At 49.6% G+C, this 115,343-nt stretch carries 106 protein-coding genes and 1 other RNA gene (1 of these 107 running past the window's edge); 57 read left to right on the top strand and 50 right to left on the bottom strand.

What is annotated here, in order from left to right:
• From psaA to AC1S52_RS09995, 5 genes are all read right to left on the bottom strand, one after another.
• Nucleotides 1-973, bottom strand: the 5' portion of a protein-coding gene (gene psaA / locus AC1S52_RS10015) for a photosystem I core protein PsaA (protein WP_482028851.1). The gene continues 1,379 nt to the left of window position 1, outside the view; the window shows 973 of its 2,352 coding nt (coding positions 1-973); its start codon is at nucleotides 971-973; its stop codon lies off the left edge, out of view.
• 169 nt (nucleotides 974-1,142) lie between these two features.
• Complete coding sequence (locus AC1S52_RS10010; RefSeq protein WP_482028850.1) at nucleotides 1,143-2,273, bottom strand: photosystem II q(b) protein; 1,131 nt, start codon at nucleotides 2,271-2,273, stop codon at nucleotides 1,143-1,145.
• 785 nt (nucleotides 2,274-3,058) lie between these two features.
• A complete protein-coding gene (locus AC1S52_RS10005; RefSeq protein WP_482028849.1) occupies nucleotides 3,059-3,427 on the bottom strand; it encodes a response regulator in 369 nt (122 codons plus the stop codon).
• Nucleotides 3,428-3,541: 114 nt separating this feature from the next.
• A complete protein-coding gene (locus AC1S52_RS10000) occupies nucleotides 3,542-6,376 on the bottom strand; it encodes a GAF domain-containing protein (protein WP_482028848.1) in 2,835 nt (944 codons plus the stop codon).
• The gene (locus AC1S52_RS09995; protein WP_482028847.1) at nucleotides 6,376-8,328 is read right to left on the bottom strand and encodes a response regulator; all 1,953 of its coding nucleotides are present in this window, start codon (nucleotides 8,326-8,328) and stop codon (nucleotides 6,376-6,378) included. Before AC1S52_RS09995 ends, AC1S52_RS10000 begins: the two co-directional genes overlap by 1 nt.
• A gap of 648 nt (nucleotides 8,329-8,976) precedes the next feature.
• Between AC1S52_RS09995 and AC1S52_RS09990 the strand changes: the two genes are divergently transcribed.
• From AC1S52_RS09990 to AC1S52_RS09900, 19 genes are all read left to right on the top strand, one after another.
• The gene (locus tag AC1S52_RS09990) at nucleotides 8,977-10,098 is read left to right on the top strand and encodes a response regulator (protein WP_482028846.1); all 1,122 of its coding nucleotides are present in this window, start codon (nucleotides 8,977-8,979) and stop codon (nucleotides 10,096-10,098) included.
• A gap of 626 nt (nucleotides 10,099-10,724) precedes the next feature.
• Complete coding sequence (psbA, locus tag AC1S52_RS09985) at nucleotides 10,725-11,804, top strand: photosystem II q(b) protein (protein ID WP_482028845.1); 1,080 nt, start codon at nucleotides 10,725-10,727, stop codon at nucleotides 11,802-11,804.
• Nucleotides 11,805-12,095: 291 nt separating this feature from the next.
• Nucleotides 12,096-12,572, top strand: coding sequence for an allophycocyanin subunit alpha-B (apcD, locus tag AC1S52_RS09980; RefSeq protein WP_482028844.1), 477 nt, complete (start codon nucleotides 12,096-12,098; stop codon nucleotides 12,570-12,572).
• A gap of 171 nt (nucleotides 12,573-12,743) precedes the next feature.
• On the top strand, nucleotides 12,744-13,229 hold the full coding sequence (locus AC1S52_RS09975; protein ID WP_482028843.1) for a globin family protein: 486 nt from the start codon (nucleotides 12,744-12,746) through the stop codon (nucleotides 13,227-13,229).
• A 12-nt stretch (nucleotides 13,230-13,241) separates the two neighbouring features.
• Nucleotides 13,242-13,412: a hypothetical protein gene (locus AC1S52_RS09970; protein WP_482028842.1), complete on the top strand. Its 171-nt coding sequence runs from the start codon at nucleotides 13,242-13,244 to the stop codon at nucleotides 13,410-13,412.
• A gap of 187 nt (nucleotides 13,413-13,599) precedes the next feature.
• Entirely contained in the window at nucleotides 13,600-14,079 is a 480-nt protein-coding gene (gene apcD / locus AC1S52_RS09965) for an allophycocyanin subunit alpha-B (protein WP_482028841.1), read from the top strand.
• Nucleotides 14,080-14,430: 351 nt separating this feature from the next.
• Entirely contained in the window at nucleotides 14,431-16,779 is a 2,349-nt protein-coding gene (locus tag AC1S52_RS09960; protein ID WP_482028840.1) for a phycobilisome rod-core linker polypeptide, read from the top strand.
• 32 nt (nucleotides 16,780-16,811) lie between these two features.
• The gene (locus tag AC1S52_RS09955) at nucleotides 16,812-17,024 is read left to right on the top strand and encodes a hypothetical protein (RefSeq protein ID WP_482028839.1); all 213 of its coding nucleotides are present in this window, start codon (nucleotides 16,812-16,814) and stop codon (nucleotides 17,022-17,024) included.
• A complete protein-coding gene (gene apcD, locus AC1S52_RS09950) occupies nucleotides 17,021-17,542 on the top strand; it encodes an allophycocyanin subunit alpha-B (RefSeq protein WP_482028838.1) in 522 nt (173 codons plus the stop codon). Before AC1S52_RS09955 ends, apcD (AC1S52_RS09950) begins: the two co-directional genes overlap by 4 nt.
• Before the next feature lie 242 nt (nucleotides 17,543-17,784).
• A complete protein-coding gene (gene psbD / locus AC1S52_RS09945; protein ID WP_482028837.1) occupies nucleotides 17,785-18,846 on the top strand; it encodes a photosystem II D2 protein (photosystem q(a) protein) in 1,062 nt (353 codons plus the stop codon).
• A 270-nt stretch (nucleotides 18,847-19,116) separates the two neighbouring features.
• On the top strand, nucleotides 19,117-20,535 hold the full coding sequence (gene psbC / locus AC1S52_RS09940) for a photosystem II reaction center protein CP43 (RefSeq protein ID WP_482028836.1): 1,419 nt from the start codon (nucleotides 19,117-19,119) through the stop codon (nucleotides 20,533-20,535).
• 166 nt (nucleotides 20,536-20,701) lie between these two features.
• Complete coding sequence (locus AC1S52_RS09935; protein WP_482028835.1) at nucleotides 20,702-21,061, top strand: hypothetical protein; 360 nt, start codon at nucleotides 20,702-20,704, stop codon at nucleotides 21,059-21,061.
• A gap of 169 nt (nucleotides 21,062-21,230) precedes the next feature.
• Nucleotides 21,231-22,895 carry a photosystem II chlorophyll-binding protein CP47 gene (gene psbB, locus AC1S52_RS09930; protein ID WP_482028834.1) on the top strand — a complete coding sequence of 555 codons (1,665 nt, stop codon included), beginning with the start codon at nucleotides 21,231-21,233 and terminating at the stop codon, nucleotides 22,893-22,895.
• 155 nt (nucleotides 22,896-23,050) lie between these two features.
• Nucleotides 23,051-23,422 carry a photosystem II reaction center phosphoprotein PsbH gene (psbH, locus tag AC1S52_RS09925; protein WP_482028833.1) on the top strand — a complete coding sequence of 124 codons (372 nt, stop codon included), beginning with the start codon at nucleotides 23,051-23,053 and terminating at the stop codon, nucleotides 23,420-23,422.
• 606 nt (nucleotides 23,423-24,028) lie between these two features.
• Nucleotides 24,029-25,480: a sensor histidine kinase gene (locus tag AC1S52_RS09920; RefSeq protein WP_482028832.1), complete on the top strand. Its 1,452-nt coding sequence runs from the start codon at nucleotides 24,029-24,031 to the stop codon at nucleotides 25,478-25,480.
• Nucleotides 25,477-27,153, top strand: coding sequence for a hybrid sensor histidine kinase/response regulator (locus tag AC1S52_RS09915; RefSeq protein ID WP_482028831.1), 1,677 nt, complete (start codon nucleotides 25,477-25,479; stop codon nucleotides 27,151-27,153). The genes AC1S52_RS09920 and AC1S52_RS09915 overlap by 4 nt, the downstream gene beginning before the upstream one ends.
• Nucleotides 27,154-27,323: 170 nt before the next feature.
• The gene (locus AC1S52_RS09910) at nucleotides 27,324-27,494 is read left to right on the top strand and encodes a hypothetical protein (protein ID WP_482028830.1); all 171 of its coding nucleotides are present in this window, start codon (nucleotides 27,324-27,326) and stop codon (nucleotides 27,492-27,494) included.
• Between the two features lie 244 nt (nucleotides 27,495-27,738).
• Nucleotides 27,739-28,110 (top strand): hypothetical protein, encoded by a 372-nt coding sequence (locus AC1S52_RS09905; RefSeq protein WP_482028829.1) that lies wholly within the window; start codon nucleotides 27,739-27,741, stop codon nucleotides 28,108-28,110.
• 193 nt (nucleotides 28,111-28,303) lie between these two features.
• Entirely contained in the window at nucleotides 28,304-29,539 is a 1,236-nt protein-coding gene (locus tag AC1S52_RS09900) for a hypothetical protein (RefSeq protein WP_482028828.1), read from the top strand.
• Here the strand turns inward: AC1S52_RS09900 and AC1S52_RS09895 are convergent.
• The 5 genes from AC1S52_RS09895 to AC1S52_RS09875 all read right to left on the bottom strand — a co-directional run bounded on the left by AC1S52_RS09895 (nucleotide 29,514) and on the right by AC1S52_RS09875 (nucleotide 35,288).
• Nucleotides 29,514-30,272 carry a metallophosphoesterase family protein gene (locus AC1S52_RS09895; RefSeq protein WP_482028827.1) on the bottom strand — a complete coding sequence of 253 codons (759 nt, stop codon included), beginning with the start codon at nucleotides 30,270-30,272 and terminating at the stop codon, nucleotides 29,514-29,516. The two genes, AC1S52_RS09900 and AC1S52_RS09895, sit on opposite strands and share 26 nt — an antisense overlap.
• Before the next feature lie 289 nt (nucleotides 30,273-30,561).
• Entirely contained in the window at nucleotides 30,562-31,290 is a 729-nt protein-coding gene (locus AC1S52_RS09890) for a DUF1995 family protein (protein ID WP_482028826.1), read from the bottom strand.
• Nucleotides 31,291-31,294: 4 nt separating this feature from the next.
• Nucleotides 31,295-32,590 (bottom strand): dihydrolipoamide acetyltransferase family protein, encoded by a 1,296-nt coding sequence (locus tag AC1S52_RS09885; protein ID WP_482028870.1) that lies wholly within the window; start codon nucleotides 32,588-32,590, stop codon nucleotides 31,295-31,297.
• 161 nt (nucleotides 32,591-32,751) lie between these two features.
• Nucleotides 32,752-33,201, bottom strand: coding sequence for a YlqD family protein (locus AC1S52_RS09880; protein ID WP_482028825.1), 450 nt, complete (start codon nucleotides 33,199-33,201; stop codon nucleotides 32,752-32,754).
• Nucleotides 33,202-33,338: 137 nt separating this feature from the next.
• Nucleotides 33,339-35,288, bottom strand: coding sequence for an AMP-dependent synthetase/ligase (locus tag AC1S52_RS09875; RefSeq protein ID WP_482028824.1), 1,950 nt, complete (start codon nucleotides 35,286-35,288; stop codon nucleotides 33,339-33,341).
• Between the two features lie 327 nt (nucleotides 35,289-35,615).
• On the opposite strand from AC1S52_RS09875, the gene AC1S52_RS09870 reads away from it, so the two are divergent.
• Nucleotides 35,616-35,900, top strand: a complete 285-nt coding sequence (locus tag AC1S52_RS09870; protein WP_482028823.1) for a DUF427 domain-containing protein — start codon at nucleotides 35,616-35,618, stop codon at nucleotides 35,898-35,900.
• Between the two features lie 79 nt (nucleotides 35,901-35,979).
• Here the strand turns inward: AC1S52_RS09870 and AC1S52_RS09865 are convergent, their stop codons facing one another.
• On the bottom strand, nucleotides 35,980-36,399 hold the full coding sequence (locus AC1S52_RS09865) for a hypothetical protein (RefSeq protein WP_482028822.1): 420 nt from the start codon (nucleotides 36,397-36,399) through the stop codon (nucleotides 35,980-35,982).
• Nucleotides 36,400-36,912: 513 nt separating this feature from the next.
• Between AC1S52_RS09865 and AC1S52_RS09860 the strand changes: the two genes are divergently transcribed.
• On the top strand, nucleotides 36,913-37,500 hold the full coding sequence (locus AC1S52_RS09860) for a hypothetical protein (protein WP_482028821.1): 588 nt from the start codon (nucleotides 36,913-36,915) through the stop codon (nucleotides 37,498-37,500).
• 362 nt (nucleotides 37,501-37,862) lie between these two features.
• On the opposite strand, the gene AC1S52_RS09855 is transcribed toward AC1S52_RS09860, so the two are convergent.
• A complete protein-coding gene (locus tag AC1S52_RS09855) occupies nucleotides 37,863-38,012 on the bottom strand; it encodes a hypothetical protein (protein WP_482028820.1) in 150 nt (49 codons plus the stop codon).
• A 161-nt stretch (nucleotides 38,013-38,173) separates the two neighbouring features.
• Entirely contained in the window at nucleotides 38,174-38,521 is a 348-nt protein-coding gene (locus AC1S52_RS09850; protein WP_482028819.1) for a hypothetical protein, read from the bottom strand.
• A gap of 296 nt (nucleotides 38,522-38,817) precedes the next feature.
• Between AC1S52_RS09850 and AC1S52_RS09845 the strand changes: the two genes are divergently transcribed.
• Nucleotides 38,818-39,132: a VOC family protein gene (locus tag AC1S52_RS09845; RefSeq protein WP_482028869.1), complete on the top strand. Its 315-nt coding sequence runs from the start codon at nucleotides 38,818-38,820 to the stop codon at nucleotides 39,130-39,132.
• 286 nt (nucleotides 39,133-39,418) lie between these two features.
• Here the strand turns inward: AC1S52_RS09845 and AC1S52_RS09840 are convergent, their stop codons facing one another.
• The 3 genes from AC1S52_RS09840 to AC1S52_RS09830 form a co-directional block, all read right to left on the bottom strand.
• Nucleotides 39,419-40,015, bottom strand: a complete 597-nt coding sequence (locus AC1S52_RS09840) for a gamma-glutamylcyclotransferase family protein (RefSeq protein WP_482028818.1) — start codon at nucleotides 40,013-40,015, stop codon at nucleotides 39,419-39,421.
• A 248-nt stretch (nucleotides 40,016-40,263) separates the two neighbouring features.
• Complete coding sequence (locus AC1S52_RS09835; protein ID WP_482028817.1) at nucleotides 40,264-40,644, bottom strand: hypothetical protein; 381 nt, start codon at nucleotides 40,642-40,644, stop codon at nucleotides 40,264-40,266.
• Between the two features lie 147 nt (nucleotides 40,645-40,791).
• A complete protein-coding gene (locus AC1S52_RS09830) occupies nucleotides 40,792-41,586 on the bottom strand; it encodes a PIN domain-containing protein (protein WP_482028816.1) in 795 nt (264 codons plus the stop codon).
• A gap of 214 nt (nucleotides 41,587-41,800) precedes the next feature.
• Here AC1S52_RS09830 and AC1S52_RS09825 point away from each other — a divergent pair, with 214 nt between their 5' ends.
• From AC1S52_RS09825 to AC1S52_RS09780, 10 genes are all read left to right on the top strand, one after another.
• Nucleotides 41,801-42,118: a hypothetical protein gene (locus tag AC1S52_RS09825; protein WP_482028815.1), complete on the top strand. Its 318-nt coding sequence runs from the start codon at nucleotides 41,801-41,803 to the stop codon at nucleotides 42,116-42,118.
• An 8-nt stretch (nucleotides 42,119-42,126) separates the two neighbouring features.
• On the top strand, nucleotides 42,127-43,854 hold the full coding sequence (locus tag AC1S52_RS09820) for a succinate dehydrogenase/fumarate reductase flavoprotein subunit (protein ID WP_482028814.1): 1,728 nt from the start codon (nucleotides 42,127-42,129) through the stop codon (nucleotides 43,852-43,854).
• A 322-nt stretch (nucleotides 43,855-44,176) separates the two neighbouring features.
• Complete coding sequence (infC, locus tag AC1S52_RS09815) at nucleotides 44,177-44,719, top strand: translation initiation factor IF-3 (RefSeq protein ID WP_482028813.1); 543 nt, start codon at nucleotides 44,177-44,179, stop codon at nucleotides 44,717-44,719.
• A gap of 120 nt (nucleotides 44,720-44,839) precedes the next feature.
• Complete coding sequence (locus AC1S52_RS09810) at nucleotides 44,840-47,863, top strand: HEAT repeat domain-containing protein (RefSeq protein WP_482028812.1); 3,024 nt, start codon at nucleotides 44,840-44,842, stop codon at nucleotides 47,861-47,863.
• Nucleotides 47,864-47,973: 110 nt separating this feature from the next.
• Nucleotides 47,974-48,474 (top strand): Crp/Fnr family transcriptional regulator, encoded by a 501-nt coding sequence (locus tag AC1S52_RS09805; protein ID WP_482028811.1) that lies wholly within the window; start codon nucleotides 47,974-47,976, stop codon nucleotides 48,472-48,474.
• 68 nt (nucleotides 48,475-48,542) lie between these two features.
• Complete coding sequence (locus tag AC1S52_RS09800) at nucleotides 48,543-48,995, top strand: hypothetical protein (protein WP_482028810.1); 453 nt, start codon at nucleotides 48,543-48,545, stop codon at nucleotides 48,993-48,995.
• 187 nt (nucleotides 48,996-49,182) lie between these two features.
• A complete protein-coding gene (gene ispG / locus AC1S52_RS09795) occupies nucleotides 49,183-50,418 on the top strand; it encodes a (E)-4-hydroxy-3-methylbut-2-enyl-diphosphate synthase (protein WP_482028809.1) in 1,236 nt (411 codons plus the stop codon).
• Between the two features lie 147 nt (nucleotides 50,419-50,565).
• Nucleotides 50,566-51,390 carry an SDR family NAD(P)-dependent oxidoreductase gene (locus AC1S52_RS09790; protein WP_482028808.1) on the top strand — a complete coding sequence of 275 codons (825 nt, stop codon included), beginning with the start codon at nucleotides 50,566-50,568 and terminating at the stop codon, nucleotides 51,388-51,390.
• Between the two features lie 122 nt (nucleotides 51,391-51,512).
• Nucleotides 51,513-52,280 carry a WecB/TagA/CpsF family glycosyltransferase gene (locus AC1S52_RS09785; RefSeq protein WP_482028807.1) on the top strand — a complete coding sequence of 256 codons (768 nt, stop codon included), beginning with the start codon at nucleotides 51,513-51,515 and terminating at the stop codon, nucleotides 52,278-52,280.
• A gap of 264 nt (nucleotides 52,281-52,544) precedes the next feature.
• Entirely contained in the window at nucleotides 52,545-53,972 is a 1,428-nt protein-coding gene (locus AC1S52_RS09780; protein WP_482028806.1) for a sugar transferase, read from the top strand.
• A gap of 100 nt (nucleotides 53,973-54,072) precedes the next feature.
• On the opposite strand, the gene AC1S52_RS09775 is transcribed toward AC1S52_RS09780, so the two are convergent.
• From AC1S52_RS09775 to AC1S52_RS09765, 3 genes are all read right to left on the bottom strand, one after another.
• Nucleotides 54,073-55,134: a SpoIID/LytB domain-containing protein gene (locus tag AC1S52_RS09775; RefSeq protein ID WP_482028805.1), complete on the bottom strand. Its 1,062-nt coding sequence runs from the start codon at nucleotides 55,132-55,134 to the stop codon at nucleotides 54,073-54,075.
• Nucleotides 55,135-55,152: 18 nt separating this feature from the next.
• Complete coding sequence (locus tag AC1S52_RS09770) at nucleotides 55,153-55,812, bottom strand: DUF2301 domain-containing membrane protein (RefSeq protein ID WP_482028804.1); 660 nt, start codon at nucleotides 55,810-55,812, stop codon at nucleotides 55,153-55,155.
• Nucleotides 55,813-55,903: 91 nt separating this feature from the next.
• Nucleotides 55,904-56,740, bottom strand: coding sequence for an SAM hydrolase/SAM-dependent halogenase family protein (locus AC1S52_RS09765; RefSeq protein WP_482028803.1), 837 nt, complete (start codon nucleotides 56,738-56,740; stop codon nucleotides 55,904-55,906).
• 259 nt (nucleotides 56,741-56,999) lie between these two features.
• On the opposite strand from AC1S52_RS09765, the gene pirA reads away from it, so the two are divergent.
• Nucleotides 57,000-57,155, top strand: a complete 156-nt coding sequence (gene pirA, locus AC1S52_RS09760) for an arginine synthesis PII-interacting regulator PirA (protein ID WP_482028802.1) — start codon at nucleotides 57,000-57,002, stop codon at nucleotides 57,153-57,155.
• Nucleotides 57,156-57,263: 108 nt separating this feature from the next.
• On the opposite strand, the gene dapF is transcribed toward pirA, so the two are convergent.
• Nucleotides 57,264-58,124, bottom strand: coding sequence for a diaminopimelate epimerase (dapF, locus tag AC1S52_RS09755; RefSeq protein WP_482028801.1), 861 nt, complete (start codon nucleotides 58,122-58,124; stop codon nucleotides 57,264-57,266).
• Between the two features lie 68 nt (nucleotides 58,125-58,192).
• Between dapF and AC1S52_RS09750 the strand changes: the two genes are divergently transcribed.
• Complete coding sequence (locus tag AC1S52_RS09750; RefSeq protein ID WP_482028800.1) at nucleotides 58,193-58,408, top strand: Hfq-related RNA-binding protein; 216 nt, start codon at nucleotides 58,193-58,195, stop codon at nucleotides 58,406-58,408.
• Nucleotides 58,409-58,445: 37 nt separating this feature from the next.
• On the opposite strand, the gene AC1S52_RS09745 is transcribed toward AC1S52_RS09750, so the two are convergent.
• The gene (locus tag AC1S52_RS09745; RefSeq protein ID WP_482028799.1) at nucleotides 58,446-60,800 is read right to left on the bottom strand and encodes a monovalent cation:proton antiporter family protein; all 2,355 of its coding nucleotides are present in this window, start codon (nucleotides 60,798-60,800) and stop codon (nucleotides 58,446-58,448) included.
• Between the two features lie 250 nt (nucleotides 60,801-61,050).
• On the opposite strand from AC1S52_RS09745, the gene AC1S52_RS09740 reads away from it, so the two are divergent.
• A complete protein-coding gene (locus tag AC1S52_RS09740; RefSeq protein ID WP_482028798.1) occupies nucleotides 61,051-62,022 on the top strand; it encodes a M23 family metallopeptidase in 972 nt (323 codons plus the stop codon).
• A 207-nt stretch (nucleotides 62,023-62,229) separates the two neighbouring features.
• Nucleotides 62,230-62,781, top strand: a complete 552-nt coding sequence (locus tag AC1S52_RS09735; RefSeq protein WP_482028797.1) for a late competence development ComFB family protein — start codon at nucleotides 62,230-62,232, stop codon at nucleotides 62,779-62,781.
• 96 nt (nucleotides 62,782-62,877) lie between these two features.
• On the opposite strand, the gene AC1S52_RS09730 is transcribed toward AC1S52_RS09735, so the two are convergent.
• The gene (locus AC1S52_RS09730; protein WP_482028796.1) at nucleotides 62,878-63,612 is read right to left on the bottom strand and encodes a L,D-transpeptidase; all 735 of its coding nucleotides are present in this window, start codon (nucleotides 63,610-63,612) and stop codon (nucleotides 62,878-62,880) included.
• A gap of 918 nt (nucleotides 63,613-64,530) precedes the next feature.
• Here AC1S52_RS09730 and AC1S52_RS09725 point away from each other — a divergent pair.
• Nucleotides 64,531-65,190 (top strand): sigma-70 family RNA polymerase sigma factor, encoded by a 660-nt coding sequence (locus AC1S52_RS09725; protein WP_482028795.1) that lies wholly within the window; start codon nucleotides 64,531-64,533, stop codon nucleotides 65,188-65,190.
• Between the two features lie 236 nt (nucleotides 65,191-65,426).
• Nucleotides 65,427-65,963, top strand: a complete 537-nt coding sequence (locus AC1S52_RS09720; protein WP_482028794.1) for an anti-sigma factor family protein — start codon at nucleotides 65,427-65,429, stop codon at nucleotides 65,961-65,963.
• On the opposite strand, the gene AC1S52_RS09715 is transcribed toward AC1S52_RS09720, so the two are convergent.
• Entirely contained in the window at nucleotides 65,941-66,402 is a 462-nt protein-coding gene (locus AC1S52_RS09715; protein ID WP_482028793.1) for a gamma-glutamylcyclotransferase family protein, read from the bottom strand. The genes AC1S52_RS09720 and AC1S52_RS09715 overlap by 23 nt on opposite strands.
• A 4-nt stretch (nucleotides 66,403-66,406) precedes the next feature.
• Between AC1S52_RS09715 and AC1S52_RS09710 the strand changes: the two genes are divergently transcribed.
• Nucleotides 66,407-67,285, top strand: coding sequence for a methyltransferase domain-containing protein (locus tag AC1S52_RS09710; RefSeq protein ID WP_482028792.1), 879 nt, complete (start codon nucleotides 66,407-66,409; stop codon nucleotides 67,283-67,285).
• Nucleotides 67,286-67,453: 168 nt separating this feature from the next.
• Nucleotides 67,454-68,425 (top strand): homogentisate phytyltransferase, encoded by a 972-nt coding sequence (locus AC1S52_RS09705; protein ID WP_482028791.1) that lies wholly within the window; start codon nucleotides 67,454-67,456, stop codon nucleotides 68,423-68,425.
• Nucleotides 68,426-68,670: 245 nt separating this feature from the next.
• On the opposite strand, the gene AC1S52_RS09700 is transcribed toward AC1S52_RS09705, so the two are convergent.
• The 6 genes from AC1S52_RS09700 to AC1S52_RS09675 form a co-directional block, all read right to left on the bottom strand.
• Nucleotides 68,671-68,790 carry a photosystem II reaction center protein J gene (locus AC1S52_RS09700; protein WP_223048487.1) on the bottom strand — a complete coding sequence of 40 codons (120 nt, stop codon included), beginning with the start codon at nucleotides 68,788-68,790 and terminating at the stop codon, nucleotides 68,671-68,673.
• Nucleotides 68,791-68,856: 66 nt separating this feature from the next.
• Complete coding sequence (gene psbL / locus AC1S52_RS09695; RefSeq protein WP_482028790.1) at nucleotides 68,857-68,979, bottom strand: photosystem II reaction center protein PsbL; 123 nt, start codon at nucleotides 68,977-68,979, stop codon at nucleotides 68,857-68,859.
• A gap of 9 nt (nucleotides 68,980-68,988) precedes the next feature.
• The gene (gene psbF / locus AC1S52_RS09690) at nucleotides 68,989-69,123 is read right to left on the bottom strand and encodes a cytochrome b559 subunit beta (RefSeq protein ID WP_482028789.1); all 135 of its coding nucleotides are present in this window, start codon (nucleotides 69,121-69,123) and stop codon (nucleotides 68,989-68,991) included.
• Between the two features lie 21 nt (nucleotides 69,124-69,144).
• The gene (psbE, locus tag AC1S52_RS09685; RefSeq protein ID WP_482028788.1) at nucleotides 69,145-69,393 is read right to left on the bottom strand and encodes a cytochrome b559 subunit alpha; all 249 of its coding nucleotides are present in this window, start codon (nucleotides 69,391-69,393) and stop codon (nucleotides 69,145-69,147) included.
• A 219-nt stretch (nucleotides 69,394-69,612) separates the two neighbouring features.
• Complete coding sequence (locus AC1S52_RS09680; protein ID WP_482028787.1) at nucleotides 69,613-70,611, bottom strand: photosynthesis system II assembly factor Ycf48; 999 nt, start codon at nucleotides 70,609-70,611, stop codon at nucleotides 69,613-69,615.
• A gap of 90 nt (nucleotides 70,612-70,701) precedes the next feature.
• Nucleotides 70,702-71,046, bottom strand: coding sequence for a rubredoxin (locus tag AC1S52_RS09675; RefSeq protein ID WP_482028786.1), 345 nt, complete (start codon nucleotides 71,044-71,046; stop codon nucleotides 70,702-70,704).
• Nucleotides 71,047-71,697: 651 nt separating this feature from the next.
• Between AC1S52_RS09675 and ndhC the strand changes: the two genes are divergently transcribed.
• Genes ndhC through AC1S52_RS09660 form a run of 3 tightly spaced genes read left to right on the top strand, consistent with a single transcriptional unit; the run spans nucleotide 71,698 to nucleotide 73,335 of the window.
• Nucleotides 71,698-72,060 carry a photosynthetic/respiratory NAD(P)H-quinone oxidoreductase subunit C gene (ndhC, locus tag AC1S52_RS09670; RefSeq protein WP_482028785.1) on the top strand — a complete coding sequence of 121 codons (363 nt, stop codon included), beginning with the start codon at nucleotides 71,698-71,700 and terminating at the stop codon, nucleotides 72,058-72,060.
• Nucleotides 72,051-72,794 carry a photosynthetic/respiratory NAD(P)H-quinone oxidoreductase subunit K gene (gene ndhK / locus AC1S52_RS09665; protein ID WP_482028784.1) on the top strand — a complete coding sequence of 248 codons (744 nt, stop codon included), beginning with the start codon at nucleotides 72,051-72,053 and terminating at the stop codon, nucleotides 72,792-72,794. Before ndhC ends, ndhK begins: the two co-directional genes overlap by 10 nt.
• A gap of 34 nt (nucleotides 72,795-72,828) precedes the next feature.
• Nucleotides 72,829-73,335, top strand: a complete 507-nt coding sequence (locus AC1S52_RS09660; RefSeq protein WP_482028868.1) for an NAD(P)H-quinone oxidoreductase subunit J — start codon at nucleotides 72,829-72,831, stop codon at nucleotides 73,333-73,335.
• Between the two features lie 178 nt (nucleotides 73,336-73,513).
• On the opposite strand, the gene AC1S52_RS09655 is transcribed toward AC1S52_RS09660, so the two are convergent.
• The gene (locus AC1S52_RS09655) at nucleotides 73,514-74,191 is read right to left on the bottom strand and encodes a hypothetical protein (protein WP_482028783.1); all 678 of its coding nucleotides are present in this window, start codon (nucleotides 74,189-74,191) and stop codon (nucleotides 73,514-73,516) included.
• 67 nt (nucleotides 74,192-74,258) lie between these two features.
• Nucleotides 74,259-75,398 carry a PP2C family protein-serine/threonine phosphatase gene (locus AC1S52_RS09650; protein ID WP_482028782.1) on the bottom strand — a complete coding sequence of 380 codons (1,140 nt, stop codon included), beginning with the start codon at nucleotides 75,396-75,398 and terminating at the stop codon, nucleotides 74,259-74,261.
• Between the two features lie 138 nt (nucleotides 75,399-75,536).
• Here AC1S52_RS09650 and AC1S52_RS09645 point away from each other — a divergent pair, with 138 nt between their 5' ends.
• Together AC1S52_RS09645 and treY are read left to right on the top strand one after the other, a co-directional pair.
• Nucleotides 75,537-75,968 (top strand): ATP-binding protein, encoded by a 432-nt coding sequence (locus AC1S52_RS09645; RefSeq protein ID WP_482028781.1) that lies wholly within the window; start codon nucleotides 75,537-75,539, stop codon nucleotides 75,966-75,968.
• A 403-nt stretch (nucleotides 75,969-76,371) separates the two neighbouring features.
• Nucleotides 76,372-79,161, top strand: coding sequence for a malto-oligosyltrehalose synthase (gene treY / locus AC1S52_RS09640; protein ID WP_482028780.1), 2,790 nt, complete (start codon nucleotides 76,372-76,374; stop codon nucleotides 79,159-79,161).
• Between the two features lie 62 nt (nucleotides 79,162-79,223).
• On the opposite strand, the gene AC1S52_RS09635 is transcribed toward treY, so the two are convergent.
• Entirely contained in the window at nucleotides 79,224-80,090 is an 867-nt protein-coding gene (locus AC1S52_RS09635; protein WP_482028779.1) for an SDR family oxidoreductase, read from the bottom strand.
• Nucleotides 80,091-80,285: 195 nt separating this feature from the next.
• A complete protein-coding gene (locus tag AC1S52_RS09630) occupies nucleotides 80,286-83,666 on the bottom strand; it encodes a GAF domain-containing protein (protein WP_482028778.1) in 3,381 nt (1,126 codons plus the stop codon).
• A gap of 720 nt (nucleotides 83,667-84,386) precedes the next feature.
• Here AC1S52_RS09630 and AC1S52_RS09625 point away from each other — a divergent pair.
• A complete protein-coding gene (locus tag AC1S52_RS09625; protein ID WP_482028777.1) occupies nucleotides 84,387-84,761 on the top strand; it encodes a response regulator in 375 nt (124 codons plus the stop codon).
• Between the two features lie 38 nt (nucleotides 84,762-84,799).
• On the opposite strand, the gene AC1S52_RS09620 is transcribed toward AC1S52_RS09625, so the two are convergent.
• Nucleotides 84,800-85,087 carry a hypothetical protein gene (locus tag AC1S52_RS09620; RefSeq protein WP_482028776.1) on the bottom strand — a complete coding sequence of 96 codons (288 nt, stop codon included), beginning with the start codon at nucleotides 85,085-85,087 and terminating at the stop codon, nucleotides 84,800-84,802.
• Between the two features lie 181 nt (nucleotides 85,088-85,268).
• Nucleotides 85,269-86,546, bottom strand: coding sequence for an aminotransferase class I/II-fold pyridoxal phosphate-dependent enzyme (locus tag AC1S52_RS09615; protein ID WP_482028775.1), 1,278 nt, complete (start codon nucleotides 86,544-86,546; stop codon nucleotides 85,269-85,271).
• Between the two features lie 508 nt (nucleotides 86,547-87,054).
• Here AC1S52_RS09615 and AC1S52_RS09610 point away from each other — a divergent pair.
• The 5 genes from AC1S52_RS09610 (at nucleotide 87,055) to AC1S52_RS09590 (ending at nucleotide 92,180) form a co-directional block, all read left to right on the top strand.
• A complete protein-coding gene (locus tag AC1S52_RS09610) occupies nucleotides 87,055-87,552 on the top strand; it encodes a sterol desaturase family protein (protein WP_482028774.1) in 498 nt (165 codons plus the stop codon).
• A gap of 132 nt (nucleotides 87,553-87,684) precedes the next feature.
• Nucleotides 87,685-88,017, top strand: a complete 333-nt coding sequence (locus tag AC1S52_RS09605) for an Mpo1-like protein (RefSeq protein WP_482028773.1) — start codon at nucleotides 87,685-87,687, stop codon at nucleotides 88,015-88,017.
• Nucleotides 88,018-88,133: 116 nt separating this feature from the next.
• Complete coding sequence (locus AC1S52_RS09600) at nucleotides 88,134-89,534, top strand: amidohydrolase family protein (RefSeq protein WP_482028772.1); 1,401 nt, start codon at nucleotides 88,134-88,136, stop codon at nucleotides 89,532-89,534.
• A gap of 208 nt (nucleotides 89,535-89,742) precedes the next feature.
• Complete coding sequence (locus tag AC1S52_RS09595; protein WP_482028771.1) at nucleotides 89,743-91,011, top strand: FtsX-like permease family protein; 1,269 nt, start codon at nucleotides 89,743-89,745, stop codon at nucleotides 91,009-91,011.
• A 410-nt stretch (nucleotides 91,012-91,421) separates the two neighbouring features.
• A complete protein-coding gene (locus AC1S52_RS09590; RefSeq protein ID WP_482028770.1) occupies nucleotides 91,422-92,180 on the top strand; it encodes an ABC transporter ATP-binding protein in 759 nt (252 codons plus the stop codon).
• A 248-nt stretch (nucleotides 92,181-92,428) separates the two neighbouring features.
• Here AC1S52_RS09590 and AC1S52_RS09585 read toward each other — a convergent pair whose 3' ends face one another.
• Genes AC1S52_RS09585 through AC1S52_RS09570 form a run of 4 tightly spaced genes read right to left on the bottom strand, consistent with a single transcriptional unit; the run spans nucleotide 92,429 to nucleotide 96,414 of the window.
• Nucleotides 92,429-93,802, bottom strand: coding sequence for a GH1 family beta-glucosidase (locus tag AC1S52_RS09585; protein WP_482028769.1), 1,374 nt, complete (start codon nucleotides 93,800-93,802; stop codon nucleotides 92,429-92,431).
• 27 nt (nucleotides 93,803-93,829) lie between these two features.
• Nucleotides 93,830-94,507: a TIGR04283 family arsenosugar biosynthesis glycosyltransferase gene (locus AC1S52_RS09580; RefSeq protein WP_482028768.1), complete on the bottom strand. Its 678-nt coding sequence runs from the start codon at nucleotides 94,505-94,507 to the stop codon at nucleotides 93,830-93,832.
• Nucleotides 94,504-95,148, bottom strand: a complete 645-nt coding sequence (locus tag AC1S52_RS09575) for a TIGR04282 family arsenosugar biosynthesis glycosyltransferase (RefSeq protein WP_482028767.1) — start codon at nucleotides 95,146-95,148, stop codon at nucleotides 94,504-94,506. Before AC1S52_RS09575 ends, AC1S52_RS09580 begins: the two co-directional genes overlap by 4 nt.
• 27 nt (nucleotides 95,149-95,175) lie before the next feature.
• Nucleotides 95,176-96,414 (bottom strand): methyltransferase domain-containing protein, encoded by a 1,239-nt coding sequence (locus AC1S52_RS09570; RefSeq protein ID WP_482028766.1) that lies wholly within the window; start codon nucleotides 96,412-96,414, stop codon nucleotides 95,176-95,178.
• Nucleotides 96,415-96,672: 258 nt separating this feature from the next.
• On the opposite strand from AC1S52_RS09570, the gene ssrA reads away from it, so the two are divergent.
• Nucleotides 96,673-97,063, top strand: a transfer-messenger RNA (tmRNA) gene (gene ssrA / locus AC1S52_RS09565).
• 42 nt (nucleotides 97,064-97,105) lie between these two features.
• Here ssrA and AC1S52_RS09560 read toward each other — a convergent pair.
• From AC1S52_RS09560 to AC1S52_RS09530, 7 genes are all read right to left on the bottom strand, one after another.
• Nucleotides 97,106-97,510 (bottom strand): hypothetical protein, encoded by a 405-nt coding sequence (locus AC1S52_RS09560; protein WP_482028765.1) that lies wholly within the window; start codon nucleotides 97,508-97,510, stop codon nucleotides 97,106-97,108.
• A 527-nt stretch (nucleotides 97,511-98,037) separates the two neighbouring features.
• Nucleotides 98,038-98,514 carry a hypothetical protein gene (locus AC1S52_RS09555; protein ID WP_482028764.1) on the bottom strand — a complete coding sequence of 159 codons (477 nt, stop codon included), beginning with the start codon at nucleotides 98,512-98,514 and terminating at the stop codon, nucleotides 98,038-98,040.
• Between the two features lie 239 nt (nucleotides 98,515-98,753).
• Nucleotides 98,754-100,385 (bottom strand): MFS transporter, encoded by a 1,632-nt coding sequence (locus AC1S52_RS09550; RefSeq protein ID WP_482028763.1) that lies wholly within the window; start codon nucleotides 100,383-100,385, stop codon nucleotides 98,754-98,756.
• A 133-nt stretch (nucleotides 100,386-100,518) separates the two neighbouring features.
• Nucleotides 100,519-101,190, bottom strand: coding sequence for an alpha/beta hydrolase (locus AC1S52_RS09545; RefSeq protein WP_482028762.1), 672 nt, complete (start codon nucleotides 101,188-101,190; stop codon nucleotides 100,519-100,521).
• Nucleotides 101,191-101,332: 142 nt separating this feature from the next.
• Nucleotides 101,333-102,043, bottom strand: coding sequence for an alpha/beta hydrolase (locus tag AC1S52_RS09540; protein WP_482028761.1), 711 nt, complete (start codon nucleotides 102,041-102,043; stop codon nucleotides 101,333-101,335).
• 197 nt (nucleotides 102,044-102,240) lie between these two features.
• Nucleotides 102,241-102,801, bottom strand: a complete 561-nt coding sequence (locus AC1S52_RS09535) for a hypothetical protein (protein WP_482028760.1) — start codon at nucleotides 102,799-102,801, stop codon at nucleotides 102,241-102,243.
• Between the two features lie 202 nt (nucleotides 102,802-103,003).
• Nucleotides 103,004-103,378 carry a phage holin family protein gene (locus tag AC1S52_RS09530; protein WP_482028759.1) on the bottom strand — a complete coding sequence of 125 codons (375 nt, stop codon included), beginning with the start codon at nucleotides 103,376-103,378 and terminating at the stop codon, nucleotides 103,004-103,006.
• A gap of 338 nt (nucleotides 103,379-103,716) precedes the next feature.
• Between AC1S52_RS09530 and AC1S52_RS09525 the strand changes: the two genes are divergently transcribed.
• The 5 genes from AC1S52_RS09525 to AC1S52_RS09505 all read left to right on the top strand — a co-directional run bounded on the left by AC1S52_RS09525 (nucleotide 103,717) and on the right by AC1S52_RS09505 (nucleotide 112,256).
• Nucleotides 103,717-107,532 carry a CAAX protease gene (locus tag AC1S52_RS09525; RefSeq protein WP_482028758.1) on the top strand — a complete coding sequence of 1,272 codons (3,816 nt, stop codon included), beginning with the start codon at nucleotides 103,717-103,719 and terminating at the stop codon, nucleotides 107,530-107,532.
• Nucleotides 107,533-108,186: 654 nt separating this feature from the next.
• Complete coding sequence (locus tag AC1S52_RS09520; protein ID WP_482028757.1) at nucleotides 108,187-109,629, top strand: dihydrolipoyl dehydrogenase family protein; 1,443 nt, start codon at nucleotides 108,187-108,189, stop codon at nucleotides 109,627-109,629.
• 147 nt (nucleotides 109,630-109,776) lie between these two features.
• Nucleotides 109,777-110,211, top strand: a complete 435-nt coding sequence (dut, locus tag AC1S52_RS09515; RefSeq protein WP_482028756.1) for a dUTP diphosphatase — start codon at nucleotides 109,777-109,779, stop codon at nucleotides 110,209-110,211.
• Nucleotides 110,208-111,401, top strand: a complete 1,194-nt coding sequence (locus AC1S52_RS09510) for a site-specific integrase (protein WP_482028755.1) — start codon at nucleotides 110,208-110,210, stop codon at nucleotides 111,399-111,401. Before dut ends, AC1S52_RS09510 begins: the two co-directional genes overlap by 4 nt.
• A gap of 219 nt (nucleotides 111,402-111,620) precedes the next feature.
• Complete coding sequence (locus AC1S52_RS09505) at nucleotides 111,621-112,256, top strand: class I SAM-dependent methyltransferase (protein ID WP_482028754.1); 636 nt, start codon at nucleotides 111,621-111,623, stop codon at nucleotides 112,254-112,256.
• A gap of 170 nt (nucleotides 112,257-112,426) precedes the next feature.
• Here AC1S52_RS09505 and AC1S52_RS09500 read toward each other — a convergent pair whose 3' ends face one another.
• The 4 genes from AC1S52_RS09500 to AC1S52_RS09485 form a co-directional block, all read right to left on the bottom strand.
• Nucleotides 112,427-113,131 (bottom strand): ROK family protein, encoded by a 705-nt coding sequence (locus AC1S52_RS09500; protein WP_482028753.1) that lies wholly within the window; start codon nucleotides 113,129-113,131, stop codon nucleotides 112,427-112,429.
• Between the two features lie 37 nt (nucleotides 113,132-113,168).
• Nucleotides 113,169-113,792: a hypothetical protein gene (locus tag AC1S52_RS09495; protein WP_482028752.1), complete on the bottom strand. Its 624-nt coding sequence runs from the start codon at nucleotides 113,790-113,792 to the stop codon at nucleotides 113,169-113,171.
• A 168-nt stretch (nucleotides 113,793-113,960) separates the two neighbouring features.
• On the bottom strand, nucleotides 113,961-114,608 hold the full coding sequence (locus tag AC1S52_RS09490) for a ParA family protein (RefSeq protein ID WP_482028751.1): 648 nt from the start codon (nucleotides 114,606-114,608) through the stop codon (nucleotides 113,961-113,963).
• Nucleotides 114,609-114,650: 42 nt separating this feature from the next.
• Nucleotides 114,651-114,986, bottom strand: a complete 336-nt coding sequence (locus AC1S52_RS09485) for a hypothetical protein (protein ID WP_482028750.1) — start codon at nucleotides 114,984-114,986, stop codon at nucleotides 114,651-114,653.
• Nucleotides 114,987-115,343 lie beyond the last annotated feature (357 nt).

Raw genomic sequence — 115,343 nt, 5'->3', positions numbered from 1 at the left:
TCAGTTCTTTGAAACTGTGACCAATACCCCAGTTGGTGCGATAGAAGTGCCCAGCAATGATGAACAGAACCGCGATCGCCAGATGGTGATGGGCGGTATCCGTCAGCCACAACCCGCCAGTCACTGGATTCAACCCACCCTTAAAGGTAAGGAAATCCGAATAGGCTGCCCAGTTAAGCGTAAAGAAGGGAGTCAATCCGCGGGCAAAACTGGGATAAATATCGGTCATCAGGGTCGAGTTGAGGATGAACTCATGAGGCAGGGGAATATCTTTAATCGGAACCCCCCGATCCAACAGTTCATTCGTAGGCAGAGCGACATGGATCTGGTGACCTGCCCAACCCAGGGAACCGCAACCCAGCAACCCTGCCAGGTGGTGGTTCATGTAAGATTCCATGTTCTGAAACCATTCCAGTTTGGGAGCACTGATGTGGTAATGGAACCAACCTGCAAATAACATCAGAGCTGCCATTACCAGTCCCCCGATGGCAGTGCAATAAAGCTGGAATTCGTTGGTAAATCCAGACGCCCGCCATAGCTGGAACAGTCCAGAGGTGATTTGAATTCCGTGGAAACCACCACCCACATCGGCATTCAAAATTTCTTGACCTACAATGGGCCAAACCACCTGGGCACTGGGCTTAACGTGGAGGGGATCTGCCATCCAGGCAGAGAAGTTAGAGAACTTAGCACCATGAAAATACATGCCACTAAGCCAGATGAAAATGACTGCAAGATGCCCAAAGTGAGCAGAAAAGATTTTGCGAGAAACGTCCTGCAAATCACTGGTATGGCTATCAAAGTCGTGAGCATTGGCATGGAGATTCCAAATCCAGGTAGTAGTTTTGGGACCTCGCTGGAGGGTGCGATCGAAGTGACCTGGTTGCGCCCATTTCTCGAAAGACGTGGGCACCGGGTTCCTATCTACCACAACCCTGACGCGTTGCTTTTGCTCAGGAGTGCGTGGAACCATTCAAGACTCTCCTTTTGCTAGATGGAAAATTAGAGAGTGAGGAGATTTGATTGATGAGTGAAGTGATGTCATGAGTGAAGCGATGTCAATGGTCATTCGCCATTGGTCACCTTTTGCTTATAGACAATGCTGACCACTGACTACTGACTACTGACTGCCGACTACTGACTCAACCTTCATCAATCAAAAGCTCATCAGGCAGAGCAATTTCAGGGGGGAAATTGTGAGTCGCGCGCTCACTCATCGCTGCAATTCCCAGGTTGCTCTGCTGAATTGAGTCAAGCCACGTTGGAATGCGATGCCCCTGGGAATAGATCGCCGGAGGTTCATTGAACGTGAGCTTGTCGAAATTAAATGCAGCGATATCAACACCTAGCGCTGCCGACCAGATTCCTGCAACCGGTAGCGCTGCCAGAAGAAAATGAACTGACTGGGAAGTTGGGAAACTGATTCCCCGCCAAAATAACCGTTGCTGATACCTTTGAGCAGCCTCAAAGCTGTAGGTAGTTTCCCGCTGTCCAAAAGTGTATCCGGCATTGATGGACTCATTCAGGTTGGTTTTCCGTACCAGGGTTGAGGTCACAAGAGACCCATGCACCGAGCTGAGAAAAGCACCCCCAAACACCCCAATCACTCCCATTTGGTGGAGAGGATTCATCAGAATGTTGTGGTCTGCCTGGAACAGAAACATGAAGTTGAATGTGCCGGAAATCCCCAACGGCATTCCCGAGGAAAAACTGCCCTGGGCAACGGGGTAGACCAGTAAAACTGATACTGTGGCGGCAACCGGGGCAGTAAATGCAAGGGAGATCCAGGGGCGCATTCCCAGGCGATAGCTCAACTCCCATTCCCGATCCTGATAGCAGATGATGCCAATCAGGAAATGGAACACGATGAGCTGATAGGGTCCCCCATTATAAAGCCACTCATTCATAGAAGCGGCTTCCCAGATCGGGTAAAAGTGCAGCCCAATGGTTGCAGACGTAGGAACCACCGCTGCGGTGATGATGTTATTTCCACTCCAGAGCGAGCCTGAAAGCATTTCACCGGTACCCTCGACATCAACCGGTGGGGCTGCAATGAAAGCAATGAGAAAAGTAATGGCAGCGGTTAATAGGGTGGGAATCATGATTACACCGAACCAACCGATATAGATTCGGTTTTCGGTGCTGGTAACCCATCGACAAAACTGTTCCCAAGAGAGGGTTCTTTGTTTGTGTTGGGTTGGATGAACGGGCGCAATGATTTGGTCAGGGCGATCGCTATCTGTTGCGATCGCCCGACCAAATTGTGTCATCATGAGGGTATAAGCTCCTTTCTTTGATAGTTGGGAGTTACCCGTCGCAGAAGGTTTCCTAGTCCAGTTGCGACGGGTTTATGGTTTGATTTGAAAGGTTGCAGCGACAGATCACTGAAAAAACGTTACTGATGGCTGCACGATTTGGTTTCAGATAAGGTGATGCTGAATAGCAGTATGAATTGGAACGACGTTTCAATTCATACAACTTTTAATTCATACCCAAAATCAGCAATGCCGGTTTCAGATAATGTCAGCAGCTTTGTTATAGCAGTTGCCAGGTGCCAGGTTTCGCCGTAAGCTTCAGCCCAACGATGTCAGGTTTCCAGGAATCACAAGGGCTTTGCATAACGGGTTGGGCGCTATCGCCGATCCTAACGATCCTGACGGTTACTATCAAACGCTTTTCAATACAGGAAACCCAATATTGAAATTAAGCAGTTTCGTTTCAGCATTCCTTGAGAGAAGGTCAGGAAAAACCAATGAGGTGTGGTTTCACCAGTTCTTCCTGCTTCTGAAGGGAAACCAAAACGCTAGTAGAGAGATTAGGAAAAAAAAAAGAAGAACTGATGAAGATGAGGAGTTTGTTCAAAAAAAGTTACGAAACCAATGAGAAATGGGGCGTTGTGGAACTAAAGTATGAATTGTCCACTCTGCGGGAAGCATGCAGCATCCCCAACTCTTCTCTCCAAGGAGAAGGGAGCCAGACATCCTGTTCCCTCGCCCCTTGGGAGAGGGCTAGGGTGAGGGCGAATAATTCCATCCGTAAAGCGTAAGTAAAACAGGAATTATTCCAAAAATTCGGAAATCTGGTCTGCCAGAGTAATTGGGTCATAGGGTTTTGTGATGACACCCGCCACCTCTAGTTGGGTGAAGTGGCGGCGATCGGCAGGTTGGGCTTTGGCAGTTAGCAAAATGACTGGAATATGGCAGGTGGTTGGGTTCGTTCGTAATCGTTCAAAGGTTGCCAATCCATCCATATCGGGCATCATTACATCCAGCAGAACCACATCTGGTTGCTCAGATGCAGCCTTTTTTAAGCCTTCGCTACTGGAGCTAGCGGTAGTCACGTGCCAGCCCCTGGCAATCTCCAGGCAAACCTGGGTTGCCTCACGGATATCCGGTTCATCGTCAATGATGAGAACGTGTTTCGACATTGGTAAACCCGCCCATACAGTTTATGAAATGATTGAACCCACAATTTGAATCACAAATTGAATTCACAATCTAAGCCAGCCTCTAGAACACCAAAACCGATTTCATCCCTATTTCTAGGAATCGTTTTCATTGTGTTCACCGAGCGGTAACGTGAAGTAGAAACTACTCCCTTCTCCCAATTGACTCTCCACCCAAATTTTTCCGTTGTGCTGCTGCACAATACCGCGACAGATGGTTAACCCTAAGCCGCTGCCGCTTCGACTGCGGGAGTTTGAGGTATCAATTTGCTGGAAACGATCAAAGATAGTCTCCAGTTTATCTTCTGGAATGCCAATGCCTTGATCTTTGACGCAGAAGAGAATGCAGGGTACTAGGTAGCAGGGTTCAGGAGGGAGTTTTGAGGTTTGAATTTTGAGTCTTGAGTCCTCCTGCGGTTTCTGGAGGATGTTTTGTGTTTTGTGGGATGGGTTTCCCAAAGGATGTTTTGAGTTGTCTGGTTGTGATCGCTGGCTATCTCCAGCCTGAGTCCTCTCCTGCTGGTTTCTGGCTTCTTTTAACGCTTCTAATTCCTGCTTTGTCTGTGGAGCTAAAAGCGTTGCCTCCTGGCACCGGATTTCTGCGGTCAGCCATACGGTAGAACCAGCGGGTGAAAACTTTATGGCATTACTGAGGAGGTTAGTAAAGGTTTGGATGATGCGATCCGGATCTGCCCAGAGGGCGGCAGCGCAGGGAGTGACGGAGAGCACAATTCCTGCTTTGTCTGCCATTGCTCTCATCGCATCGACAGACTGCACCATTAGGTCGGCGGCATTGCACGTTTTTTTCTCCATTGTGACTTTGCCAAACTTGATGCGCTCAACATCCAGAATGTCGCTGATCAGGCGTACCAGACGGTTGGTGTTGGAGAAAGCAATTTCAAGCATTCGCTGGCTTTTGTCGGGGTAGCTGCTGAGCCAACCGCTTGCCAGTAAGCCCAGGGTGCTGCGAATGGAGGTGAGGGGGGTGCGCAGTTCATGGCTGACGATGGAAATGAATTCATCTTTCATTTGCTCAACGATCTGGCGATCCGTGATGTCTTTGAAAATGACGACGGCTCCAACGATGTTGTTCTGCTCGTGAATCGGTGTGCTGACATATTCAACTGCAAAGCGAGAGCCGTCTCGTCGCTGAAACAGATCCTCCGCTCTGGATTGGAGGATTCCATCACGGAGCGTGGCATAGATCGGGCTTTCGGACAGTAAATAGGGGATGCCGTTGAAGCGAGCATGGTTCAGGAGCGCGTGCATCCATTGGCCGATGAGTTCAGGGACTTCATAGCCCAGCATTCTGGCGGCGGCTGGGTTAGCAAAGGTGATTTTGCCCTGGAGATCGAGTCCGTAAATTCCTTCTCCGGCAGAGTTCAGGATGAGTTCGTTTTGATGGCTGAGGCGTGCCAGGGACGCTTCTGCCTGCTGTCGTTCTAGCAAGGCACGTTCCCGTTCGGCAATTTCTCGCATTAGCTCGGCATTGATCCGTTGTAGTTCGGCTGTACGCTCCAGCACACGCTGCTCTAGCTGAGCATTGAGGGTGGAGATTTTGATTTCTGCTTGCCTGCGTTTCTGGATATCTCGTCTCAGGTCGCTGTTGAGTGCTTGGACTTGTTGATAAAGACCAATCTGATGAATGGCAACGGCAATGTGGTTGCTGAGTGCCTGCAACAGATCAATATCTGCGCTTGTCCAGGGTTGAGCCTGGTTGTGTTTTAATTCACGCCAGGTTTCAAAGGACTGGCGGGGGCGGAGGTGACGGGGGTCGTCACGATCGCAACGCCCTGCCCAAACACGCTCAATGTCGATTTCACTGCGGAAAACGGTGAGGTAACCTAGAATTTCCTGCCGATATTGGAGGCTCACAATTAGTAAGCCCCGTACCTCCGTAGATAGGAAGGCAACTGCCAGATCGGAAGGCATGACAGCCTGGTATAGATCGGAGATTGCCCAGATGCTAGATTCTGGGTTCACGGCGTCTTCCATTTCTAGCCAGGTCTGCCAGTAGGGATGTTGCTCAATCGGGAAGAGAAGCGGTGGACTCTGGATGGGTTTCCGACGGTTGCCATTGGCATCTCGCAGTTTCCAGGTTGCAGGCATGGTGGGCTGGCTGCCACAGGTGAAGATCTGTGGTGGCTGCTGGGTCGTGGGCGGTGCCAGGTAAATTCTGCCGCCACACCCTTTCAATGCCAAGATCGCCTGCTGTAATACCTCTGGCAAATGCATATCGGGCGTTGCGTGAAGCAGGGTGGTGATCTGGTTGATGGTGGCTTCCTGGGAGGCTCTCAGCCGTTCTTGACTGAGCAGGTTAGATTGGGCGATCGCAACTGAAACCTGGTCGGCAACCAATTGCACCACCTGAAGTTCCTGCTCCGTAATGCAGCGGGGTTTGCTGTGGTGGGCAACGAGCAGCCCCCAGAGGCGATCGCGGTCCAAAATCGGTACAACGAGGGAAGATCGCACGCCCATAGCCGTCAGGTATTCCACATGGCACGGGTCTACCGGACGAAATCGGATGTCGCCATTCAATTCTTTGGAATCTTCCCCTAAGGGACTGAGTCCAATCTGCCCCATTTCGACATTCACAATCGAGCGCTGGCGAGCTTTGAGAAATAGTTCCCGCGCTTCTGGTGGAATATCTTCTGCTGGGAAACTGTGTCCAATCAATGAGGGCAAATGCTGCTCCTGGATGGCTTCTGCAACAACTTCACCGCTTTCATCATCATAAAAGCGGTAAACTTTAACCCGATCTGTTCCCAAAAACGCCTGAACCTCTGCCACCGTTGCATTCAGAATTTCTGACAACTCCAGGGACTGGCGAATGCGGTTCGTCATTCGGTGTAATAATCCCTCACATCCATCAACCTGCCTGGAAGATGGGACAAAAGTAGATGAATTGAACGGTTGAAATTCAGACTGCATTACACTTCTAGCTCCGCCATACTTCGCAATAGCTGGATCCGCTTCAGTTGGTTGAGGATGCGGCTCACCACTTCCGAATCTTTAATCGGTTTACTAATCAGATCATTGGCTCCAGCCATGAGTGCTTGCTGAAGCGTTGCAGCATCAGTATGCACTGTGAGAAACAAAACCGGGATCTGGCTCCATTGGGGAGCATTGCGCACCACCCGGCAAAGCTCAATACCGTTAAAGTGGGGCATTTCAATATCCAGGATCAGCAAATCAGGAGCACAGGTTTCCAGGGCGCACCAGAACTGAGGAGGATGCTCTAGGGTGGTCAGTTGTAACCCCCAGGGTTCCAGGAGTGCCCGCATCACCATCAAAACCTGTGGATCGTCGTCAACGACCATGACTCGTGCCTGCTTTAGGTTGGGCGATATCGCTTGATTCATCAGCCTTCCGGCAGGGATCTGGAGGCGCTTAATCATCTCCAGCACTTGCCCAGCTAAAGCCTTAGAGACTACGGTATAAATCCCTGACCTAGCTAACCAGATGCGTTGATCCAGATTGCATTGATCAGTGAGAAGCAGGAAAGGAATTGGTGGAAGCTGGTGAGTTAAGCTTTCTAGCAACTCCAGATCTGTTTCCGTGACAGAAGCGAGGGGAAAGTTCATTACCAGGGTATCGAAGGCTGCCTTTGACTTGTCAGCGTTCATCACTGCTTGTACCGCTTGCAAGTCAAAGATTTGTTTGATTTGCATCTGCGTTGACACTGAGGACTGCACGATTTGCTCAACCAGGCGGAGGTCATCATCCACCAGTAGTAGGGGGCAACTCATCTGCCAGACAGGCTGAGGGGAATGATTGGGACCGCGGTGCAGTTCAGCTTTCAGATCTGCCAACTGCTGGATCAGGTGTTGGAATACCGGCGGTGTCGGACGCTCACCATTTTTGAAATAGGGTTCTAATGCAGCGGCAATTTGGGAGCCTTGGGTTAAGCCCCAAATACCCAATGCCCCGGCAAGCTTATGGGCTGCCAACCGTCCCTGTTCAAGCTGGTTTTGATCTAAGTTGCCCTGTTGCCAGAGGGAGATCGCCTGTTCCAATACCCGCAGGCGATCGTAGTTCCGTTGCTTAAACTTTTCCCAAATTTTGGCAAGGGCGGTTTTGGTTTGGTGCACCTGCCAGGATGGCTCAACATCTGGCTCGACATTCACTGCTCCCCCTTCTGAGGCTTTTTCCCGCAACGGTTTCTGGGCTGAGGTGAAGTGGGCTGGATCTGGGTCAGAACGATGGTTCCCATTTCGTTTCAGCCGATAGCCAATCCCGTACACGGTTTCAATCAAGTCGGAAGGTGCCCCAACTTTTTTCAGCTTTTGCCGTAGTCCTTTGATGTGAGCAGTTACCGTATCTTCACCAGGCGCTTCTTCTAGCGTCCACAAATGTTCCAGGATGCGGCTGCGGCTAAAGACATGGTGAGGATTGCGCAGAAACAACTCCAGCAATCGATATTCCTTGGGTGTCAAATACAGGAGGCGATCGCTATACCGAACTTCCCGTGAGTCAGGGTCAAGCTGCAATTGGTTCCATTCTAAGACTGACAGTACAGGTGAACTGCGGCGTCTTAGAAGAACTCGGATGCGTGCCAGTAATTCAGGCACTTCAAATGGCTTGGTGAGGTAATCGTCCGCTCCAGCATCTAAACCAGCGACCCGATCTGTAATGGTCGCCTGAGTTGTGACCAGCAAAACCGGAGTCTTGTAGTTGTGCGATCGCAACCGTTGACAGAGTGTTAGCCCATCTAACTTGGGCAACAGCACATCCAGCAAAATCAGGTCGTAGGCGGAGGTTTCAATCAATCGCCAAGCAACCTCACCATCAAAGGCTATATCAACCGCGTAATTTTCTTTTGTGAGGATTGTTTCAAGGGTTCTTGCAACACACTCGTCATCCTCAATCAGCAGAATTCTCATGCACGGCAATCCTTAATCTGCTTACTAAACCTCACCGACTTAGAAATCCCTAGTTTTTCCTGGGAAAAATCTCCAGTTCTTCATTTGGATGAGGTTTAAACCCGAATCTTAATTAAATTTAGAAAAGGTAGATTGAGAAAATTTAAGAGCCGCCAACTTTTACAGGTATTATCAACAATCAGATTTGGGAATCTGTGATTCTTCAGCTTTTGTTAAAGTTGTCTATTTTTCTTTACGTTTTCCCAGGATAGTACACGCGGGTTGGCAAGTTGCGGTCAGTTTTAGGGATGCGGGAGTGCATCGTTCCTTGTGACTACTGGAACTCATTTGAAAATCTGGCAGACAGGGCAAAACAGGCTAAGAAAAACATCTATCGTCAGCAAATGTAAATTTATTTAAAGTAAAACCCGTTCTCAGCTAAAGAAATATAAATTGTATCGGTAACAGGTTTCAGAAATTTCTCAGGTTTATTTGCCTGAAATGCCGTTTGAGGAAGGAAACAAAAGCGTCCTGATGGCGAGCAGTCACTTCTTCATCCTGAAGAAAAAATAATAACTTCTCTCATTTTCCTAAAAGATCACAATCTTTCTACATCATCATAGATATTTCTGTTGCCCAATCAGCTAAGAGTGAATGGTCTGACACGCCATGAGAATTCTGCTAGTTGAAGATGATCCAATTACCTCAAAAGCCTTGGAAAAAAATCTGTGCGAGCAGCACTATGTGGTGGAGGTTGCTGCCGATGGGCTAATTGGGTGGGAGCTTGTTAAAACATTTACCTACGACCTGATTCTGCTGGATGTCAATTTGCCGGGTCTGGATGGCATCCAATTCTGCCAGCAACTGCGCGCTAATCACAATGAGACTCCTGTGTTATTGCTCACTGCCCGCAGCTCTAGTACTGACAAGGTTTTGGGCTTAGATGCGGGAGCTGATGATTATGTGGTCAAACCGTTTGAACTGTCGGAACTGTTAGCTCGAATTCGCGTGCTATTGCGACGAGGAAGAGCCTGTCAACCGGTTACATTGAAATGGCTGAATTTGAAGCTAGATCCTGGCATTTGTGAAGTCACCTATGGCGATCGCGTCTTGCATCTGACACCTAAGGAATATCGGTTGCTAGAGCTGTTTCTGCGCAACCAGCATCGGGTGTTTAGCCGCAGCGCCATTTTAGACCACCTCTGGTCGAGTGAAGAAGCCCCCAGCGAAGAAGCGGTCACTGTTCACATTAAAGATTTACGCCAAAAGCTGAAGAAAGCAGGGGCACCTTCTAATTTAATTGAGACGGTCTATGGTCAGGGTTATCGGCTGAAACAGTCTCCTGCTAATGCATCGAAAACTTCTACCAAGACAAGTCAACCCCAACCAACCATCCACCAGCAAACGAAAGAACAACTGACTACCGTTTGGGAAACCTATCAAGGGCTAAGCCGAGATCGCCTATTGACTTTGGAGCAGGCTGCCGCCGAGTGGCTAGAAAATAGACTCAAAAAAGATCAATGCCAGAAGGCTCAGGAGGCAGCGCACAAATTGACAGGAGCGTTAGGGATTTTTGGTTTTGTGGAAGCCTCGCAGGTTGCGAAAGAAGTAGAAGAAATTTTCCGGGCTGGAGGAGCTTTAAACCAGAAGAAAGCGCTTCACTTAGCAGGGTTACTGGCAACGTTGAGAGATGTCATGGGCAAGCCAAAAGCTCAAACGGGCAATGGGCAAGAGGTGATCAGCAATGGGCACCAGGCAGTTGTGGGTATGCGATGGATTTCAGAACGGTGAGCGGTATTGCGGAAAGCAGGATGAATTGAAAAGGGGTGAATGTGTCAGTGCAACCCCGAATGTGAAGTTTCGTAAATATAAGGGTTGCCTTTAGAGGTTCTTTAGGTTTTTTCACTATTCTTTTGACACATCACCAAACCTCACTCACACAGCACTTTCGAATCACTAATCATTCAGAGCACAGTTGTGAGGTGTGTTGGCAATCGGTAATGCGCAGATTTGGGCTACCGAAAATGTGCGTTGCGGCTTTGTCTTAGCTTGCGCTGTGCAGGTTCACGGATTCAAAATGGCTGTCCCTGCCTGAATCCGGTTTGAATTATCAGTTTCATCGCAAGAAATCAAGCTCTAAAAGAACTCTAATCATTGCTCTATAGCGTTTCCTTTCTGGGTGAGGTACATCTCATCTGTTTGACTCAAGGGCTTTACGGCTATCCATGTACCTCACTGGATTCAAAAACGCTATATCTGACATCAGTAATAGGGCATTGATAGTTAGCCAAAGGCAATTGCCGATGCTTAACTTTGGTGCGATCGCGTTCATTTTTCGTTTCTAGTTACTTCAAAAATCAATTCTGTAATCCATTTCTGAATTGATCTGCAATCATCCTCAATTCCGGTCAAGACCTATGACTACAACTATCCAACAACGCAGAGTTCCCGATCTGTGGGATCGATTTTGCGACTGGATTACTAGCACTGAGAATCGGCTGTACATTGGCTGGTTCGGTGTTTTAATGATTCCCCTGTTAGGCGTTTCTGCCTGCGTTTTTACAATTGCATTCATTGCCGCTCCTCCGGTTGATATTGATGGTATCCGGGAGCCAGTCGCCGGTTCTCTGCTCTATGGCAACAACATCATTACGGCAGCGGTTGTGCCGTCTTCCAATGCGATCGGTTTGCACTTTTACCCCATTTGGGAAGCTGCCAGTATCGATGAATGGCTCTATAACGGCGGACCCTACCAGATGATTGGTGCCCACTACATTCCAGCCCTGTGTTGCTATATGGGGCGGGAGTGGGAATTAAGCTATCGTCTGGGAATGCGCCCCTGGATTGCTGTCGCCTATTCTGCACCCCTGGCAGCTACCACGTCCGTATTCTGGATTTACCCGATTGGGCAGGGAAGCTTCTCCGATGGTTTGCCGATGGGTATTAGCGGTACGTTCAATTTCATGTTTGTCTTCCAGGCAGAACACAATATTCTGATGCATCCTTTCCACATGCTGGGAGTTGCTGGGGTCTTTGGAGGCTCTCTGTTCTGTGCCATGCACGGTAGTTTAGTCACCTCTAGCCTGGTGCGGGAAACGACTGAAAGTGAATCTCAGAATCTAGGCTACAAGTTTGGGCAAGAAGACGAAACCTATAACATTGTGGCTGCCCACGGTTACTTTGGGCGTTTGATCTTCCAATACGCCAGCTTTAACAACAGCCGTTCTTTGCATTTCTTCCTGGGGGTGTTTCCAGTCGTCTGCATCTGGGCAACGGCTCTGGGTATCTGCACGATGGCTTTCAACCTGAATGGATTTAACTTCAACCAGTCGGTGCTTGACTCTCAAGGACGGGTGATTAACACCTGGGCGGATGTCATCAATCGGGCAAATTTGGGGTTTGAAGTGATGCATGAACGGAATGCTCATAACTTTCCGCTTGACCTGGCGGGTGGTGAAGCGATTCCAATTGCCATGAAAGCTCCAGCGATCGGTTGAGTCTGGTTGTTTCCCCATTGCATCTGAATTAGCAAACGTTGTGATGGGGAATTCCTAATCCTTGTGGTTACTGCGATCGCTTCAACTGCTTTGCCCCCCTGGTGCGTTGTCAAATTAAATTTGACGGTTAGCGAACTCCTGGGAAGTTAATGAGGGTTAAATTTTGAGGATCTGCGACCCATCAAAATTTTCCTGACGGAACACTAGGCGGCAAACACCAATGGAGTGAGAGCTAACAACTTTCCATCTTAAGTTTTCAATGTTCAACCTTCCCCATTCAAGGAGAAATCAATGAGTCTTGTTACAGAACTAGTCCTCAGTGCTGACAGTGAATCCCGCTACCCCGCTCCTAAGGAACTGCGCATTTTCCAGGACTTTGTGAAAACAGGTGACCAGCGGATTCGCATTGCCGGAATACTGGCAGAAAACGAACAACGAATTATCCAAAATGGCTTTGCTAAGTTTTGGGAACGGGTTCCTGTAACACCTAGCAACAGCGGCAATCCTCGCAAAACGGCTTCCTGTCAGCGAGATGTGGGCTGGTACATTCGCCTGATTGCTTATTCGATTTTGGCAGGCAGTGAACAACCCCTGGTTGAGATTGGCACCGTTGGCATCAAGGAAATGTACAACTCTTTGGAAATTCCGCTTAAAAATATTGTGGAATGTATGCGTTGTGTCAAAGAAGAGACGCTCTCTTTGATGAGTCCTGAAGATGCCACTGAAGTTGCCCCCTACTTTGATCTGATTATTCGATCGCTGTCTTAAACGAGGTATTGCTGAAAGACAGGTTGATTTGCAACCCACTTGCAAGTATTCAACCCACTACTTTTCACTCCAGAAATGAGCAATATCCAAGGTTTTGCACTCTACAGTTTTCGTCTCTACTCTCTTTCTTTTCCTACTGTTCTATTAACTTGATTCATGGGAGATATCAACATGCAAGATGCGATTACATCACTGATTAATTCCTCAGATGTTCAGGGTCGTTATCTCGACAATGCAGGTGTTGAGAAATTGCGGGCTTACTTTCAAAGTGGGGAATTGCGATCGCGGGCAGCCACCACTATCAGCGCCAACTCCTCCTCCATTGTCACCCAGGCAGTTGCCAAATCTTTGATGTATACCGACATCACCGCTCCTGGTGGCAATATGTATACCTGCCGTCGTTATGCTGCCTGCATTCGAGACCTGGACTACTTTTTGCGTTATGCAACCTACGCCATGCTGGCAGGCGATTCTTCTATTTTGGATGAGCGCATCTTGAATGGCTTGAGAGAAACCTATAACTCATTGGGTGTTCCCATCGGTGGAACTATTCGAGCTGTTCAAGCCATGAAAGATGTGACTGCCGATCTGGTCGGTGCTGATGCTGGGAAGGAAATGGGTGTCTACTTTGACTATATCTGCTCTGGATTAAGCTAGGACTCTTGCTAGATGGAGTGGATTGGCAGCGGAGCCATCGCGGATGGACTGAAGGAAGGAAGGGTGTCTGTCCTCCACCCATTCATCATCTCAGTTAGTGTTGCTGATTCCAGTGATGGATTTAGGGGTAAACGAATTGAAACTTTGTTCCAGGTCATCCTGCTATTTAGCAACACGCCTTAGTTCGCGATGAAATCCGCTGCTGATTTCCTCACCAACTGCTGAAATTTGAAATCGTTGAATCTGTAGGTTACTGGCGTTCCAGGTCATCCTGCTATTTAGCAACACGCCTTAGTTCGCGATGAAATCCGCTGCTGATTTCCTCACCAACTGCTGAAATTTGAAATCGTTGAATCTGTAGGTTACTGGCATGAGTATTGTTACACGATCAATTGCGATCGCAGATCGGGAAGTTCGCTATTTGAACCCAGGAGAACTTCACGCGATCAGCGAATATTTTGAACAGGGGCGCGATCGCTTGCGGATTGCCACAATTCTGGTCGCCAACGAACGCTACATCGTTGAACATGGGAGCCAGCGCTTTTGGCAACGCTGCCCGGTAACACCTAGCAACAGCGGCAATTCCACCTACCGGGCATCCTGTCAGCGGGATCAGTCCTGGTATGTGCGCCTCGTTTCCTATGCGGTGATTGTGGGTGATGTTGCCCCCATCGAAAAAATTGGGGTAAAAGGCGGCAAAGAAATGTATAACTCACTCGGCGTGCCCATCAGAAATGTTGTTGAATGCATGTCTTGTGTTAAGGAAGTGGCACTGGAACTGTTGAGTCTGGAAGATGCCGCAGTCGTTGCCCCTTACTTTGACTGCATCATTCAGGGACTCACCCCTTAGGCAATTTCTCAAAAACAGTATACCCATCACCGTAGGATGAGCAAAGGGTTTCGCCCGTGCCCATCGCAAGAAGCGGGCATTGCTGATTTTGGGTATGAATTAGAAGTTGTATGAATTGAAACTTCGTTCCAATTCGTACTGCTATTCAGCACCACCCAAGAAGCGTCGCAGATGGTCACGCTTGGCTTTGCCCATCCTGCGTTGGTATTTTATTTCGCCGAAATCGTCTTAGTAGAGTCTGGCGTAAGTCAAACCCCATCTCAATCACAGTCAGTGAATGGGTAGATGAGTGGATGCGTACAGAAGAATCTGTTATTCAAACCTGTTTTTTTAGGGAGCAATTGAAGTCTCATGAGTCCTCATGCAAGCGGCGGCAGTCCTGCCATATTCCCCCAGCAATACCGCACCTTACCAATCGCAGTCATTTCACAAGCCGAACAACAAGATCGTTGTTTTAAGCAAAGTGAATTGCAGGAATTGACCACCTTTTTCCGCTCTGGTGCAAAGCGGCTAGAGGTGGCAGCCATTCTCACAGAATATGCCAATGACATCGTCGCGGCAGCCGCCAATCGGATCTTTTATGGTGGTTCACCGATGGCATATCTGGAAGCACCGCCAAACCGTGAAAATCTGCCGGGATACAACCTGCCCCTGCGAGAAAGAAATGCACCGCCGAAAGAAAGACTGAAAATTGAGACCCCCAGTTATGGGAATCCGCTGCGGGGCATTTCGGAATTCATGCAGACCCAGTTCGGCGGCGATCGCGATCCCCTCCCAGGTGGCTTCCGACTGATCCATGTGAAACGCTATGGACCTCGCCGCATGAAGAACTCGATGCGAGACCTTGCCTGGTTTTTGCGATATGTCACCTATGCCATTGTGGCGGGGGATGCCAGCATATTGACAGTAAACGTGCGGGGGCTACGCGGGGTCATTCCTGAAGATGTGACCGAGGCAACCGTTGTTGCCATGCGAGAAATGCGCTGGCGATCGCTGGGCTATTTCAAGCAGGATGCTGAAGCGACTGATCTGATCCGAGAATACTTCGATGTCATGATCACCGATTATCTTGCTGAAAAACCTTCAAATAGATTGCGACAAGGGATTTCCACCGATCAACAGGGTTTAGAACTCCCTGCAAATTATGCCCTGTCAGGGATTCCACGCCATCGGTTTGTGATGAAGCCCCACCTGACAGAAACAGCGAAACAGGAAGTCATTAAAGCAGCCTATAGGCAGGTATTTGAGCGGGATATCACCCGTGAATATGGCGTTAGCCTGACGGATCTGGAATCAAAGTTCCGGAGCCTGGAAATTTCAACCAAAGAGTTCATTCGCCGGATGGGTAAGTCCCGTCTCTACCGGAAAGAATTTTATGAACCCTTTGTCATCAGTCGGTTTATTGAACTAGCGGTGCGTCACTTCCTCGGTCGTGGTGTGAGTTCTCCAGAGGAATTTCAACAGTATTTTGAGATTGTTTCGCAGCGGGGATGGGCTACGCTGGTTGACACGCTCGTAGATTCCCAGGAATATGCCGATTACTTTGGAGAAGAAACCGTCCCCTATTTACGAGGCTACGGCGTAGAGGCACAGGAATGCCGTAACTGGGGTCCGCAACTGAATCTTTTCCGGTTTTCTGCCCCTGCCCACAAAACACCTCAGTTTATTACCCAATTTGGGGATTACCAGAAACCACTGCCCAATCAGCACTCCTATGGAGTTGGCAATGATCCCCTGGAAATCCGATTTGGCGCGATCTTCCCACAGCCAGCCTGGAAAGGGAATAACCATCCCGCTTCGTTCAACAAAGATCATCGCCGCATTTTGATTAGTTGCGAAACGGGCAATGGTCATGGAAACCACACCGTCAACTGGGGACTGGTTCCAGGCAACCCGAATCGTCAACCCCTGAAGCTAAATCAGGTGACTCATTTGAATGGTAATTCTGGTAAACCCTCCCAGCAGGGACCCAGTATCAATCTGGCAAAAAACTCACCCGATGCCATTATCAACGGGGCATATCAGCAATTATTTGGACGGGAAGTTTACCCGGAGCAGCGGCTAACTCCAGCCGAACTGAAGCTAAAAAGCAATGAAATTACGGTGAGAGAATTTATCCGCCAGGTGGCAAAGTCGCGTCCATTCCGTCGGGTGTCCTGGGATTCGCTCTATGTCACAAAGGCGATCGAATACATCCATCGTCGCTTGCTGGGTCGCCCAACCTATGGACGACAGGAAATAGGACGTTACTACGATATCTGTGCCCGCAAAGGCTTCTATGCCCTGATTGATGAACTGGTGGATAGTCCCGAATACACTGCTGCCTTTGGAGAGGATACAGTTCCCTACGAGCGGTTTGTCACCCCCAGGGGATATGAGTTGCGATCTCGCAGTAGCACGGGAAACTTGCGTCTGCATCATGAACGCCTGGGCAGCACCATGCCAGGACCACGGGTAGCCGAAAACTTTAGTGGTTGGATTAAGGCGGCGTTGGAAGGTGGTGATGCTGCTCATCAACGCGCCCAACGGAGAACTACCCCGGCAGAGCAAAAACCACTCAGTCTGGAAGTACTGGATGCCGTTCAGCAACTTCAGTTTGATTCAGATACAGAGCCTGAAGCAACAGAAACACCCAATTCTCAAAAAGCAGAAGTGGCATCTGTGCAACAGCCACAAACGTCTCCCAGCGGGCAAAGCTAACCAATGTGTTAATTTCAGGAGTTTGCAACCCTATGGCAAAACTTGATCGAGCTGATTCAGTGTTTATCAAACACTTTTATCGAAAGTCCCTGGCAAATCCGCTGGAACACTCTTTTATTCAAGGAGTTACCGCCATGCTAAATCCTCGCATTTGGAGACGGTGGATTCGCCGGATCACCCATTTCCCAGAACTCCACATTGGTTGGTTTGGAGGTGTCCGCATTGTCTCAGGAGGAAAGCGATGAGTCTTGTTGAACAAGTCATTTTGAATGCGGATGAGGAGTTGCGTTATCCGACGCCGGGTGAAATCCAAATGCTCCAGAGCTTTTGTAAAACGGGCGATCGCCGTATTCGGATCGCTCAAAACCTGGCAGACCATGAAAAGGAACTGGTGGAAAAGGGCTGTGTCAAGTTCTGGAAACGCTGCCCCGTGACTCCCAGCCGGAGTGGAAATCCTCGTAAGACCGCCTCCTGCCAGCGAGATCAGGGCTGGTATATCCGTCTCATTGCTTACTGTGTTTTAGCCGGTAATGAGAAACCCCTGCTAGACATCGGCACGCTTGGCATGAAGGAAATGTATACCTCCCTCGGAATTCCCCTGGCAAATTGGGTTGAAGCCGTGCGCTGCCTGAAAGACGAAGCGATCGCACTCCTGGGCGAAGAAGATGCGGTTGAGGTCATTCCCTATTTCGACCACATTATTCAAACCCTTGCTACACCCGGTGCTCCTTACTTCGTCCACAACGGCAAGTTGGAGTACTGAGGGAGGGGAGGAGAAAGGCTGAAAGTTGAAGGATGAAAGCTGAAGGATGAAGGATGAAAGCTAACTACGGGAAGCTAAGATCCCCGGTGTCTCGCTGACTCTAATCGAATTAATTGACTAGCCTGCCCAGACACCGGGGATCTGGGGTTGTCGCACTTCACATTAGCAACAACCAACAACCAACAACTAACAAACAACCAACTAACAAACAACTATCCACTCAATCACAGGAGGAAATTTCAATGACCATTGCCATTCAACGCCCCCCAACCTGGGTGGATTGGTTGAATACTCTGGACGACTGGCTGAAGCGCGATCGCTTCGTGTTCATTGGTTGGTCCGGTTTACTGCTCTTTCCCTGCGCTTATCTGGCGTTTGGAAGTTGGTTTACAGGCACCACCTTTGTCACTTCCTGGTACACCCATGGACTCGCCAGCTCCTATCTGGAAGGCTGTAACTTCCTCACTGCCGCCGTTTCCACTCCGGCAGATAGCCTGGGGCATTCCCTCTTAACCCTATGGGGACCGGAAGCCCAGGGTGACTTTACCCGCTGGTGTCAGATCGGTGGACTGTGGACCTTCACCGCATTACATGGTGCTCTTGGATTAATGGGGTTTGCCCTGCGCCAAATCGAAATTGCTCGCCTGGTAGGTCTACGCCCCTATAATGCGCTTGCTTTTTCGGCACCGATCGCAACCTTTGTTGCTACCTTTCTCATCTATCCCTTAGGGCAATCTAGCTGGTTTTTTGGACCCAGTTTTGGAGTGGCTGGCATCTTTCGATTTATTTTGTTTGTTCAGGGCTTTCACAACTTCACCCTCAACCCATTTCACATGATGGGGGTGGCAGGGGTGTTGGGAGGCGCGTTACTCTGTGCCATTCATGGCGCGACTGTACAAAACACCCTCTACGAAGATAGCCGCAGCTATAACACCTTTGGCGGATTTAGCCCGACCCAGGGAGAAGAAACCTACTCCTTTGTGACGGCAAACCGTTTCTGGTCACAGATTTTTGGGATTGCCTTTTCTAACAAGCGCTGGCTGCACTTTTTCATGTTGTTTGTCCCGGTCACTGGCTTATGGATGAGTGCGATCGGCATGATTGGGCTGGCATTTAACCTGCGGGCTTATGACTTTATATCGCAAGAAATTCGGGCAGCCGAAGACCCAGAGTTTGAAACCTTTTACACCAAAAACGTTTTACTGAATGAAGGTCTGCGGATCTGGATGGCAGAAGAAGACCAGCCCCATGAGCGTTTTGTCTTTCCTGACGAGGTTCTACCGCGAGGTAATGCGGCGGGATAAAGCGTTACTGGAAAGCAGGATGAATTGAAACCAAGTCTCAACCATCCTGCCACCTTTTCATCGCTAAAATCAGCCGTACCTTGCGGAATAACGTGCGGGATAAAGTTGCTCTAACAGTGATGGGTTATGGGTTGCGAGTTTTCGATTGCGATTCAATTCCAACTCACAGCTCAAAGTCCATAACCTGTCCTTCCTAAAATTCTAGCGGACATTTCAACCTTCTAGAGATCCCTCTCAACCCCTCTTAACAAAGGAAACCTTTGACAAGCTATGACAACACTTTTTGACCGGGCAGTCGTCAAAACTGAAAAGACTGCTAAGGGGCTTAAAATTACCACTGCCAGAGAAGGACGGGATGAAGCATCCACAGGCTATGCGTGGTGGGCAGGCAATGCCCGTTTCATCAATCTATCTGGTCGTTTCCTGGGTGCCCATGTTGCCCACGCTGGGCTGATTGCCTTCTGGGCAGGCGCTATGCTGTTGTATGAAGTGGCGCACTATGTGCCTGAAAAACCCATCTATGAACAGGGCGCAATTTTGATGCCCCACGTTGCCACCTTAGGGTTTGGGGTCGGGCATGGGGGCGAAGTTATTGATATTACGCCCTTTTTTGCGATCGCAGTGCTCCATTTAATTGGCTCTGCTGTTTTAGGCTTTGGGGGTATTTATCACGCGATTCGTGGACCCGAAAAGCTGTCTGGCTTCTTCGACTTTGACTGGGATGATAGGGATAAAATCACAACCATTTTGGGAACTAACCTGATTTTCCTGGGCATTGGAGCCTGGTTGCTGGTTGCTAAAGCCATGTTTTGGGGAGGCTTATATGACACCTGGGCACCGGGTGGTGGAGATGTACGCCTCATTGCCCATCCCACACTGAATCCACTCCGGATCTTTGGCTACCTGTTTCGTTCGCCCTACGGCGAGGCTGGATGGATTATTGGTGTTAATAACCTGGAAGACATCATTGGCGGACACATCTGGATGGGCACCATCCTGATTGCAGGCGGTATCTGGCACATTCTAACCAAACCCTGGAAATGGACCCACGGTGTGTTTACCTGGTCAGGAGAGGCGTACCTTGCCCAAAGTCTGGGTAATATTTGTGGTCAGGCATTCATTGCAACCTTCTTCATCTGGTTTAATAACACCGCTTACCCCAGTGAATTTTATGGACCCACGATCTCGGAAGCCTCGCAATCTCAAGCACTGGTGTTTCTAGTGCGCGACCAAAACCTGGGGGCGAATGTGGCATCGGCACAGGGACCGACTGGGTTGGGGAAATATTTGCAGCGATCGCCCACTGGCGAAATTATCTTTGGTGGTGAAACGATGCGCTTTTGGGATTGCCGCGCCCCCTGGTTGGAGCCTTTGCGGGGTTCCAACGGGCTTGACCTCGACAAACTGAGAAATGACGTGCAGCCCTGGCAATTGCGTACAGCCGCGCAGTACATGACCCATGCCCCCGTTGGCTCGATAAATTCAGTGGGCGGTTTGGCGACCGAAATTAACTCCTTCAACTTTGTCGGTCCCCGTGCCTGGCTTGCTGCCTTTCACTTTATTGTGGCATTTCTCTTCCTGGTTGGTCACCTCTGGCATGCAGGGCGTGCTCGGGCGGCAGAAGCTGGCTTCGTTCGAGGTATTAACCGCGAAGATGAACCGGTTCTGTCTATGCCTGATTTAGATTAACCCTCGACAGCGGTTTGCCGATGAATGATGAATGGGGGATCAACATTCATCATTCATCTTTCCCTCTCCCACCAATCATTGCCTTACCCCTGAGTGATGCTGAATTAAGGTTGGTGGGCAGTGCCCACTTCTCGCTATCCTATTCTCCATTTCTACTCCCTGCGATATGTCTTACCTGATGGTTTTGCAAACCAATTCCAATCAGTCATTGGTTGTTACTTTTTGCTTCTTCTTTGCCTGGGTTCTGATTCTGCTGATCTTCTGGAGTACGTGGACAGTGATCAAAGACACGGTAGATCAAGCTGCACAGTTACATCAAATTCCCTGTGCTAAATGCCAGTTCTTTACACGCAACTATTCCCTCAAATGTACGGTTCATCCGTCCAAGGCAATGTCTGAAGCCGCGATCGGTTGTCCCGATTTTGAAGCGGTAACGAATCCATACACCGCATCCTCATTGGATACTACTCAAACGCCGCATTGGAGACAGAAGAGTAGCAGAAGTAAAACGATGCGAAGGGTGTAAGAGGGGAGGCTATGAGCAGAATTCAGAAGCTAGAAGCCAAGAGTGGTCTGACTCCTGAATTCTGACTCCTGAATTCTGACTTGGAGATAGTTTTCAGCTTTAAGTTGATCGCCCTCTGAATCAAGTTTTCTTTTATTAATCACTTGTTTAGAAAAAGGAGCATTAGTCAATGGGACTCCCTTGGTATCGAGTTCACACCTCAGTTCTGAACGATCCAGGACGGTTAATTGCGGTGCATTTAATGCACAACGCGCTTTGTGCTGGTTTTGCCGGTTCTATGCTTTTGTTTGAACTGGCTTTGTTTGATCCAAGTGACCCTGTGTTAAACCCCATGTGGCGACAGGGCTGTTTTTTAATGCCCTTTGTGGCTCGTTTAGGAGTAACCAATTCCTGGCAGGGATGGAGCATTACGGGCGAAACTGTCTCAGATCCAGGATTTTGGACATTTGAAACGGTTGCGATCGCCCACATTCTTTTTTCCGGGTTGCAATTTCTAGCATCCGTTTGGCACTGGAAATACTGGGATCTGGCAACCTTTTTTGACTCCAAATCAGGTGAACCCGTTTTAGACCTGCCCAAGATTTTTGGGATTCACCTGTTATTGGCAGGGTTGGTCTGTTTTGGTTTTGGTGCCTTTCATCTCACCGGTATTTTTGGTCCGGGTATGTGGGTTTCTGACCCCTATGGCTTGACCGGACACATGCAGCCCGTTGCCCCAGAATGGGGTCCCGCCGGGTTTAATCCCTACAATCCGGGCGGGGTTGTGGCACACCACATAGCGGCGGGTATTGTCGGCATCATTGGGGGTTTATTCCATATCAACGTGCGCCCATCAGAAAAGGTGTACCGTGGTTTACGCATGGGGAATATTGAAACGGTTCTTGCCAGTGCCCTGGCGACCTTCTTCTTTGCTGGTTTTATTGCCAGCGGCACAATGTGGTATGGCACCGCTACCACCCCGATCGAACTGTGGGGACCCACCCGCTACCAGTGGGACTCCAACTACTTTGGCAAGGAAATTGAACGGCGCGTGCAAACCAGTCTGGCGGAGGGTAAAAGTTTACCGGCAGCCTGGTCAGCGATCCCAGAGAAATTAGCTTTCTACAACTATGTCGGTAACAGTCCGGCAAAGGGTGGCTTGTTCCGGTACGGTCGCATGGTTGATGGAGATGGTGTTGCCCAGGCATGGTTGGGGCATCCAATTTTCAAGGATCGGGAAGGACGGGATCTGACCGTGCGCCGGATGCCTAATTTCTTTGAAAACTTTCCAGTGGTTTTAACTGATAAAGAGGGGGTTGTCCGCGCTGATATTCCCTTTTTCAAATCAGAGGCAAAATATAGCGTTGAGCAAACGGGAGTCACCGTTAGTTTCTTTGGGGGGCAACTGGGTGGTCAAACCTTCAGCGATCCGACCAAGGTGAAGAAGTATGCCCGTCAGGCTCAACTGGGAGAACCTTTTGATTTCGATAGCACCATCCATAATTCGGATGGGGTCTTCCGTACTAGTAACCGGGGGTGGTTTGCCTTCTTCCATTGTTGCTTTGCTCTGGTCTGGTTCTTCGGGCATCTCTGGCATGGCTCTCGTGCTCTATTCCGCGATGTCTTTGCGGGCATTGACCCTGAACTCGATATTGAGCAGGTGGAGTGGGGTATCTTCCAGAAGGTGGGAGATAGAACCACCCGGTTGAGACCAGCCCTGCAATCTGCCGCGCCCGCTCCAGAACCAACCCTTCCTTTGCTGCCACCTGATCGGGGGGGGGTAAAGCCACTCCCGGAGGTGGTTCAGGCTATCGCTAAAGAACAGTCAGCATCGCAAGAAAGTGTGGAAGCTTGAGATTGACCCGATCTGAAACCTGTTAGCCAGGGTTCCCGGTGTCTTTTGAGATTAATTCAACCAACGGAACAATTCTCCTGGACACCGGGGATCTGGAGGTTCTCATCCATCGTGTGGTTTGCCTTTTCTTGTTAGCAAATGATTCGGAGCCATTTATGCAGATTCAAAATTTTCAGCCTAAGAAAATTGCACCGATCCAATACATTCTCAAAAAGTTAAACTCTGATGCTGGTATGGTGGTTCCCGGTTGGGGTACTACGCCATTGATGGCAGTCTTAATCGTGCTGTTTTTCCTGTTCCTACTAATCATTTTGCAACTCTTCAATGCCTCAATTTTGCTTGAAGGAATTGATGTTGATTGGTCCGGCTTAAACAGCGCGATCGCCTCTGCCGATACTCCACCCTCTATCAGTAACCAGTTCACCCCCACCGCCATTGGAGTGTTTCTAGGATTACTCGTACTTGCATTCGGTTGTATTACTTTCATTGTTTACGGAGCGGTAACTTACCCCACAGACCAACCGTAGTACAACTGTAAAGCTGCTTTAATCATTTTCAGTCTTGATGAGTGCTCCTATATGCCCCCTTCCAGTTTTGGAAGGGGGTTTGCTTTCATATTAAGATTACGTCAGAGCACTAGTGTTCCGTCAGGAAAATTTTGACGGGTCGATGACCCGCAAAATTTAACCCCAATCAATAACCTGGATTTTGGTTACCCATCAATCATTGATTGACTGACCACTAGTAGACTGCGGCGTAAGTTCGACACTCCTTGTTCGGTGGTGCTGAATAGCAGGATGAATGGGAACGAAGTTTCAATTCGTACAACTCCCAATTCATACCCAGAATCAGCTACCCCCCTTGTTCAGATAGTACAGACTACTGAATGCGGAGTGTGGAGTAGGGAAGGGTACCCAGGTTTCTGCGTGTGAGTACTGGCAGAATGATAAAGCTTTTCCCTAAAGTAAAATCCTCGTTGGGTAAACAGGGCTTGTAGGATATCATAAGGTTATTCTTTTGGTGTTATTAGTTTCTATTTGTACCTTAAAAGCAGGGGCAGCTTTTTGCCTATTGACTCAATTGTTCTGCTTTGCTGAATCCTGATTCTCTAACACCTACTCCTACTTCCCTCTATGCTAGAGGCTTTAAACCAATTACTTAATTCTGGCGGCTTTATTCCCCACGGGCACTGCTACCTCTGGAAGCCAGAACTGGTATGGCTGCATGCCATATCGGATGCGCTGATTGCGATCGCCTACTACTCCATTCCGCTCACCTTGCTTTACTTCGTCCGTGAACGGAAAGACCTGCCCTTTGACTGGATTTTCTTGCTGTTTAGCGCCTTCATCATCGCCTGTGGCACTAACCACCTGATGGATGTTTTGACCCTCTGGCATCCGGTTTACTGGCTATCGGGTGGGCTGAAAGTGGTGACGGCTTCTGTTTCACTTTACACCGCTGCCGCACTGGTGCCCCTGGTACCCAAAGCTTTGTCCCTCCCTTCTCCAGTCCAACTAGAAACTGCCAACCAGGAGCTAGAGCGTGAGATTAGTGAACGCAAACAAATTGAAAAGACGTTACGAGAAAGTGAAACCCGCTACCGGGCAGTGGTGGAAGACCAGACCGAAATGATTTGTCGGTTTCTGCCCAATGGTACGCTGACCTTTGTAAATCAGGCTTACTGCCGTTACTTTGGACGCACCCAGGAAGAACTAATCGGACACAGCTATGCTCCTGTTATCCTTCCAGAGGATTTGAAACAGGTTAACAATCAACTGAACACGCTCAGTGCCGAAAATCCAGTCATGACAATTGCAAATCGTATCATTCATCCGGGTGGCGAAATCCGCACCAATGAATGGATTAATCGAGCGATTTTTGATCCAGAAGGACATTTGATTGAAGTTCAAGCAGTGGGGCGCGATATTACTGAGCTTCAGCAAACGCAACAACTGCAAGCAGCGGTAAAAGAAAAGGAGGTGCTGCTGAAAGAAATTCACCATCGGGTGAAAAATAACCTGCAAATTATTTACAGCTTGTTTCGGTTACAGGGTAAGAATATTAATGATCCCCAGGCAGCAGAAATCATGCTGGACTGCCAGAATCGAGTCAAGTCGATCGCCCTCATCCATGAAAAGCTGTACCGTTCTGAAGACCTATCAGAAATTGATTTGAAGCATTATATTCCCAATCTAGTCGCCAGCCTGTTTAGTTCCTACAGAACCAATACAAATACCATCAAGCTTCTGACCCAAATAGATGACGTTTGCCTTGATATGGATAGGGCGGTTCCCTGTGGATTAATTATCAATGAACTCATTTCTAATTCCCTGAAATATGCTTTTCCTGAAGATAAAGAAGGGGAAATTCGACTGGAACTTTGCTCAGGGGAAGATAACCAAATTACACTGATGATTAGCGACAACGGAATTGGTATGCCTGACGTTCCTAATTCCACAAAAAAAGAAAAGTTGGGACTAAGTTTGGTTCGAGATTTAGTCAATCAACTTAAAGGAACGCTTGAAATAAATGGTCAGGAGGGAACCTTATTTAAAGTTATGTTTCCCCGGAGCAAACCTCGATGACTGAAACAATGGTGCAGCTATCCCAGCCCCGAAATACTCAAATCTTGGTTGTTGAAGATGAAGTGGTGATTGCCAGAGACATTGAGGATTGTCTGGAAAATCTGGGATATGATGTTGCAGCCATTGTGCCCTCCGGGGAAGAGGCGATCGCAAAAGCATCCGAATTACATCCTAATTTGGTGTTGATGGATATTCGGTTACAAGGTGAAATGGATGGGGTGCAGGCGGCTGAACAAATCTGGACAACGCTTCAAATTCCAATTATTTATGTCACCGGATTTTCAGATAAAAACACGTTAGAACGGGCAAAAATTACCCGTCCCTTTGGCTACATTCTCAAACCTGTTGAAGAACGGGAACTCTATGTTGCGATCGAAACGGCTTTACACCAGTACCAGGCAAGTCAGGAAGTTAAGAACCGCGAGCAATGGCTATCTACTATCCTGCGGGCAATTGGGGATGGTGTCATTGTGGTCAATCAGCAGGGACAGATTAAGTTTCTCAATCTGGTGGCGGCAGAATTAACTGGCTGGACGCAGGCAGAAGCTCTGGATAAAAATCTTTCTGAAGTCTTTCACCTGATCCATGAACAGACGCGCACTCCCATCGAGAATCCGGCGATCGCTGCCATCCAGAGCGGCAAAATGCTTTACCTGGCAGAACACATTTTGTTGCTTTCTAAAGACGGCACGGCTGTTCCCATCATTGACAGTACCGCGCCGATTCGAGATAACCATGGAGAAATTACCGGAGCTGTATTAGTCTTTCGTGATATTACCCAACGGCGATTGGCAGAAGAGCGTGATCTTGCCTTGCAGCGAGCCAGACAGCTAGAACAGCAAATGCTAGAACTCCAACGGTTAGACCAGCTCAGAGAAGACTTTTTAAGCACCGTTTCCCATGAGCTACGCACCCCTCTGGCAAACATGAAAATGTCCATCCAGATGCTAGAAATTTTTCTGGATCAACAGGGTGTTTTGTCCGCTGAAGAGAAACCAGAAACCAGTCGCATCACCCGATACCTTGAAATTCTTCGCAACCAGTGCGGTCAAGAGTTAAACCTGGTTAATAACTTGCTTAACCTGCAACATCTCAATACCAATACCTATGCTTTGGTGCCCGTTAATATTCCGCTGCACAATTGGATTCCAGTCTTAGCCGAAGGCTTTTTAGAGCGTGTTCAAAGTCATCAACAAGAGTTAGTTGTTGATGTACCTCCCGATCTACCAACTTTACTTTCTGATGAGCCTAGCCTATTTCGGATTGTCTCTGAGTTGCTAAACAATGCCTGCAAATACACTCCTGAGAATGAACAAATTCTAGTGTCTGCAAGATTTGTTGAGGCAAATAGGGAAGAAGATAGGACACGTAACCCCGTCGATACAGCCCCTCCCGAATCTACAGCCCAACCTCCTGCCTCAAAAATTGTCATTACCATTACGAACACAGGTGCCGAAATTCCGTCACCAGAACTTCCCCGCATCTTTGAAGAGTTCTATCGCGTTCCAAATGCGGATGTGCGGAAACAGGGCGGGACTGGACTTGGGTTAGCACTCGTAAAAAAGCTAGTTCGCTATCTCGGTGGAACCATTCAAGTTGAAAGCAACTCAGGTGAGGTGCGCTTCATCCTTGAATTGCCACTTACTTTACCGGAGCAGGTAGTTAATGGGTGATGGCAGAAGGCAGAAGGCAGACGAGCGGAGGCGCAGAGGGGCGCAGTTTACCAATGACCAATGGCCACCTTCTAACAATTAACAACTAACAACTAAATTACCCTCGTGGGGAATGGTGATCCCTTTTTTGCCTTGGCAAGATGAAGGTGTCGTCTTTCCAGTAACATCCCATGTCTGAAACTCAAACCTACAACAAAGAAGAATACAGCTATGAAGCTTATGACAAGTACTACAAACGTGCTTGCGAAGTGTGTGTTCCCATCGTTCTGAAAGTGCCTGTCTACGTTGCTCCTATCGTGATTGAGAAAGAGCCTAAGTGCGTAGAGAAAAACGGGTATTAAAACCTATCTAATAAAGCCTTAACCGTTAAAGACTGGAACTATAGCGATTCTCAGATGAGTACGGTACAAAATAATGCCAAAAACCCTTACTGAATCAGCAGTTTGACCGTACACACAAAGGGGAATTGCTATAAACCCAGAAATTTTCGGACAGGCTTTAAGCAGATCGTTTAGAAATAACTTGAACAGACAAGGGGCTTTTAGCCCCTTGCTGTTTGCCGCTTTCCAGAAAATTGAAACTGACATGACTACCCCCATTATTCGCGATCGCCCCTCTCCCCATTGCGAAATCGTGATTTCAATTGTGCTAAAAATCCCGATCTATATCGAACCCGTTGTCCTGGAAGCGCCATCCGATCCTTGTTTGCCATCCCAGGCAACAATACCCAATCCATCCGAGGATGCCTTCCAGTCAATAACCCTGGCACTTGCACCCATGGAGGCAACAAAAGAACCTGCTAAAACCTTGCCCCTAAAAACGCTATGGTTCCTTGTGCTGGCATCTATATCTGCTGTCATTGTTCATCTGTTGGCAAGTGTATCCCTGGCAAAACTTTGTCCAGATCTCTCCTGTCTGAGAGCATCTGCTCCGAATGAGGAGGTGGTAGGTAGGTGAAGAGAGGTGTTAGGTGTTAGGTGTCAGGCTTCGACGTGAGCGCTCAGCCAAACGGTGTCAGGTGTTAGCGGACTAACACTCAAAACTCAAAACCCTCAATTCCTCTCCCCCAACCCCTTTCCTGTCCTAAATGCTGATATAGTTCTCCTAGAAACTGCCGCAGTGATGCGCGTTATGGAGTAAGCACCTGCCTGTGAATCCTTCCACTCATCTTCAGCTTGAACGGTCAACTGAGTTTCAAATTATTCCTGTAACAACGGCTGCTGAACAGGAGATGTTTTTGGATGTTCCAGCAGTGGTTTATGCCAATGACTCGAATTGGGTTGCGCCTCTCCGCAGCGACGTTGCTAAACAATTAGCGCCTACCAATCCTTTTTTGAAATATGGCAAGTTGCAGCCGTTTATTGCAGTGGCAGGCAACGGGCAGCAGGCAGCAGATGGTAAGAGAGGTGCTCAATCGAGTATTGCCATTGGTCGGATTGTGGCTGCGGTGAATCACCGTTTAATTGAAAAAGAGGGTCAAAAGGTTGGGCTATTTGGTTTCTTTGAATGTATTGACGATTTTGCGGTTGCCCAGGCATTGATCCATGCGGCTTCTGAATGGTTGCTAAAGGAAGGAATGGCGATCGCACGAGGACCAATTGACCTTTCGACTCATAACAACTGCTTGCTTCTGGTGGATGGTTTTGACTCACCGCCGATTGTGATGATGCCCTACAACCCGCCTTACTATCCCCAATTTCTAGAACAGGATGGTTGGCAAAAGGCAAAAGATGCCTACGCCTACGACTTTCGCCTCGATCAACCCCTGCCCGGTGAATTTGAAAAGGCATACCGAATCGCCTGTAAATCAGGGGTAACCTTCCGCCCCCTCCAAACCAAGGGCGAAGGCTTCCAGCAGGACTGCATTAGCCTTTATCACCTGTTTACTAAAGCGTTTGCCAATAACTGGAGTTCCACACCCCGCACCCAGGAAGAATTTTTGGAAGAAGCGAAATCACTACAATCTCTGGTAGATCCAGATGTGTTTCCGATCGCGGAATATAACGGTGAGATGATCGGCTTTTTTATGGGATTACCGGATTACAACATTCCCTTGAAGCATGTCAATGGCAAGCTCGATATGTGGGGAATTTTGAAGTTTCTCTGGTTTCGCCGTCAGATCGACCAGGGGCGAGTCATTGCCATCTGCTCACTGCCCGAATATCGCCGCAAAATGGTGCCACTAGCATTAATCTATCTGGGCATGATGGGTGGCATCCAGAAAGGTAAACCCTATAAGCGGGCAGAGCTTTCCTGGGTTTACGAAGACAACTTGCCTTCCCGTAAGCTGATCGAAGCCTCCGGTGGAAAGATTCATAAGACTTATCGGATTTATGAGAAGGTGCTTGATCCATCCCCCACTACAGCCGCAATGCCTGGCGATTGACCATGACCTGTTTCGGTTCAATTTGGGTCACAGCTTCATCAAGGGGCAAAATTCGCACACAGCGCTTAAAGACGTTGGCTTGGTAAACCCGGCGATTGGTCATATCTAAGCCGGTTAACCAGCCGCTCTTGGGATGGTATGCACCTGTGTCAATGTCTAACCAGCCAGAGCCTTGAGCCAGTTCACCGGGGGCAACCTTGGGTAAGGTGAAGGTTATGGTGTGTCCTGTAATAATCAGTTTGTCGGGAAAGTAGGGCTTGGCTATGCTGTGAAACTCATCCCGAATCCAGCAAAACTCCTGTGGGGTTTGTGCTTCAAGCGGGAGGCGGGGATGCACACCGGCATGGACAAGCCACAGATCGCCCAAATCGAGATAGGTGGGTAGGGTCTTAAACCATTCCACATGCTCCAAGAGCAATCCGGCATCTGCATAGCTGGAGATCGTCGATTTTCCGCCGCTATAAAGCCATGCCTGGAGGGCAGGCGTAAACGCACGACCACCGGGAAAGGCATCCAGCATTAACTGTTCGTGGTTACCCAATAAGCATTCGTAGCGGCTCTGCTGCACAAAACTAACGACCTGAGAGCTATCAGGACCCCGATCAATCAGATCCCCCAGAAAATAAACCTGATCGTTTGTTCCAGGTGCGATCGCCTCCAGTAAGGTCATCAACCCTTCGTAGTGACCATGAACATCACCAATGATGATGCGACGATGGAGAGCTTCAGTCATGCGATCGCCTTCTTAAATAAATTTTGGAGAAATATACGAACCAGTCTAAACGCGATGGAATCATCAAATCTGCCTGAGGACAGTGGACTGAACCACTAGTTTAGGGCGTAAGGTTGCATACCCCTTGCTTGAGACTCTTGCCTGAGACTGGCAATGGTGTTCAAACTTACGTCTCAGCCTACTACATTCATTATGCCCTGATTCTTTCCGGTGCTCCCACCGCGTGTATTAAACATCACACTTCCACTCTGGAAGTTCACTAAGTCTTTACTGTGTGGGAGTTTGAGGATTATTGCCCCAAAGCTCTCAACATCCGCTGGAGATCTGAGAGTAAGCCACCCCGTTTGACTGGCGCTTGAGGACTGCTTGCCTGGGACAGAATTTGATCCAGTTTCTCTGAATCGGGTTTTAAATGTTCCTCAGCAATTAACGTATAGCTTCCGTCTGCCTCAAGCCAGACTTGCCAGGGCGAGGGGTAGCAGCGGAGCAGAACCGCCTGCTCCATTGGACGCAGGTAATAGCAGGGTTCAAAGGTATTCAAAAACCGCTCCCGAATCTTACGGGCAGTAAACCCAATTCCCACGACGCCGACATCTTCTAGACGCGGGTTAAACAAAATGGCAGGGTGCTCTCCGGCAGCATTGCACACCTGCTCCACGGGAGTAATCTCTACCGAAGTGGGAGCGACAAACAGAAACCCCTTATCGTCTGGCTCGACCAACTCTTCCACGGTCGATGTCTGGCGAGAACCTGCCACATCTAGACTGCCAATCCGACATGGGACATCTTTCCAGTCTCGCTTTGCCAGGGCTGCGGCTCCTGCATCCGAAAAGAATATTTTTAAGTCGGCACCCAGGTCAGAAAACACTGGCAGGTATTGCAGTGCCGTTGGCATGGGCTTCAATTCAGGCAGCAACAGTTCGACCTGTAGACGGTTATACCCAGCGGCGATCGCCGCCTGAGTTGCCCCTCGCGCCTGGGCGATCGCTTCATCGAGTGAGTCAGGAAGTTGTGCCATTGGTCTACAAAGTCAACGACTGCGGATCATTCTCAATCAGCTTTGCCAGATCCTTTAAGAACGCGGCAGCATGGGCACCATAAATGACCCGGTGGTCGCAGGTAATGTTGACCTGCATTTGTCGCCGAACACCGAGCATTCCATCCGCTGTGGCAACCACCGTGGGGATCGAGGCACCGATCGCCAGAATAGAACCTGTTCCAGGGGGTAGGATGGCATCGAAGCGGTCAACCCCAAACATACCCAGGTTTGACACCGTAAAGGTGCCGGAATTGTACTCCTCTGGTTGAAGCTGTTTTGCCCTTGCCCGCTCTACCAGATCCTTCCATGTGCGAGAGAGAGAGTATATATCAACTTTGTCGGCGTTTTGCAGGACGGGAGTGATCAGTCCACCGTCTTCCATTGCCACTGCCAGCGCAATATTGATTGAGCCTGGGTAGGAAATGCTCTGGTCAGCGTAGCTGGCGTTGAGCAGTGGGTGCTTTTGCAAGGCGACGGCAACTGCCTTTGCCAGCAGCACGGTCATAGTCACACCCTTAGATTTAATCTGCTTGTAGAGCTTATCCAGGTTATCCGTCGTGATGGTGTAGCCAACGTGGTAGGTAGGCACGTCCAGACTGGCGACCATGTTTCGCACGATGGCGTTCTGTAAGGTAGTTAGGGGCACCTTTTGACCCGGAACAGCAGGGGCGGGTGAGGCGGCAGGGGTACTTCGGGGAGTGGTTGGAGCAGTCGCTGGGGCTTGCCCCGTGGGGGCTACGGGGGCTTTGGCGCTGGGGGCTTTAGCGGCGGGTTTGCCCACGGCAGCTTCTACATCCTCTGCCACAATCCGCCCGTGGGGACCGCTTCCCTTCAGGGTGTTGAGGTCTACTTTGAGTTCTTTGGCAAGCTTACGGGCACGGGGCGAAACCACAACCCGTCCACTGCCATTGCCCGCATGACTACCATTCTGGCCGGGTTCCGCTGACGACGAAGCTACGGTACTGACGGCGGCGGCTTCTGCTGTCGTGGCGGCAGTGGGAGCAGCAGTAGCAGAGCCTTTAGACTGTGCCTGCTGCTGGGCAGTTTCAATTTCGGCTTCGGTTTCGGCAATCAGGGCGATCGCTTCTCCCACGGGAGCGTTTTCTCCCGCTGGAACGACAATTGCTCCCACGTAACCTTCATAGAAAGACTCCACATCCATATCGGCTTTGTCAGACTCAACCACGACGATGGTTTCGCCCTTTTCCACCTTGTCACCGGGCGACTTTACCCAGGAAACGATCTTCCCCTCAGTCATGGTGGAACTCAGCGCTGGCATGAAAACTTCGTGGATCATGGAGTCAATCTCAGGTCAAAACTACTGTATTGAAATACAAACTCAATAATTCTATCGGAATTGCAGCAAAAAAACTCTGCGTCTGCGATCAACAGGTGCAGAGTTGCTTAAATTTAGCTGCGATCGCTGTAGTATTCGGCTATCTACAGCGAACCACGAATTGCCTCAACGACACCGTCGCGCAGAAGCACTTCAACCTGCATCTTTTCAATGAGATTATCACCGATTTCAACTCGGAAAATGCTATCAATTTGACCCTGGTTGACTTCCTGGTCAATTTCCAACATTTGCACTTGCTGAAGCTGCTGCAAAATTTGATTTTTTTGCTCTAGCAGTTCGCTCTTCTTCTGATTGACCTGCACCTGAATGTTTTCAATCTGCTGTTTGACTTCAGGTGGCATTGGTTTAAGGGTTTGTTTCTCGATTTCAGCGATCATCCGCTGCCCCTGCATTTCCAACTGTTGTAGTTGGTTATCGAGTTGATTAATTTGGGCTTGCAATTGCTGCTGTGCCTCCTCCTTCCAGCGGGGAGTCACAATAGCTTTTACGTTAACGGCTCGCCGTAAAAGCAGATGGGACTGAGATACATCCATAAACGTTTCGTCAGGAAAAGGGTGTGAGGGAACGGTAGATACACGCTCGTCGGGAAACTCGCCCACAGACGATCGCAAGTACCGTCAGTAGGGAAGCACACGACCGACGAAACCGTGCAGCTTAATCAGCATCCGTACTAAACAAACATCTCGTCAATCATACCCTGGTAGCGATCCATAACGACATTTCGACGGATTTTTAGGGTTTGGGTCAGCAACCCATTTTCGATTGTGAAGGGTTCCTGGATCAGGCGGAAGGGACCGATGCGATCGTCAATTCGGTATCCCGGTCGGTTCTGCACTTCCCGATTTAATTCCTGACGAAATAGATCTTGAACGGGTTTACTGCTTAAAACTTCCGGCGGTAAGGACAACATGTCAGAGGCATTTAGTAAATTCTGGGAAATCGCCCATTCCTTAAGGGCATCCCCATTGGGGACAATCAGCGCACCCAGTGCTTTTTGGTCCTGCCCGACCAGCATCATCTGGTCAATGTAAGGACTCCGCAGACAGGCATCTTCAATCGGTTGCGGTTCAATATTTTCGCCGTTGGTCAATACGATTGTGTCTTTGGCACGCCCGGTCAGGACCAGGTCATTTTGGCGGGTGATCCAACCCAAATCACCACTATCAAACCAGCCATCTGTATCGATCGCCTTTCTGGTTGCCTCCGGGTTCTGGTAGTAGCCCTGCATCACCTGGGGTCCACGAATCAATACCAGCCCTTTTTGACCCTGGGCAAGGGATTTACGGCTATCGGGGTCAACAATGCGAATCTCTGTTGCAGGCATCGGTGGACCCGATGACCCCCGTAAGTTGCGCCAGGGGCGACGCACATTGGTCACTGGCGACGTCTCCGTTAACCCATAACCAACCAGCACATCGACTCCGACAGTCTCAAAGAAGTCATCCAGGTGCTTGGCAAGGGAACCCCCGCCGCTAATGGCATGCTTAAAATTCCCACCGGTGACAGCGTCACGGACTTTTTTATAAACGATTCGCTCTCCCAACGCATGAAGCGGGTAAAGAGCAATGATTTGAATTCCAGCCACCAGACGTTGAAGGGGAGATGGCTCAAGGTGGAGCAGGTCCAAATTTTGCCACAGGCGGCAGGCTTCAAGGTAACGCTGGCTGATGCCCAGAAAGAAATGGATTAGCTTTTGCTTGTTGGCGGGTTGTTCCTTAAATTGCTTTTGAATCCCTTCATAGACAGATTCCCAAATACGAGGAACACTGACCATGTAGTGGGGCTTGAACTGTTTCAAATCCTTCTTAATCGTGCGAATGCTGGTGTAGATCTGGGCACATCCCTGGGATAGCAAGTAGTATTCTACGCTGCGCTCGTAGGAGTGCCAGGTGGGCAAAATGCTGAGGGCACGGCTACCGGGGTGTGGCTGCACAATCGCCCCAAAGGTGTTGACCTGGTGCAGGAGGTTGCTGTGGCTCAACATAACGCCTTTGGGTCTACCCGTTGTACCGGAGGTATAAATCAGGGTTGCTAAGGTATCCCGGCTCTGACTCACGGGTTGAAGCGTCTGGCTGTTGCCTAGCTGCATCAATTGGGAAAAGTTCAAAATTTTCAGTCCGGCGATTTCGCCAGGGGTTTCGTCAGAGAGTAGGATAATGAACTTTAAGGAAAAATTTGGCAGGCGGTCTTCCAGTTTTTTGAGGGTTTCCTGATCTTCGACGACCAGTCCTGTCGATCCACTGTTTTCCAGGATATAAAATAGTTCCTCCCGGTCTGCTTTAGAGCTACGCACCGCATTGGCGGCTCCGGCGGTCATCATACCCTGGTCAGCAATGAACCAGCGGGGACTGTTATCTGAGAACAGGGAAATTCGTTCACCCGCTAGGATGCCTAAGGCTTGCAATCCCGCTGCAAACTGGCGGATCTGCTCCTCAAGTTGGGTGTAGGTCAGTTTGGCTTCTGGCTTGGAGTGGGGGTCATGGAGGGCTGTATGGTCGCCAAACCGTTGGGCTGCGATCTCCCAAATTTCTGGCAGAGACTGTACATGGCTGTAGTCCACCAGGTGTTCCATGTTCTGACGCTCTCGCTCTGACATGGGATATGAGAGGGGGCTATTCATATCAGTAAACTCCAAATTCCTACAACAAACTCCTACAAAGGCTCACCTTACAATCCAACCCCACCTTCTGCAAAGGATCCTTAAAATTTTTCCAAGGGCAGAAGAAATAGTGTCCTGATGTCTCTAAAACTTGATGCCTCCAGAAACAGTCTGTCCACGCTTTGGATGCTGGTTTGAATCATCCCACGCACTGTACGGGTGAGTTCAACGGTTCAATCATCCACGGGGGGATGATAGCGGTAAACGCGCCCTTGCCCATTTTCGTTGCCAATTGACCCTCGACTTCGTTAGGCTTTTCTTGGAGTATTGATTGAGTAGAGACAGAATATGCCAAAAGCAGTTTGGAATGATGCCGTTCTTGCCGAGAGTGAGCAGTACGAAGTTGTTGAAGGGAACTATTATTTCCCTCCTAATGCCATTAAGCGCGAGTATTTCAAGGATAGCAATACCCATACCACCTGTGGCTGGAAAGGCGTTGCGAGTTATTACAGCATTGAAGTGGATGGTCAGGTCAATCAGGATGCTGCCTGGTACTACCCGGAACCCAAGGATGCTGCAAAGAAGATCGCGGGGTATGTTGCTTTTTGGAAAGGGGTGAAGGTCGAGAAGTAGGAAAACGATAGGGAGGGGAGAGGGAAAGGCAACTGTGCGGGTGACGGTTTCTTCCAGGACAGTGGGTGCCAGCAGAGGTTTAATTGTGGGAAATGGACAGAGTGTAGGGGTACTGCCCGTTGGCGCGATCGCCCACAAAAACTGAATAATTTCCCTGAGTCCAACGACCAGGAATATCGATTTTACCGCCAGAGTAACTATCGGCTGGGACACAAAACTCTTGCCCAGATGGGTTGCGAATCATTAAAGAGGGTTGACCGCCTGCCTGTAGAGAAATCCGTAGATTGGCATCTTCAGCAACCTGGACGACGTGATTAGGGGTCGATGAAATATAGCCTGCACATCCACCCACCTTCTGATTACCACCAGTGGTGCCTCTCAACTCAACCGTCTGGGAAGTGGCGGTGATCGCAACAACACTCTGGCTAAAAGCCACCCTGGTGGCTCCAACCGCGATCGCGAGAGTAATAGGAACTGTCAGCCAACGCATCACTTTCATTGATCTCACCTCACTCGTCACCTGAAGCTTTTACCTATATCCAGTATCTCTGGCTACAAACCAGTGTTTGAGAGGCTTGTTCCTGTTTCTCAAGTGTCCCTTAGCCTGATGGCTAGCTGTATCCCCCAGTTGGGTGAGCTGGCAAAATCATCCAAAAAGGGGGACAAAATTCTGTGATACATGTATTAAATATAACCAAAACCACTTTCCCCCAACCTACTGGAACGGATCAGTCCGCAGGCTCCGCAATTTTTTTTAACAAGCTGAGCTATTTCAGTCATAATGAGGAGCCATTGATCAAAGTTAATAACTTAAGCCATCGTCGCTTTAAGAGAAATCAAACTGGGGAAATTAAGGGAATCGTTCTCAATATTCCAGTGGCACTACCAATAAAATAAGTATTCACCATTCAGATGGTCTGTTTTGAATAAAAAAGTAGATCAATCTTTAAGAATTGGGCTAAATTAAATCTTAAATGGAGCTTTTGCTGCGTGGGTGGTAAGGAGAAAAAGAATGAGCTATCTCAAAAGTTTGGTTTTTAATCAGCAAATAAAATATCTCTGGCAAGGCGGGTTGGTTGCATTAGGGAGTGTGGCGATCGCAACCGGATTCACCCTCTCCACTCCATCGTCAGCAACTGCCCAGGCAGCCTATGGGAGTTACCTGGGTACAGGTGTATCCTTCGGTTTAACGGATGGTGCGTCCATCCTTTTGCCAAATGGTGAAGTGGACAACATAGAGCCTAACAAAACCGCTGGTTTAGTCGCTTTTCGTTATAAGTTTCTGAGGGTGCCTGTTTCTTTAAGGGCGCAAGCGATGTTAGGGAATGGTGCCGCTATTGTACCTACGGTTTCCTATGACCTCCCCGTCAACTGGCGAACGGACGTTTATCTTGGGGTTGGGGCTTCCGTTCCCTTAACAGGCGATACAACTACCCCTGTTGGTAACCAGACAGCCTTTGTTGTCCAGCCAGGGGTTGATTACGTATTGCCCAATAGTAATTTCGTGCTGTTCGGCAATGCGGTGATTGCGTTTAACGCCTATCGTGTTGGTGGCGGCACTGCCGCTTCCCTTCAAGGCGGGGTGGGCGTTAGATTCTAAGGATATTCAAAAGATAACCAAAAATCATTCGAAAAAGTAAAAGGGGCTTGGCATCAAGTCCCTTTTACTTTTTCCCTTAATTGTAGGGTTTGTGCCAACCGACGATGAAAATTGACCATAAAGTCAACCCGGTTAGAATTGTTAGCGGAATCATAGAAGCACTCCCAACACTGAACAGCTTTAATGTTCCCCGTAATTATGAAGAACTTACAAAGTTAGAAGAACTTATCAAGCAGGTTTCTGTAACACTTATGGATCAGGGTCAGTATGAACCGGTGGTTGACAGAAGGAGTTCATGAAATCCTCAGTGCAAGGTTCTGTAGGTAGCCATTAGCAGGCAACGCCAACCGCGACTCAGCCATTTACCGTTGTTGACTTGGCGGTGCATTTAAGTTCCATTGCCCCAGGAACCAAACAATCCCAACCCCCATAACCCCACCAATGGCAAACCCAACAAGCAGGACAATCACAAAGATTTTCTGAATTTGAGCACTCATCTTGGACTTAGGCATGGAATCACTTGAGGCAAGGGTCACGTTCATCATAGGTGGAACCTACTAGATTGTCTTCAACCAGTGGCAAGGCTAGTACAGCAAAACGAAAGTTTTGCTGTACTAGGCACGTAAGCTTACCTCTACAAGCAACTATCCCCCCGATCAGCGTACTCTCACTCCTAATTGCTGAAGACAATAGGATCATCTACTTTCTGGCAAAAGTTAATTTGTGCCGCTTCGCTCTCTTGCCCGTCACTAAATTCTGCTTTAATCCACTGAGTACAACTTTCGTCATTCGTTGACTCGTTCCACAACATTTTTTCCTTGCCTCCTGGGGCAATGCCTGAGCCAATATCAAAGTAGCCCCACTTCTTTCCATCTTCTGATACCAATAGGCTCTTGATAGCGGTATTAGAATCATTTTCTACCCAAAAGTACCACTGCTCTGCGGATGCAGAAGCAGGACTGTGTGCCAAACCCAAAGTTGTAGCCCATAGCACAAGCAAGGCTTTATGAGTCAATTTCATCGGTGTTCTCTTCTGAAACTACTGAAAATCGAAAAACGGATCATGGTGTAATCCGATACTAATTAATATGCCCACTTCTTGCTGGGCTTCACCATCGTTCAATACTTCACACCCACACCAAGTGCCTAACTTACGCCGCAATCTACTAATGCTGATTTTGTATAATCGAGGATGGTTCGTTCTGTAAACATTGCTTATTCTGCAAGGAGAAATGCGATGACTGCTTCAGCGAAACCAATAACCCCAACTAAAGCCACGATCGCTCCCCATCTGACGGTAAATGATGCAAATCGGCAATTGATTTCTATCAGCGGGCGTTTAATGCAGAAGAAATCTATCGGATGCCAACCCCTGGAGCCAACTCCATCATGCACGCGGAGTTGAAGATAGGGGAGTCGATTATCTATCTGAATGACGAATTTCCTGATTACGGAAGTCTGTCACCTCTGGCACTTCAAGGTTCCCCTGTAACCCTTCACCCGAATGTCGATGATGCCGATGCCTGGTTTGAACGGGCAGTAAACGCGGGTGCTACCGTGGAAATGCACCTGGACAAAATGTTCTGGGGCGATCGCTACGGTAAACTGGTCGATCCCTTTGGTTATCATTAGTCCATTTCTTGCCCGGTTGAAGAGCTATCTCCCGAAGAAATCACCAAACAAGCAGCCGTAGCATTTAGATAAATTTCTGAAAGGTTCACCCTAATAGTGGTGCTGAATAGCAGTATGAATGGAACGAAGTTTCAATTCATACAACTCTCAATTCACACCCAAAATCAGCAACGCCCCCCAGTACAGGCAGGGCGATATTTTGCTAGATCCCCGGTTTTTAGCACCCTGGTTGACTGAACTACACCAGGTTCTACGCGAAACCGGGGATCTGAGTCATCAAGTGATTTTAAGCAGAACGAAGCATGCCCTGCCCCCACTCCCGTTGCTGAAGCTGATGCATGTGATGAAACAGGTTCCAGCAATAGTGTTCTGAAAGTCCACAGGTCACGGCACCCCGCAGCACCACATTAAAATACCAGTCGTTGGGAGCCAGTTCTTCTGACAATTTGTCTACAACGACATAGGTTCGCACATTGGAGTAATGCAAATTCTGACAATGAACCTCAACGGTTTCATGGCGATAACCCCCATTCGGAACTTCTTCTCGCTCGTCGAGGCGATCGCTCAACCGCCACGGTAGTTGATACAGAACCCCTTCTACCGTCGAGTGAGGGTCCCTTACCACATCCAGCACACCACAGTTACGCCGTTGCGATCGGCGGTAGAACCCCAGACGATAGCCCTTAAGAGTGGCAGGTCCTATAACATAGGCATTTGTAATTTCACCCAGCGTCCGTTTCAGATCAACTGGGCACATGCAAGAGCCGTAGGCGAAGTAGTAAAAATACTCAGTCGGATTGGACGGGTGCATGGATGGACACAGATTGAAAGCATTACTAGGTTCTACCTTTAGCGGCTGGTGATCTCCGGAGCAAGCAGTCATGGCAGCAATCAGAAATGACAACGGCACTGAATCTTTTTATAAAGTACCATACCCCGATAGAATAACCGTAGAATAAATATAAGTTTTGAATTGTATGAGCTATTCAACCCTGGGGACTACTGCAAAACACTGTCTCAAGGGATTAATTGGGATTTCTGCTACTGATTTTAACTAAAAGTTTCACGACTTAAAAATTGGAGACGATGCGTTGGCGGTGAAGTTGAGTGAGTTGGGTGCGGCTAAAGCGATCAATCCGTTTCCAATCGCATGGATAGTCCTCGCGTATCCGTCCGATAAACCCATCGACGGTTTCCATCCGACAGGACCACACGCCATCCTTCAACCATTGCAAACGAGCAGTTCTCACCTGGTTGAGCAAGCCCTAGACAGCCATCACCCCAGGTTCTGCGAGTTGCTTCAACCACCCGGAATTTGCCTGGGGGAATGCCCGTTTGTTGGCTGAGATCTTGCCGCAGTTTACTGGCGAGGGAAGGAGGAAGCTGGGTTGCACCATTTCCGGAGTCGCTTGCTAGCTCGATTGCGTTCTTACCTACGGTTAGGGGTTCTAAAGTTGCAGCGATCGCAGGAGACGATAGAACCGACCCTAAACTGAGCGCCAGAACACTCACTAGAAAAAGTGCAGAACACCTTTGAGGTAATCGTTTGAGTCCAGGCACTACAGTCCTGAATTGCTGCTTAGAGAAATGGGGGAAACACAATACTTGTTTCGTCATAGAACCTCTTGAGATGGTGTTTTACTGCGCCCTTGCGATGGGCTATTTCCTGGTCGGTGCCGGTTTCTGCGGAGATGTGAGATTTTGCAGCGGCAATAGTTGCCAGAATTGGGCAAAGCTGGGGGGATGAACGACCCGCCAAATCGCCAAAACTGCTACTGCTACAATTCCCAGGGTTAACAAGTTAAAAAAGATTTTGGTCAGCGGAATCCGAAATGGTTTTTTAGGAGAATGGTGAATCGTTGATGCTTTGGGTGCGGTAGGAGTGGTTTGAGCTGAAGATGGCGCTCTCACAGATTTGTTAGATGGTGCCGAAGCAGTAGCTCCTACGGGCGATCGCATGGCTTGCAGTTGGTGGGTGACCACGGGGGGTTTGCGTTCAGTCCGGCTCCATTGCACCAGCGCCATTAATGGAATGGCACACAGGTTGTGAACATCGAGCGATCGCAGTCGCTGCATTAATCCCAGATCATTGGCGACTAAAATCGTCAAACCGTCCGCCCGATGGCGAGCCAACCCATACGCCGTTTGAGCGACCGTCAGAGCAAGACGTGCCTTTTTACTCAAAGCATGACCTTCTGCCGGTTGTAGCAAAGGGTGGGTTTCGACCAGGGCAGTCGTTCGCCACCCACTGTCGGGAAAAAACCGGAAAAACTCTCTAGCCGTCTGTTCATGGGCTGCATCAGAGGCGCGATCGCACAGAAACCGCATCTCGTCCAACACTGCTTCAGGAACAAAACAATTGCCAATCCGCGAGAACTCCTGCCATTCTCGTCTGCTCCCCGACATCAGCGCACTGACATCCAGGACTAATAAAAAAGGAGGTAAAGCTGCCATAGGAACTGTGAATATGAAAGGGACTTCGCTTCAGCACTTCGATCAAGCACAATTGGATCAAACACGACTAGATCAAACACAATGCACCCTCTGTCCAGATTAAAAAGTCGATTGTAAAGCAGAGTAACAAAGGTTTCAAAAAGATTTAGAAATCGCTAACCTGACACTTAAAGCCTTACATTACAAATTTACAGCGAACCATTAGAGGCAGATTATGAGCAACATATCGAGATATCGGTTAGTCTGCACCCTCACCTTCGGGGATATCTACGGTCAAATTATTGTTTGGCTAATTGTTATTTTCTTAAGCTTGGCTTCCTCAATGGCATTAATGGGTGCCAGCCGTCCCATCTACGCCCTGGCAACCGTTGGGTTAATTCTAGTCCTAACCTTGCCCTTTCTGCTGTTTGCCTTTGTGACTACGTTGCTCAATCACATTGAACTGACAGCCGTAGACTCTGCATCGAGCAAATCTAACGCTTCCTCCTCAACTGGCGTATCTTCCCAGCGACCCGCTCAGGCCGCAAGCTAGTAAAACCTGTGAATAATCACGACGTAATCATTATTGGCGGTGGACTGGCAGGATCCCGCGCCGCCCTGGAAATCGCTCGCACGGATCCCAGTCTTAGTATCGCTTTGGTTGCTAAAACGCATCCCATTCGTTCCCACTCGGTTGCTGCCCAAGGTGGCATTGCTGCCACTCTCAAAAACATCGATCCGGAAGACTCCTGGAAAGCCCATGCTTTCGATACGGTAAAAGGGTCTGACTATTTGGCGGATCAGGATGCCGTTGAGATCCTGACTCGCGAGGCACCCGATGTGGTCATTGACCTGGAACATATGGGTGTTTTATTCTCTCGTTTACCCGATGGACGGATTGCTCAACGCGCTTTTGGTGGGCATTCCCACAACCGCACCTGTTATGCCGCAGACAAAACGGGACATGCCATTTTGCATGAACTGATTAGTAACCTGATGCGCTATGGGGTCACTGTTTATGACGAATGGTATGCGTTGAAACTAATCCTGGAAGAAGGGCAGGCAAAAGGAGTGGTGCTGTACCGCATCCTGGATGGTCAACTGGCGGTGATGTGCGCCAAAGTTGTCATGTTTGCAACCGGTGGTTATGGGCGGGTGTACAACACGACATCGAATGACTATGCTTCGACAGGAGATGGGCTTTCCATGACCGCACTGGCAGGGCTACCCCTGGAAGACATGGAATTTGTCCAGTTTCATCCAACCGGGCTTTATCCTGCTGGGGTGCTAATTTCCGAAGCCGTCAGGGGTGAGGGAGCCTACCTGATCAACAGCGAGGGCAGGCGGTTTATGGAGGACTATGCACCTAGCCGCATGGAACTGGCTCCCCGTGATATTACTTCCCGTGCGATTACCCGCGAAATTCGGGCAGGTCGTGGCATTCATACCAATGGCACTGCCGGTGGTCCTTTTGTCCATCTGGATCTGCGCCATATGGGCAAGGAAAAGATTATGAGTCGGGTGCCTTTCTGTTGGGAAGAGGCTCATCGCCTGGTGGGAATCGACGCAGTGCATGAACCGATCCCGGTGCGTCCCACGGTGCATTACTCAATGGGCGGCATCCCGGTCAATACGGATGGACAGGTACGGAATAGTGCCGATGATTTAGTGGAGGGATTTTTTGCTGCTGGAGAGGCTGCCTGTGTTTCTGTGCATGGGGCAAATCGCCTCGGTAGCAACTCTCTGCTGGAATGTGTGGTTTATGGACGGCGGACGGGGGCGGCGATCGCTCGCTACGTTCAGAACCGCAAGCTACCTGAAGTGAACGAAGCCCAGCATCTCACAGAAGTCCGAAACCAGATTCAATCCCTGCTCGACCAATCTGGAACCTATCGTATTGCCCAATTGCGTCAGGCATATCAGGATTGCATGACAGAATATTGCGGTGTTTTCCGTACTGAAACGGTGATGCAGGAAGGGATCACTAAACTGAAGGAGCTTCAGCAGCAGTACAGCCAAATTCGCTTAGACGATAAAGGGTCTTGCTGGAATACTGAAATTATTGAAGCACTTGAACTCCGCAGCTTAATGATTGTGGGTGAACTGATCCTGACCTCCGCCCTTAATCGGCAGGAAAGTCGAGGTTCCCATGCTCGTGAAGACTATCCTAGCCGGGACGACACCAACTTTCTGAAACATACCCTGGCGTACTACTCCGCCGCTGGGATTGACATTAGCTATAAGCCGGTTGCGATCGCAATGTTCCAACCCCAGGAGCGAAAGTATTAGCGGGTAGGTGATGAGAAACTTCAAAACTCTCAACTTTTAACTGCTGTTCTGTCCTCTATCTTTCCTTTCCAGGGACAAAACCGTAATTTAGGTAAACATCCGGTAGAAAACTCAGCAGACTGAGTAGAATGTCTAAATACAACGGTCTTTCGTATTTAATTAGTCCCACCTACTTAGATGTCTGTTTCTATCGTTTTCTATCGTTAGTTTGAAGTTTGACGACACCCAAATCCAACCTTGCTGGCAATAGTTTAATTCCTGTGCTAGCCCTGATACACAATCATCTGAGTTGTCAATCTATTAATATCCTTCAACTTTGCCAATGCCTCCAATTGACAGAACTGAACGAAGACCTAATCGGGATTTACCCACAATCAACGAACGCATTCGGTTTCCCAAAATTCGAGTTATTGATGCCGATGGCGGACAACTAGGGATCATGACTCCCAGGGAAGCAATGCAAATTGCAGACGAACGAGAACTGGATCTGGTTCTGGTTAGTGACAAGGCGGATCCACCTGTTTGCCGGGTAATGGACTACGGCAAGTTCAAGTTTGAACAGGAAAAGAAGGCGCGGGAAGCCAAGAAAAAGCAGCATACGGTTGATGTCAAAGAAGTTAAGATGCGCTATAAGATTGAGGAGCATGACTATAATGTGCGGATCAATCAGGCTAAGCGTTTTTTAAGGGATGGTGATAAGGTTAAGGCGACCATCATGTTTCGAGGGCGGGAGATTCAGCACAGTGATATTGCCGAAGACCTGCTGAAGAAGATGGCAGAGGATTTGCAAGAAGTGGCTGAAGTGCAGCAAGCTCCCAAAAGAGAAGGGCGCAATATGATGATGCTACTGGCTCCCAAGAAGTGAGACTGAAAAGAAGAGACAGACAGCCATTGAGTTGATTTCTTGACCCATATCTACAATGGAAGCCGTTTGGGGCATCCTAGATGTTATTCTATTGGCTTCACAAGATTGTGATGGGTCTGAATGGAACTCAAAGACCAGCGGTTTCTTACCAGCAAAATAGGGCAAAAGCTTCTGCGGGGAGTCAATCTTCGCCCTGAAGAAAGTGAACGCACTTTCATGATGTTTGCCTTCTATGCAACCACGTCCATCGGGCTGGTTTGGCTTGAGGCAGTTGCGATCGCCCTGTTTCTGGAAGCCTATGGTGCAGAAGAGGGCTTGCCCTGGATTTATATTGCTAGTGCAGGGATTGGCTCAGGGCTGGGGTTCCTCTACTCACAGCTTCAGCGGATACTGCCTCTGCGCCGGGTAATTGTGGTCACAGCACTGTTGATGGCAACCCCGCTGTTGCTGTTTTGGGTTGGTTTAGGCAGTGACAATCCTATCTGGCTGGGGGATTGGCGAGTTACTGTGATTGGAGTGACCACTTTCCTGATGCGGTTGTGGCTGGAAGCTATCTACGTCCTCAATGATCTGAACACATCAATTACCGCCAACCAGCTATTCAATATCCGAGAAATTAAGCGCACCTATCCTCTGATTAGCAGCGGTATTTTAGTGGCGGATGTGATTAGTGGATTCTCGCTGAGACCGCTAATTGCTTTGTTTGGGCTAAGAAACATTGTGCTCCTGGCATTTTTGATGATGACCGTTGGGGCGGTCATTTTGTTTTACCTGAGTCGGGCATACCAACAGGCTTTTCCCGATCTTTTACGCCGCCGCACAGAAGAGCGCCAGCCAGATTATCTGAACCGCCGCTTACAGGGACCGCTAGGGCGCTATGTGGTGTTGCTATTCACATTTTTCATCCTGGCACAGGTGTTGTTCCTGTTGATCGATTTTCGGTTTTTGAGTGACTTGCAGCAGGGGCGCTCTGAGGAAGCGATCGCCGGGTTTCTGGGCTTATTCAACGGCATTCTGGGTATTTTTGAACTGGCAATGCAATGGCTGGCATCTAGTCGGGTGATTGAACGGGCAGGGGTATTTTCGGCGGCGATCGTCTTACCTGGAATGATCAGCATCATGGGGGCACTATTAATTGCCATGACTGGTTTCGCCCAGCCATCCTTGCTGTTTGCCAGCCTGGTACTGCTCAAATTTTTGGATGAATTGCTGCACTACACCCTGTTTGCCAGCGTCGGTCCAGTTCTGTTTCAACCGATCCCAGATGCGCTGCGGAGTGGGATTCAATCAACAGTACGGGGCGTAGCAGAACCTCTGTCTACCGGGGCAACTGGACTGGTTCTATTAAGCCTGGTAGGACTCGGCAAATTGGATCTTATCCTGCCGATGATCTTTTTCCTGGCGGTTGTCTGGGGGATTACCATCCTGTTCCTGCGGGCCAAGTATGTTGGGCTGCTGGTCATGAGCGCCGAACGGGGGCAACTGAGTGCTGACGTAGACCTGCGGGAACTAAAGCGGGCAGTGGTGGAAGCCTTAGAGCAACCTGGAACTGATGCCCATAAAGGTGCCTGTGTTGAGCTGTTGAGTCAACTGGATCCCAAAAATGTGGGTGAAGTGCTGGCACCGATGCTGGGGAAACTATCGCCAATACTTCAGCGCAAAAGCCTGGAAGAAATGTTGGCGTTTCCTAATCTGGCTTGTCTGGGCAATGTTCGGGCTTTGATTGACCAGGCACCGCCACCCGATGTGCTGGCAGTTGCCTTACGATACATCTGGTTGACCGATTCCCATCCTGATATTCGCCAACTGCGTCCATACCTGCGGTCAGAGGTCGATCCGATTGTGCGGGGAACGGCAGCATCCCTGATGTTACGTCGGGGTAGCCCAACCCAAAAGGCTGAGGCAACCAATACCCTGCGTTTGATGCTGACCCATAAGCAAGAGCGGGAGCGTGTCATGGGCTGTCGTGCTCTGGGAGAAGCCCTCTACTTACAGGCACTCCGGCTCTATATCCCAAATCTGTTGCAAGATGAGTCCCTGCGGGTGCGGTGTGCTTTGCTGGAGGCGATCGCCGCCACCCATCTGGAAGAATTTTATCCCTCTTTGTTGCGTGGTTTGTACTACAAATCCACCCGTGGTTCTGCGATGAAAGCGTTGGTCAGGTTAGAGAATGAAGCGATTCCGATGCTAGTGGAGTTGGCAGAGGATGCCCATAAACCTGATTTAGTCAGGATGCAGGCATGGAAAGCGGTTGGGCAGATTGGCACCATAGAAGCGCTGGATGCCTTGATTTCTCATTTAATGACTGCCTGGGGCACCAATCGCCGTAACATTCTGCGAATTTTATTAGAAATGCCCAATGACATTGGCATTGAAAGTGTCCTCGATCGCCTGGGCAGAAGTGGAATTGAGCGCATGATTGATCAGGAAATCATGTTCATCGGTCAGGTGTATGCTGCCTTACTCGACCTGTTACCCCAGCGAGTATTGGGACTGGAAGCCGATTTGCTGCGGCGATCTCTGCGCGATATGCAGGTTGATGCCGAAGAGCGCCTATTTCTGCTGATGAAGTTTCTTTACCCCATTGGTGCCATTAAAGCCGCTGCGTTTAACCTCCAGTCCCATTCCCTTAGCAACATGGCGCGGGGCTTAGAAATCCTCGACAATACACTGGATATTCCCAGCAAGCGTGCCCTGCTGAGTCTACTGGATCGTCGCTCCGATCAAGATAAGCTGGAAAGCCTGTCTGAGTTGGTCAGTTACGAGCCAATGGCACCCAGCGATCGCCTGCGTCGCTTGCTGGATCTGCGCCACTTTATCTCTGACTGGGGGTTAGCCTGTTGTTTCCATCTGGCACGTCAGGCACGCTGGGGCTTAACGGCTGACCACACGCTTGCCTGTATGCGGCATCCACGAGGGTTTGTGCGAGAAGCTGTTGTTTCCTACTTGAGGATGGCTTCTCCCCGTGCAATGGTAAAACTGTTGCCCATGTTAAAGGACGACCCGGATCGGTTAGTCGCCGATCAAGTGAAACAGATTATAAAAGATTTTGCGACAAATTCCTCAATCAATGCAAATCATCCCACGAACCCAGGCAATAATAGGGTTAACTTTTCAAATACTCCTGGACTAGAAACGATTTAGGCTGGCATATTGTGGGAATTCTAAAAAGGAATTCTGGAAATTCTGGGTTCAGTCAGTGGTGCATTGTTTAACTAACCTGGGTAGTTGCTCAGGATGTCCGAAATCAGTTTATGTTAACTAGCGTTGATCGATTGATATTTGTGCGGGGAGTCCCCATCTTCAAAGAGTTGCGGGATGACTTTCTGGTGCGATTGGCTTCCATTATGGATGAGCTTTCATTCCCGGCAAGCCACACCATTTTTACGGAGGGGCAGGAGGGGCGATCGCTCTACATTGTGGTGTCCGGTCGGGTGCGGGTCCATAGTAACAATCAGGAACTCGTCCAACTCGAACGGGGTACCTGCTTTGGCGAAATGTCCCTGTTTGATGCCGAACCTCGCTCGGCTTCCGTGACTACACTCGAACCCTGTGAGTGCCTAATGCTGACGCAGCAGCAGTTATATGAAGCAATAGATGAAACCCCTGGCATTGCCGTCAACATCATCCGGTTGCTCTCGCGTCGTATTCGTGAACTGAACCAGAAAATGAATGCTATTCGGACAGATAACCCGACAGCCCCGCTTCAGTCCCCCGCTCAACAAGGCATCTATCGTCCCGCCCACTTACGTTAGCAAAGTGCCCCTTCCCATCACCCAGTTTTCCAGACAAGCAAATTTTTGAGCAGCAAAGGGAATTAAATATGAGAGTCTTTGAACCCGTTGGTTTGTTAACGGTAGCCACTGCATTGACCGTCGCTGGGTTTGTCATGCCCGCGATCGCCCAACAACGAATCTGCGTCGAGTCTGAGCGGGATGGCAGAATCGTTTGCGGTCGCAGAGTCAATAGCGATCGCAATGATCAATTCGATCGCGACAACCGCAATGACCGCAGCAGTCGCTGCGATAACTTTGACGAGAAGTTTTACCTGGCTGCTTACCCGGACGTTGCCGATGCCGTCAGACGAGGGAAGATTAAGAGTGCCTGTGATCACTATCAAAGATTTGGACGTTACGAAGGACGATTTCCCAGATTCAACGAAGCCAGCTATCTGGCGAAAAACCCAGATGTTGCCGATGCAATTAGACGGAAAAAGATTCGCAGCGCTTATGAACATTGGCAGAAGTTTGGTCGCTACGAGAATCGTCAGCTTTAGTCAGACAAATTTAGGGCTGGTTTAGAATTTTTCCCTCCTCTTAACCACAAAAAGGGAATCATCTGTGGCAATCTGTAAAGACAGAGACCTGTGAAATCTTTTGCAAGGATTTTGATTATGGACCCTCATAAATTATCCTTGCAAAAGATTAAGTCTCCATACTGCTGTCGGATTCCACCAGAAACGTATGCAAACCCTGCCCAATCCCGTCGCTTCTACTAAGTCTCCTGACCTTTCCCGGTACTTTTCTACCGACTCTACAATTCACCGTCGTAAGACCCGTCCGGTCAGGGTTGGCAATATCACAATTGGCGGTGGTCATCCCGTCGTCGTCCAGTCCATGATTAACGAAGACACCCTGGACGTTGAGGGATCGGTCGCTGCCATTCGCCGCCTGCATGAGATTGGTTGTGAAATTGTGCGCGTTACGGTTCCCAGTATGGCTCATGCCCATGCCCTGGCAGACATTCAGCAAAAGCTCCATGCCATCTATCAACCAGTGCCCCTGGTTGCTGACGTACACCACAACGGGATGAAAATTGCCCTCGAAGTTGCCAAACATGTCGATAAGGTGCGGATCAACCCAGGGCTATATGTGTTTGAGAAACCCAAGGCAGACCGAACCGAATACACCCAGGCGGAATTTGATGAGATTGGCGACAAAATTCGCAACACCCTGGCACCCCTGGTTATCTCCCTGCGTGATCAAGGTAAGGCAATGCGGATTGGGGTGAATCACGGTTCGCTGGCAGAGCGGATGCTGTTCACCTACGGTGATACCCCTGAAGGCATGGTCGAATCTGCCCTGGAGTGCATTCGCATCTGTGAATCCCTGGATTTTCATAACCTGGTTATTTCTCTCAAAGCGTCCCGTGCCCCTGTGATGCTGGCAGCTTATCGCTTAATGGTATTGCGCATGGATGAACTGGGAATGGACTACCCGCTGCACCTGGGTGTGACTGAAGCGGGCGATGGCGAGTATGGGCGAATCAAGTCCACCGCTGGAATTGCTTCCCTGCTAGCCGAAGGAATTGGTGACACCATCCGTGTCTCTCTAACGGAAGCACCGGAGAAGGAGATCCCGGTTTGCTACAGCATCCTGCAAGCCCTCGGTTTGCGGAAGACGATGGTGGAATATGTTGCCTGCCCTTCCTGTGGTCGTACCCTGTTTAATCTGGAAGAGGTCCTGCACAAGGTTCGGGAAGCCACAAACCACCTGACCGGGCTGGATATTGCCGTTATGGGCTGCATTGTCAACGGTCCCGGAGAAATGGCAGACGCAGATTATGGCTACGTCGGAAAGCAAGCGGGATATATTTCTCTGTACCGGGGACGGGAAGAAATCAAAAAAGTCCCGGAAGATCGGGGAGTAGAAGAATTGATTAACCTGATCAAGGCAGATGGGCGCTGGGTTGATCCCTAATCAGTTTGCGATCCATTTACAACTCTTCCCTTTAAATTCTCCCTATTACCTGACACCTGACACCCTTATTAAATCTCCTACGCTGGTTAGAAGGCATCCGGCTCCAGGTTTCACACACTGAGAGTCAGTTGTTTCTAAAATCAAACTATGGCTCCCACCGTTCTGATTACAGGGGCTTCCCAGGGAATTGGCAGAGAAACCGCCCTTCTGTTTGCCCGCAATGGTTATAACCTGGCGCTTGCTGCCCGTAACTCAGAGCGTCTGGAGACATTTGCTAAAGAGTTGCGGGCAGCTAACCATTCAGCCCGGGCAATTTCTACAGATGTCAAAGACCCGGAACAGGTCAAGACGCTGGTGGAAAAGACAATTGTTTACTTTGGCTCCATTGATGTTCTGGTAAACAACGCCGGTATCTATATCTCTGGACCCGTCGAAGAATTTACCCTAGAAGACTGGCACCAGGCAATTGATACTAACCTCTGGGGCTACATTCACACGATTCATGCCATTCTGCCCCACCTTTTAGAGCAGGGAAAAGGGACGATCGTCAACGTCAGTTCGATTGGCGGTAAAGTTCCTCTCCCCTATCTGCTTCCTTATACCACCAGCAAATTTGCCGTTACTGGATTAACCGAAGCACTCCGTACTGAACTATCTCCCAAGGGAATTCATGTTTGTGGCATCTATCCCAACCTGATCAAGACCCACCTTTTGGAACGGGCAATTTTCCGAGGAAAAGATATCGAAGACCTGCGGGCACGCAAACATCAAGTTCAACAGATTTTAGAGGTCCCACTGGTCGAAAAACCAGAACAGGTTGCTGAAGCCATCTGGGATGCGGTGCAATACCAACGTCCTGAGGTCATTGTTGGCTCCGCAAACCTCTCAGCCGCTTCTAACCAGTTTTTGCCCGATTTAACCCAATGGATTCTCCGCAAGACCTTTAAGAATCAGGATGAGTTCAATCAGTAGGGTGTTGAGGGATTGAGTGTTAAGGAGTGGGTTAATAGGGAATAGGAAATAGGGAATAGGAAATAGAGAATGGAGAATGGGGAATAATACAGTACTCATTCCCATTGCGCAGCCTGACTTCTATGAAGGCTAAACTACACCCCTACATTTTGAAGACCCGTGTGGATGCGACCAGTTACCAGGATGCCTGCGATCGCATTCAGACCTGGGCGGCAGCCCGAACTTCTTGCTATGTCGTGGCAGCTAATGTCCATGTTGTGATGTCTGCCTACTGGAACCGCTCGTTTCAGAAGATTGTGAACGCAGCCGCTCTGGTCACCCCTGACGGGATGCCTCTGGTACTGGGATTGCGTTTATTGGGAAATAAAGAACAATCACGGGTATATGGTCCCGATTTGATGCTGGCGTGGTGCGATCGCGCAGCCCAGCTACAGATTCCAATCTATCTCTATGGTGGGACTGAACAGACCCTCGAAAAGCTACGGTATAACCTGGAGCAACGGTTCCCAGGGTTAGCGATCGCCGGTAGTCATGCTCCCCCGTTTCGTCCCCTCAGTCCTGATGAAGAAGCTGCCGACATTGCCCGCATTCAAGCTTCCGATGCCCCCGTTGTATTTGTAGGTTTGGGCTGCCCCAAGCAGGAAAAATGGATGGCTCGGCAACAGGGCAAGCTCTCAGCCGTTATGGTCGGAGTTGGTGCCGCCTTCAGCTTTCACAGTGACGAGGTTTCCCAGGCACCGCGATGGATGATGGCATGGGGATTAGAGTGGCTTTATCGACTGGCAATGGAACCCGGAAGATTGTGGAAACGCTATTTGCTCCACAACCCAGCATTTGTTGTCTTGTTCGGGTGGCAATTGCTGAGGCGGAGGGGAGGAGTTGAGAGTTGAAAGTTGAGAGTTGAGAGTTAAAAGTTGAGAGTTAAGAGTTCGGAGTTCGGAGTTAAAGTTTTGCAGTTGATAGGTAATGGCAGAAGACTAATGACCACTGACCACTGACCACTGACCACTGACCACCAACCCACTCCTCACTCCTATTTCCCAACCCAACGATATATTTCCCCTACATTTGCGGAATACTAAACCCATTGCCCCGCAGGTATAGTTAGCAGCGCCAAAACTGTTGGCTAGATGCATCTCCCCGGAACTTCTGCAATGGATAGCGTTCCTTACAAGAAAGCAACCGATATTCGTGCCCCCCATCGGCTTGAGTTTCAGCAAATTTTGAGCTGGCGATGGCAAAGGAGTTTGGTGTTGTTGCTGTGCGATACGGCGGCATTGGCGATCGCATGGCAAATAGCGGTCCGGTTGAACCGCTTTTACTCGCCTTTGCCACCTCAGCTATCCTGGGGAGTTTGGCTAGGTTTACCGATCCTGTTCTGGCTGTTTGCAGTCGTCACTCTAGTGCTGTTTGCCCGTAGTGGACTGTATAGCTCCTCGACCCAGTGGAAGAATTACATTCGCTCTGGTCAAATGGTGAGTGTGGTTTATCTCTCTTCTCTGGTCATCAGCTACTTTTATGACCCCAAGCTGGACTTACCGCGATCGCTCTTTTTCACCGCCTGGTTTGGTAGTGTTGCCCTGGTGATTGGGTTTCGATTATTCACCAGTCTGGTCCTGAGGCGGTTTGAGCAAACCCAGACACCCGTTTTTATCCTGGCTCCGGCGGAACGGTTATCTCAACTATCACGGGTACTGAAACGGCGCTCTCGCTGCAAATTGGTTGGAGCCGCACTCGCTGCCACAGCCAGCAGCACAACCACGATTCAGGCGATTCTGTCCTCTGGTGCGCGTGAAGTGCTGGCAGAAGGTTTACCCCAAAGCGAACTGGCTTCCGGACTTTACTGGCAGCTACGGAGGGCAGGGATTACGTTGCGGCTGATTCCTTCTAGCCTGGAAATGCTGCACCGACGGGGAGTGCCGGAAGTGTTTGCCGGAGTGCCTACCCTAAGGATGGAAGCCGATTTACTCAGCGGATGGGACTATCGACTCAAGCGTGTGATTGATCTGGCTGGGGCATTGGTTGGGTTAGTAGTGCTGTCGCCCCTGTTTCTGGGGGTGGCGATCGCTATTAAACTCGCTTCCCCTGGTCCAATTTTCTTCTGCCAGGAACGGACAGGGCTTCACGGTAAGGTATTCCAAATGTGGAAGTTTCGCACGATGGTTTTGGATGCTGTTGCCATGCAAACCGCTCTGGAACAGCAGAATGAAACGGGCGATGGGGTAATGTTCAAAATCAAAAATGACCCCCGCATCACCCGCATCGGGTACTTTCTCCGTCGCACCAGTATTGACGAGCTTCCTCAACTAATTAACGTCCTGCTTGGTCAAATGAGCCTGGTTGGTCCCCGCCCTCTGCCTCTGAGGGATGTAGAGCGCTTCGATCCCTGGCATCATACTCGGCATCAGGTCCTTCCCGGTATTACTGGACTATGGCAAATCTCCGGACGCTCCGAAATCGATGCCTTTAACGAAGCCGCCCGCCTTGATCTTTACTACATTGATAACTGGTCACTCAACCTGGATTTGGAAATTCTTCTGGAAACCGTCAAAATTGTTCTGTTTGGCAAAGGAGCGTACTAGTAGAGTAATCTAAAAGTTCTGCAACGTAGGTTGGTTAGAGCGCCAGCGAAACCCCAACATTTTCAACAGTCATAGGTTGCAAAATTAATTACTCACTGTACTAGTAGTAATCTTCCTCGACTCGACCAACGCCCGTGCCAGGGTAGTAATTACTCAAGATTTGCTTATAGCTGAACCCCTTCTCTGCCAGGTCAAGGGCACCCAGTTGGCTCATGCCGCGCCCACGAAACGCCTCAGCCACAATGTCGTCCGAAGCAGCATATAGAGACTCCACAATGCCGCCCCGGTAGCTGACGAACTCTCCAGCCGTGTTATCCACTGCTTTACGGGTGGTATCTGCCTCTCGTTCAATGCCACTATAGACCTGGTAATACTCCGTTGCCCCCAAGTTATACAGGGAGTGAGCAGGTTTGAAATAGTAGGTCAGGGCGTAGGAGCGGGCAGCCACTGCCTGTGCTTTCAACGCCTCTGTGTGCCAGTTTGGAGACACTTCGCTTGCCACAACGCTGTGCAAATACTGCCTCAGGTTGATATAGTTGATGCCCAAGAGATTGCCCCGTTCTGCAACTAGCAGTAACCGCCCCCGGTAGACGCGATCGCCCAACTGAAACGACTGTCCCACCCCTGGATCAACCAGCACAATTGGCGGCAGTTGCCAGGAGCCAAAGCTAATGGAATCTCCGCTAGGCTGAACCGTGTAAGTGTTACTGGACGAAAGTTTTTGTAAATGTCGTCCATCTTTATCCATTAGCACCGCATCACTGGAGGCACCGATCTTAGTCGAGGGAATGCCTTCTGCGATCGCGACTCGAATCTCAATCAAAGAATCAACCGTGGCGGCTGAAGCCAGAAACCTTGCCTTGGCTTCTTTGTTAATGGCTTTTTCTTGCTCAGTGTAATTAGACGGGTTAATCGCTTGTGGAGAGGCTTTTGCCAGTGGCGACTTTGGCGGACTTGGGGATGGTTTTGCAGAGGGAGAGGGGATAGGGGTGGCAACAGTCTCCCTGGGTGCAGGTGGCACAACCTCAACTTCCTTTTGGGAGGAGGATGCCTGTTTTTCCGGCTGGTTCAGGAGAACCGCTCCCAAAGTCAACCCTCCTAACAGTGGCAGTACAACCCAAAGATAGCGCTTGATTAGATCAGGAATTTTCGGTTCTGTCATGTTAAACGGTGATTGCTACTAACGGGAAACGTCAGTCCTGGTCAGTCGTTGCTGGTTTAGATAATCAAAAACACTCTTATCGCCAATGTCTGGCGGAATTGGTTGAATCACCTTCCGTAAAGCAAAGACTAGAAAAAGAATAGCCCAAAGCAGTAGTAGCACCCGTTCCAACGGTAATGGTAATAAGCCTACCAGATGTCCCAACAACAATACCGGAACCAGAGGGGTTAATAGCTTGGTTTCTACCCGATCAAAGCAAAATGCTTCCTTAAAGAAGATACCCGTTAGCGCCACAAAGGTAAAGCCAATACCCAGCAGCGAAAGTGGGTAACGGTATACCGTCAGAGCAAATGGCTCCGGACTGAAGTGAGCGATCGCCAGGGATGCTAAACAGCCAACCAGCCAAAACGCCTGTAATGCTCGATGTAAGGGTTCCATGTAGATGTGAATCGTTAGCAAACTCACCCCTAACGCTGCACAAAACCCTGTGTAGAGGAACGTCAACCAGAACAAAATTGCCGGGTTATCCCCCTGCCATAGCACCAACCCCGCACCGATCGCAAAACAGAGCGCTGCCACCATCAATCCACCCCGATAGATCACCACTCCCCGGCGATCCTCATCGTTGATTGTAAACTCACCAAACTGTCCCTGGTAAACCATTGGCTCAGCCTGCATACTCCCTCCTTCATTCTTCATCCGATTTTGGATTTTAGATTTTGGATTGCCTTTCTCCTACCCTTGGGAAACAAGCCCTTTATCCTTATCCTTATCCTTCATCCTTCACCCTTCCTATCACCCTTACCCCATTTCCCTCCTCCAGTCTAAGCCTTTCCTGGGCATTTCCTCGATTGACTGCAATCTCAACCCAGCCGTGGCTTCCCACTAGTGCCAGCAAGTCTCCCGGTGAAGAGTCGCTGTAGGTCTGTTGTCCAGGAATCTCAAAATTATTGACTGTTACACCCCATTCTTTTGCAAGCACCTGCGCCGCAGGAATATTGGTAATCAAGTTGCCAAAGTGATCCGTTGCCTGAATAGTGCCAGTGATTCTGGTTGCGCCATCATCTAACTCCTCCACGCGAATGGGAGGTGGATTAAGGCTAACCAGGGTTTCTGGAGCGATCGCCTGCCCCACGTCAGTCAGCCCCCTGCCACTGGCAAGGTGTGCCCCCACGGGTGCAAAAATATCTCGCCCATGAAACGTTTGGCTGGGTTCAGGGGTGCGCCAGTATAGGGGAGTTGTCAGCTCCACGGCGGCTATAACCGGGTTCTGGCTCAAAACCCCACTGAACAACCCATTATCCGGTCCAACCAAAAAGCCGGAAGGTTGGCTAGGGTTAGTGCCCACTGATATTGCGATCGCGCGCCGATGGCTACCCACGCCTGGATCAACGACAGCGACATAAACCGTCCCCGGCGGCAAGTATGGGTACGCAGTCATTAGCGCAAACCGGGCAAACGCCACATTCTGTGGTGGGATCTGATGCGTCAGATCAATGACCGTCAGATGAAGATTGATCTGGGCGATTACCCCTTTCAGCATTCCCACGTAAGGATCGCTCAAACCAAAATCACTCAGAAGTGCCAGACAGCCACTTTGCATCATTTGCTTTTTCTGCCACAGCTTTCATTAACCTTCCCCTACCCTACACCCGGCTTGTATCCGGTCAAGACCTCGGAGGTTTCAGCCGCTATGCTCACTGTGTATACCGCTTTGGTCAAAACCTCCGAGGTCTGCATTAGCCAAATCTTAAAGTTTCTGACCACATGACCGTAAAATTTAGTATCTAAAACTACACCTTGCACCCGGATTGCTATGATGGGAATAATCAGATACCACGAGTAAAACGAGATTATTGTCCACCATGAACAAAAATCGTCAAGAAACCCGCACAAGAATTGCAGAAACTCATCGGGCAAACCTTCAAAAAAATCTGCAACGCCGCCTAGAAGCCGCCAGAGCAAAAGGTGACGAGCATCTCATTCGGTTGCTGGAAGCAGAAGCCAATTATCTCAGTTAGTTTCCTCAGCCTTCAAATATGCCCGGTTAGTATGCTCCAATGTTCACGACAAAATAGGAGAGTGCGTTCAGACAACACACCCTCCTATTTTTTGCACAGATTTCAATATCACGCTTTGCCTGAAAAAACCTTCTCGGCTGGACCTGTCATGTAGAGGTGGTTGTTTGTTTCAGACCATTCAATCTGCAAACGACCACCGGGAAGTTCCACTGTAGCGTGGCGATTAACCAGAGGATAGTTTTTCTCCACCTGCTGACTGACCAGGACGGCTGCAACCAGGGATGCACAGGCTCCCGTTCCACATGCCAGGGTTACTCCTGCCCCTCGCTCCCAAACTCGCATCTTTAGATAATCAGGACGAATAACCTGAATAAATTCAGTATTGGTTTTCTTGGGAAACACCGGATGGCACTCAAACTGGGGTCCAAGAACTTCTAAGGGAATGGCTGCAACATCCTCTACAAAAGTGATGCAGTGGGGGTTGCCCATGCTGACACAGGTTACCTGCCAGGTTTTTCCTGCCACTTCCAGGGGAAAATCTACCACTGTTTGATCGGGGCTGCCCAGGGTCGTCGGAATTTCGGCTGCCAGTAATCGGGGTTCACCCATATCAACTGTCACGAACCCATTTGCCTCCAGTTTGGGGGTCATGACCCCAGCCAGCGTGTGAACTTGGTAAGAACGGATTTCGTGAGTTCCTTCCAGATCGGTAACAAACCGGGCGAAGCAGCGAATCCCATTACCGCACATTTCCGGTTCTGAGCCATCCGAGTTAAAAATCCGCATGGTGTAATCGCAGCCATCCTGTCCTGGCAGGGCAAAGATGACTCCATCGGCACCAATCCCAAAATGGCGATCGCACCACTGTATTGCCTGTTCTGGTGTTAAGAGCGGCTCTGATGATGAGCGGTTGTCAATCAAGATAAAGTCATTTCCCAATCCGTGATACTTGGTGAACTCAATTGCCATAGATGTGTTGCAATAGGGGATGTGAAGTGAATAATGTCGAGCTTAGTAGTTTTTTGGGGACGCAAGCAATGACTGTAGAACTTGAAACCGGATTACCCAGTGTTCGCCAGATTCAAACCCTGATTCGCGAAGAAAAAGAGGTTGAGCTGAAACTCACGACAGGAGACCTATTAGCTGGCAAGATTAGCTGGCAAGACCAGCATTGTATTTCCCTCACAGATCAGTACGATCAACCCACTATTGTTTGGCGGCAAGCAATCGTTTACTTGAAACCCAGGATGTAGAGAGGTTTGGCAGGTGTCAATCCACTCACCCACCCATTCACTCTCCCAAAAGCTCTACCTGCTCATCCTCTGGCATGTACTCTCGTAAAGCCTCACTAACTGCCACCGAGGCGACGGAGAGCGGGAGGATTTCTGGGATCTCTGGGTTGGGCATGATCCAGCGGCTTGCCTGACTGAGTGAGTAGAACCCGCCACAGAGCAACAAGCGATCGCCTGCCTGAAGTTCACTATCGCCATCCGGGTAGCTGATGAACTTGCCTTCTCGCCGAATTGCCTGTACCAGCACACCAAACTGTCGCCGGATGTGGAGTTCAGCCAGAGTTTTACCCACGACTGGGCTATCCTCTGGTACCAGAAGCCACTGACAGGAGGCATTTTCTGTAGGGACGGCAGCTTCTCCCTTTGCCAGTTCATCAAAGGCGATTAGTTCATCCGATGCACCAATCAACAGCAGGCGATCGCCAACCTCCAATACGGTTTTGCCATCCGGGTAATCGACCTCTTCCCCATTTGCTCGCTTAATTGCCATCAGGCTAACCCCAGTTAGACGGCGGAGATTTGTCTCTTCCAGAGTCATCCCCACAATGGGTGAGATGTCTGGCAAGGGATACCACTGACTGTTCATCTCCTGGGTCGCTTCCTTCAATTCCCGCGACACCTGATAAGAAGGTCGTTCGGCCCGTAGTTCGGCGTAGTGGGAGTTGCGGATCTGCTGCACCTCTCGCTGAATGACTGGCAGGGGTAGCCCAATCCCCGTCAATAGATGGGAGGAAAGCTCCAGGCTGGCTTCAAATTCGGGTTGTACAACCTCCCGCGCCCCCAACTGGTAAAGCAATTCAATGTCTTTGTCCTGGGTTGCCCGCACGACCACATCCAGATCGGGTGTTAGTTCCAGCGATCGCTTCAGAGAGAGGCGGCTACTCATCGGGTCAGGTAGGGCGATCGCCATACCCTGGGCTGTTTTCACCCCTGCCTTCTCCAACACATGCAGACTTGCCGCATTTCCATAAATGTAGGGAATGCCTTTCTCCCGCAACTCCTGAATGCGTCGTTCTGACAGGTCAATCACAATCACCGGGTAACTGTGGTCTTGCAGCAGGCGTACAATATTTTGCCCAACCCGCCCGTAACCGCATACGACTACATGGTTTTGAGAAGGTAAATCTTCCGCAATTTCTAAAGGCTGCTCACTTCTATCGAGGTAATACTTCAACCACGGCAGTTCCTCTGCCCAAGCAAACAATTGCGGTATCAGTCGCAACACAAAAGGAGTCAATACCAATGTTACGGCTGTGGTGCCCAGAATCAACAAATAAACCCGTCGAGAAACCAGCCCCAAGGATTGCCCCTCACTGGCAAGGACGAAAGAAAATTCCCCAATTTGTGCCAGCCCCAGCCCTGTAATCAATGCCGTCTTCAACGGATAGCGGAATAACATGACCAAAGGCGTGACAATCAAAAACTTGCCCACAAAGACCAGTGCCACCAGACCAAGAATCAACTCCAGATTGTTCCAGAGAAAGATCGGGTCAATCAGCATTCCGATCGCCGCAAAAAACAATGAGGCAAAAATGTCCCGCAAAGGCTCAACGTAGGTCAAGGTCTGGTCAGAGTACTCAACCTCTGAGATCATCAAACCCGCGACAAACGCCCCCATCTCAATCGACAGCCCCATGTACTCCGTCAGCAGGGCAATGCCCAGACACAATGCCACCACTCCCAGCAGGAACAGTTCCCGGCTCTCCGTTCGTGCCAACAAGCGCAACAGCGGTGGAATAACCCAGATTCCAGCGACTACCGCTCCCAGGGCAAATAGCCCTGTTTGCAACAGTGCCCAACCCACTGCCAGCCCAACTTCTTCCGCTGGCTTGTCCAGGGCTGGCAGCACTGCCAACATCACTCCCAGTGCCAGGTCTTGCACAACGAGAATCCCCAGCATCACCTGCCCCTGGGGCGTACTCATCTCGTTGCGCTCCATCAGACACTTGAGCACCACTGCCGTAGATGACAGGGACAGAATCGCTCCCAGAAACACGCCTTGAGAAGGAGACGTGACCCAACCCATACCCAGGGATACCAGGGCTGTTATCAGGATCGTCAGGGCAATTTGTAACACGCCCCCACCCAGACTAATCCCCTTCACTTTCTTCAGTTCAGAAAATGAGAACTCAACGCCCAGAGCAAACAGCAGAAACGCCACCCCAAACTGTGCCAGTGTCTCGACCTGAATTAATTCCTTAATTAGCCCCAACCCCGCTGGACCCACAATCATCCCCGCCAGCAGGTATCCCAATAGGATCGGTTGCCGCAACAAAGCTGCCAGAAGTCCTCCGGCGGCGGCGGCGGCAAGTACAGATACTAAATCAACAATGAGGCGGAAATCTTCTTGCACAGAATTTAATTTTTAAAAAAGGATTGCTCTCTATAAACTTCAGAATACAAACTTTTCAGAGCTTCCGGGGCACTTTCGGCTAGATTTTTCAGCCGCCTTCTAACGACCTTCTAGGAAATCGATCGCCAAAAAAATGAAAACTGCATCAATCTGGTACTATCCTTGCCAGAGTTAGGTTAAGTTCTCAATGGTTAAAGTGCCAGTTGATATGTTTACCCCGACTTAACCCAGCCAAAATCTGCAAAAACTGATGAATCGGGCGCTAATCAACAAGATGATGACAAATAACGCTGGCAAGCAGCAAACTCCACAAACCTTACCAGCCGGACCTGAACCTTCTCCTAACCGCTGGATGAGTGTCGCGGCAATCCGCAGCATAACCGGACTGGTGCAGTCGATCACCTGGGTGCTGGCTCTGGCTGCTTCTGGGGAGGCATTACAGGTCAAAATTATCCCCCCCTCTCCCCGTCTGGGAGATACTCTTTCCATCGTTGCCCAGTACGACAACCCGGAGATTAGTGCAACTCCAGTCGTCAGGGTGGGCGATCGCACCTATCAAACCTTCCTCATTGGTCCCAATCAATTTCGGGCGTTAATCCCCACTACCCCCCTGGACAAGGCAGGAGTCTGGCTTGTTCGGACCGAAGGAGGCGGTCAAGTCAGCAACATGAAAGTGCAGATCAAAGGGCGCAGCTTTCCAACCCAGTCCATCTGGCTGCCGCCCGGTAAAGATGGAGATATCTCCGATGAAGAATACAATCGGGTGAATGCCTTTAAGCAATTGGTCACGCCTGAAAAATTCTGGAATGGACCCTTTCTGCAACCCAACCAGGGACCCATTACCGGCACGTATGGAATTCGCCGTTATTATAATGGGGTCTTTGCCAAGGATTATTACCACCGTGGTGTGGACTATGCGGGTGCCCAGGGTTCACCCGTCATTGCCCCAGCGGCAGGGCGGGTGGTTCTGGTTGGCTGGGAAAAGGATGGCTTTCGAGTCAACGGAAATATTGTGGGATTGGATCACGGTCAGGGAGTGACCAGCGCTTACCTTCATTTGAGCCGTATCACGGTTAAACAGGGAGATTTTGTGAAGGCGGGCCAGGTAATTGGGGCGGTTGGGTCAACCGGGGCATCCACAGGTCCTCACCTGCATTGGGGGTTATATGTGCATGGGCTTTCGGTAGACCCTGCTTCCTGGCGCACAAAAGGATTTGACTAACCAGATATGCTTGAACAGAGGTTAAGTTAGAGAGCAAGTTAGGGTATAGGGTGCCCTTACTTCGATTCCTGGAAATCATTTCTATTCATGACTACCTAATGTTTTGTGTAAGCTTTTGATTAAGGTGTTCTAGGGAGTTGAATCTAGGGCAACATTATTCAAGGCGACCCATCCAATCAATATGGCGATGTGGAGTATGGAGGAACTATGAGTATTGAAAAAATCGTGGAGCAGGCTTTGCAGGATGGTTACCTGACTCCCGCGATGGAAGCCGAGGTGGGGCGAATTTGTGATACAGCTTCAGAGCTTTCGATAGAAGAGTACATGGCTCTAGATCGCTTGATGGGAGCATTGTTAACGGGCGAGGTGGTAGCAGTTCCCCGGAAGCAATTTATTAATGTGATGGAAGAGTTGGTGTTGACTGAGGCGATCGCCCGCGTCGCTGAAATTGAAGCCACCAGCGATCGCACCCTGGATCTGGGTGACATTGCAGCCTACGCTCTCAACCGTCTTCCCCCCCTTTATGCCACTACAGAGGAAGGGGCAACCTATCAGCGCCAGCGTGCCAAGGAAGAGTTGCAGGGATTGATTGCCCAGCAGGTGGGCGAAGCGATCGCCCGCAATCTGGATCGCCCAGAATTTTTCCCCGAACGGCAGGCAATTGGCAAAAACTCTGGAGACGAAATCCTGACCCAGGTCAGCACGCTGTTACAGGCATATGCACCCAGCTTTGAGGCTCAAGCAGAACCCACGAAATAGCACAACGTGCAACTTCCTTAGGATCCCCGGTTTCTAATGAGGGCAGACAAACCACCAGCGTCCATCAAGGAAAAACCGGGGATAGTGATAATGTCCCTATTTGCGCACAATGACGGGGGTTCCCTCCGATACCTTGTCGTATAGAGCGATTACATCCCGGTTTCGCATTCGCAGGCAACCGTGGGAAACTGCCTGACCAATCAAGTCTTCCTGGTTGGTACCGTGAAAGCCAATATGAGTTTTTTCATCTGCCCAAAAGCCAATCCACCGTTCTCCTAAAGGATTGCTAGGACCAGGAGGCACCACTTCTCGGGTAATGGGGTGGAGCCATTTCGGATTCTTTTGCATCTCTATCACATCAAAGGATCCGGTCGGGGTTTCCCAGCCTTCCTGTCCTACGGCTAACGGGTAGCTGACTTCAAGTTGGTTGCCTGCGTAGACATAGACCCGGCGATCGCTTAAATTCACTACCAGATGGAACCCTTCTAAAATAGCTTGCGACTGGTCTGATGAAACCTGGACTGAAGCAACCTGGTCTGATGTCGCCAGTTTCGTTATAGCCTGGGCTACATTGCCTTCTACTTGAGGGCTAGCCAGTTTTGCCTGGGCATTGACTGATTTTGCCTGGGTGCGGGTTGCCTTTAATGATTTTGTCTGCTGGGGAGATGGCTTGACTGCCGCGACTTCTTGATGAGTAGTCTCATCAGCAGGCTGGTTGCCGGAATTGACTGCCCAGGCACGCCACTGGACCGCTACCAATACGGCAGAGGCTCCCAAGAATAGGAACATCATGCTACGAGCAATGGTTTCGTCTTTAACAGTCGCCGCCATCGGTGCTGGACAATGAACTCTACAAAAAATAATCTACTTCACTAATACTAATTTACTCAAGGGGCGATTGGGTAGCTCATGTTTTATATTCTGCTCCAGACAGCAGGCATTGTGAGCGATCGCCTTTTCTAGCAAAGCTTTTGATGCTAAGAGTGTAGAGGGAAAAACAGTTATACCAGTCTCTTTATGAGACTGCACTGAACAAGGGGCTTAAGCTCCTTGCCTTACCAGGGCTAATTCTGCTCATCCTCAAATGAAATTGGTATTAGCAATCCCTGCTTTTAGATCAAATGATACTTGTACTAGCAAAAGTCCTCAGGCTTTCTTTGGCTAACATTGCGCTCTCCCACTCAATTACATATTTGGCAGAGTCCCAATATCAGATAGCAGATCAAATGAAATCGGGAGGAAGATCCTTTGCAGATGTTGGGGTTGTAACCTACGAAAATGCTGATAAGGCTTATGCGTTTTGGTTAGTAAGTTTTCTTGTACTATCTTGCCTTCTCATGTTTATAGTGAGAAGACTTCTCAGTAGAGATAGCAGCCTAGTATTCTGGTTTGGAGGAATTGTGATTGTTTTGTCTATGCATAGATACCTGCTTTCCCTGTCATGGTAGCAACCTCAGAAGCGATAAGGTTGCCTCTGGAACCGTCGCCATAGGGGTAAGACAAGCAGCCAGGGCAAAACTGACACACCACTCTCTACCCCTTGACACCGGACATATTCTCTCTTTCCTCTCTCTCTCGGCTAGGCAAGCAACCTATCCACGCTACGATGGAGTTCGCTGTTTCATCCTTCATGTTGCTTGACCGCCAACTTTTTGACCTGATTTCCCGATTTGTCCTCATCAGGGTGGGAACTTTTATTTAATAAGGGCTGTCCTGGGAAGAAGAGTGTTTTAGAGCATAATTCCATCCATGACCCAGTCCTTTCCTGTATCCTGGTCAACGGTTGAGGCAACTGTCGCCCAAGTGCCCGTGCAAGCCGAAAAGCTCTCTAACTACGACCTTGTGTTGCGATGTCAGGCTGTTCATCGCCCAGAAAAAGCTGCTTTTGCAGAACTGGTGCGGCGCTATCAGTCTCACGTCGAAAAGGTTCTTTACCACCTGGCTCCCGACTGGTCTGATCGTGCAGACCTGGTGCAGGAAGTCTGGATTCGTGTCTATCGAAACATTCGGCGTCTAAATGAGCCAGAAAAGTTTCGGGGGTGGTTGAGCCGAATTGCAACCAACCTGTTTTACGACGAACTCCGTAAACGTAAGCGCAACGCGCCGCCTCTGTCGTTGGATGCGCCTCTATCGGTTGAAGACGGTGAAATGGATTGGGAGATTGCCTCAACCACTCCAGGACCTGCTGAAGATATGGCTACCCGAGAGTTTTATGATCAGTTACGCGAGGCGATCGCAGATCTCCCAGAGGTCTTTCGGACAACGATTGTGATGCGTGAGATTCAGGGCATGCCCTATGAAGAAATTGCTGAACTGACGGGGGTTTCCCTGGGTACGGTAAAATCTAGAATTGCCAGAGCACGCTTTCGATTGCAGTCCCAACTACAGACCTATCTAGAGGATGCCTGATAGACTATGCCATTTGGGTTACGTCATTTGAACTGATTCAAAAGATGGATTGACAGTTCGAGCTTTTTTGTTGCTTCATGGTTTGTAGCCTTACGATAAGAATGGTTTTGCTTTCGTCATGAATCTGGTTTGCTGGGTATTGATAGAAATGATTGGGTGCATTCCTTTTACGTGGAAGTAGTACTGAAATGACTCATAATTTTAACTCACACAACGAAAATCTTCAGGCTTCTGCAATGAATCAGCCAAGTTCCTCTGGATCACTCAATACGGTTCAGCGCGATCGGTTTGAAATGCTGAGCGCCTACCTGGACGGGGAGGTCACAGCCGCCGAGCGTAAGCAGGTCGAAGAGTGGCTGGCGCATGACACCAATGTTCAACGTCTCCATGCCCGACTGTTGAACCTGCGGCAGGCTTTCCAAGCAATGCCCGTGCCAACTTCGGAATGTTCCGTTCAGGAAACAGTCGATCAGGTACTTAACCGGGTTGAGCGTCGTCCCAAGTTGTCCCTGATTTGGGGTGGAGCCGCTATCGCTGCCCTGTTTGTGGGTGCAATGGCAACAATGTTCTCTACTGAAAACCCGTTCCTACCCCAGATTGCCAAATCTCCAGAACAAGTAGAATCTCCCCGACCGGAAACTATTGCCAGTGAACCGTTGCTGATTGCCCTGGACCGTCCTCTGGTCACTATTCCAAAGGCTCCGGTTGCCCAACCGATTAGCAATGAAACAAGCGCAACCGACGCGAACCCTAGTGCCGAAAACGTGCGCTAAAGTCAAACGCTTGCTTTTCAGTACCCCACAGTCCATCTGGTAAAGGAATTCCCCTGAGCCGCCTGACTTGTTCGGCTGTCATCAGATATGCCCAGGCAGTCATCAGGCGGTTTCTATTTGGTTCAAAGGTTTCCATGGGTTGGCGCTGGTACTGATGCTGGTGCAACGCTAGATCCGGTGCATAATGACGGAACTCCTCTGGGTCATGCTGTTCAAACTCATCCAATCGAGTCAGGCTCTCTGGATTGGTAAAGGAAAGGAGAAAACCATGCACCCATTCAGACCCAGCACAACCAGGAACCATTGCCGGGTAGCCAAAGGGAAGCGCATAAAGTTGACCGGGGGCGATCGCTGGGCAGACGCTTACCCTCTCCTTAGCCCAGACCCAATCATTAATCTCCCCTGGCTTTAAGGTGCCGTAGACAAAGACATTAAGCATTCCTATGACCTCTACCCTCAATCAACAAATTCAGCAGTTCTATGATGCCTCTTCTGGTCTGTGGGAGCAGATCTGGGGGGAGCACATGCACCACGGATTTTATGGCACCCGTGGAACTGAGCAGAAAGACCGGCGACAGGCGCAAATTGATTTGATTGAGGAACTACTGCGCTGGATAGATCTTCAGCAGGCAACTCGAATCTTAGATGTCGGTTGTGGCATTGGGGGCAGTACCCTGTACCTGGCAAACAAGTTTAGAGCGAACGCGACTGGAATTACTCTCAGCCCCGTTCAGGCAAAGCGAGCATCGGAACGAGCACAGGCAGCAGGCATGGCGGCAGGCAGCAATGATTCCCTCTCTACATCCAATCCACCCAGCGCTCAGTTTCAGGTTGCCGATGCCCTAAATATGCCCTTTCCCGATCAATCCTTTGACTTTGTTTGGTCCTTGGAAAGCGGGGAACATATGCCAGATAAGGTCAAGTTCCTCCAGGAATGCTATCGGGTTCTGCAACCGGGGGGCACCTTTTTGTTGGTAACCTGGTGCCACCGTTCCACCGATGAGCAACCCCTGACAGCAGATGAGCGCAGGCACCTGGAGGATATTTACCGGGTGTATTGTCTACCCCATGTGATCGCTTTGCCAGAGTATGAGGCGATCGCCCAATCCTGCGGCTTTCAAAACATTCGCACGGCTGACTGGTCTACCGCTGTAGCTCCCTTTTGGGATAGGGTCATCGATTCTGCCCTCACCCCTGCTGCTCTCGTGGGGCTACTCCGTTCGGGCTGGACGACGATTCAAGCGGCACTGTCTCTGGGGTTAATGCGCCGGGGCTATCAGCGCAGGTTAATCCGATTTGGCTTACTCTGTGCCACCCGTTAACAATCTGGTCTCGCTGAATCTGGGCATGAAAAAGGGGCTGGATGCTTGAAACTTCATTTCAATTCATCCCGCTTTTCAGCAACGCAAACAATCTTTCCTCTCTGGGAAGATATGCCAATGTCCGCTGATGGTGTAAAGTCCAGAGCTAGAGTCTGAAAAATTTTGCCCATGAGTCGGATTGCTTCTAAACCCGCTACTTTTCCAGCCAAATCAGCGGAAATCTCCCGGTTCCAACGTCATTTCCCCTGGTTTTACGCCTTCTGGAAATTCTCTCGTGCCCACACCATTATTGGGACAACCCTCAGTGTGTTGGGACTTTACGTTATCGTCCTGGCTGAGAGCCAACCCTTAATCCTAAACTCCAGTAACCTCTCTTTTATCGCTCTGATCGCCACACTGCTGACCTGCCTCTGTGGAAACATCTACATTGTGGGTCTGAATCAACTGGAAGATGTGGCAATTGATCGGATTAACAAGCCTCACCTACCGCTGGCATCCGGGGAGTTTTCCCAGCGTCAGGGGCAGTTCATTGTTGGGATCATGGGTATTCTCGCGATCGCCCTTGCCGTTGTTCAGGCACCCTACCTTCTAACAATGGTCAGCATCAGCCTTCTGATTGGAACTGCCTACTCCCTACCCCCGGTGCGTCTAAAACGGTTTCCTTTCTGGGCTTCCCTCTGCATTTTCACAGTCCGGGGAGTCATTGTGAATCTGGGGCTATTCCTTCACTTTAGCCAGGGGGCTATTATTCCACCCAGCGTTTGGGCACTGACGCTGTTTATTCTGGGATTCACGTTTGCGATCGCCATTTTCAAAGATATGCCCGATGCAGAGGGCGATCGCCAATACAACATCTCGACCTTCACCCTGCAACTGGGACAGCGAAGTGTGTTCAACCTATCCCGCTGGGTGTTGACGGCTGTCTATGGCGGGATGATTCTGGCGGGAATCGCAGGGTTGCCGGGGGTAAATATCCTGTTTTTGATTGTGACCCATGCTATCGCGATTGGAGTGCTATGGTACCGCAGCTATTCCATAGACCTGAGCGATAAAGTATCGATAAGCCGCTTCTACCAGTTCATTTGGAAGCTGTTTTTCCTGGAATATATTGTGTTTGCGATCGCCTGTTGGCTCGAATAGTTGATTGCATCAGGCAATTTCCCGAAAAGGCTTACTGACATCGCAAGTAGTAAAAGAACAAAAAAACCGCTACAAATGGAAGCGGTTTTTTTGTTCAACGAATATTGTGGAAACCTGACTGACTTAACCCACGAGGTCCTGAACTAGTACAGTGAGAATTAAGTTTGCAACATTAAGACTTTGAAAGCGTTGAGTTTGACGTTTGCTCTACCCAACCTACGTTGCAGGACTTTCAAATCACTCTACTAGATGGAGGACCCCAGACCAGCGTAAGCACCGTAAAAGAAAAGCCCTAAAACGACGAGTACGCCGGTTCCAGCAATAGTTGCCACAATCCACAAAGGAATTCTTCCAGAACTTAACACGCGATTTGCCTCCAATCAGCAGACAATGAAACAAATACGACTCAATACAATCCTGCTAGATCTGAACTAATTAAAGAAATAGCTGGAGAAGAGAATACCGAGGACAAAAATTAATAGCAAACCCAGATAGAGAGAAGTACGGTTCAACTCAACTGGCTGCTTATTGGGGTTAGAAGTGCCTCTAATCATTGCTTACCCTTACCTTTGAATAAACTGCATTGCGGCGATCGCGCCAAGGAAGAAAACGGTAGGAACAGCTAGCGTATGAACTGCCATCCATCGAACCGTAAAAATAGGATACGAAACAGGTTGATTTTGAGAGTTACTGGTCATGATGTCAAATGATCACTAAAACTACTTTGCAAGAAAGTCTTCAATTTGTTGTTTGGCTTCGTAGCGGTCCGAAATAATGGGAGCTACTTGCTGACCGGTTGGATAATACTCGTTTGGACGGGGGGTTCCAAAAGCATCATAAGCCAGACCAGTGCTTACAAATAGCCAACCAGCAATAAATAATGCCGGAATCGTAATGCTATGAATTACCCAATAACGAACGCTTGTAATAATGTCCCCAAATGGACGCTCTCCAGTAGTACCAGCCATCAGATTCCTCCACTGAACGATAAGCAGAAATCAACTTCTATCATACGGGACAGAGGGTACAGGATGATGGATAGAAAATCAGGAGTTCAAAAATTCCTGTGTTCCCCATTCGCCGTCCTCTGTTTCCCCATCCAACTCACGGCATTGCTTGATCCTGGGAATGAAAAAGTTATAAATGCTTGAAACTTCATTCCAATCCATTCCCCCGATCAACAGTGCCTAACTCACTTCTCCGTCATACTTCAACAAAATCCCATCCTGTCCAATCACAAAACCTTGATTGGAGCCAAAGAATAAAATCTTGTAAAAGTTAGACGGCACATCCTCAACTGCCCGGTCTTTTTCCCAGGTCAGTCCCCCATCCACACTACGGAGCAAATTGCCGCTACCGCCTGAGACCCAAACTTCGTTTGGTGTCCGATACGCCAGGTCAAGTAGCCCCCAACTGGTAGAAAACTCTGGCTTAATCGGGTCTTCCCACACATCCTGTTGCTCTAAATTCGTAAACTGGATTTGCCCGCCCCGTGCCAGCATCCAGAGCCGGCCATCAGCGGCGTAACCCATGTTTTGAACTCGACGAGAGCTATTGCGATTGTGGGGTTCCCAAGCAGACTGCCCCGGCTTCCAGGTTGAGTAAAAATTTCCGCGGGAGGAAACTGCCACATACTGGCCATCCGCAGACCGTGAAATGTTGCGGATTACACCCACCGCTTCCTCAACCATTGCCTTCCAGGATCGCCCTCCATCGGAAGTTCGATAAATGGCACCGACACTGGTTGTCATTTCTGCCGACTGAGGACCTAAAGCGACTACTGTATTCGGTGAGCCAGGAAGCTTCTCACTCAGTGGCACTCGCGACCAGGAACTCCCCGCATCGGTGGTGTGCAGTAGAATCGAGGGCTGACCAACTATCCATCCTTCATCACCCGAAAAGCTAATCGCGCTCAACCGATAAGTCTGATCCAGGTCCAGAGTGCGGGGTTGCCATGTGCTTCCTCCGTCCACGGTTTCCATCAGGGTTGAGCTACTCCCGACCAGCCAACCATGCTGAGGATCAGCGGTAAACCCAATATCCAGAGGACTGGCATTCTCTGAAAGCGTAATCACCTGCCAGGGATTGTCACTCAGGGCAGGTAGATAGCTTCCACAGCCTACACAGAGTACAGCGATCGCCACCAGTGCAACCACACGCTTGAAAAACTTTGCGGCTAAGTTCATCACAACAGCATCTCAACTCAAACTAAAATCTGCAATCTTCAAATATTGACAAGTCAAATATTCACAGGGGCATCTCCCTGTTGCTCAAATCTACTGAAGCCCATAGAGACTAAGGAAAAACAAAACAGCCAACCCTAATGCTCCAAAAATTAGAAGGTTTTTCTGACCTGGGGTGAGTGTGTTCACACCAAGTCCATACTTGAGGTTCTCCTCAAAACCAGATGGTGCGCCTTTAATGCCGATGCTCCGAAATCGATTCTTAGCTGCACCACAAACTGGGCAACGCCAGTCCTGAGGAACATCCTCAAAAAGAGTTCCAGGCGGAACCTGGCGTCTGTCATCTCCCTTAACAGGCTCATAAACATAGCCACAGGTTAAGCATTCGTAACGGTCTAAGGCTTTGGGTTCAGTAGAATCGGTAGCTTGAGTACTCATTGTTTTGAGTCCAAAGGAGAGAATTTCAACGAACAATTCTGAAAACTCTGTGAATTATTATTACATAGATGGGAATCGCAAACGTTCAGATTCGGAGCCAAATATCTATATACTTTCGTAGGCATCCACTTTTGGATCCCCGTTTTCTGGCAGGGTGACTGAAAAAGTAGAACCAGCTTCACCAAACTGATGGTCTTGACTGCTTAACTTGCACGTAAGCATTTCGGGGTCAATAAATAATGGGCTAAAGCCTGTCGCCAAGGCGACTATTCGCAAAGCGTTCCTGTAGAGTGAGCGCGGCTGTGTGGACAAAACCTGCCTCCCAGGTTACGGAAATCTCTGTTTGTCTGAGTCCATGCAGGCGGACTTTATTTTATCGTAGTCGCGGTTTTAACCGCCGGAAACTTGTCAAACATTCTCTAAGTTCAGGTGGGGCTAAATTAAATAGATGTTAAGACCTGTTTAGGTTGGGTTGAGGCACCTGGTACTCACAGGCGGACATCAGTTTCTTCTATGGGCTTTACCGGAACTTTTCGATACATCTTATGGAGCGACATCCTTATAATATTAAGGGCAAGTAACAATGAGTTTTATTCATTAGCCCTGCCTATAATCCTTGTCATTGTCCACGTCATCTGAGGTGTGTTGGTTGTGTTTGTCCTCAGCGGTTATGAATATCTTTTAGGCTTTCTTCTAGTCTGTAGCCTGGTTCCGCTTCTGGCATTGACCGCGTCTAAGCTGGTTCGACCTAGTCGTCGAGGTCCAGAGCGGCGAACCACTTACGAGTCTGGGATGGAACCCATTGGCGGTGCCTGGATTCAGTTCAATATTCGCTATTACATGTTTGCGCTTATCTTTGTCATCTTCGACGTTGAAACGGTTTTTCTCTATCCCTGGGCGGTTGCCTTTAATCAGCTAGGGTTGCTTGCGTTCATCGAAGCTCTGATTTTTGTCGCTATCCTGGTAATTGGTCTTGTCTACGCTTGGCGTAAAGGAGCCTTGGAATGGTCATGAACTCAGATACCGCAGCAAAGAATGCCGCTGAATCGTCTGAGCGAGTCCTGAACCCAATCGAACGTCCGCGGGTGACTCAGGAACTTTCAGAAAATGTCATCCTGACCACTGTGGATGATCTTTATAACTGGGCGCGATTGTCTAGCCTGTGGCCCCTGCTTTATGGCACGGCTTGCTGCTTCATTGAATTTGCTGCTTTGATTGGCTCCCGCTTTGACTTTGACCGATTTGGTCTGGTGCCCCGGTCTACCCCTCGTCAGGCTGACCTGATTATTACAGCCGGAACTATTACTATGAAGATGGCTCCTGCTCTGGTCCGGTTGTATGAGCAAATGCCCGATCCCAAATATGTGATTGCAATGGGTGCCTGTACCATTACGGGTGGTATGTTTAGCGTGGATTCCCCTTCTGCGGTGCGCGGCGTTGATAAATTGATTCCGGTAGATGTTTATTTGCCAGGTTGCCCACCGCGCCCTGAGGCAATTATTGATGCCATCATCAAACTACGCAAAAAAATAGCCAATGAGTCGATTCAGGAGCGGGGCAGTCTGAGACAAACCCATCGGTACTACAGCACGACCCATACTATGAAGGGTGTGGAGCCAATTTTGACGGGTAAGTATATGCAATCTGCTGAGCGGGCAACTCCACCGAAGGAATTAATGGAGGCAATGGGGATGCCAGTTCCACCAGCATTGTTGACGGCTGAAAAGGAGGTTGAGCGTCGTGGCTGAAGAAGAGTCTAAGTCTACTCCTGAGTCTGCCAGTATTACCCCTGCTGACTCTACAGAGGTTGTAGAAGCCGGAAATGTTTCAAAGTGGCTGGCCCAAAATGGGTTTGAGCATGAGTTTTTAGGTGTGGATGCTTCAGGCGTTGAGATGCTGAAAGTGGATTCGGAATTTCTGATTCCCTTTGCAACAGCGCTGTACGCCTATGGCTTTAACTATTTGCAGTGCCAGGGGGCTTATGATTCCGGTCCTGGGCAGGATCTGGTTAGCTTTTACCACCTGATCAAGGTGAGTGACAACGTAGAGCAGCCAGAGGAAGTCCGGGTAAAGGTGTTTCTACCCCGTGAAAAGCCCCGTGTGCCTTCGGTTTACTGGATTTGGAAAGCCGCAGACTGGCAGGAGCGCGAGTCCTACGATATGTATGGCATCGTTTATGAGGGGCATCCCAATCTGAAGCGAATTCTGATGCCAGAGGATTGGGTGGGGTATCCCCTGCGTAAGGACTACATTTCTCCTGACTTCTATGAGTTGCAGGATGCTTACTAAACCTGATTGAACCAGGAAAAAGGAAGCAAAGAAAAGTTTGGTAATGTAATGGGTAATCGTGGTTGGAAGCGATTACCCATTATTTTTCGAGTAACCCAACGGAAATACTGATGGTGCTGGGTTACCATGCTGGAAGCAAGCTACACGTTGCTCAAACCAACAAAAAAGAATTTTTCAGTCATAAGTGTTTCCCTGAAACTCGCTCCGATCCGGTCCAGGGAGTTGCCTTCACTTCTTCAGCACTATCTTTGAATAAACCCCTTGCATGACAGTAATCCGTGATTTTTCTGGTAAATTCAGCATCTATAAAGTCAAGCACAAAACTGGATACTGAGTTACAAATAACATTCGCATTTTGAGGATTCATGCGTTCAGAATGGGCGCATAGGTAGCCATGAGCAAATATATGTCGAATTGAAGCGGAAATATACCCCACATTGGCATTTTTATGCTCCAGGCATTCCTGCAATTTCATTTTCAGATTATTATTGAGTCGCTCATGTAGAAACTTAAAGAAAACACCGTTCCTATCTTTTTCTACAAATCCTTGAATGATTTTCTCAGATCTGTAAGCTACCATCAGCGTCTCAAGTTCGTTTAATTTCATTGAGTTGATCTCAAGAAATCTTTCTAAAACAGAATGGGTTAAGAAAACCTGAAAAAAGGCATCATATCCTGAGATCGTTTCTGGTGTGTAATCTTCAAGTTTGATACCTCTGAAATTTTTTGCGAGTCTAAACCTGCTGGATAGCCGATTAATATCTCCAACACTTGCATTGCTTCCAAATCCCATCACTGCGGGGTCATGGCTTGATTGGAGAAGCTGCTGGAATTGAGCAAAGCTTGTTAGTCCCATGATTTTTGATGTAGTTTTTGATGAATTAGAGTAAAAATAGAGGTTTACTTTGAATGTCAAAAGCCTTCTAGCTGAAATTAATTTGGAGTAGGGATAGGTCATCATCCAGAGAGTCTTTAGGCTGGATCTTTTTGATGTTTTTAAGGATGTAATCTAAGCCGAATTGGGAAATCGCTCGCTGGTCTTTAATCAGCAGATTGGCAAAGGCATCTAAACCCCAAACGTTGCCATCGGGTTGCATAATCTCATAGACTCCATCGCTAAAGATATAAAGGACGCTGGAGGGGTCGATGGTGCAGCGCTGATTGACAAAGCGGGTATCCGGTAACATGCCGATGGGCATACTGGAGGTTTTTAGCAGGGTGGCTGTAGCTTTTCCCCAGGTAGGTTGGGACAGTAGGATGGCAGGGGGATGACCAGCGCTGGAATAGATCAACTGGCGTTTGACCTGGTTATAGACGCCGTACCAGATGGTGAAAAATTTGTCGTTCTGGTGATCCATCTGAAAGGTTTCGTTCAACACCCTTAGCACCGAGTCGGGTTGGTAGAAGTTGACCCCATCCATTGACTGCGATCGCAGCAAATTTAGCACCGAAATAGAGGGCAGTGCGGCTCCCAAACCATGCCCAGAGACATCTAGCAGATAAATTGCGAGATAGTCCGGGTCGAGCCAGTAGTAGTCAAAACAGTCACCCCCTAATTGGCGAGAGGGTATGAAGCGAGAGTCAATCTTGAGGTTGCCGGTCATGGGCGGGGGAAGGAGCGATCGCACATATTCCGCCGCTTCATTGAACTCCGACTCCAACATCCGCTTTTGTGCCTGCAAGTCCTGGTTAATCTGGTACAGGCGTAGCCCTGCCCGCACTCGTGCTGTCAACTCATCCAGCTCAATCGGTTTGCAGAGAAAGTCGTCTGCACCGTTGTCCAATCCTCTCACCCGATCTTCCACCGTATTCCGGGACGTTAAAAGGATGAAATAGACGGCTGCCAGTTCTGGATCTGCTTTGATGCGGCGGCAGGCTTCCAACCCATCCATTCCAGGCATCATCCAGTCGCAAATAATCACAGAGGGCTGGTGTTCTGCTGCCAGTTTTGTGCCTTCTTTACCATTGCCTGCGACAATAGCCTCGTAACCCTGAGCTATCAGCAGTTTCTTAAGAACAATCTGAATGGCTGCATCGTCATCAATCACCAGGATCTTGGGCATAAAGGGGAGAATAGATTAGTTTAATGACCGGGCTTGGACACCAGAAATGTTAATTAATATTTCAATCTAACGAAACATCGCTGGTCTGGACAGCGAATATACTTATTTCCAGGTTCTCAGATTGAGGATTTTCAACCGTTGCAACCGATTCACAAAGATTACCTTCAAGTTAATACTGACCTGAACGCCCTGACTCTAGTTCTCGCATGGTTTGACCAGTTTAACTGTCCTCCGGTTTCTTATCAAACCTGGTTAGAGTGTCAGCTTGCTCTGGCAGAGGGCTTTACCAATGCAGTTCGTCATGCCCATCAGGGGCAACCGATTGAGCGACTGATCGATATTGAAGTCGCGATTTTTCCAGAGTGGTTGGAGATGCGAGTTTGGGATTATGGACAACCCTTTAACCTGACTCAAAAGCTGGACGCGCTGCCCCAAGAAACCGATATGGATGCGGAGGGTGGTCGAGGTTTAAAACTCATGCAGCGAATTGCTGACTCGCTCAGCTATACCCGAACAGAAGACGATCGCAACTGTTTGCTGATTGTGAAGCGCTATTCAAAGGATGCCTGATGGGGATGCGGGGATCGATAACTTACCATCTGATTGATACGGCTGGTGTAAAAGGTTTGCTGGGAAGTATTGGTTGAGTCAGGCGATCGCCTTGCCTGGACTAGAGTTGAGAACCGCTTCAGAGAATCTCCCTTTGGGCAGGTTTCCTTAACTTTGTGAGAAAAGTATTTTGAGTAAGGGCAGGGTTAGGGAACAGCGTACCGGCAACGGGACACAGGGCACGGAAGGTTGTTAATCCTTAGTAAAGGATGGGAAGAGGAGCAGTAGAGGTTTGCTGGCTGCCAATGACTAATGACCAATGACTAATGACTAACACCTGACACCTAACACCTAATACCTGACACCTACTAGCACCTTTCCCCCTCATTCCATCTCCGAATACCAGTCGTATCCTTTGCCAATCATGAGAATTCCAACTGCAACTTACCGGCTCCAGTTTTATGGTGGTTTCCCATTTGAGGCTGCCCATAAGCTGGTTCCCTATCTGGCTGATTTGGGAGTTTCGGATATTTATGCCTCCCCGATCTTTAAAGCTAGGGCAGGCAGCACCCACGGCTATGATGTGGTCGATCCGACCCAGCTTAATCTAGAGGTTGGAACGCCAGAGCAGTTTGATCAATTGGTTGAAACGCTTCAGCAACGTCAAATGGGTTGGTTGCAAGACATTGTGCCGAATCACATGGCTTATGATTCTGAAAACCAGTTTTTGGTAGACATTCTAGAGAACGGGGCTGATTCGGAGTTCTTCGATTTTTTTGACATTGAGTGGAATCATGCCTACGAGAGTTTTAAAGGTCGAGTATTAGCTCCCCTATTGGGCAATTTTTATGGGGAATGTCTGGAGAATGGCGAAATTCAGCTTAAGTATGATGAAACAGGTTTAAGCATTCACTATTACAGCTTGCGGTTACCAGTCAGAATTGAGTCTTACGCTCTCTTCGTTACCTATCACCTGGGGCAATTAGCGCGATCGCTGGGGCGCAAACATCCCGATTTCATCAAATTGCTGGGCGTGCTTTACCTGATCAAAAACATTCCGTCTGAAACCAAAGGGCGAGAGCGGTATGACCAGATTGCCTTTGTCAAAGGCTTGCTATGGGAGCTGTATAGCCAGAACTCGGAAATTCAAGAATTTTTTGATGCCAATGTAGTTGCCTTTAACGGCGAACCGGGAAACCCTGAGAGCTTTAACGGGTTAGATAGTCTCCTCTCTGAGCAGTTTTACCGCCTCTCCTTCTGGAAAGTGGGGGCAGAAGAAATTAACTATCGACGGTTCTTTACAGTCAATGAGCTGATTTCGGTCAAAGTTGAAGAACTGCGTGTCTTCAACAAAACTCACTCGTTTATTGAACAGGCGGTTAATCGCGGAAAAATCACGGGACTGCGAATAGATCACATTGATGGTCTTTACGATCCGACCCAATATCTGGAACGACTGCGGGAAAAAGTAGGAGACACCTACATCACCGTCGAAAAAATTCTGGAGCTGGATGAAACCTTACCTTCCCACTGGCAAATTCAGGGGACGAGTGGCTATGAGTATCTGAATTATCTGAATGGTTTGTTTTGCCAGACTGACAACGAACAGGCAATTCAAGAGGTCTATACCCGGTTTACCGGCTCCCGCATTTCCTTTGATGAACTGGTGGTCGAAAAGAAGCATCTGATCATTGAGAAAAACCTGGGGGGGGATGTGGATAATCTGGCGCAGCGGCTAAAGCGCATTGCTGGTCAGACTCGAAAAGGGAGTGATTTTACTGCCTATGGTTTAAAGCGGGCGCTGGTGGAGGTACTGGCGCTGTTTCCCGTCTATCGCACTTACATTGCCTCTCAGGAAGTCAGTGAGGAAGACCGGATCTATATTCAAGTCACCGTTGAGAAGGCAAAAGGGGATATTCCCCTGTTACTGAATGAGTTGCATTACATTGAATGTTTGCTTTTGCGGGAGGATGAAGAGCACCTGACGGAGGAACAAAAGGAGGAACGGCTGCACTTTGTCATGAAGTTTCAGCAAATGACGGGACCCTTAATGGCAAAGGGCTTAGAGGATACCGCGCTGTACATTTTCAACCGGCTCCTGTCCCTAAATGAAGTCGGAGGGAACCCTGGTCATTTTGGCATTACAGCGGAACAGTTCCATGCTTTTAACCAAAAGAAGTGCGATCGCTGGCTCCATGCCATGAACGCGACAGCCACCCACGACACTAAACGGGGGGAAGATGTGCGGGCACGGCTAAATGTCCTGTCTGAAATTCCTGCCGCATGGGAGCAGCAGGTGCAAGGGTGGAGCGAACTAAACCAGGCAAAAAAAACTCAAATCCAACGAAGGGCACTCCCCGATCGCAACGACGAGTATTTCCTCTATCAAACCTTGATTGGGGCATTTCCTTTTACCGAAGCAGAGTTTCCTGAGTTTGTGCAGCGGGTCAAAGATTACGTCGTGAAGGCAGTCAGAGAAGCAAAAGTACATACGGCATGGCTACGTCCTGACAATACCTATGAAGAAAGCTATCTCCAATTTGTGGAAGGCATTCTGCACCATGAGGAATTTTTGCAGGCTTTTCGTCCGTTCCAGCAGCGGGTGGCTGAATATGGCATGTTCAATTCCCTGGCTCAAGTGCTGTTGAAAAATGCCTCACCGGGAGTGCCTGACCTGTATCAGGGTAACGAGCTATGGGACTTAAGCCTGGTCGATCCAGACAACCGTCGTCCCGTGGACTATGAACGCCGCATTGCGTTTTTGCATGAGATTCAGGAACGGAGCAAGAGTGATATCTTAGGTCTGATTGATGAAATGTTGGCTGTAAAAGAGGATGGGCGGGTCAAACTGTTTTTAACTCACCGAATTCTGCAAGCTAGAAAAGCCAATTTAGACCTGTTTCAGACAGGAGACTACCAACCGCTAGAAGTCACTGGCAAATTTGCGAATCACGTCATTGCCTTTGCCCGCCAGTACGAAGGGCAGGTAGCGATCGCGATCGCCCCCCGATTTCTCACTTCCCTGATACAGCCCGGAGAGTTGCCCCTGGGAGAGCCGATCTGGCAGGATACGCAGATTCAGTTATCAGCTAAAATGCCAGCAAACTGGACCAATGCGATTACGGCTCAGTCCTTACGGTGTGAGGAGACACTTTCCATGGGAGCGGTACTGCACCATTTCCCAGTGGCTCTGCTCCTATCCAATCCCAGGTAGCGAGACAACCAAGACCTCCGAGGTTTTGAAAACCTCGGAGGTCTAAACCTGCCCCCTGAATACTACCCGTTCACCACTTCACCCCCATTGGGATGCAGGATTTGACCCGACATATAGGACGAGTCATCCGATGCCAGGAACACATAACTGGGGGCAACTTCTTCAGGTTGTCCTGCCCGTTGCATCGGTACCTGTTTGCCGAAGCTGGCAACCTTTTCTTCTGAGAAGGTAGATGGAATCAGAGGTGTCCAGATTGGACCGGGAGCCACCCCATTCACCCGAATTCCCTTTTCCACCAGGGATTGGGACAGGGAACGGGTAAAGGCAACGATCGCCCCTTTGGTCGTTGAATAATCCAGCAGTTGGGGATTGCCCTTGTAAGCCGTCACCGATGTTGTGTTGATGATCGTCGCGCCTTGCTGAAGATGGGGCAGAGCTGCCTTGGTCAGGTAGAACATTGAAAAAATATTAGTGCGGAATGTCCGCTCTAGCTGCTCCTTAGTAATGTCCTCAATGCTTTCCTGGGGATGCTGTTCGGCAGCGTTGTTCACCAGAATATCCAGCTTGCCAAAGGTGCCAATGGTTTCCTGAACTGCCTGCTGACAAACCGACTCCTCGCCAATGTCACCGGAAATCAATAAGCAGCGTTGTCCCTCCTGCTCAACTTCTTCCTTGGTTTTCTTTGCATCTTGATGCTCGTTCAGGTAGGCGATCGCTACATCTGCTCCTTCCTTCGCATAAATCAGAGCTACGGCACGACCAATACCGCTGTCGCCTCCGGTAATCAGGGCGACTTTTCCCTTTAACTTGCCACTTCCCTGATACTGACGATCCTCTGACCGGGGCTTGGGAGACATTTCAGATTCAATTCCGGGTCGCTGTTCTTGGTGTTGAGGCGGCTGTAGCTGTTGGGTTTGAGACTGAGCCATTTTATCTCTCCTGCTGAGTAAAAATCAATTGTGGTTGTATAGCTTCTGATCGGGTTGGGCAGAGGTGGAGGGGTAGATGGTTGGCTGAAATAGTAGTACCTTAGCGAGCATCCTATCGGTCGGAACCAGCAGAGAGGCAGATCCTTGAGCGGGTGTTCCTCATCCCCAGGGCTTGCTAAAAATTAGGAATGGTTTTCACAAATATTTCATCAACATCAGCTCTAACTGCCCTATATCAAGGGGCTTGCTGAGATAGTCATTGGCTCCAGCCGCAATGAATTTTTCGCGATCGCCAGCCATCGCCATCGCCGTTACCATAATCACGGGAATATCATCCAGCATCGGTTCGCTGCGGAGTTGAACTAGCAGATCTAATCCGGTGAGATCGCTCGAAAGCTGAACGTCTAACAAAATCAGGTCGGGTTGAAACATTTGAACCCGCTTTAGGAAATCGATTGCATTGGGCAAATGGTCTACCTGGTGTCCCGTTGTCCGCAGATAGTCCTGCAACAGGGTGGCACTCAACTCATCGTCTTCAACAATAAAAATCCGCCCACTTTTGGACGTGAGTTTGGTCATAAAATTGACCTGACCTGGATGGGCTAGGCTAAAGTCTAAAGAGGCTGATGGATTGGGAGCGTCGGGTAACGAAAGGGTAAATCGACTGCCCTCACCCTCGGTAGACTCAACCGTAATATCCCCCCCATGCAGGCGGGCTAGATTACGAGAAAGCGCCAACCCCAAACCAGTTCCGGCATACTGGCGATTCAGTTGACTGTCCAGTTGAGAAAAGGGACGAAACAGCAGTGGTAGCTTATCCGCAGGAATGCCAATGCCTGTGTCCACGACGGTAAAGGTGATGCCCTCAGGCTGTTTCTCTACAATTAAGGACACCTTACCCGTTGGGGTGAATTTGATCGCGTTAGAGAGCAGGTTTAGCAGAATTTGCTTCAGCCGCCTTTCGTCTGCAAAGCAAGTTTTGGCAGCGGGATCGATGCGGCTACCCAATTGCAAACTACGCTCACAGGCTTGCTCCCGCACTAATGAGAGGCAGTAATTACAAAGATTAGAGACAGTCAGAATGGCAGGCACAATTGCCTCTCGTCCGGCTTCGACTTTTGCTAGATCCAAAATATCGTTGATCAGTAGCAGCAGATGTTCCCCACTACCGTAGATGTGCTCAATGTATTCCGACTGTTTGGGGTTGAGGGTGCCAAAAATTTGGCGCTGCAACAGTTGGGATAGCCCCAGAATGGCATTCAGGGGAGTCCGTAGTTCATGGCTCATGGTTGCCAGAAACTCACTTTTTGCCCGGTTTGCAGCTTCTGAAACCAGTTTTTCTTGCTCCAGTTCCCAGGTGCGCTCTTTGACTAGTTGCTCCAACCGCTCATAGCTTTGGGCGTTATAAAGGGCGATCGCTGCCTGATCCGCAATTCTTTTCAGCAGTTGAATTTCGTCATTAGTAAAAGTTCGGCTCTGGACAACGGAGTGAAGGGTCACCATCCCAAATAACCGTTCTCGGATAAAAATAGGAACGGAGAGCAGTGACTGAACATGCATCTCTTCCACCATCCGGCGACGGGTTGCGGTGGATGCATGCTGGCGGTAGTCAGGGGCATGAAAGATCCCCAATCGGTAAAAGTCAGCGTCAGGGTTGAGTAAATCGGGGAATTCGGTCATAGGCACCGAGAAGTGGAGTAGGGTAGGCAGATGGTCACTTGCTCGCCATTCATGGCAAACCTGCACCTGTCCGTTAATCGTATAGATGAGTACCCGGTCAACCGCAAAACAGTGCCCTGTGCGTTCCACAATCTCTTGCAAAATGTGTTCTGGGTCGAGGCTGGAGTTAAGAGCATGGCTGATCTGGTTCAATAATTCTTCGCGCCGTGCCTGTTGCTGCACCTGGCTGAATAGCTGTGCCTGTTGAATGGCGATCGCGACCTGGGTCGCCAGTTGCTCTAAAAACTCCACTTCAAACGATTGCCACTGGCGGCAAGCAGAGCATTGATGGACTGCCAGCACCCCCCAGATTTGCTTTCCCTGGGAAATGGGCACCACCAGCTTAGCCTTCACCCGCAGCTGCTGCATAAAACACAGATATTCATCAGGCAGCCCTTCCCGATTGATATCGTGGACGATCGCAGTTAGCCCCTGCTCGTAAATTGCTTCACTGTCGCGATACCAGACCCGGTGAGAATTAATTTCGTCTTTAAGTGCCCATGCCTCTGCAACGGAATCAGCGACCAACACCCCTGAATAGGCTTCATCAAATCGGTAAATCAAAACCCGGTCGGTTTGCAAAAACTGCCTGACCTCAACCACCGTGCGGCTTAGGATTTCATTCAGGTCAAGGGACTGGTGAATACTAAGGGCGATCGCCCCCAGCAATCGATCCCGCTCATCCTGCTGCCGAATCTGCATCTCAGCCCGTTTGTGTTCAGTGATGTCCCGCCCGGTTGATTGATATTCAACAAACTGACCCTGCTCATCAAACAGCATTCGATCGGTCCACTGCATCCAGCACATCTCTCCATTGGGTTTTCGGTACAGATTCTCATACGCCACTACAGGATTCTGAGGACTCAGCCGACCGATCTGGTGAAGGATTTTTGACCGTTCCTCTTCTGGAACCAGAGTCAGAAAATTATGCCCGATCAGATCCTCACGGGTTCGGTGGTGATACCGACAGTAAGCATCATTCACAAACGTCAGAATACAACCCGGGACAAATCGACAGATCATTTCCGTTTGATCTTCAATAATTGCCCGGTAGCGCGACTCACTCAGGCGTAGTGCCTCGGCTGAATGTTTACGTTCTAAAGCAAGGGAAAGTGCTGTTGCAGCAGCCTCCAAGAGGGTGACTTCTGAAGCTTCCCAGGAACAGGCTTCAGTACAATTGTCAAAACCAATGAAACCGAAAAACTCACCCTGAATCAAGAGCGGCAAAATTAGAATTGACAAAATATTTTGCGGTTCTAAAACCTGGCGCTCCAGTTCTGGAAAGTCTGTAACGATGCCAGAAATAGGGTTGTTTTGAGCAAGGGCTTCTGCCCACCGGGGGAAGTGATTCTCATAGGGCAGGGATTGTAGTACAGGATTGTCAATTTCGGGAAGAATGCCCTCGGCGCACCACTCAGCACGCTGGTTCATGAGTAACCGCCCGGTTTCATCCCGGCTGTTAGTAAAAACATAAATCCGACTTGCCCGCCCAACTTGCCCCAACGGCTCCAAAATAGTTGAGTAAATTTCCTGTTCAGTATCAGCACATAACAACCGGCGCTGCACCTCAACTAATGCTGTTAAGTAACGCTCTCGTTTGGCGATCGCCGCTTCCGCCTGTCGCCGCTCCACAATTTCTGCTTGCAGGGCTGCATTGGTGGTTGCCAGTTCCTCGGTTCGTTGGTTAACCCGTACTTCCAGTTCATCCCTGGTTCGATCCAGCAATTGGGCTTGCTGCCGTAGCGCCTCAGCCTGCTGAAGTTGAGTTTCCAAACTGGCAAAAATTTGCTGCAACGCCTCAAAAGCCGTGTCATCCCGGCAATATTCACGCAGGGTTTTGAAGATTTCCAGTTTCATCCCATTTCCTGAGCATATCCACCCAGGGTGATACGGTTTCCAGGCGGCATGTTAGAGCATTGATCCGAGTCAGTGCCTTGAGAGTCAAGGCTTTCATAAGACATCCGTGGCAGCCTTGTATTGATCTATACGACTAATCTCTATAGCTAATTTGCCGCTAATTTCACTCGATTAGGGATTTGCGGACTTAATGATTCTGCAAACTGTAGGTATGGCTGAACAGTGCAACCCTCAATTGAATGGACAATATTGGTAAACCCACCCCTAACCAAAGCTCGAAATCACTTCACTCCCCATCCTAAAAGCTGCAATGGCAAATCATGTATCGGCAAGAAGAATGGATCCAGACCCATGTGGGTGATTTAGTAGTCCTAAAACCTCACCAACTTAAAAACCCATCGTTTTTCCTGGAAAAATCTCCAGTTCTCAATCTGGATCAGGTTAAAGAGGATTATGAGAATAGATGACTTCCTAAGGAAAAATTCCTGTGGAAGCTTTTCTACAGTCTGATTAGCATTGTTATTCTAGAAAGAATTCTGCTGAAAGTAATCCGAAAAATTCCTGGATTTAGTCCTGGCGTTGGGACTAGAGGATCGATACTCACTGGGCTTGCTGTTAATTACCCAGTCGTACAAAGGAATTATTTCATATATCTTCTCTGGTTCTTCCCGATTGGGTGCTAAGGTCACCGCTAAAGTCCGAGCGGTATCCACAGAGACGATGAGCAAAAATATCCTGATTGTTGATGATGAAGAAGACGTGCGGGCGATCGCCAAGCTTGGATTAGAAATGGGTGCTGGGTGGAATGTGTTGACTGCCAGTTCTGGGCAAGAGGGATTAAGGATGGCAGCAACTCACCAGCCAGATGTGATTCTGCTAGATATGATGATGCCAGAAATGGATGGACGAGCCACGCTCCAACGCCTCAAGGCAAATCCCCAGACCCAACTTATCCCAGTCATTCTGGTAACTGCCAAAGTCCAAGGGACTGATCAAAATCACTTCGCCGATCTAGGAATTGCCGCTGTTTTTGCCAAACCCTTCCGACCTCTGAAATTAGCGGAGCAGATCCGGGCAGCCCTTAGTTGGGAGTAGCTGTTCAGAGGTGAAATTTTTCTTTGGCAGAAATTGATTTAATTACCTGGTTTCTGATCCTCTAAATCAAGATTCGTCTTCGTGGGAGCGGAAGGCGCGGAGTCAACGGTGTCTTCAGACACGGATGGGCTGTCAGATTCTGGAATCGGAGTTAGTCGGGTGAATGGCAATGGTTCATCCATTGGCATGGTTGTACCTGTAACCATTGCCCGCTGAAATTCATCGGGTGACCATTGGGCATTCTCAGCCAAAGGGATAGGTTGGGGGGCGGGGGGTGAAGGAGAGCCAGCATTATCCTGTGCTGTTGCGCTGCTATTTAGCGACACAGCCCACGAACCTAAAACTGCTGCTGTAAAAAGCAGGGGAGACCCTTTTAGACAGCAGCATTTAAATAAATCAACCACAGGTTTTAAGGAAAGAAAAAACTATAGTTCTCTTCCAAGATTATCGAAGAATAAGGGGGCAATGCCAATCCTTTGGAATTGGGTATCAGGACTTTTCCATCCCTCAAGCGCTAATCGTTGGCTTATAAGCCAGATCGCGTGCCTTAACCATCGCAGAAACCAGGCTGTCTATTTCCTCTTTAGTGTGGAGGGCATTGACTGTAATCCGGATTCGAGGCTTGGCAATGAACCAGATGGGAGAGACCCAAATGCCATAATCCAAAAGCTCTCTGGCATAGAGTTTAGGATTAAGCTCTGGCGGTAAAATGACTGGAACGACATTGGTTTCGCCGATCGTCAAAAAATCATTGGCAGCCAGACACGATCGCAAATAACGGGTATTGTCCTGTAACCGCTTGACCCGTTCAGGAAACCGGCGTACCAAGCGAATGCTCTCCAGTGCCGCTGCCGTCAACGGAGGAGCCAGAGAAATCGTGCCAATTGAGGTAGGGGACACGTTCAATAAGGGCTTTAGCTCTGCCACATGGGTGCTAATGGCAGCCCCCGCTGAAGCAGCAAACTTTGAGAAGGTGGTCATAATCAGCGGAATCACTCCCCGCTCGATCGCATGCTGGGGCAGCAAGTCAAAATACTCATAAATGCCCCGTCCTGTTGCCCCAATGGCTCCACTGGCATGGGCTTCGTCCATTACCAGAACGCTACCCTCGTACTTGCTCATTACGTCAATCATGTCGGGGAGGGGAGCAATATCCCCATCCATGGAGAAAACAGCATCGGAAACAACCAGAATCCGGTCATCCGGACGGACGTAGCGTTGCAGTTTGCGGGCAAGATCCTCTGGATCGCAATGACGGTAAGCCCGCACCCGCACCCGGGGACTGTGACCAAATAGCTTGCCAGAGCGAGTTCCGGCATTAGTCACGGCTGAAACAATACAACCGTGGTTCAGGACATCGGTCAAAATCAGCGCTTCACGGGTATGTTGAAATTCCGGCACCGGAATTGCCAGATGACAAAAAGCATCCATTAGCGCCTGCATTGCCATCCAAGCGTTGATAAAAAGCTGGGTATGGGGCAAATGCTTAAAAGCAGAAATCTCGTCCTCAAGCTGCCGGTGCAGCTCAATCCGACCACTTAATACAGAGCAGGAACTGTTAGACGTTCCGTACTGCATGATAGAGTTGATTGCTGCCTGCTTAACCGATTCCTCCTGAGTCAGTCCCAACACGTCATTGGTACAGAAGGTCACAACAGTCTGGCGCTTGCCCGTGGTAGCTTCTTCAATTTCTACAATATTGCCTTGCTTGCGATGACAGATATACTCGTCTGGATCGAGTCCACTCTCGTACCAGCGCTGGACGTACTCCTTAACAACTTGCACAGTTAACTCCTCTCACCTTATTTGCTTAGATAGCCAGCCACACGCTCACCAGTATATTTGCCTATCTGAAACATTTGCTATCTGGACTGACAAACAACTCATCCTGTCGTAAGAAACTATGGACGCTCTGACTCCGATCTTTGTTGCCCCTATATAGCGTTTCCTTTCTGGGTGAGGTACATCTCATCTGTTTAACTCAACGATTCTACGGCTATCCAGGTACCTCTACTGGATGCAAAAATGCTATTTCAGGTCTAATCCGCAGGTGGCATAAGCAGTGTAGTTATTAATGACATCAATCCGATTCTTAACTTGGTGTGAATCATAACACTTAACTTTTCATTACAAAAGCCAAAGGAAGGGAATAGGGGGGAGGGGATGAGGGGAGAGCGGGGATGAGCTACGGGGAAGGGGACAAAGTGCCGAGAGTCACTAAAAAAGGGTGACAAAATCTGAAACCATCCGCTAATGTTCTCAGTGCAGGTGTGTAAAAAATGGGGAGGAGCTTGTGTTAACGAAGTTGGCTGTGGGAGTTAGTTTTTTTGCGATCGCCTTTGTTCTGGCGAGTCTAGTAGAGTATTGGGTGCATCGGTGGATGCATGTCTCGCCTCGTTTCGGGCAACGCCACCGTGACCACCACCGTCGGAATGAAGGTCAGGGGGTTCTGTGGGAGTTCCTTGATTACCTGAAAGGGACCATCATCATCATGCTACCTATGTTTCTGGTTTCCCTGGAAGCAGGCATTGGCTGGACCTTGGGTGGAGTAGGTTATGCCGCCTTTTCCTCCTATGCCCATCAGCTTCAACACGATAACCCAACCCGGTGTTTTTGGATGAAAATGCCAGTCCACTATGTTCACCATAAGTACAACATGTGGCATCACAACTTTGGTCTAGGGGTGGACTGGTGGGATCATGTCTTCAAAACCTACCAGTCGGTTGAATGGCTGACAGAGCAAGAGTTGAGCCAGCCAGAGCAGAATTATTGGCAACTGCGGTGGTGGTAAACTCCTGTCCCCGGATACCGTCCCTCTCCTTATCCGCGAATCCCAAAAAAAAACGATCACTCCCTCTCTCTTCCTGCTTCCTGTGGTATTGTTCCAGAAAAATGTTTCAGGTTATAACCACAAGGAGAAGCTTTGAGCTATTTCCAGGAAGCAAAAGCCTATTTTGTTGCGGCTCACCAGAATCCGATCAATCAGGCTTTGCACCATTTGACTAACGTTTTAGCGATCGCCGCTGCCGTTTTCCTGTTTTTTGACTGGCGGATCACGCTCATTTGTCTGGTTTTGACCCAGATTTTTGCGATCGGTGGTCACATCTTATTTGAGAAAAACGAACCTGCCTTCATCAAATACCCCGGTGGCATTACCATCCTGGCATCTCTCTCCTGGTCGCTTGACCACTGGTTTGGTTTGCGTCAGGTATTAAACTACTTCAGTCACAAATCCGAAACCGAGATCAGGGAATAGAGTTATCCGCACAAAAGGTTCTGATTCTGTGCAGACGTAATATATTACCTCTGCACTAGCTTTTTTTGACTTTCCCCTGAATCCTGACCCCCATCCCATCACTTTAAGGAAAAATTATGTACGACGGTCTGCTAGTCATTGATGCCGATGCCCATAAGCTCGAAAATCCCCTGGTGTTGCGCGACTACGTTGAGCCAGAGTATCGCAACCGGGTAGGTCTGATTGTGGACGACCTCGGTGATCAGCGGGCAAGAATTCTGGATTATAATCCAGCAACGGGGGAAAACGATTTAGTACAAATGTTTCCCCGCCCACGAGGGTTAAGCATTGGTGTGTTTCGGGGACTCCATCCAGAAACGAGTATGGGAGCCATGTTCAACCGGGTACGGATTGAGCATATGGATCAGGAAGGTATTGATGTGCATGTGATTTACGGCACCCTAAACCTGATCTTTCCCAGCATCATGGACAAAGATTTGGCGATCGCCCTCTGTCGTGCCTATAACAACTACATTGCGGATGACTGTCGGGGTTACGATAATCGGCTCAAAGGGATTGGTGTTCTGCCCCTGCAAGATGTAGAAGAAGCGGTCAAAGAAATGCACCGCTGCATCAATGAACTGGGCATGATTGGGGTTGCGGTTCCGCCCAATCTACCCATTCCCCATCCTGATGCGCCAGAGGCATTTCCCAAAATTCGTACCTGCAAGGCAATTAGTCACCCTGACTTTCGCCCCATCCTTCAGGCAGCCGTTGACCTGGATATTGCCCTTGGCATCCACGGGAGCCCTGGCAGCTTCATGATGAGTGGCATTGCCGATCACATGGAAACCTTTGTGCTCAGCCATATCTTTGTGCAGCGGAACCAGCAACAGCACGCCCTGGCTCGAATGGTGTTTGACGGCGCGTTTGAGGAATTTCCCACGCTGCGGGTTGGCTTTCTAGAAGGGGGCTGTGGCTGGTTGCCTGACCTTGCCCACGCGATGCATGAACATTGGGAAAAGCGCATCCGCGATTTTGACCCTAAAAACCCCTACCGTCCCTCGCTGATGGAATTCACCAAGCTAATGATCCAGGAGCGGGGAACCCATGCCAGTACCAATATCATCAGTCAGGCAAAAAACCTGTTCGATTTGCTGTGGACCGCAGACAAAGATCCAACCAAGCTGGATGATGCTAGCCTCTACGAACATTTCCATATTCGTCACCGCGACCCAATGGAATATTTTGAACGGGGACAGATCTTTGTTTCCTTTGAATCCGATGACCCCAGCCCTGCTTACCTGCCCATCGGCATGGGTGAAGTGGGCAAGCAGGTTGCCTGTTTCTCTGGTGACTATGGGCATTGGGATGGGGTGTTGCGCGGCTGCGTCAAAGATGCCGTCACCGTTGCAGACTACGATCGCAACCACCTCAGTCTGCTTCTGAGTGGAAACGCCCTGGCACTCTATGGCGATCGCCTGCGCCAGTCTCTCCCCAGCTATGTGACGGGTTCTCCCAGTCTGGCAGTAAGGTGAGGGGTTGTTAGTTGTTAGAGGGGGGAGGGGCAGAGGAGCAGAAGAGCGAGGAGGTGAGAGAAAACTCTCCATTCCCCACTTCTCAACTCTCAACTCTCAACTCCCCACTCCCCACTCTCAACTTTCCCTCTAACTTCTTCCCCCAAGTGAATGCAGGTGGGAAAATCTCTAAGATGTAAGGAGTGTTGTGTCCCTGATTGTTTGATCTATGGCTTCGATCGCCCGTAAAAATTTATTTGAGGATATTCCCCGTTTTCTGGTCGCCCAGGCAGGCATTATGTTTGCTGTCAGCCTGATTACGATTCAGAAGGGAATTCTGGATGGGTTTAGCCATTCCACGGTTCGTCTGATTGAGCAGTCGAGTGCCGACCTTTGGGTGGCTGATAAGTCGATGGAGTTTTTTGAACTCACCTCCTCTCTGTCGGTTGAGCAACTGCTTACGGTTCGTGGAAGCCAGGGAAAACCAGGAGTTAAGGGGGTTGAACAAGCTGAGGCATTATCCATCCAGGGAACTCGATGGCGTTCTCCCAATGGACGCATTGATAACGTCCGGATCTTTGGCTTTAACCCGGATGGCAAGTTGTTTGGTCAAATGAGGATGATTGAGGGTCAGGTCAGCAGCCTCAAACAGCCCTATACCTTGATTACTGACCGCTCCAACATTGGCGTACTGGGGATTGACAGGATTGGGGAAACAGGAGAAATTTCCTCGTTACCTGCAACCATGACTGGATTGAGCCGGGGCACTCAATCAATGGCATCCAGTCCCTACGTGTTTGCTTCACTAGAGTCTGCCAATGCTTACTTGTTTGGAGGACTGTCTGCCAGGGTAAACTGCAAAGTTGAGGCGGGTGACCTCCGCTGCCTGAATGAGTTTGAATCTGTTCCCAAATCTGGCTCTCAAACGTTTGATGTGAAACCACCCCGGAAGCTCAACCTGTCAGATCCCATCACTTATATCCTGATCAAAGCGGCTCCTGGTCAAGATATCCAGGAACTACGAAAAAATTTGGAACAGGCTTTACCCGGCACTCGCGCCCACACCACCGAGGAACTGGCTAGTCTGACCCGTGCTTATTGGCGAGAGCGGACTGGGGTTGGGTTTATCCTGGGATTAGGTGCAGCCGTTGGCTTTGTTGTAGGGGTGGTGGTCGTCAGTCAAATCCTTTATTCCTCTGTGTCGGATCACCTCAAAGAATTTGGCACCCTGAAAGCAATGGGTGCTTCTGATTGGGTGATCTACCGAGTTATTACGGAACAGGCATTGTGGATGGCAATGCTTGGTTATCTCCCCAGTATTGTGCTTTGCTTTGGCTTAGGTGCATGGACGGTGGCAACCCGGGGAATCATGATCTTAATTACACCCGCTACTGCCTTTGGAGTATTTGGGATTACTGTGATTATGTGTGTGGGATCTGCCCTGTTTGCCATTCAAAAAGTGACCCATATTGATCCGGCGATCGTGTTCAAAGCCTGACCTCACCGATCTCAATCAACTGGATGAGGAGTTTACCCTCCAAACCCCTATCTGAGAAGCCTGGAGCGCAAAGCCCAGACTGACATCCAAAAAGGTTTTCAACAGCTTTTTAATTCCATCTGAATGGGGGAGGTTTACGAACAAATTTTCTTTACAATGTTTAAAAGCCACTAAAAATTAAGCCTTCTGTACTTTTAGCTTCCGGATTAGGCTTTATTCTTTATGAATCCACCTTGACTTTCCTGTCGTTACTTATGTCTCCATGCCAATTCCATAAGAGTCTTTACAGAGCAAGGGATTAACGCCTTACCTGGAAAATCTCATCTTATGTATAAAAGAATTGGTGCCCGTTCACTCCACTCTTGTTCTCTTCTCACCACTTACCTCTTACATATGTATCTAAAAAGCAAATGACTGCTTCCAAAACTAGATTAGTAGACAGTGTGAAAGAGCCAGGTCAAGAAATTTCTCCCCTAATTGCTGCCAGCCCAGCAGACTCTCCTGCAATCGTAGCAAAGGGGATTGAGATGGTTTTCCGCTCTGGTTTAGAGCTTTCTCCTGTGCTGCATGGGATTGACCTGGAGATTCAGCGAGGAGACATCCAGGTTTTGATGGGACCCTCTGGGTCAGGGAAGACCACGTTGTTATCCATTCTGGCTGGGATTTTGACTCCAACGGCTGGTATCGTTCGGCTGCTGGGGCAGGAAATTACCAGCATGTCGCGCGATCGCCTGTCTAAGTTTCGTTTAGATAACATTGGCTTTATCTTTCAAGGATTTAATCTTTTCTCCGCTCTCACGGCTGCTGAGAATGTAGAAGTCGCGCTGAAAGTGAAAGGTCTCAAAGGCGCGGCTGCGCGACGGCAGGCACTGGAGCTATTGGAGCAGGTAAGGCTGGTAGAAAAGGCGAATCAGTTGCCCCGAGAACTTTCGGGTGGGCAAAAGCAACGGGTGGCGATCGCCCGTGCTCTGGCAGGTGATCCTCAACTGATCATGGCGGACGAACCCACTGCCTCGCTTGATTCCCACAATGGTCATGCGGTGATAGAACTGTTGCGCCACCTGTCAAAAGAGTCAAACCGCACCGTTCTGATTGTGACCCATGACCCGCGCTTGATTGATGTGGCAGACCGGGTAGTTTATCTGGAAGATGGCTTACTGCGGAAGTAGAACAAGTGGTAGCAGGTGTCAGGTGTCAGATGTTAGGGGAAAAAAGCGACAGATAAGGAATTTCGCTTTCTAATTGGTTCTAAGCCTCATGGCTACTGCTATAGAAGGGTGAGGGAGAAGAGGATGGAAGATAGTAGGTCAATAGAGATTTAGGTGGGTAGAGGTCCAATCTAACCTCTACCTTCTACTACCTACCCTTCCCTTTTTCTCTCAACCCTCAACTCAAAACTTTTAACTCTCAGTTTCCCCTAAACGGCTCGATTTTGCCGGATGCACTCCTGATACCAGCGGAAGCTGGCTTTGGGAATGCGCTGTTGAGTTTTGTAGTCCGTGTAAAGGATGCCGAATCGGCGATCGTAGCCCCACGCCCATTCAAAATTGTCGAGTAGGCTCCAGAGAAAATATCCCCTTACTGGATAGCCCTCATCTACTGCCCGATGGACAGCTTTCAAGTACTGGCGTAGATAAAGAATGCGCTCCAGATCAATCACTTCTCCCTGGTCATTTACCGTATCGGGAGCCGCACAACCGTTTTCGGTCACTATCAGAGGCAGTTCAGACTTGCCTAAGGTTTCGCTAACATGGCGGGCTGCCCAGTAGAGGGCTTCGGGTAATATCCAGAGCCAGGGCATATGCAGACGGGGATAGTTTTCGCGGAAGTCGAGAAGCTCATATCCCTGGCGGTTGTTCGCTGCACGGACATAAGTGCCACTGTAGATATTCAGCCCCAACCAGTCGAGGGGTTGGTGAATGGTTTCCAGGTCGCCCTCCCGAATATCGGGAGCCTCCGCTCCCAACTGTTCTAGCAACGCTGGACTGTATGCCCCGGTCAGTATGGGAAAGATAATGCCACCATTACTGCCGCAGGTGTGGAAGGCTTTTTGGGCGGCAGCAATATTTTCTGGAGATTCGCTGATTGGAACCGTGACGGCAAAGTTATCGACCAGGGAAACGGTACAGGCACCGGGAGAAGCGGCGCGGATTGCCTGACAGCCCAGCCCATGAGCCAGTGCTGCATGGTGGGAAGTTTGCCAGACTTCCTTAGGGGAGCGAACGCTAGTACCAGGAGCATGGGGTGGGGTGGCTTTAACGGCATAGCCCATGTGGGTAAAGCAAAAAATTTCGTTGAGCGTCATCCAATCAGTGATGCGATCGCCTAACCGACTGACCACCGCTGTCACATAATCCCCATAGTCCGCCGCCATTTCTCGACTGCGCCAGGATCCGTAGCGGTCTTCTAATGCCTGGGGACTGTCCCAGTGAAACAGGGTGGCATGGGGGGTAATGCCGTGATCCCGCAGGCAGTCTACCAATCGTCGGTAAAAATCGACTCCCGCTTCGTTGACGGTACCGCGCCCATCGGGAATGATGCGTGACCAGGCAATACTAAAGCGGTAGTGCTGGATACCCAGTTCTGCCATCCACTTCACATCCGTCTCATAGAGATGGTAGTGGTCACAGGCGATCGCTCCCGTTTTCCCGTCGTGAGTTCGTCCGGGTTTAGCGCTAAAGGTATCCCATACACTGGGCTTGCGTCCAGCTTCAGAGGCTGCCCCTTCAATCTGGTAGGAGGCAGTGGCAGCGCCCCATATAAATCCTTCGGGAAACTGGTAGCTGGTCATTTTGGATTCCCATTCTTGAATGCAAATTTAACCACGACGATACCATCGGGCGATTGCCTCTGGCGGCACGCGCAAAAAATAGGCAAGCAGCACCAGTTGATTCACCAGGGTTGTTTTTAGGATGCCCAACTGCTGCCAGCGGCGACCAGAGGTACAGACCGCGACAGGGGCGATCGCAATCTTGCCTAGCCGCCTTAGCCGCCGGACCAGTTCAAAATCTTCCATAATCGGCAGGTCGGCAAAGCCACCGATGGCACGAAATACGGAGGCTTGGACGAAAATTGCCTGGTCGCCGTAGGGTAGTTGAAACAGGCGCGATCTCCAGTTCACCCCCCATTCCACCAGTCGCAATCCCCACCCCTGACCGTCGATTTGTAACTCAAACGCCCCTGCCACCACGCCTGGTTGAGCCAGGGTTTGCCCAACCAGTTGCTGAAAGCTGTTGGGGAGTCGCGTATCCCCATGCAGAAACAGAAGGGCATCTCCACCTGCCGCCTTTGCGCCCAGGTTCATTTGATGGGCACGACCCGGATTTCCCTGGAGCAGCTTGACTCCCAGGGAACGGGCAATTTCAACCGTAGGATCTCGACTGCCCCCGTCTACCACAATGATTTCAATCCCATCTGTGACCTGGATATGGCTCACAGTCTGCCCTAAATTGTTTGCTTCATTCAAAACTGGAATCACAATCGAAATGTTTGTCACGTTGGTTGCCCACCTTCCTTGCCCCGACCGTTAACCCGCTCCCAAATTGCTAAATCTTTCGGGTAGTCTACATCCGAAAGCAGGGGCAGGTAAGCGATCGCCAGTCCCAGGCGTTCTGCAATTTCCACCGTTTGTTGTAAAACCTGAGCGGTACTCCAGGCGATTCCTTGAAAAATTTCTGGGATGAACTGGCGTAAACCCACTAAGTAGTAACCTCCATCCATTGCCGCACCCAACACCAGATCCTGCTGCCGAAGTTGATCAAATGCCTTTTGCAGCAGGATCGAGTCCAGATCCGGGCAGTCTGTGCCAATGATGACGACCCGGGTGCTGCCCGCATCGAAAGCAGCCTGGGTAGCCTGGATCAGGCGATCGCCCAAACCCCCTGTTGCCTGCTCCTGATAACTCAGATCCTTTCCCAACCAGGACTGCATTTGGGCAAAATCGCCACCCACAAACCACACTTCTAGCCTGACTGCATTAGCGGATTGGAACTTCCTTGCCTGAGCCAGGGTATGCTCCGCCATGTGGCGGTAAAGTTCTGCTGCCCCCTCCGCTCCCAGGGCTGGAATGAGGCGGGTTTTCGTGGCTCCTGGTACAGGATAGCGGGCAAACAGGATGAGGCGATCAGAGATAGCCATAGGGTAGGAGAAGACCGATGCGCTGGTTTAACAATGACTACTGCTACTACTACTGCTACTACTACTGCTGCTACTGCTGGGACTGCAACAAGCACTGCCCGTATCCGTTTGGGTCACCTGGTACTCTGCCCCTTTAGTTTCACGGGGATGGCGAACCTGGTCACGGGAGCAGTCAAATACAGCGGCTGACTCTAACGAAATTTCTTCGTAGGGGCTGATGGGAATCATTTCCTGGTGGTAGGGACCCTTGGGATCCGTGTAAATTTTGAACGTCTTCTCACAAACCGCCATACGCTGTCCGCGATACAGGGTATGTCCATCATCATCCTGCACTGCCTTCCAGGGACCCTTGTACACCACTGCCTGATTCCGTTCCCAGCAGGGCCCCTCCTTGCCCTTAAAGGCACGCACGGTCAATGAGCGAAACTCAATTCCGTCAATCACCTGCCAGGGTTCCTCCTGCCGTGCCAGAATTTCTATTCCATAAAACCCAGCCTGCTCAAACATTTGCAGAAAGTCATCTTCTCGAAATGCCCCAGCAATGCAGCCACTCCATAGGTCGGGATCGTTCAATATCGCAGGGGTTGGCGCTTCATCACAGACGATATCTGAAATCACTGCCCGTCCTCCCCGCTTCAGCACCCGGTAAATTTCCTGGAAAAGCGGCGGCTTGTCCTGGGGACGAACCAGATTCAGAACACAGTTAGAAATCACTACATCTACGCTGTCACTGGGGATCTGGGGCTGTTCTTGCCGCAGGTGATCGCACTCGGCTTCAAAGGCTGTCACCTGATCCACCACAGTAATCGGATGCTGATCCAACCATGCCTGGGCAAGTTCTAGATTAAGTGCCAAATCTTGAATCTTCCCTTTAACAAACTGCACATTGCGGTAGCCCAATTTCTCCGCCATCTCATCCAGGTACTTGCGGGACAGTGCCAACATCTCCTGGTTAAAATCTACTCCAATGACACGCCCATTCCTGCCGACTTTTTGCGCCAGGATATAACAGTTTTTTCCAGCACCCGAACCAAGATCAACGACCGTCTCGCCCTCGGAAACATAGCGAGTGGGGTCTCCACAGCCATAGTCTTTTTCAATAATCTCCTGGGGCAGATTTTCAAGATAGTCTGCCTCATACCCATCTGTGGGACAACAGAGGGCTGCTTCAGGTTGACGTGCCCCAGCTCCATAGCGCTGTAAAACCGCTTGCTCAACATCGTAGGCAACGGTAGAGGTGGGGTTAGCAAAAGCGTCTGATGTCATAGTTATCGCTGGAATCGGTGGTAAGGGGGTAGGGGCAGGAGTTTTTAGTTTTTAGTTTCTAGTTTTTGAGGAGGGATGAGTGGTGGTCGCCTTTGATGGTTTTGTAGGGTAGGGTGAAGAGTCAGTCGTCATTGGTCAGCGGTCAGTTTAATTGTAAGCGGAACCACAATTATCAACTGGAAGGCAATCTTCATACCTCAATTCCAGATTTTTCCAACAATTGCAGTTATTGTTAAGCGCTATAATGGAAAAACACATGGGGCTGTACCGGTTTCGACGTTTTGGCGAACGATACCCTGTGATGCAGGTCGAGAGCGGGCTAACTCTCGTAAATCAATGGCTCAAACAACGTACATGCGAACAACATCGTACCTTTTGCTCGTAAGCAGTCTGCTGTTGCAGTTGCCTAACAACCTCTAATTGGTTCGAGCGTCCGTCATTTGACTCCGTTAAGGATGATGGACCAACCCCCAACGGATGCCCTAGTTAACCGCCTCTGGTCGGTTACTGGTTAAGACTTTACCAGAGCATCCCACTGTCCGGGATAAGGGACAGTTCCCGCTGTGAGGGTCAGATCAGCTAAACCTGTGAATGAACGGTGTACTAATACCCAGGGCGGACACGGGTTCGACTCCCGTCAGCTCCACTTCCCCAACCCCATAGTATTGGCTAGATCGTCAACACTATGGGGTTATGGGCATCTTAAACCTGACTCCATTCGAGTCAACGCCGATTCCATAGCCGCTACCTTCTCAGAAATTGAGGCTACTGACTGAGGATTAGGAGATTGATCAGGCAGATCGTCTACGGCTTTATCCAAAGCATCATAGGCTTTCTCTAAATCTTCGATTTTTACTTCTTCCACATCCCTTGCTGATGCTCTAACGTTCCTGAAGGCGGTACTCACCCGATCTTCTGCCTGCTTCAAAGCATCGACGGTGGAGTTGCTGCTGATTCTTCTGAAAACAGCAATCGCACTGTTCAGCGTTGCCAAATTGGCACACAGTTCAGCTCGTTTTTCCCGTACAGTTCTGGTTACGCAGCTTGACACCAAAAGCAACGGTAGTAAAACAAGAACCAAATTAAACTGCTTCATGCCATAGCCGTCCCGAATCCTTTGTAAGGATAAAAAAGATTTAATGATTTCATCGTAAATATCCTGTGTGATAGGTCAAATAATTAGTCAAACAATATCTGCAATCAATCAATCCACTCATTTAAAAAAGATGTCAGGGTTGACGGGTGGTGATTTTCAATTAAGGGTAAATAAAGTTGAAAGCTTAATTTTGGAGTGTTTTCAGCTCCTTATACCAGTTCAAGATGAGCTTGCACTTACAGCAGTTTTCAGATGCGTAGACTACAGCAAAGACGGGGAGTAGGGAATCGTGTGGCTTAACCAAAAGAAAATCGCTGTAAGTTGGCGTTACTGAATGGCGGTCTGATTTTCTAGTGCAGTGAATAATTAATTTTGCAACACCGACCTATTGAAAGTGTTGGGTTTCGCTAGCGCTCAACCCAACCTACGTTGCAGAACTTTTCGGTTGCTCTACTAGAATGCCAAATAAGCTTTCAGTTCTTTCATCCGCCATCAATTCATAGTTTGAGTCAGCAGCGCTCTCAAGTTTATTGTTTACTACAACCTGAAACGCTCACCCGGTATGTAGATCCTTGTCTGCCACTGATATTGGTATTGATTTGAAATGGTTGACGAGAAGAAGCTGGAGGGTCAATTACAATCTGAAAAGGAAGCCCACCTACCAATGCAGCGCCATCCCGTCTAAAAACCTGTTCAGAGGTTTTGTCACTGTGCCGGAAATTGATAATGATGTTGTAGTTTGCGGGTACTTCTGAAGTAATGGTTGTAATATAGCGAGTGAAGTTTGTGCCACCTGGCACGATAAAATCTGTATCCCAATTATTCCTGACACCCGGAGTCACACCCGATGAGGAAACGGTTTTTCTAACTTCGTAGCCTGAACTGCCAAGCGCTCTGAAGGATACACATGTTTCAGCAGCTTTGACCGTTGAATGAGTATGGAATGGAACACTGACACCCAGTAATACAAAAAACGAGCTAAACAGTAAACGCTTAGAAATCATAGAATGCCTCATTTTTTCAAACGAAAGTAGATTATTAACAGACCTTTGGAAGACTGATTCCGGTAGATTATAGTCAACACTTATATGAAAGTCATATAGCAGCCTTAAATTATTTGTGAGAATGAGAGGCTTTGTGAGAAAGGATTGCTACGGAATCCTTTCTCACAATCCAAACAGCATTGCTATATACGCGACTTGGCAATGAAAATCTAATATTATTCGGTATGCAACCCTGCCAATCAAGCACGGCGACAGGAAGGATACTTGGGTAAGTTGATGGCAAGTAGAAAACAAATTCCTGTAAAAACCAATCCAATTAGTAGAGAGATCTTGATTCCTGAGATTGCGGCATCCAAACTAATCGATCGCATCAATGGATAAACGGATGGGGGTAGATTGTCTGCAAAAACCTTTTGGATATCTTCCCTAGCAAATGTTTGCAGCATCTCTTGTAATTGACCTATCACCTCAATCCGCTGAGCTGGTAACAACGTTTTGCCAAGCTTTTGTAAAATGCCATCGACAATGCCTTGAGAGGCAAAAAACACCAGTGCAGTACCAAGAATTCCTCTGCCCAAGGAACTGCCCAAATTCTGAATCGGATTATAAATTCCAGGACATTGGGGCTTATTGTCGGCTGAGGCGGCGGAGAACGCAAGGGCACTAATAAAAGACACAAACAAGCCTGAACCCATGCCCATGATGATCAACCCTGGCATCAGTTCCAGGGATGTCACTTGCAAATGGATGCTGTTGTAAAGGATGCCAATGCCCATAGCCAGCAAAAAAATCCCGCTACACACAATGTACTTGGGAGCGATGCGATCGCTCAAAACCTGATACTTAACCACGGCGACCAGCACGATTGGCATTGTCAGGTTATAGGGGATGACGGTCAGTGCGGTTTGAAATGGGTTCAGGGATAGGGCAACGGGGATGAATTGGTACAGGTTAAATTGCACGCCTGTTGTAATCAGGGTATGGACCATTGCGGCGAGAATCCCTAATACAAATTCTCGCTCTCGCAAAAGTCCGACGCGCAGTAAGGAAGCCCCAGATCGGTCTGCTTGCCGTCGTTGCCATAGGCCAAAGAATCCTAAAACAATCACGCCGACGGCAACTAGAGTAGGCACGATCGAAATGGCAAAGGGTGGAATCACCAGACCCGCAATGGAAACCACGCGCCTCGGTACCCACCAGCCAAATTCCCCTGCTAGACTGATGCCCATAAAAATAGAGGTCAGCCCCAAAAAAGAAAGCAACCCCCCAACCCAGTCGATTGGTTGCTCGGAGCGAATGTTCAAATTTGGCAGCGATCGCCGGAACAACATCACCAAAATCAGAATACTGAGTGAAGGCGCAAATGCCCACCGCCAATCAAGCCTGGAGGCAAGAAAGCCCCCCAGCAGTACGCCCACCAGACCACCCAGAACTGAAGCCAAAATGAGCGCCAGCGTGGCTAGTTCGGTCGAGTCTTCGTCATAGATCAAATCGGCGATCGCCCAGGGAGTGCTGATCAGGGGGGTTGCCGCTATCCCTGTGAATAGCGAAAAACTAAGGGCGAACCACCCAATTGTCGGACTCAGCGAAGTGAGCGCGATTCCAATCCCATACAGGATTAAACCACTACGAAATACGCGGGTTCGACCATAAAAGCGGCACAGATTCTCCGTTGTCGGAGCAAAGGAAGCAGTCACCAGAGAAAACACAATCAGGATGCTCTGGATGTAGCCAACGCTTGTATTCAGGTCAAGCACAATTCTGGGCATGATGGCAGGCAAAACGCTGACATTGTAGGCAACCATAAACAGCGTCAGACTGATCGCCCAGAATCCTTTATGCCTAAGTTGCAATGCCTGTCCCTGTTTCATAGAACGCCTTTGAATCCCTTATTGCTACCAGGAATAAGCAATTTTAGACATTCCCGCTTACTTTTCCCAACCCCTCATACCGCTGGAGAGGAAGAACGGTTGAAAGCCAGGGATGCAGACCGTTCATCATCCGTTACTTACTGAGGTTACTGGTATCATCAATCGCTCCTACATCAGATTCACAGGAACAGAGGGGTTCACTCAAAACTTGTTGAACCACTGCTGCCATCGTTTCCAGATAGCGCTCAACCCGTGCGCGGGTATTCCCGACCCTTTGACCAATTTCCGCTAATTTTTTACCATCCAGGTATACTTCCGGGAGGGGGTAGTTTTGCAGGAATTCCAGTAGAGAAATGTAATTATCTTCCCTGGCTGATAGAACAAGGGCGGATCTTAACGATTGAATCGGAGCAACCCGCTGGCGATTATGCACAACCTGTCCTATCTGATACAGCAGAAACTCCCCTGGAAGAGAGTTCAATGTCCTATCCAGAAACAACAAATCGACTTGTAGTTTTTGATTCAGGAATCCGCGCAGAACCTCTGGGTCGGCTCCGGCTACTCTGAGCTGAAACTGGCGTAGACGACTCAATTCTCCTGTTTCTGCAAAGGTTTGCATATCCTGAATCGAGAATTGTTCCTGCAAAGGACCATACGTGAGGATGACTCGTTCAGCCGCCAGAGTAGGAGTCCCATGGGCGAACATGCCTGCGCTGACTCCCAACAGCAAAACACGACTGAGGCATGCAAACCTGGGCACACTCTGGGTGAGCGATCGCTGGAGATACTGGAGAGACAGCAGCATAAGTTTTATCACAAAAAGGGAACGGGGAGAGATCGGGGAGCGACTCTGAGCCTCCTGAACGTTGGAGTCAAAGAGGCGACAGAGAGATTCGCTGGGACTATGCTCAACTAACCTGGCAATCTTGTGTATTTTTAGCCGCCCTTTATGGGCACTCTTTAGCCTTTACCGAAGAGGTAGAACTGACTTCCACCTCCTGATTGGGAGAATTGTCCTCTGAGGTTGTTGCAGTGGCTGGACAATCACATACCAGATCCTGCAAAAACAGCTTTGCCGTTTCCAGGGCTGGTTGTACCCGCTCAACAAAGGCACTCACCCGGTTGTATGCCCGTTCAACCCGGGGAAGCTGCACGATAATTTCCTTTTCGGGGTAATTGCTAATCAGTTCCAGCATGGAAATCCGTTGATCGTCCCGATAGGAAGCCACCAATGCCGTTCGCAAAGGTTCTAGATTATCAGGTAGGGTGGTGGGAGTCAGAACTTTATTCAGTTGAAGTACTAAAAAATTTGCAACCGGACTTCTAAAGTTTCGTTCACTGAACGGGCGAGTAATAGCAATCTCACGGGTTAGTACTGTGCGGGCTGCCTGTGAAGTCTGAGGAATTTTGGCAAAAAAGTCCTGCAAATTGCTCCTTTGCGCTTCACCTGTTTTGACAAATGCCTGAAAATCACTAAACGGCACAGATACCCGTGCTTCGTTAAAGACCAGGGTAATAGTTTCGATCGCACTGGCACCTGTGCTGAAGGCAATGCTGGCGCTTATAGCCAGAAAAAAACTTGAACTCAGACGTTGAATACCTGATAACCGTTTTATCCGTTTGATTTGAAATTTTTGATGTGAGATTGTAGAGGGCATAGATGTATCCTGCTATGACAGCGATTTTTGGATCAGTAACCTACAAGGGAATGGGGACGAGGGGATCGGGGAAAGGGGGATGAGGGGAATGGGTGTGGACAGGGCTTATGTCAGAGGAAACGGCTGTAATAATAAATCAGCGACTGGAGATTGGGAGTAATTTTGCAATCCCAGACGAAAGCCCAGTCGCAATTGGGCTAAAACTGTTCCATGCCCTGAAAACGAGTTGCACTGTCACGAATACTTGTATTGCAGGAGCTAATTAGAACCAGCGAATCAAATGTTTCGATCCGACAGGTCCCGGTTGTGTTGTCAACCCGCAGATTATTAGCAGAAGAGGCGAAACTGCGGATTCGACCTTCCAGGATAAAGCTACCAGAATTGGGCGAACCCACTCTTTGCAGGCGATTATAGGTACCTGTATAGTTGACCTGTGCTCCAGTTCCCGGTGGGACTGCCAGAGAAAGACTAAAATTGCCATTGTTAAAGTTTAGAACCGCGTCTGTCATCCGTCCTCTGGTAAAAACGGAACCACTCGCGACCCCTCTACCGGGCAAAGTTCCCTGGGACGGAGGAGATGCGGCTAGTAACTGCGGTTCAACCTGAGTTGCATGAGTTACATCATTAGAGACTTCCTGTCCGCTCCCTAATTGGACGGTTTGCTCATGGCTTTGAGCATGGGTGCGGATAACCAGAGGCAAGCCCATAGCGGTTACAAACGCGGTCAATCCTACCCAAAAACGAATCTGCTTAAACACTAGACCTCCTCAATAAACCTGCTAAAACACAAATACTTGAAATAAAGTAAGCTCTTCAGTAAGTAGGTAGACACAATTAACTGTTACATGGGAGCGTCATTAGTCACTTGTCATTGGTCCGTTGCAGTTTACAAATGACCAATGACTCTCTCATCTAAAGTTATTTACACCCACTGACTTAACTCTCAAAGGTCAGTAGCCGTCAAACAACCACCAAGCCAGTTTGGCGCAGGATAAAAAACAGAATGGAGTTAATAATTGCCAGGGCGATCGCACCCAGAATCGCACTGCCAATACCCCATCGCAATCGAAATCCTTCTACTAACCAGGCAGATAACCCAAAAACGATGATGCTGCCAATCAGAGGAATTAATCCCAGGCTAAGAACCGCTGGAATTGCCCTCAACCAGCCAGGAAATAAGTTGTAGAGACCGCTAAATGCACCTATGATTCCACCTGCAACCAGCGCAATGAATGGACTGTCTATTTCAACCCCTGTGGGCAATTTCGAGATAATGAGCAAACTCAGTGCCGTGACCACTATAGTAATTAAAAAAGCAACTAGAAAGCCTGTCATCTGTTGACTCCATCATCTAGTACAGAAAAACAATGTGATTCTGGGGAGTATTGCCACACAGTTGCCCAGTCTCTATTTGAGAAACGCTGACGCTTCAGCATTCCAGCCTTGCTTTTAGACAGCGCTAGAACTCTGATCGACGTGCCAGCCTGATTAAAGCAAGGAAGTATATGAAAGTTATAGGAAAATGACCCTGCTTTTAGCCATTGAGGGGCATTTTCTAATTTCTTATACAATACCGTTTGAAAAATACAGTACGGTATTGTTACTTGTATTTACGCAAGTTCTCTGAAGTGCCGGATTGAACTTAGTCCTCTTATCTGCGAGCAACTGAACCGATGGTATCTACAACAATGGATCGGGCTTGGGAAATTTTGGGCTGGGTCTTTATATTGAATGGTGAAGTTTTTCGACAAGTTACCACTTTGCCCGGAGGAATGACGCTTGCCATTTCTGTGGTCTTACTGGCGGGGCTATCGCTGTCAGTCGGTCAGGGCATCATTTTATTTATTAATCGGGTCCAACCAACGCGGTTCGTTTTTACCCTATTAGTCAGTGCAATTTTATATTTATTTGAATTTTTATTTCTAGTGCTAAGTACCTGGCTCATTTGTTTGTTTTCCAGGTCAGTGAATGTATCAATCCCAGCCCTGATTATTGTGTTGGGGTTAAGCTATGCGCCTCTGCTGTTCAGTTTTTTAGGAGCATTACCCTACCTGGGCTTCCCGCTGTTAAGACTCCTGTCGATCTGGCATTTGCTGGCAATGGTTGTCGGTTTTAGTGCAGTGGCTAATATTGGTCCAGGGTTTGCCTTTGGCTATGTGGCATTTGGCTGGTTTGCTAAAGAACTGCTGGAACATACGGTTGGTCAGCCGATCGCTCAGTTGGGTCAAACGATCGCAAATTGGACCGCGGGAGTCAACCTGGCTAAAAAACGGGAAGAACTGGCTGAACGAGTCCAAACCAACTTTGGCATCCCCGCTTCACCCCTGGTGTCTGCCTCCCAAACAACGCTTCCCGAACTACACCAGTTGATTCAGGCTAGCGATCGCTCTAATCCCGAAGCCGCTCAGGCAGTTGCCCAGGCGATCGCGACTCAATCTGCCCCCTCTGCCACAGTTGCCATCACCCAAAATGATGGTACTAGCGATCCCTTCGTGAAGCTGGCTTTCCAATCCAGCCGGATTCCCAAACCCATCAAGCTGTTGTTCAGCTTATTGATGTTTGTTGCGCTGTTTGTTTTAGTTGCCATTCTTTTACGACCAATTCGCAACGGTGTATTTGGCTGGTATCAGACATTGTCTCCCATTCCCCGGTTAATCTTTGACCTGAGTTGGATTGGTGTCGTTGCCCTCATCTTTGCTGGATTGTTGGCTCCGTTTGAAACCCTGGGATGGTGGGCAGGCTGGTTTGGCGAGGAGGTAGACACAACTCAAACAACGTCCCTCACGGCTGACGTGGGGGACTCCCCAGACAGCGATGACAACCCAATTTCTCGCTATGTCATCTACCTGGATGGTGTTGGACAGTCCGGCGAGGCATATACTCCCGATGTCGAAGATTTTCTGACGGCACTGGAACCCGCACTCCCCCAGGACATCAAACTGGTACGGGGATTGATGATGTATTCCGTGTTGAACCAGCCCCTGAACGAAGACCGTCCGCTGGCATTCCTGTGGAAACTGGCAGACAAAATGCGCTGGAAGAATCCGATGGCGTTGCTAGGTTTGATGGTGAACATTCGGAATGCCCTCATTGTCATGGTATCTGCCGATCAGCGGTATGGTCCCATCTACAACCGGGGAATTGCCCAGGTGTTGTATAACGGCTTAATTCAATGTGGCTATCGACCGGGTAGCGGCATTCCGATTACATTAATTGGCTATAGTGGCGGTGCTCAGATGTCCGTTGCCTCTGCGCCCTACTTGAAACAGGCTCTCGGAGCACCGATTGATACGATCTCCCTCGGTGGTGTCATGAGCGCCAACAACAATTTTCTGAAGCTAGAGCACCTCTATCATTGGAATGGTGAGAAGGATGTGGTGCAGGGGTTGGGTCCGTTACTGTTCCCTGGACGCTGGAAGTTCTTTCTCCTGTCTTACTGGAACCGGGCACTCCGCAAGGGCAAGATCTCACTGTTGTCAGCCGGACCCGTAGGGCACCAGGTTCCGGGGGGTTATATGGATCCCAAAGCCTTACTGCCCGATGGACGCAGCCACCTGCAACAAACCATTGAAACCATTCTGGAAATTCTGACAGGAACCTTGCATGAGACGGAACAACGCCTTCCGGTCAAGCTCAGTAATTATGCACTCTATAAGCAGGCAGACTTTAATGATCCCGCTTATTACCCGCTGAATCAGACGGTTGATCTGAACTACTATCAGGCGATCGCTCCCTGGATGGGTCGTTTGATTTTACCTGAACGAGATGAACGCCCAATGATTCGAGGGGTTCTGTTTGAAGTACACCATGCTGCTCCAGGTTACGAACATCTGGTCGGACAAATTGTGAAACTGCGCTGGGAAGATACTCCGGTTGTGAAAAAACTGGTGCAGGCAACCAGGCATGATCTTCACTTTAGTGTGGATGCCGAGTACTCCAGTAAATACGGTGGACTCATCCACCCCGAACGACTCAACCGCTGGCAGCAGGTTGGACCGCTGGAATCCTTAGCTGGCTCCCGCCCAACGGATGACATGATTGTGATGTTGAATCAACCCGTGGAAGTGGAGGCGAGTGAAAGAGGAGAGGAAAGGGAGCCTGGGTGGAGCCGTGACAGCCCATCTCCTACCTCCCCATCCCTCCATGCTCCCTTCTCCCCGTCCATTCTCCGCATCCGCAGCCAACCTGTGCAAATTACTGGACGCTTCTACGCTCTGGTGAAATTTGTCCAGCCGGTTGCTGGCACCGATCAGTTTCGTGTGATTCACTTTAACCGGGCAACTCGTCAGTTTGATGGCGCAGAAGAGGTCGTCCGGTTACCCGAAGTGGTGGGTGCAGAGGCTTATGGGAGTGCTCCCTCGACCTCCCACGATATCGAAAAATCTCCCTTGAATGAGACGGGCTGGTATATCTATGGCGCAAAGGATGGGCAGGGCTACTTTGTAGTGCAATCCTTAGGTCCGCGTGCCCTATTCCGTCTGCAACCCGAAGAGGTGGTGTTTGGCAGAAAAGCCTCCTATCGCTACATCCGCAAACGGTCTTGGGCAAATATTAAGGCACAGAAAGGACAGATCTCATCGGTGTTATGCACTGGGAAGAAGAATGGTTCACCTTCAGCCATCCATCACGCAATCCAGGACTGGCAAGAAGGCGATCGCGCCCTGATGCTGCACGTCTATGGGGGGATTGGGGGCAAAAACGCCGAACCGGCTGCTGCCACGCCCATTTTCTTTGGACACTTTGCCCTGGGTTTAGCCAAGGTGATTCACGACCCGGTGAGTGATGAACTCCGGTTTGATTTGCGTTATCACCAGGTCTATACCCACAACACCGATGGGCTGATCGCTGGAACCCTGCATTGGTCCCGTTACATGGGCGATCGCCAGTTTGGCTGGCTGGGGACCCGTCCAGTCTGTGACATTCTGATCAAACACGATGCCTTCACTGGCTACTACGACTTTTCGATTGGGCGGCAATCCCCGCTGGACTATATGCTGTTGCAACTGGAAGTCATGACTGCTCGTTATCGCATTGGCGATGGCACTGGCGGCACCTACGTTGGAGCCGCCAGCAATTGTGCTCAGGACTCTAACCAGGCGTTGTTTGCCAGTCTACGCCAGATAGAACGCCAGATTCGGGAAAACGCAGAGTCCCTCCAACGATGGGGTGAACAGAATCCGGAGCAGGCAGAACGATTCAAAGACCTGCTCAGACTTGGCAATGAACTTAGACAAAAACTGCAACCCCTGGGCGGTCCCAAATCAGCCTGGGAACGAAATGAGTACAATCTGGGTAGCACCCTGGAAGATGATCCACTCCGCAACCTGATGACAGGTCTGGGCAGTTGGCGCACGATGTTACCTCGGCTAGCCAGTGATACAGTAGTCAAAACCTTCCTGGATTATGGTGCCAGTGTTTGGGTCTTGCGCACCAATCAAATCGGTGGATATGATCCCGACATTGAACCGATCGCCCCCATGACTCTGTAATGGATTATGACCTAGTAGCCCTCATCCTAGCCTTCGTCCTTTGGGCTACGGTGTATACAGATCTCGGTTTCGTTAGAAACTGGCTCTGGGGGACTTCCCCCCAGTCCCCCGCTTCTTGGGGTCCTAACTCCCCCAAACCCCCCGTTCGCGTAGCGTCTCCCCAGGAGTTAAGGGTCTGGCGCTGAGTCTTCAAGTCTAGCTCGATGAAAATCGGTCGCAGATTGCCTCAAACTTAAAGACAACCGTTCCCCTTGCCACCCGTTTGCCCTTGCTTGAAGACTCAATCGGATGAATGTTGCTATTCACGTCGAGATTACATTGTTTTGGAGGGGGTGTGGGGGACGCAACCTGTTTTACTGATGAGAACTGACAAAGCTTGCCTCGTGTTCTCACCCGTAAAATCCCCTGTCAGGGGGGGCAGCCCCCAAACAGGGTTTTGGTACTCGCCGTTGACTCTGAGATTGCCTGCCGGTTCAACTTTCACGACTTGTGTATACACCGTAACCCGATGGGAGAGGTCCAGGAAATGTCTGAAAGCCCTTCTTCTTGGGGAGAAGGGTGGGGATGAGGGCAAATTAGTTGCCCATCCCGCTAGTACTCACCGCCCATAAACTCCTCACCCCTCACTCCTCACTCCCCCGCTCCTTCCCCCCTATGCCCGTTGACTACGATCTGCTTGTAATTGGCAACAGCACGGCTGGAATTTATGCAGCGGTTGAGGCTGCCCGCTTAAAGGCGCGGGTGGCTTTGATCACCCAGGAAATTTCATCATCAAGCCCATCTGGCTGGCTCGATCACTCTGTCCTGCAAGAAGTTGGAAGGACAATTCGCCAGGCACGACGGGCTGAACAGCTTGGGATTTGGATGGCTCCTGGTGCGTTACAACCAGGGTGGCTAGAACGGGCACAGCAATGGAGCAGGATTGTGTCAGAAACAATCGATTCCCTTCATTCTCCGGCGGTGCTTTCCTCGTTGGGGGTAGAGGTGATTGAGGGGCAGGGTGAGTTTTGCCGCAAGCCGACTCCTGGATTTGCTGTGAATGGGCGACATCTGCGATCGCGCACCTACCTGCTGGCGACCCATTGCAAGCCAGTGCTGCCAGCGATTGATGGGCTGTTTACCACTGGCTATCTCACGGCTGAAACTGTCCTCCAAAAAATGGACTTATCCCGGCAGATACCGGGTTTCCTGGTGATCATAGGGGCGAGTCCAGTTGGGCTGGAATTGGCACAGACCCTTGCCCGTGCTGGGTGGCAGGTGACGCTGGTCGATCCCGCTGCCCGAATTCTGCCCCAGTTTGATCTGGAGGCTGCACGTCTGCTCCAGGCACAGCTAGAGGCAGAGGGCATCCAAATTTTGACTGAAACTTCTGTGACCCAGGTGAAGCAGATCCAGGGCAAGAAGTGGGTGCAGGTGGGCAATCAGGCAATGGAGGTGGATGAAATTGTCCTGGCAACGGGATGGGAAGCGGATGTCGCCACTCTCAACTTAGCTGCTGTGGGAGTGGATCCCAGCCTGCGGGTGAATCAAAAACTTCAGACCACCAATCCCCGGATTTATGCCTGTATTGGGGAGAGCGATCGCCAGAATACCCCCCATCTCACCCTTGCCCAGGCCAGGGTTGCCCTCAAAAATGCCCTGTTTCTGCCCTTGACCAAGTTTAGCGATCGCACCATTCCCCGCGTGGTTTATACCGACCCGGAATTAGTCCAGATTGGACTAACGGAGCTTCAGGCAGTGGAACAGTACGGCAAAGATGTGGTCATCCTGAGCCAACCCTTTCAAAGCGTGCCAAAAGCTCAGATTCAGGCAGAAACCACCGGGTTTTGCAAATTCATCCTGCGCCGCAATGGCGAAATTTTGGGGGCACAGCTCGTCGGAGCGCTGGCAAGTGAGATGATGGGAGCGATCGCCCTCGCCATGCAGAACCGTCTCAAAATTCAAGCCCTGGCAACGCTGGTGCAACCCTCTCCCACCCTGGCTGACATCATTTCCCAGACTGCCCATGAATGGCAGCGGCAGCGATTGGAACGCAATCCGGGGCGGCAAGATTTCCTAGAGGGATTCTTTAACTGGCGGCGATCGCATTCCAGGTGAAGTCAGTCATAACAATTCGAGCGATCTCTTTTAGAAAGCGTGGATAGCGTAGAATAGCACTGAATTTAAGCATAGAACCTCTACTCGATATCTCCGGAGTCCCTGAGATTTCGGGGAGCTAAAATCTCCTAACTTCGTACCAATCCGATGGAATATCTGCTTAAGGTCAAACGGTTGAGTGACCATGCCCGCTTACCGGAATATGCCCACCCAGGCGATGCTGGGTTAGATTTGTTTTCGACACTGGAAACGGTGATAAATCCTGGCGAAAGCGCTTTAATTCCAACGGGAATCAGTATTCAACTGCCACCTTATACAGAAGCCCAGGTGAGACCCCGCAGTGGACTGGCGCTCAAGCATCAGGTGACGGTTCTAAACACACCGGGGACGATTGATGAAGGCTACCGGGGAGAAGTGGGCGTTATTTTAATCAATCATGGCAAATTACCGTTTTCAGTTGCGATCGGTATGAAAATTGCTCAGATGGTGATTAAACCGATTCTGAATGTTCGGGTTGAAGAAGTTCCCGATCTGGATGCCACCAGGCGGGGAGCAGGAGGGTTTGGCTCAACCGGCGTATGACAAATCCTAAGCCCTCGATTGATAGCCGGATTGAGCAGGTCAATCAACGATTGAAAGCGGCAAAAATGGGGCTACAAATTGAACGTCGAGGGGAAAAGCTAAATCTGCGGGGCACCCTGCCACCCCGTCCCGGCAGTTTAAAAATGAAACCCCATCAGCAACGGTTGGGGTTGGGACTGCCCGCCACTTCTGCTGGGTTAAAGCAGGCAGAACAGGAAGTGAAGGTGATTGCGGCTCAACTGATTCAAAAAACCTTTGACTGGCGACACTACGCGGTTGGTCCAGGGTGGGGGCGGCTGGATCAGATGGAATTGGCGCAACAGATTGAAGCCTTTAAGCAGTCCTTTTTGATGGAACTCAAGCGATCGGGCAATCCTGCCTCTGCCAGAACCACCTGGGAAAGTGCCTATGCCCCTTACCTGAGAAAGCTGGAGGCGATCGCCCAAACCAACCCCCGGCTTAGCCTACTAGAAACCATCTACGCCACCGTCCGCTCTACAGAAGTTAACTCCCGTAGTCGCCAGGTATGCTGCACCGCCTTAAGTGCCTTTGCCGCCTTTGTCAGCCTGGAGTTGCCCCTTGATTTGAAGGAATACTGGGGGGAGTACGGTAACAGCCGCACCCAGTTCCGCGATCTACCCTCCGATGAACTGATCGTGGATACCTGGAAAACCATTCCAAACCCGGCATGGCAGTTTGTTTATGGTGTCATGGCAACCTATGGGCTAAGGAATCATGAAGTATTTTTCTGTGACTACTCAAGCTTGACCAGGGGCGATCGCGAAGCCACCGTCCGGGTTCTTGCCACTACCAAAACAGGCGACCATGAAGTTTGGCCCTTCTATCCCGAATGGGTAGACCAGTTTAATTTGCGGGAAATCAATTTACCCCAGATTCAAACCGATCTCACCCGTACCACCCTGCAACGAATTGGGCAGCGGGTGACCTCCCAATTTCGACGTTACGGTCTGCCCTTTTCTCCCTATAACCTGCGCCACGCCTGGGCAGTCCGCACCATTCACTTTGGCTTACCCGATACCGTCGCCGCCCGCATGATGGGGCACTCTGTCGCTGTCCATACCCGCACCTATCACCAGTGGATCACCCGTCGAGATCAGCAACAGGCAGTGGAAGCGGCATTGAGTCGGAGCCAGTTACAGGCACCGGGAAGGGTGAGGGGTGAGGAGTGAGGAGTAGGTCATTGGTCATTGGTCATTGGTCATTCATTGGTTGTCGGGTAGGATAGGCAGTGTGCAATAACTGTTAGCGCCCCGGTTTCTGACAAAATCATTCGGTTGATAGAACAGGCTTCACAAGAAACCGGGAATCATGGCTTTGCCCATCCTTGAGTTTAGCTACTTAACAGCCTCCGGAAAACGACCCTTCATCCCTCATCCTTCATCCTTCCCATGACCACCATCCTCAGAGACTGGAGTTACCAATATCAGTGGCTATACGACAGCATTTCCTGGCTGGCGGCGCTGGGTGTGGGAGGAGAGGGGCGGTTCCGGCGGCTGGCATTGAAGGGATTGGAAATTTCGCCAGAGACTAAGGTGTTGGATATGTGCTGTGGTGCCGGACCAGCCACCCAGGTGTTGGTGGAGCGATCGCGCCATGTGACCGGACTGGATGCCTCCCCCCATGCTATTGAGCGAGCCAAACAGCGAGTTCCCCAGGCGGACTACGTAGAAGCCTTTGCGGAAAAGATGCCGTTCCCTGAGAATCAGTTTGACCTGGTGCATACCAGCACTGCCCTACACGAAATGGATACCGAACACCTGCAACAGATTTTGCGGGAAGTGTACCGCGTACTGAAACCAGAGGGCATTTTCACCCTGGTCGATTTCCATGCACCCACCAATCCCCTTTACTGGGTTGGAGTCTCCGTATTTTTAGAACTGTTTGAAACAGAAACAGCCTGGGCACTGATCAAAACCGATCTACCAAAACTGCTGGCGGATACCGGCTTCCACCCTGTCCAGCAAACCCTGTATGCCGGTGGTAGTTTGCAAGTAATTCAGGCGGGGAAGGGAGTGAAGGGGTGAGGGGGCGAATTCTCAACTTTCAACTTTCAGCTCCCAACTCCCCTAGGATCCTGGATTTAATCACCCCGCAAACTGTACGGGCGGGTTTAGCAGTCCAGTTTGCCTGGTGCGATGGATTTGACGGTAAAACCCGCCCCTACCCAATTCCGAACTTATTTAATTCTCATTCCCTACTCTCGCCAGAGTGCAATTCCTCCCAACAACCCAGAAATATTAGGCACAATCTTGACGTTAGAAGGTAGCTCAGCGGTGATGTGTTTGGTATTACCGCCACCAATGTAGAGGGTGTCGTAATTGAAAAGAGGTTGAAGGGAGGCGATCGCCCTCAATAGACGGTCATTCCACTTTTTCTTGCCATCCTTATCCATAGCGGCACGTCCCAGTTGTTCTTCATAGGTCGATCCTTTGCGGAACTCGTGGTGTCCCAATTCCAGGTTAGGAATCAAAACACCATTCAGAAACAGGGCAGAGCCGAGTCCAGTCCCCAGCGTAATCACCAGTTCAACGCCTTGCCCAGCAACGGCTCCCAAACCCTGCATATCCGCATCATTGATGACGCGCACGGGCTTTCCCAGACGAGAAGAAAGGGTGCCTCCCAGGTCAAACCCAATCCATGCCGGATCCAGATTGGCAGCCGTCAACGTGACTCCGGCTTTAATTACGCCAGGAAACCCCACGGATACCCGGTCAAATGCCTTATCTGCCGCCAATTGCAACACAATATCAATCACGGAGTCTGGGGTTGCAGGCTGGGGAGTGTCGCGGCGATCGCGATCGACCACTGGATTGCCATCTGTATCCAGCACCATCACTTTGATTCCACTCCCACCAATGTCTACAGTGAGCGTTTGCAGATCCATACTCTTTTGAACCATAGTTTTTTCATTGATAGAGAGCCAACCTCACACCTAACTAATCCACCCAACCCAGATCCTGATCTGACAAATATCCTGGAGATTTCCCCACTGGAAACACCGGGTGAGCCAGTGAGTCGGTTTGCCGCTTGATAATCATTTCCCTCTGGGTCAGAGTGGAGTTGGCTTCTGGGCTGGGAGGGGGAGCCACTACTTTCTCAGGTTCTGGTTCTGGTTGGCTTTGAGCGTCTTCAGACTCCTGCCTCAAACGGGTATTTTCTTCCGCAAGCTGGAGTGCGGCTTTCTTTGCCTGTTCTAGCTCAGTTTTGAGTCCCTCTATTTTTGCCAGATCAGACTTCAAAGACTTCACTAGCGCCTCCTGCTTGCCCAACAGGCTCTGCAATTCGGTAACTTCTTGCTTGAGGGAAGTTTCTCGCTGCTGCGATCGCTCCAGCGCATCTTTCACCTGACCTAGCTCCTCCTCCGTCTCAGAAGTCGGGGGGGGGTCAGCCGGTTCCGTGGGTTTAGACTTTGCCGTACTCGCCCCAGCCTGTTTCCGTGAACGGGATGAGGGGGTGCTTCTGCGCTCTCCATCTGCCCCCTCTGAGGATGCTGTATCTCTTTCCTCGGCTGGCTTCTGTGCCTCCTCTCGCAACAGATCCGATAATCGCTTCCTCGCCATGAATTCCTCCAGTCCTGTTTCGTGATTAGCGGTGCGCTATCCCTCCGCTCCTTCTCCCACTCTACCCTCTCCCTAACCCTTCAGCATTGCCGATTCTAAGGATGAATTTAGCGTTGGATGAATTCAAACTTCGTGCCACTTCATCCTGCTATTCAGCAACATAACCCTTTACCCCTTCCAGTCTCGCTGAATCTCCTCCGCCACTCGCCGGTAATCTGCCTCCGCTTCCCGTGCATTTTTACCCCGCCACTGGGAAACAGCAACCCCATCCAGAGCTGCCCGCTCATGGGCTTTGTATGCTCGGATAAAGGCATTGCAGGCTGGAATACCCAATTCCAGTAGAGTATTTTGGGCTTCCAGAGCTTCATTCAAGCTACGCGGATCCACCCGTGTCAGTAGAACCCGATGGGCAACTTTGCAAGGCATCACCGCTTCCCGCACCGTCTCAATCAGCGCTGCCAGATCCATTGGAGCCGGAGGAGTCGGTAACACGACATAATCTGCGGCAGGAACCACCGCCGCCAGGGCACTAGAGTCTAAAGCAGGGGGAGTATCAACGACCACGACTTCATAGTCTCCCAAATGGCGGAGTTTGCTCAACAGTGCCGGGTCTGTTTCCTTTACCAAATCAAAGTTCATTCCCTTATCACCCCGTTCAACCCACCAGGTCGCTGACCCTTGTGGATCCGCATCGACCAGCAAAACGCGATTTTTCGCAGCAAGGGTGGCTGCCAGGTTAACGGCAGTTGTCGTCTTGCCAACCCCACCCTTGCCGTTCAATACGACCAGGATTTTACTTGGTTTAGACGACTTCATAGGTGCCTCCTTACTGTTCCACGGCTTGACTATACCTTGTTATTAACGATTCGCTTGAACAGTCAAATGAATCTCAACAGAAGCCTGGCTGGAGTAACAGGAGGCATTGAAATAGAGTTTGTATTTCGTCATAGTAAAACATATGTTCACCGGGGACTGCCAATCATGGTGAAACCGAACCAATAGACCTTTTTCACCGATGACCCCATCGACAATATCTGGGCTGTTGGGCAGGCTAATCAGTTGATGCTTGCGCGTGTGATCTGCTTGTTTGCCGGAATAGTAAGCTCTTTGCTCGTCATAATCTTGAGGACGCGGAATCGGTAGCTCCCAGGTATCCACCAGCCGTGCCCCCCCTGGGAACCCGGACAACCACACATCGAGTTCTGCTCGTTCGATTTGTATGTACTGAAAAAAGTACGCAAGGGATTGGAAGTTGCAAAGCAGAAAGGAACCGTCTGTCAGCAGGACTCAGAGCAACATCTGGCAAAACGGCTTATCAAGCAAGGGGTATCATCAACTTACTCCTACTTACGGGCACCTCGATTAATTGGTTTTCTAGCAATTTTCAGTCTCATAACAGTCTCATGGTCAATTGCTGGGCTTCTGCCAGCAAAATCTGCGGCGCATAGAGCGTCTAACCTGACTCAATACCCGATTTTGGGCAGATCTATCCCTCAAGTGGGCGCGTTTGCCAGAACACTAAGCGCAGCAAGTTGTAGGTCAAGTTTTTCA

The organism is Kovacikia sp. CALU 1929 (assembly GCF_056784235.1).
Note: the sequence above shows the minus strand (reverse complement) of the source record. Positions and strands in the feature narration are given on the sequence as shown.

Excerpts from the sequence above, each read along its gene's own strand:
- AC1S52_RS10010 (WP_482028850.1), bottom strand. The coding sequence starts at position 2,273 with ATGATGACACAATTTGGTCGGGCGATCGCAACAGATAGCGATCGCCCT.
- AC1S52_RS10005 (WP_482028849.1), bottom strand. The coding sequence starts at position 3,427 with ATGTCGAAACACGTTCTCATCATTGACGATGAACCGGATATCCGTGAG.
- AC1S52_RS10000 (WP_482028848.1), bottom strand. The coding sequence starts at position 6,376 with ATGCAGTCTGAATTTCAACCGTTCAATTCATCTACTTTTGTCCCATCT.
- AC1S52_RS09995 (WP_482028847.1), bottom strand. The coding sequence starts at position 8,328 with ATGAGAATTCTGCTGATTGAGGATGACGAGTGTGTTGCAAGAACCCTT.
- AC1S52_RS09990 (WP_482028846.1), top strand. The coding sequence starts at position 8,977 with ATGAGAATTCTGCTAGTTGAAGATGATCCAATTACCTCAAAAGCCTTG.
- psbA (WP_482028845.1), top strand. The coding sequence starts at position 10,725 with ATGACTACAACTATCCAACAACGCAGAGTTCCCGATCTGTGGGATCGA.
- apcD (WP_482028844.1), top strand. The coding sequence starts at position 12,096 with ATGAGTCTTGTTACAGAACTAGTCCTCAGTGCTGACAGTGAATCCCGC.
- AC1S52_RS09975 (WP_482028843.1), top strand. The coding sequence starts at position 12,744 with ATGCAAGATGCGATTACATCACTGATTAATTCCTCAGATGTTCAGGGT.
- AC1S52_RS09970 (WP_482028842.1), top strand. The coding sequence starts at position 13,242 with ATGGAGTGGATTGGCAGCGGAGCCATCGCGGATGGACTGAAGGAAGGA.
- apcD (WP_482028841.1), top strand. The coding sequence starts at position 13,600 with ATGAGTATTGTTACACGATCAATTGCGATCGCAGATCGGGAAGTTCGC.
- AC1S52_RS09960 (WP_482028840.1), top strand. The coding sequence starts at position 14,431 with ATGAGTCCTCATGCAAGCGGCGGCAGTCCTGCCATATTCCCCCAGCAA.
- AC1S52_RS09955 (WP_482028839.1), top strand. The coding sequence starts at position 16,812 with ATGGCAAAACTTGATCGAGCTGATTCAGTGTTTATCAAACACTTTTAT.
- apcD (WP_482028838.1), top strand. The coding sequence starts at position 17,021 with ATGAGTCTTGTTGAACAAGTCATTTTGAATGCGGATGAGGAGTTGCGT.
- psbD (WP_482028837.1), top strand. The coding sequence starts at position 17,785 with ATGACCATTGCCATTCAACGCCCCCCAACCTGGGTGGATTGGTTGAAT.
- psbC (WP_482028836.1), top strand. The coding sequence starts at position 19,117 with ATGACAACACTTTTTGACCGGGCAGTCGTCAAAACTGAAAAGACTGCT.
- AC1S52_RS09935 (WP_482028835.1), top strand. The coding sequence starts at position 20,702 with ATGTCTTACCTGATGGTTTTGCAAACCAATTCCAATCAGTCATTGGTT.
- psbB (WP_482028834.1), top strand. The coding sequence starts at position 21,231 with ATGGGACTCCCTTGGTATCGAGTTCACACCTCAGTTCTGAACGATCCA.
- psbH (WP_482028833.1), top strand. The coding sequence starts at position 23,051 with ATGCAGATTCAAAATTTTCAGCCTAAGAAAATTGCACCGATCCAATAC.
- AC1S52_RS09920 (WP_482028832.1), top strand. The coding sequence starts at position 24,029 with ATGCTAGAGGCTTTAAACCAATTACTTAATTCTGGCGGCTTTATTCCC.
- AC1S52_RS09915 (WP_482028831.1), top strand. The coding sequence starts at position 25,477 with ATGACTGAAACAATGGTGCAGCTATCCCAGCCCCGAAATACTCAAATC.
- AC1S52_RS09910 (WP_482028830.1), top strand. The coding sequence starts at position 27,324 with ATGTCTGAAACTCAAACCTACAACAAAGAAGAATACAGCTATGAAGCT.
- AC1S52_RS09905 (WP_482028829.1), top strand. The coding sequence starts at position 27,739 with ATGACTACCCCCATTATTCGCGATCGCCCCTCTCCCCATTGCGAAATC.
- AC1S52_RS09895 (WP_482028827.1), bottom strand. The coding sequence starts at position 30,272 with ATGACTGAAGCTCTCCATCGTCGCATCATCATTGGTGATGTTCATGGT.
- AC1S52_RS09890 (WP_482028826.1), bottom strand. The coding sequence starts at position 31,290 with ATGGCACAACTTCCTGACTCACTCGATGAAGCGATCGCCCAGGCGCGA.
- AC1S52_RS09885 (WP_482028870.1), bottom strand. The coding sequence starts at position 32,590 with ATGCCAGCGCTGAGTTCCACCATGACTGAGGGGAAGATCGTTTCCTGG.
- AC1S52_RS09880 (WP_482028825.1), bottom strand. The coding sequence starts at position 33,201 with ATGGATGTATCTCAGTCCCATCTGCTTTTACGGCGAGCCGTTAACGTA.
- AC1S52_RS09875 (WP_482028824.1), bottom strand. The coding sequence starts at position 35,288 with ATGAATAGCCCCCTCTCATATCCCATGTCAGAGCGAGAGCGTCAGAAC.
- AC1S52_RS09870 (WP_482028823.1), top strand. The coding sequence starts at position 35,616 with ATGCCAAAAGCAGTTTGGAATGATGCCGTTCTTGCCGAGAGTGAGCAG.
- AC1S52_RS09865 (WP_482028822.1), bottom strand. The coding sequence starts at position 36,399 with ATGAAAGTGATGCGTTGGCTGACAGTTCCTATTACTCTCGCGATCGCG.
- AC1S52_RS09860 (WP_482028821.1), top strand. The coding sequence starts at position 36,913 with ATGAGCTATCTCAAAAGTTTGGTTTTTAATCAGCAAATAAAATATCTC.
- AC1S52_RS09855 (WP_482028820.1), bottom strand. The coding sequence starts at position 38,012 with ATGCCTAAGTCCAAGATGAGTGCTCAAATTCAGAAAATCTTTGTGATT.
- AC1S52_RS09850 (WP_482028819.1), bottom strand. The coding sequence starts at position 38,521 with ATGAAATTGACTCATAAAGCCTTGCTTGTGCTATGGGCTACAACTTTG.
- AC1S52_RS09840 (WP_482028818.1), bottom strand. The coding sequence starts at position 40,015 with ATGACTGCTTGCTCCGGAGATCACCAGCCGCTAAAGGTAGAACCTAGT.
- AC1S52_RS09830 (WP_482028816.1), bottom strand. The coding sequence starts at position 41,586 with ATGGCAGCTTTACCTCCTTTTTTATTAGTCCTGGATGTCAGTGCGCTG.
- AC1S52_RS09825 (WP_482028815.1), top strand. The coding sequence starts at position 41,801 with ATGAGCAACATATCGAGATATCGGTTAGTCTGCACCCTCACCTTCGGG.
- infC (WP_482028813.1), top strand. The coding sequence starts at position 44,177 with ATGCCTCCAATTGACAGAACTGAACGAAGACCTAATCGGGATTTACCC.
- AC1S52_RS09810 (WP_482028812.1), top strand. The coding sequence starts at position 44,840 with ATGGAACTCAAAGACCAGCGGTTTCTTACCAGCAAAATAGGGCAAAAG.
- AC1S52_RS09805 (WP_482028811.1), top strand. The coding sequence starts at position 47,974 with ATGTTAACTAGCGTTGATCGATTGATATTTGTGCGGGGAGTCCCCATC.
- AC1S52_RS09800 (WP_482028810.1), top strand. The coding sequence starts at position 48,543 with ATGAGAGTCTTTGAACCCGTTGGTTTGTTAACGGTAGCCACTGCATTG.
- ispG (WP_482028809.1), top strand. The coding sequence starts at position 49,183 with ATGCAAACCCTGCCCAATCCCGTCGCTTCTACTAAGTCTCCTGACCTT.
- AC1S52_RS09790 (WP_482028808.1), top strand. The coding sequence starts at position 50,566 with ATGGCTCCCACCGTTCTGATTACAGGGGCTTCCCAGGGAATTGGCAGA.
- AC1S52_RS09785 (WP_482028807.1), top strand. The coding sequence starts at position 51,513 with ATGAAGGCTAAACTACACCCCTACATTTTGAAGACCCGTGTGGATGCG.
- AC1S52_RS09780 (WP_482028806.1), top strand. The coding sequence starts at position 52,545 with ATGGATAGCGTTCCTTACAAGAAAGCAACCGATATTCGTGCCCCCCAT.
- AC1S52_RS09775 (WP_482028805.1), bottom strand. The coding sequence starts at position 55,134 with ATGACAGAACCGAAAATTCCTGATCTAATCAAGCGCTATCTTTGGGTT.
- AC1S52_RS09770 (WP_482028804.1), bottom strand. The coding sequence starts at position 55,812 with ATGCAGGCTGAGCCAATGGTTTACCAGGGACAGTTTGGTGAGTTTACA.
- AC1S52_RS09765 (WP_482028803.1), bottom strand. The coding sequence starts at position 56,740 with ATGATGCAAAGTGGCTGTCTGGCACTTCTGAGTGATTTTGGTTTGAGC.
- pirA (WP_482028802.1), top strand. The coding sequence starts at position 57,000 with ATGAACAAAAATCGTCAAGAAACCCGCACAAGAATTGCAGAAACTCAT.
- dapF (WP_482028801.1), bottom strand. The coding sequence starts at position 58,124 with ATGGCAATTGAGTTCACCAAGTATCACGGATTGGGAAATGACTTTATC.
- AC1S52_RS09750 (WP_482028800.1), top strand. The coding sequence starts at position 58,193 with ATGACTGTAGAACTTGAAACCGGATTACCCAGTGTTCGCCAGATTCAA.
- AC1S52_RS09740 (WP_482028798.1), top strand. The coding sequence starts at position 61,051 with ATGAATCGGGCGCTAATCAACAAGATGATGACAAATAACGCTGGCAAG.
- AC1S52_RS09735 (WP_482028797.1), top strand. The coding sequence starts at position 62,230 with ATGAGTATTGAAAAAATCGTGGAGCAGGCTTTGCAGGATGGTTACCTG.
- AC1S52_RS09730 (WP_482028796.1), bottom strand. The coding sequence starts at position 63,612 with ATGGCGGCGACTGTTAAAGACGAAACCATTGCTCGTAGCATGATGTTC.
- AC1S52_RS09725 (WP_482028795.1), top strand. The coding sequence starts at position 64,531 with ATGACCCAGTCCTTTCCTGTATCCTGGTCAACGGTTGAGGCAACTGTC.
- AC1S52_RS09720 (WP_482028794.1), top strand. The coding sequence starts at position 65,427 with ATGAATCAGCCAAGTTCCTCTGGATCACTCAATACGGTTCAGCGCGAT.
- AC1S52_RS09715 (WP_482028793.1), bottom strand. The coding sequence starts at position 66,402 with ATGCTTAATGTCTTTGTCTACGGCACCTTAAAGCCAGGGGAGATTAAT.
- AC1S52_RS09710 (WP_482028792.1), top strand. The coding sequence starts at position 66,407 with ATGACCTCTACCCTCAATCAACAAATTCAGCAGTTCTATGATGCCTCT.
- AC1S52_RS09705 (WP_482028791.1), top strand. The coding sequence starts at position 67,454 with ATGAGTCGGATTGCTTCTAAACCCGCTACTTTTCCAGCCAAATCAGCG.
- psbL (WP_482028790.1), bottom strand. The coding sequence starts at position 68,979 with ATGATTAGAGGCACTTCTAACCCCAATAAGCAGCCAGTTGAGTTGAAC.
- psbF (WP_482028789.1), bottom strand. The coding sequence starts at position 69,123 with ATGACCAGTAACTCTCAAAATCAACCTGTTTCGTATCCTATTTTTACG.
- psbE (WP_482028788.1), bottom strand. The coding sequence starts at position 69,393 with ATGGCTGGTACTACTGGAGAGCGTCCATTTGGGGACATTATTACAAGC.
- AC1S52_RS09680 (WP_482028787.1), bottom strand. The coding sequence starts at position 70,611 with ATGAACTTAGCCGCAAAGTTTTTCAAGCGTGTGGTTGCACTGGTGGCG.
- AC1S52_RS09675 (WP_482028786.1), bottom strand. The coding sequence starts at position 71,046 with ATGAGTACTCAAGCTACCGATTCTACTGAACCCAAAGCCTTAGACCGT.
- ndhK (WP_482028784.1), top strand. The coding sequence starts at position 72,051 with ATGGTCATGAACTCAGATACCGCAGCAAAGAATGCCGCTGAATCGTCT.
- AC1S52_RS09655 (WP_482028783.1), bottom strand. The coding sequence starts at position 74,191 with ATGGGACTAACAAGCTTTGCTCAATTCCAGCAGCTTCTCCAATCAAGC.
- AC1S52_RS09650 (WP_482028782.1), bottom strand. The coding sequence starts at position 75,398 with ATGCCCAAGATCCTGGTGATTGATGACGATGCAGCCATTCAGATTGTT.
- treY (WP_482028780.1), top strand. The coding sequence starts at position 76,372 with ATGAGAATTCCAACTGCAACTTACCGGCTCCAGTTTTATGGTGGTTTC.
- AC1S52_RS09635 (WP_482028779.1), bottom strand. The coding sequence starts at position 80,090 with ATGGCTCAGTCTCAAACCCAACAGCTACAGCCGCCTCAACACCAAGAA.
- AC1S52_RS09630 (WP_482028778.1), bottom strand. The coding sequence starts at position 83,666 with ATGAAACTGGAAATCTTCAAAACCCTGCGTGAATATTGCCGGGATGAC.
- AC1S52_RS09625 (WP_482028777.1), top strand. The coding sequence starts at position 84,387 with ATGAGCAAAAATATCCTGATTGTTGATGATGAAGAAGACGTGCGGGCG.
- AC1S52_RS09600 (WP_482028772.1), top strand. The coding sequence starts at position 88,134 with ATGTACGACGGTCTGCTAGTCATTGATGCCGATGCCCATAAGCTCGAA.
- AC1S52_RS09595 (WP_482028771.1), top strand. The coding sequence starts at position 89,743 with ATGGCTTCGATCGCCCGTAAAAATTTATTTGAGGATATTCCCCGTTTT.
- AC1S52_RS09590 (WP_482028770.1), top strand. The coding sequence starts at position 91,422 with ATGACTGCTTCCAAAACTAGATTAGTAGACAGTGTGAAAGAGCCAGGT.
- AC1S52_RS09585 (WP_482028769.1), bottom strand. The coding sequence starts at position 93,802 with ATGACCAGCTACCAGTTTCCCGAAGGATTTATATGGGGCGCTGCCACT.
- AC1S52_RS09575 (WP_482028767.1), bottom strand. The coding sequence starts at position 95,148 with ATGGCTATCTCTGATCGCCTCATCCTGTTTGCCCGCTATCCTGTACCA.
- AC1S52_RS09570 (WP_482028766.1), bottom strand. The coding sequence starts at position 96,414 with ATGACATCAGACGCTTTTGCTAACCCCACCTCTACCGTTGCCTACGAT.
- AC1S52_RS09560 (WP_482028765.1), bottom strand. The coding sequence starts at position 97,510 with ATGAAGCAGTTTAATTTGGTTCTTGTTTTACTACCGTTGCTTTTGGTG.
- AC1S52_RS09555 (WP_482028764.1), bottom strand. The coding sequence starts at position 98,514 with ATGATTTCTAAGCGTTTACTGTTTAGCTCGTTTTTTGTATTACTGGGT.
- AC1S52_RS09550 (WP_482028763.1), bottom strand. The coding sequence starts at position 100,385 with ATGAAACAGGGACAGGCATTGCAACTTAGGCATAAAGGATTCTGGGCG.
- AC1S52_RS09545 (WP_482028762.1), bottom strand. The coding sequence starts at position 101,190 with ATGCTGCTGTCTCTCCAGTATCTCCAGCGATCGCTCACCCAGAGTGTG.
- AC1S52_RS09540 (WP_482028761.1), bottom strand. The coding sequence starts at position 102,043 with ATGCCCTCTACAATCTCACATCAAAAATTTCAAATCAAACGGATAAAA.
- AC1S52_RS09530 (WP_482028759.1), bottom strand. The coding sequence starts at position 103,378 with ATGACAGGCTTTCTAGTTGCTTTTTTAATTACTATAGTGGTCACGGCA.
- AC1S52_RS09525 (WP_482028758.1), top strand. The coding sequence starts at position 103,717 with ATGGTATCTACAACAATGGATCGGGCTTGGGAAATTTTGGGCTGGGTC.
- AC1S52_RS09520 (WP_482028757.1), top strand. The coding sequence starts at position 108,187 with ATGCCCGTTGACTACGATCTGCTTGTAATTGGCAACAGCACGGCTGGA.
- dut (WP_482028756.1), top strand. The coding sequence starts at position 109,777 with ATGGAATATCTGCTTAAGGTCAAACGGTTGAGTGACCATGCCCGCTTA.
- AC1S52_RS09510 (WP_482028755.1), top strand. The coding sequence starts at position 110,208 with ATGACAAATCCTAAGCCCTCGATTGATAGCCGGATTGAGCAGGTCAAT.
- AC1S52_RS09505 (WP_482028754.1), top strand. The coding sequence starts at position 111,621 with ATGACCACCATCCTCAGAGACTGGAGTTACCAATATCAGTGGCTATAC.
- AC1S52_RS09500 (WP_482028753.1), bottom strand. The coding sequence starts at position 113,131 with ATGGTTCAAAAGAGTATGGATCTGCAAACGCTCACTGTAGACATTGGT.
- AC1S52_RS09495 (WP_482028752.1), bottom strand. The coding sequence starts at position 113,792 with ATGGCGAGGAAGCGATTATCGGATCTGTTGCGAGAGGAGGCACAGAAG.
- AC1S52_RS09490 (WP_482028751.1), bottom strand. The coding sequence starts at position 114,608 with ATGAAGTCGTCTAAACCAAGTAAAATCCTGGTCGTATTGAACGGCAAG.